Here is a 112,880-nt window from a genome sequence, read left to right on the forward strand (position 1 = left end):
CAAGCGGGTCTCGGTCGTGCCGTCGGAGTAGGATCTTGACTCTATGGCCGCGGAGATGACGACGGCCGACGCGGCCACCGAGACCGAGTACGCCCAGTTTCGCGAGACGTACGGCACGGACGTCACCGAGGTGCGAAGGATACGGGTTCCTCGCTCGCGAGTTGCGCATGGCGACCTACGTATGAGGCCACGCGACCGAGTGGCAAGCACAGGCTCAGTACCACCGTGTCGCTGCCTGCATGGCCGTGCAGCGCCGTGACCCTGGAACTGGAGAGGGATCCATGTAACCCTCACGAACACTCCGACACTCAGATGTTGTAGCTCTTCAGTTTCACTTCGCTCCCCAATTGCCTGCGCCGTCCACTGGTATGTCTGCAGCGTAGCCGGCGACTTCCGCCGCCTTGTTTTCGGAGGTTGTCGGCCGCTCGTCCGGACTGGTCCTTGGCATCGTGCACATCGACATCACGGTGCGACCGAGTCAGGTGAAGGAGGAGCACGCCTTGCCCCTTCTTCTCCGACGGAACGCCCCCTGCGTCTTTCGGTTGGTCTTCCCGCGGCTCGGCATTCGCCCACGGCAGACGAGAAATAGCCCCGAAGGGCTGGAACCTCCTTTGGGAATATGTCAACGTACAACGTCCCGAAAAATACCAGGTCAGTGGCGGGATTCAGGATTCCAGGCCGACCTGCACGTCGGCCATGACGGTGTCCGACACCTCGCGCTGCTCGGCCTCATTGCGGAGGCCCTGACCCAAGGAGCACCCCTGTCGAATGCCGATCTCCGATCGGTCCGATTCAACGCCCCCATCTGCTTGACACTTGGCGCCCTGAACGTATGGACCACATCGGAGCGAGAGGATTGCGCCGATCCTCCCCGGCGCTGTGCCTCTGTGTTTGTGCGACCGCGTTGACAACGGACTCGGGGTGTTCGTGACGGACGGCGCGGCCTCGTTCTCCGATCGCGCCGACTGGCCCCCTGTGTTTCGTCCGTTGCAATCGTCCGTGAGTTGCCCTGCGGGGCGCAACATAGACCACGATCGCCGGTTGGCCAAACCGGCGATCGTGACGACCATTGAGGTGTTCTCAGCGGCTGTGCTTGTAGGTGGAGCCGTTCGGACACCATGGCCCTTCATGTCGGCGACCAGTAGTCCCCGTAACTGACAGAGTTTGCCCATCAGTTGCGGCGGAGTGGGTGCAAGTCGAGCACTGCTGCTTGGGCCGCCGAAATATCTGGAACATCCGAGGAAACATCAATGGCTCGTCCACCTGCGCTCAAGCTCGCCGAGGTCCTAGCGGAAATCAGGATGAGTCCGTCGGCTTTCTATCGCCTGCGCGCTCGCGGTCAGGCACCCCGAATGATCAAGCTGCCCAATGGTGAACTGCGCTGCCGCCGCGCCGATCTGGATGCGTGGTGGGATGCGTGCGAAAGGGATACGCCTGGATGGCGATGAGTTATAACGTCCGATTCTGGGAGATACGTGAGCGCCCCGGCCGGCGCAAGCCTTTCCAGATTCGGTGGACGGTTAACGGGCGAGAGAAGTCTGAGTCCTTCATCGCGTTCGCGCTTGCTGACAGCCGGCGTGCGAAGCTGATGACAGCTGCGCGCGAGGGTGAGCCGTTTGACGAGCACACAGGTCTGCCGGCATCCGAGTTGCGGGCCATCAAGCAGCGCACTACGTGGTACGACCTGGTGCACGAATACATCGAGCAAAGATGGGAGCGCACGCCAGGGAACACCCGCCGCACTCTGGCTGATGCCTTCGCTACGGTCACGCCCGCCCTGGTACGCCCCGGCGCAGCGTATCCCGATCCGCGGGTACTGCGGCGTGCCCTGTACTCGTGGGCATTCAACAAGAAAGCCTGGGAGTGCGAGCCCATCGAGGAGTGGCTCCACGCGCTGGACTGGATGAAGCGCAACTCGCTGCCGGTCAGCGCCCTCGCGGAAGCCGACGTTCTGAGGCGGGCCCTCGATGCGATGTGCCGCAAGCTGGACGGCAAGGCGGCTGCGGCTAAAACAGCCCGACGCAAGAGGGCTGCGTTCAACGAAGCTCTCAACACTGCGGTGGAGAAGGGGTACTTCGCTGAGAACCCCCTCAAGGGGCTCCGGTGGCAAGCGCCAGCAGTCAATGAGGAGGTGGATCCGGCCGCCGTTCCCAATCCGGCCCAGGTGCTTCGGCTACTCGAGGCCGTTGCTCGCCAGCGGGGGCGGGGTCCTCATCTTGAAGCATTCTTCGGTTGCATGTACTTCGCGGCTATGCGGCCAGCTGAGGTCATCCACCTTCGGATCGATCAATGCCACTTGCCAAAGACGGGATGGGGGATGCTGAACCTCTCGGGCGGGGTCGTCACGTCTGGTAAGGAGTGGACCGACGACGGGGAGGTGCACGAGGTGCACTCGCTCAAGCGTCGCGCGGCAAGCGCGACGCGGCCTGTTCCCATCCCGCCGCAGTTCGTACGCATGCTGCGTGCCCATGTGAATCGGTTCGACGTGGCACCCGACGGTCGACTTTTCCGGAACCAGGCCGGCAACTACGTGGACGCTGCCGCCTACGGCATCACATGGGCGCGGGCCCGGGAATACGCCCTGACCCGTACTGAGCGCACTTCTCGCCTGGCCAAGCGGCCTTACGATCTCCGTCACGCCGGGATCTCGTTCTGGCTCTACTCCGGAGTGGACCCGGCCGAGTGCGCCCGCCGCGCCGGCCAGAGCATCGAGGTTCTCTTTCGCCACTACGCCAAGTTCCTTGACGGCCTTCGAGAGCAGGCGAACCGTCTCATCGAGCAGTCCATGAACGAGTGGCAGCGTGTCAGCCAAGGTGACGTACCCGAGGGCTGAACCGGGGGTTTGGTCCGTGACTGGTCCGGAAGCACTGGTCAGGAGGGGTGCAGTCGCGGGAGGAATTGGGAGTTAGCGCGCAAGCCGGGCCGGTCGAGAGCGGGTGGCAACGAAGGGCGCCTGACGGGTGAAAACCCAGGTCAGGCGCCTTTTCGCATGTGTCTAGAAGAAGCCCAGCTTCTTCGGCGAATACGACACCAGCAGATTCTTCGTCTGCTGGTAGTGCTCCAGCATCATCTTGTGTGTCTCGCGGCCGATCCCGGACTGCTTGTAGCCGCCGAACGCCGCGTGTGCCGGGTAGGCGTGGTAGCAGTTCGTCCAGACGCGGCCCGCCTGGATGGCGCGGCCCGCCCGGTAGGCCGTGTTGACGTCGCGGGTCCAGACGCCGGCGCCCAGACCGTACGCCGTGTCGTTGGCGATCTTGATGGCGTCGTCGAAGTCGTCGAAGGAGGCGACCGAGACGACGGGGCCGAAGATCTCCTCCTGGAAGACCCGCATCCGGTTGTCGCCCTCGAAGATGGTCGGCCGGACGTAGTAGCCGCCCTTCAGGTCACCGTCGAGTTCGGCGCGTTCGCCGCCCGTGAGTACCTTCGCCCCCTCGTTTCGGCCGATGTCGATGTACGAGAGGATCTTGGCGAGCTGCTCGCCCGACGCCTGGGCGCCGATCATGGTGTCGGTGTCCAGCGGATGCCCGGGCCTGATCAGTTCGGTGCGGGCGACGGCCGCCGCCAGGAAGTCGGGGTAGTTGCCGCTCTGGATCAGCCCGCGCGACGGACAGGTGCACACCTCCCCCTGGTTCAGCGCGAACATCGTGAAGCCCTCCAGGGCCTTGTCCCGCAGTTCGTCGTCCTTCTCCCACACGTCGTCGAAGAAGATGTTCGGTGACTTCCCGCCCAGCTCCAGGGTGACCGGCTTCAGGTTCTCCGCCGCGTACTGCATGATCAGCCGGCCCGTCGACGTCTCACCGGTGAACGCGACCTTCGCCACCCGCGGGCTCGACGCCAGCGGCTTGCCCGCCTCCGGGCCGAACCCGTTGACGATGTTCACCACCCCCGCCGGCAGCAGGTCGGCGATCAGGCTCATCCAGTAGTGGATGGACACCGGCGTCTGCTCGGCCGGCTTGAGCACGACCGCGTTCCCGGCGGCGAGCGCCGGGGCGAGCTTCCAGGCGGCCATCAGGATCGGGAAGTTCCACGGGATGATCTGCGCCACCACGCCCAGCGGCTCGTGGAAGTGGTACGCCACCGTGTCCTGGTCCACCTCGCTGAGCGAGCCCTCCTGCGCGCGCACCGCACCGGCGAAGTAGCGGAAGTGGTCGATGGCCAGCGGGATGTCGGCGGCCAGCGTCTCCCTGACCGGCTTGCCGTTCTCCCAGCTCTCCGCCACCGCCAGCGGCTCCAGGTGCGCCTCCATGCGGTCGGCGATCCTCAGCAGGATGTCGGAGCGTTCCGTGGCCGACCTGCGGCCCCACTCGGGGGCCGCCGCGTGGGCCGCGTCCAGCGCCTTCTCCACGTCCTCGGCCGTCCCCCGCGCCACCTCCGTGAACGGCTGTCCGGTCACCGGGCTCGGGTTCTCGAAGTACTGGCCGCGGGCCGGCGGCACGTACTCGCCGCCGATGAAGTGGTCGTAGCGCGTCTGGTAGGAGACGAGCGCGCCCTCGGTGTTGGGTGCGGCGTAGCGGGTCATGCGGGTGCCTCCTCAGCGGCGCTGCCCGCCGTTGGGCAGCTCTCGACGCGAGGCTAGGCAGAGGGAGGTTGCGGGTACGTTGCACGACGGTCCGTGCCCCGTCGGCCTTGCTGCCCCACCGTCACGACCGGGATCATCGCCACGCCCCCCTGCTGTCCTCCCGGTCCCCGCTGTCGTCCCCGCCCCGCCCTCGTCCCCGCCTGTCCGCCGTTCACGGCTTCGCCGACCACCCCGTCGGGGCGGTCAGCTCGGACTCCAGGGCGCTGAGGCGAGCCCGTACCGCGGCCGTGGGGCGGACGACCGCCAGGGCCCGCCATACGTCGAGGTCCTCCTCCCCCCAGGGCGCATGGGCCCAGTCGGCCAGCAGATCCGGGTCGGCGTGGGAGATCAGAGCCGCGCGCAGGCCGTCCGCGAGACGCTCCCGCAGGCGGACGACGGCGGGGGCCTGCGAGGCCGGCAGCAGCGGTCCGGCGTACGCGGCGGCCGCCGCCGTGACCCCGCCGGCCGCCAGCCGCCGTTCCACCACCGCGACGTCCGACGTGACCGGAACCGTCAGCCGGTACGGCCGCGACGCCAGCAGCCCGGACCCCGCGCCGGGCCCCAGCACCCCGCGCAGCCGGGCGAGCTCGGCGCGCAGCGTCACCGGCGTCACCGACTCGTCCTCGTACAGGGCGCACATCAGCTCGTCCCCGCTCAGCCCCTCCGGGTGCCGGGCCAGCAGCACCACGATCTCGCTGTGCCGCCGGCTCAGCCTGAGCGTGCGGCCGTCCACGACGAGCCGGGCCTCGTCGCGGCCCAGCACGGTCAGCTCCGGGGCGTCGACCAGGGGACGCGCCGGGGCGAGCAGCGCCAGCTGCGACTCGGCGGCCCGGGCCACCGCCCGCACGAAACCCAGGCTGTGCGGGTGTGCCAGCCCGTCGCCGCCGGTGATGTCCACCGCGCCCAGCACCCTGCCGGTGCGCGGATCGTGCACCGGCGCCGCCGCGCACGTCCACGGCTGGACCTGCCGGACGAAGTGCTCGGCCGCGAACACCTGCACCGGGCGGTCCACGGCGACGGCCGTGCCCGGCGCGTTGGTGCCGACCGCGCTCTCCGCCCAGCGCGCCCCCGGCACGAAGTTCATCCGCGCCGCCAGCCGGCGCGTCGCCGGGTGGCCCTCGACCCACAGCAGCCTGCCGCGCGCGTCGCACACCGCCAGGAGGTGCTCCCCGTCGACCGCGAACGTGCCCATCAGCTCCCGGAACAGCGGCATCACCCGCGCGAGCGGATGCTCCGCCCGATAGGCCGCGAGGTCGCCGTCGGCCAGTTCCACGCTCACATCGGCTTCCGGCCCGACACCGGCCCGCGCGGACCGGCGCCAGGAGTCGGCCACCACGGCCCGCACCGGCCGCGGCACCGTACCCGCCTCGGTGAACGTCTCGTGCGCGCGCCGCAGGATCCGTAGGCGCTCGGCAGGGTCGGCCCCCGGCTCCAGGGCCACCCAGGGATCGGTCAAGTCGGCCTCCCGGACAGCGATACGGCTGGGGACATCGTCGTCCCGGGGGCGCGCGCCGACAACCGTTTCGACGGGCGTGACCGGTCGGAGAGAGCCCGAAGTGAGCCGCGGCCAGGACTCGACGGCCCGGCTTATCAGCCTCTGCGGCCCCCGGCCACCGCCGCCGGATCGTCCAGTACTCCCCGCGCGCCACGGAGCGCGCCGCGGTCCCGTCCGCGCCACGGAGCGCGCCGCGGCCGGGACTCGACGGCCCGGGTTCTCAGCCCTTGCGGCCCCCGGCCACCGCCGCCGGATCGTCCAGTACCCCCCGCGCCACGGAGTGCGCCGCTCCCAGCAGCGGCCCCTGCGGGCCGAGCCCGGACACCGACACCGGGCACACGGGCCCCGCCGTCCGCCGGTCCAGCTCCGCCTCCAGCGACGGCAGCAGCCACGGCGCCAGCTCCGCCAGCGCACCGCCGAGCACCACGGCCTCCGGGTCCAGCAGGTTCACCGCCCCGGTCAGCGCCACGCCGAGCGCCGTGCCCGCGTCGCGCAGGGACCTGCGTACGTCCTCGTCGCCGTCGGTGGCGCGTCCCGCGAGCAGCCCGACGCGGTCCTCGCCGAGCTCCAGGCCGGCCGCCCGCAGCACCGCCTCCTCACCGGCGTACTGCTCCAGGCAGCCACGGCCGCCGCAGACGCACTCCGGGCCGTCCGGGTGGACGGGCACATGCCCCAGTTCGCCCGCGAAGCCCCGGGTGCCGCGCAGCAGGCTTCCGTCCACCACGACCGCGCCACCGATACCGATCTCCGCCGACACGTGCAGGAAGTCCCGCGGCGTGTCCTGTCCGAGCCAGAGCTCGGCGAGCGCGCCGAAGTTGGCCTCGTTGTCGACGGTCAAGGGGTGGTCGCCGGGCAGCAGGGCGCCGAGGTCGGTGTCGTGCCAGCCCAGGTTCGGAGCGCGGACGACGGTGCGGGCGTCGCGGCCCACCAGCCCGGGAACGGCGACCGCGAGCCCGGCGGGCCACAGCCCCTCGTCCTCGGCCGTGGCGACGACCTCGTGGATCAGACCGGTCAGTTCCGCGATCACCGGCTCGGGCGCGCGGCCCCGGTTCGTGCCGTGGCGTACGGCGCGCGCCCGTACCTCGCCCCGCAGGTCGACCGCACAGACCGCGAGATGGTCGACGCCCACCTCGGCGCCGATCCCGGCGGGCCCGCGACCGCTCACGGCGAGGGCCGATCCGGGCCGGCCCACCCGGCCGGGGCGCTCAGGGCCCAGCTCTTCCAGCAGGCCGGTGCGTATGAGCTCGTCGACGAGGGTGGACACCGCCGCCCGGGTCAGCCCGATGCGCGAGGCGACCGCCGCCCGGGACAGCTGGCCCTCGGCACTGACGGCGTGCATCACGCGCGCGAGGTTGCGTCGGCGCATGCCCTGCTGCGTGTCGGGCAGTGCCCGCCCGGGGCTGGTCGGCCGGGCCTCGTGCGGCGGTGCGGTCATCCTCGCGTCAGTCCTCGGGTCGCGTCTGAACCCCGGTGCCTCGGTCCAGCAGCGGGGCCGCGTCGGAGAGTACCCCGGAGATCCTGGCCAGGGCTTCCTCGTCCCGTTCCACGGCGTCCAGGACCGGACCGCTCGCGGTGTTCCAGCGCCGGGCGACGGCGGCCGGGTCCTCGCCGGTCAGCAGCCCGGCGGCCTGCGCGGCGGCCCCCAACGCCACCAGCTCCTTCGCCTCCGGCACCTGGACCGGACGGCCGGACAGGCGGCGTACGGTCTGCTGCCACGCCGTGCCCCGGGCGCCGCCCCCGATCAGCAGCAGTGGCGCGGAACGGTCGGCGTCCTCGTCGAGCACGAGGTCGAGCGCGCCGAGCAGCGCGTGTACGGCACCGTCGTAGGCGGCCTGGAGCAGTTGCCCGGCCGTGGTGTCGTGACGCAGGCCGTGCAGCAGGCCCGAGGCGTTCGGCAGGTTGGGGGTGCGCTCGCCGTCCAGGTAGGGAAGGAGGGTCACCCCGCGGGCCGGCTCCACGGCCTCGCGGTCCAGGCCGAGCAGGGCGGCGAGCCGGTCGACGGCGAGGGTGCAGTTCAGGGTGCAGGCCAGCGGCAGCCAGTCGCCGTGGGCGTCGGCGAAACCCGCCACGGTGCCGGTCGGGTCGGCGGGGCGCCGCTTCGACACCGCGTAGACCGTGCCCGAGGTGCCGAGACTCAGGACGGGCGTGCCGGGCCGCAGCCCGAGGCCCAGCGCCGCCGCCGCGTTGTCGCCGGTGCCCGGCGCGACCAGGGTGCCCTTGGAGAACGGCAGGTCATGGCTGTCGCGTACGGTGCCCGCGACCTCACCGGGACGCACCACCCTGGGCAGAAGCGCCGGGTCCAGGCCCACCTGGGCGAGGATCTCCGCGTCGTACGCCTCGGTCCCGGACGCCCACCAGCCGGTGCCGGAGGCGTCGCCGCGGTCGGTCGTGCCCACCCCGGTCAGCCGCTCGGTGAGGTAGTCGTGGGGGAGGCGCACCGCCCTGGTCGCGCGGACCGCCTCCGGCTCGTGCTCGGCCAGCCAGGCCCACTTCGTGACCGTGAAGGAGGCGGCCGGGACCGACCCGGTGCGCTCCGCCCAGAACGCCGCCCCGCCCAGCTCCTCGGTCAGGCGGCGGGCCTGCGGGGCCGAGCGCACGTCGTTCCACAACAGCGCCGGGCGGACCGGCTCGCCGTGCGCGTCGAGGGTGACCAGTCCGTGCTGCTGCCCGCCGATCGACACCGCGGCCGCCTCGCGGGCGGCGTCACCGCACTGGCGCAGCGCCTCGGCCAGGGCCTCCCACCAATGGCGCGGGTCGCTCTCCCGGCCGGCGCCGGAGGACACCGTGTGCGGGGCCTGGCCGCTCGCGACGACCCGGCCGGTCGCCACGTCGACGACCAGCGCCTTGGTGGACTGGGTGGACGAGTCCACCCCGACGACGAGCGGACCCTCGGCTGCTGACATCGCGCTCTCCTAGCTTTTTTCCGCGGCTCTGCGGGATGTGTCTTCCCAGAGGTGCGTTCGCATACTAATTTGTAAACCGCCATGACGAAATAGTCTGCAAGCAAGGAGTCGCGGCGTGAGCTACCAGCCCACCCCCGAGGACAGGTTCACCTTCGGCCTGTGGACCGTCGGCTGGCAGGGAAGGGACCCGTTCGGCGACGCCACCCGGCGCGCCCTCGACCCGGTCGAGACCGTGCAGCGTCTGGCCGAGCTCGGCGCCTACGGGGTCACCTTCCACGACGACGACCTGATCCCCTTCGGGTCGTCCGACACCGAGCGCGAGGCGCACGTCAAGCGCTTCCGCCAGGCCCTGGACAGCACCGGCATGACCGTGCCCATGGCCACCACCAACCTCTTCACCCACCCGGTCTTCAAGGACGGCGCGTTCACCGCCAACGACCGCGACGTGCGCCGCTACGCGCTGCGCAAGACCGTCCGCAACATCGACCTGGCGGTGGAACTGGGCGCCCGTACCTACGTCGCCTGGGGCGGCCGCGAGGGCGCCGAGTCCGGCGCCGCCAAGGACGTGCGCGTGGCCCTCGACCGCATGAAGGAGGCGTTCGACCTGCTCGGCGAGTACGTCACCTCGCAGGGCTACGACCTCCGCTTCGCCATCGAGCCCAAGCCGAACGAGCCGCGCGGCGACATCCTGCTGCCCACCGTCGGCCACGCCCTCGCCTTCATCGAGCGCCTGGAGCGCCCGGAGCTGTACGGCGTCAACCCGGAGGTGGGCCACGAGCAGATGGCCGGCCTGAACTTCCCGCACGGCATCGCGCAGGCCCTGTGGGCGGGCAAGCTCTTCCACATCGACCTCAACGGCCAGTCCGGCATCAAGTACGACCAGGACCTGCGCTTCGGCGCCGGCGACCTGCGCTCCGCCTTCTGGCTGGTCGACCTGCTGGAGAGCGCCGGCTACACCGGGCCGCGCCACTTCGACTTCAAGCCGCCGCGGACCGAGGACCTCGACGGTGTGTGGGCGTCCGCCGCCGGCTGCATGCGCAACTACCTCATCCTCAAGGAGCGCGCGGCGGCCTTCCGCGCCGACCCGGAGGTCCAGCAGGCCCTGCGCGCCTCCCGCCTGGACCAGCTCGCCGAGCCCACCGCGGGCGACGGCCTGCAGGCGCTGCTCGCCGACCGGTCCGCCTTCGAGGAGTTCGACGCGGACGCGGCGGCCGCGCGCGGCATGGCCTTCGAGCGCCTCGACCAGCTGGCCATGGATCACCTGCTGGGCGCGCGCGGCTGACCACCGGCGGCACTCCGTGCGCGGGGTACGGACTTCGCGCGCGGGGTCGCGTCACGGGCGGCGGCTCGCCAGGCTGGACGGTATGGCCACGCCGCCCGTACCGCCCAGTCCACCCGGCCCGCCGCCCTCCGAGGGCGGCGGATTCGGGTCGCCCCCGCCCCGCCGGAAGCCGCCGTTCATGGCGCTCGTCGCGCTGGCCGCCATAGCGGCGGTCGTACTGATCGTCGTGCTGGTCCACGGAGGTCACGACGGGTCTGGCGACGAGCCGCCGGCCGGGGGTGGCGGGAGCACGGGCTCCGCCGCCGCGCCGTCCTTCCGCCAGCCCACGCTGCTGCCCAGCTCGCTGCCGACCGCCTTGCCGTCACGGCTTCCGACGGAGCTGCCGACGGGGCTGCCGACCGAGGTGCCCGGGGAGATCCGGTCGTTGCTTCCGTCACTCTCCGCCCTGTCGCCGTGAAGCGGCTTCCGCCCCGCCGCCGCTTGTCGACTGCGTACGGGTGGGGAAGCCGCCGCCTGGCGACGGCGTACGCCCGGGGGACGGGCGGCGGGTGCGGTCGGTGCGGGCGGGTCGCCGTTCGACGGTGCTCGTGCGGGAACCAAGGCGGGGCCGTGCGTCCCGCGGGCTCACGCGAACTGAAAAGTCCTCGCCGGGAACGCAGATGTCCGTCGCCATGCCGAACGGCATCGGACCCGCGAGTCCGATGCGAACCCGCGACCATGCCGCTTCAGGGCCTCGTGGACGGATGAAACGGGGAGCGGGCTAGTCAAGAGGGCGGCGGTAGCGCAACTTGCTGAGAGAGGCGCCGCCGGTGGAGTCCTCCACGGCTGTGCCGTCCGCGCCCCAGCCGGCAGCTTCGTAGAAGCGCCGGGCACGTGCGTTGTCCTCCAGAACCCACAAGGTGGCCTGCGTGTAGTCGGCCTGTCCGAGGGCCGCCAACGCGGCCAGCATCAGCTGCTTTCCGATCCCCGTGCCCCAGACCTGGGGCATCGCGTAGAGAGTGCCGACTTCCGCGGTGACAGGAATGTCCTGAGACGGGCCGAAGCTCGCGAGTCCGACGATTCCGGCCTCGGTTTCGGCTACCAGTACCCCCGACGATGGCCACCGTGCCTCCGTGATCCGTGTCTCCCACTCGGACGTTTCGCGGCTCGGGTCCATTGCGTCGAGGTAGTGCTGGGGAACAAGACCGGCAAAGGCCGCCTGCCAGGAGCGCACGTAGACACCGGCGACCGCTGACGCATCAACCGGCCTTGCCTGTCGAATCTGCATGGCCCCAATTTTTCGCGTCCTCTCAGCCCGGGCCAACCTCTTTTCCCCAGGGCCATGGTCAGTGCTCGGCGCTCTGTTCCAACAGCGTCCGCGCCGAGTCCGCGTAGCGGATCGCTGCCTTCTGTCCGATGCCGAAGGCCAGTGCGAGGTGGAGTGGGTCGACGCCGCGGGTGAGTGCTCTTCTTCGAACTGGCCGTCAACGCAGGGCCGGTTGAGGACGGCGGTCGGGTTGCGAGCGGCCCGGGTGCTCCAGAACCTGCCGGCCGGGCCGAGTTCGACGGCGGTCTTCTGGGTGATCAGCAGATGGGGGTTGGCTGTGCAGGCGCGGCAGAACCGGCAGGGCAGCTGCCCCGGGGCGAAACAGCCCGAGCGAGAAGCCGCCGGCTTGTTCTCACTGATCTGCCCCACGCTGGTGACCACGTCACATCGGCGGCAGCGAACGGCCGTCGCGATGCTTGGGCACGCCGGCCGGAGCCAACACCGCCGACCTCCCTACGCCGCCCCTTCCTGCCCGCTGAGCCGTGCCGATGACAGGGCTGTCGCCGGATCCCGGGTCGGTTCCCCGGCGGGCACCCAGCGCCCGCGCTCCTTGCGGTAGGGCCACCAGCGGCCGTCCCGGCCCAGCCGCAGCTGGCAGGGTGCGCCGACGGCCGTCCACCGGTTGCCGCGCGCCCGTAGCGCCGGCCGTTCGTCGTCCTCCCAGGCCGAGTCCAGTGCCGCACGCGCGCGTACGAGCGCCTCACCCCGTACGGTCCATTCCTCCTCCAGCACCGACAGCGCGTCCGGGCCGCCGTGCTGCCAGGCACGAACCGCCAGGGCCAGCGCTTCGGGGGTGCGGCCCGAACCGGCGGCGAGGCGGTCGGCGACCGACGGCGGGCCGGCATCGACCGCCGTGGTGTCGGCGAGGAAACCGGCAGCCGGGGAACCGGCGGCGAGCCGTACCGCGTCCTCGCCGAGCGTCAACTCCCGCGGTTCGGGGTCCTGCCAGCCGCGCAGCGCCTCCGCCAGCATGCGGTGCGCCTCGACCGCCGTACGCGCGGCCAGAAACTCCAGCGCGGCCGGGTCGACGCCCGGCGCGGGCCGGGCCTCGGTGTCCAGCGACGGCGGCGTGCCGGGCCCCTCGGGCAACTCCGGCGGCGGAGGCAGGGGCGGCTGAACCGCCGAGAAGGCCTCGGCCGCGTCGACTCCTTCCGCCACGGGCGCGGACGCCGGCGAGGCGGGCGCGACCGCACTGCGGGCCTGGAGACCGTCCAGGACGGCCTGTTCGGGCCGGCCCCGCAACAGCAGCAGCACGAACGGATCCTGGTCCAGCAGCCGCGCCACCAGGTAGCACAGCGCCGCCGTGTGCCCGCAGTGGTCCCAGGCACCACAGTCGCACTCGGCCTCCAGATCGCCGAGGCCGGGCAGCAGCTCCGCACCGGCGGCCGCCGCGTCCTCGACCAGCTGGGACGGCACCTCCCGGTCCAGCAGGGCCGCCACATGACCGGCCCGCTCGACGGTCAGGTCCAGGAAACGGTCCCACTGGGCACCCGAGAACCGCGCCAGCAGCACATCGGCCCGGTGCCCCGTTCCGTCCCGGTCGCGCACGACCGCCGTGATGCGGCCCGGGCCCACCGACACCTCGCCCACGGCGCCCGCGCGCGCGAGCCGGCGGCCGGCACGCACCTGCCCCGCGTCCAGCGCGCCGTCCTCGAGGGCGGCGACCCAGGCCCGGCCCCACCAGGTCCCGGCGAAGCCGCGACCGTGCGCGGGCGGCAGCGCGGCGAACGTCCGCTGCGTGTCCTCGTCGTACCTGTTCATGCCATGCCCCCTCGCAGCTCCACCAGTTCGGCCAGTTCGGTGTCCGTCAGCTCCGTGAACGCCACCTCGCCCGAGCCCAGCACGGCGTCGGCGAGCCGCTGCTTGCGCGCGAGCATGTCCGCGATGCGGTCCTCGACCGTGCCTTCCGCGATCAGCCGGTGGACCTGCACCGGCCGGGTCTGACCGATGCGGTGCGCACGGTCGGTCGCCTGCGCCTCCACGGCCGGGTTCCACCAGCGGTCGTAGTGCACGACATGCTCGGCGCGGGTCAGGTTGAGCCCCGTACCGGCGGCTTTCAACGACAGCAGGAACACCGGGACCTCGCCGTTCTGGAAGCGTTCCACCATCGCCTCGCGCTCGGCGACCGGCGTCCCGCCGTGCAGGAACCGAGAGGCCACCCCGCGCTCGGCCAGATGCCGTTCGACAAGCCGTGCCATTCCGACGTACTGCGTGAAGACCAGCACGCTCGCTCCCTCGGCGAGGATGGTGTCCAGCAGTTCGTCGAGCAACTCCAGCTTGCCCGAGCGCCCGGCGAGTGCCGGACGGTCCTCCTTGAGGTACAGCGCGGGGTGGTCGCAGATCTGCTTGAGGCCGGTGAGCAGCTTGACGATCAGGCCGCGCCGGGCCATGTCGTCGGCCTCGGAGATCGCCGCGAGCGTCTCCCGGGCGACGGCCTCGTACAGGCCGGTCTGTTCCGCGGTCAGCGCCACCGGGTGGTCGGTCTCCGTCTTCGCGGGCAGCTCCGGGGCGATGCCCGGATCCGACTTGCGGCGGCGCAGCAGGAAGGGCGCCACCAGCCGGGACAATCGCTCGGCCGCGACCGGGTCGGTACCGGTCTCGACGGATCGCGCATAGCGCGCCCGGAAGGCGCTCAGCCGGCCCAGCAGCCCCGGCGTCGTCCAGTCGAGGATCGCCCACAGTTCCGACAGGTTGTTCTCCACGGGGGTGCCGGTGAGCGCCACACGTGCGCGCGCGCCGACGGTCCGCAGGGCGCGTGCGGTCGCCGAGTAGGGATTCTTCACGTGCTGTGCCTCGTCGGCCACGAGCAGGCCCCAGGGCACTTCCGCCAGCCGCGGAGCGTCCAGCCGCAGAGTGCCGTACGTGGTCAGGACGAAGTCGCCGGTTGCCGGTGCCGCCAGGTCGCGACGCGGTCCGTGGAAGCGGCGCACGCGCGTGCCGGGCGCGAACCGCTCGATCTCACGCTGCCAGTTGCCCATGAGCGAGGTCGGGCACACCACCAGCGTGGGGCCCGCGGAGGCCGCATCCCCTTGGCGGTGCAGATGCAGGGCGATCAGGGTGATCGTCTTGCCGAGACCCATGTCGTCGGCCAGGCAGCACCCGAGGCCGAGGGACGTGGTGCGGGCCAGCCGGTCGAGGCCGCGCCGCTGGTAGTCACGCAGCGTGGCGGCGAGCGCCGGGGGCTGGGGCACGAGTTCCCGCGCGGGATCGTCCCGCAGCCGATCCCGCAGCTCCGCGGGCCAGCCGGTGGGCCGGACCTCGACCAGGTGGCCGTCGACCTCCTCCGAGCCCGTCAGTGCGGCACCCAGGGCATGTATCGGGGTCACCTCGCGGTCCTGCCGGGCCTGGGCCCGCCGGACCTCCTCCGGGTCGATCAGGACCCACTGGTCGCGCAGCCGCACCACCGGACGGCTCGCCTCCGCCAGCCGGTCCAGCTCCTCGCGCGTGAGGTGCTGCTCGCCCACGGCGAAGGACCAGGTGAGGGTCAGCAGCGCGTCGGCGGACAGCGACGAGGGTGTGTCCGAGTAGGCCCGTCCCGGCCTGTCGTCGGCCGGCCCGATCTGCGCGCGGGTGGTCAGCGTGCGTACCAGGTCGCGCGGCCAGTGCACCTCCACCCCGACGGCGGCCAACGCGCGCGTGCCCTGGCCCAGAAGCTCGGCGACCTCGTCGTCCAGGAGGTCGACGGCGTCCGGTACGGCGGCCGACAACAGCGGCGAGAGGGCGGGCCAGGCCCGGGCCGCCCTGCGGAGGGCGAGCAGCGCGTCCATCCGCGCGCGGGGGCCGAGCGCGCCGTCCGCGTCGTCAGCGTTCGCCCACACGTCGGCGGCGTCCGTGACGAGGGCGGGGTCGCGCACGCTGTGCACCTGAGGTACGGCCCGGAACCGGGGCGCCGTCCCGCCCGCGTTCACCTGACCGGGCGGCTCGTCGTGGGGCGCCAGTTGCTCGGGCCTGTCCCCGGGACCCGACACCTCGATCCGCAGCGAGAGACGGACCCCGGCGTCGTGGCCGGCGGCGACATCGGCCGCCCAGGCCCGTTGTTCCGTCAGGTGCTGAGGCGCCCGTACGGCATAGGCGACGCCGCCCGTCACGAGGGCCGCCGCGGGGGAGCGGGGCAGGGTGTCGGCGACCGCGTCCAGGAAGGCACGCAGCAACCCCTCCGGGGCGGGCAGGCGTGGGGCGGGCCCGTCGTCGAGCGGTACCGCGTGCGCCTCGGGAGGCATCGCCGCGGCGAGCCGGCTGACCTCTTCGAGGTCCCGAGGGCCCAGCGGGCCCACCCGCCAGGCGTCGTGATCACCACTGGAGAGTCCGGGCAGAAGCATGCCCCGTGCCACGAACCGCAGGGCCAGCAGTGCGGCCGCGCCCCAGAAGACTACGGACCGGTGTGCGTCCGGCACCGTACGCGCGCGCGTGAGCAGTGGCAACGCCGCGTACAGCGGGACCACGCGAGCGGGTGTCCGCACGGAACCGACCGCGTCTCCGCCGGAGCGGACGACGGTGATGTCCTCCAGGACGCCGATGACCTCGCCGACGTCTGTGACGCCGCTCGGTCCAGCGCCGGACGGAGCGCCGCCGTCCGGCTGCCAGAACGCGACGTGGCCGGTGCGTGCGGGATCGCCCGGTACGAAGACGGCACCCTGGCGGGCGAGTTCGGCGATCCGGGGAGGTGATTCCACAGGAACCCTGTGCACGATGACGAGCCAGCTCCTCAAATTTGACTAGTTCGATGGGTGGTCGAGGGTACATCACTTGCCCGGGCGCGCTTGATCTTTTTGCGAGGAGCGGTCGAGCGGCCGAGCGGGTGCCTGGGGGCGTCCGCGGGCGTCTCAGGGGCGACTGGGGGACGTGTCTCAGGGATGTTTCAGGGGTGCGATCCGGAACCGCCCGGTGCGGGACACCGTTCTCAGAACAGAGACGCGGCAGTGGCCGCGAAGGAGGCGACACACATGTCGAAGAACGCGAAGATCGCCGTAGGAGGCGTGGCGGTCGGGCTTCTGTTGCTGATCTGGCTGCCCTGGTGGGCGGCGCTGCTGATCGTGCTCGGGGTTCCGGCGGCCGCCTATCTCACCCTCGATCCCTCTCAGCGGCGCAGGCTGCGCCGCGTCACCCGGAAGGAGCTCGGCCGCTGACGGCCCGGTGCCCCGCCGAGTCCGCTCGGCGGGGGACGCGGGCTCAGCTCGGCCGTACCGCCATCTTGTCGAGCGCCGCCAGCAGCTTCGGCAGTTGCGGCCCCCGACCGACCGGCAGTACCTCGCCGGGTTCCTCGTCGAGGAGCACGAACGCGATGTCGTCTGTCCTCGCCACCAGTGACCAGCCGGGACCGTCGGCGCGCAGCGTACGCGCGTCGCCCGGCGCGAAGGTCGACCGCACGCGGCCCAGCGGCGGCGGGGAGTCCACATAGGCATGGGCCTCGGCGAGGGCCCGCCGGATACCGCTGTGGCTGTGCGACGGGCGCTGACCGGCCCCACCGCTCTGGCGGCTCGGCGTCCCGTGAGTCGCGCTGTTCTCGGCTGCCAGGGTCGACTCGGCGCGCTCGGCGAGCACGGCCGGCTCCCCGCTCTCGGGTGGACGCTCCGCCCCGCCGGTCCCGCTGTCTCCCTGGCCGTCGCCGCTCTCCTCGGCGGTCTCACCCTCGACTCCTGCGGCCCCCTCGCCGTCAGTCCGCGGCCCGCCCGGCCCTGCGAGCGCCGAGTCGTCGAGCTGTGCGCGCCACATCGCCCACTGCAGGGCGACCTCGTCGGCCCCCAGCCGTCGCTGCGCGGGCCCCCAGGTGGACATGTCCGGCGGGGACAGCGCGGGGCCGCCCGCCGCCTCGGGGTCGGGATCGTGCGGCGCGGGCACCCCGGGAGCCGCCACGGCCAGCGCCAATGGCCAGCCGGGCAGCGCGGCCACCACCGTCCGCTCGTCCGGGGAGAGGTCGTACTCCATGCCGCAGTCCCAGGAGGCGATGGCCACGGCCACCAGCGACACGTCGTCGACGGCGACCGTCCACCGGGCCCCGTCGCCGTCCTGGCCGAGCACCAGACCGTACCCGTCGGCCCGCGGCGCGAGGCCGAGGGCCGCACAGGCCGCCGGGTAGTCGTCGCCCAGGACGCTCGGGAACTGCGCCGGCGTCAGCAGCACCGCCGTGAGCACGTAGAGCGCGTCGTCCTGGGCGGCGACGGCGTTCTCTTCCGTCTCGGCCATCGCGGCCTCCCCATCGGTTCGTCCATCGGCGCGCACCCTAGACCGACGGCGAGGCCCTTGTCACCACTGCTCAACCCACTCGGAGCTGCAGTTTTCCCCCTGGTCCGGGCGAATCGGCCGCGTATGCCGCCACGGCGCCCCGGAAGTGCGGTCACCCACCGTAGAGTGGGCGTTCCGGCGAGTGCGGGGGGAGACCACGGTGAAGCGCTTCGAGCGGCTCGACCAGATTCGGCGGATGGATCCGTACGCGGAGGCCTCGGAGATCTACCGGCTCACCGTGGCGTACGAGTTCCCGTGGGACACGACGCGAGCCCTTGAGCTGGCCCTTTACCGCACGTACGCCGTCCCCGGCATCGGCCGGCTTCTCGCGCGTACGGCCGAGCTCACCGACCGCACGCAGAGGCGCTACGACGACACCTCGCTGCTCCTGGACGCCGTGGTCGAGCACGGCTTCGCCGGCCAGGAGGGCCGCACGGCGATCCGGCGCATCAACCAGATGCACCGCAGCTACGACATCAGCAACGACGACATGCGCTACGTGCTGTGCACGTTCGTCGTCGTGCCCAAGCGCTGGATCGACGCCTACGGCTGGCGCAGGATGTCGCGGCACGAGATCGTCGCCTCCACGGTCCACTACCGGACGCTGGGCCGGCACATGGGCATCCAGGACATCCCGGAGAGCTACGAGGAGTTCGAGGACTGCCTCGACGCCTACGAGGCGGCCCACTTCGCCTGGGACGAGGAGGCGCGACGCGTCAGTGACGCCACGCTCGACCTGATGGCCTCCTGGTACCCGCGCCCCCTCGCGCCGCTCCTGCGCACCGGCACCCTGGCGCTGCTCGACGACCCGCTCCTGCAGGCCTTCCGCTACACCCCGCCCGGGCCCGTGACGCGTGCCCTGGTGCGCCGCGCGGTACGCGCGCGTGGGCGCGTGGTCCGGCTGCTGCCGCCCCGGCGCGCGCCCCACTTCGCGCGGCAGAACCGGGAGATCAAGAGCTACCCCGACGGCTATCGGCTGAACGAGCTGGGCACCCGGCCGGTGCCGGGTGTCGGAGGCTGCCCCGTGCGGCGACCGGGCGCGTCAGCCGCCGAGTGACTCCAGGGTCTCCCGCAGCCAGCGCAGTTCTGCCCGCGACGTGGCCCGCGCGACGGTGAGGATGCCGCGCCGGAAGGGGTCGTCCAACTCCTCGGCGCGCACCGGCCGGTCGCCGTCGTAGAAGAAGCTCGCCGGCTCCTCAAGGAAGGCTTGGCGGCGCCGCAGTACTGCTGACTGGGCGGCTGGGTCGTCCAGGTGCCGGAGGAACGCCAGCAGGGTGAACCAGCGGTTCTCGTCGGTGATGTCTCCCTGTTCCGGCTCGGCGAGCCGGCGGCGCAGCTCCCGTCTGCCCTCGTCGGTGAGCGTCAGTACGTGCCGCGGCGCCGCCGTGGTTCCCGGTTCCGTGGCGCGCGCGAGGAGGCCGGCCTTCTCCAGCCGCTTGATCGCGGGGTACAGGGTGCTCTCGGCGACGGGGCGGACGTGGCCCGTGAGCGCGGTGATGCGTTTGCGGAGCTCATAGCCGTGCAGCGGGGCGTCGTACAGGAAACCGAGAAGAGCGAGTTCCAGCATGCCCGCATTCTCTCGCACCGCCGCGGTATCTCGCTGCGGCGCTATAACGACATCGTTATACATCGTTGACGGAATACTTCGGTGTCGATGTATTGTCGTCGTGTCGCGGGCACGCCAGGACGCGTGCCCGTGGGTTGACGTCATGCCGCTGGGAGGAACCGATGAGAGACGCCGCGTTCGATGCAGAGGGAAGCCGGATCCGCTGGACGGAAGCGCCGGGCGCGGAGCCCGCACGCGTGTATGTGCACGGTCTGGGCGCGTCCTCGGCCGTTTACCACGCCCACATCGCCGCCCGCCCCGAACTCGCCGGGCGCCGCAGCCTCTTCGCCGACCTCCCCGGCCACGGGGTCAGCGACCGTCCCGCCGGCTTCGGTTACACGCTGCGGGAGCACGCCGACGCTCTGGCCGCCGCGCTCGACGCGGCCCGGGTGAGCGCGGCCGACATCGTCGCGCACAGCATGGGCGGCTCCGTCGCGATCGTCCTGGCGCACCGTCGTCCGGACCTGGTCTCGCGTCTCGTCCTCACCGAGGCCAACCTGGACGCCTTCCCGCCGCCCGAGGCCGGGAGCAGCGGCATCACCGCCTACGAGGAGGGTGCCTTCGTCGACGGCGGCCACGCGCGCGTGCTGGAGGGCGTCGGGCCGCTCTGGGCGGCGACGATGCGGTTGGCGGACCCGCGCGCCCTGTACCGCAGCGCCGTCGGACTGCAGCGCGGATCCGATCCCGTCATGCGGGAGATCCTCACGGCACTGCCCGTCGAGCGCGTCTACCTCCAGGGCGCGCTCAGCGGCGAACTCGACGGCGCCGAGGCCCTGGAGGAGGCGGGCGTGCGGGTGGTCACCGTGCCGGGCGCCGGGCACAACGTCATGTTCGGCCGGCCCGATGTCTTCGCCGCGGTGGTCGCGGGCCGCGAGTGACCCCTCAGCCCTCCCGGACGGCGAGCGCCAGGAAGCGGGCGTCCTCGTCCACGTAGGACGTCAGGCTCCACCCGGAAGCGGCGAGGAGCGGCCGGAGGTTGGGCTCGGCCCGCAGGTCGTCCGGAGTGATCCGCCGCCCGTGCCGGGCCGCGAGCGCCGCACGGCCGATCGGGTGGAACAGCGCCAGGGCACCGCCGGGACGCACCGTCCGCGCCAACTCCCGCAGGTTGCGTGCCGGGTCTGGCAGATGGGCGATGAGACCGGCGGCGAAGACCGCGTCCAGCGACCCCGACCGCAACGGCAGAGCTGCCACGTCCGCGAGCAGCAGCCGCCCGTCCCGGTCCCGGCCGGCCCGCACGGCCGCCTCCAGCATGGCCGGCGTCAGGTCGACCCCGAGGACCAGCCCCGAAGTCCCCACGGCCGCCCGCAGCGACGGCAGGGCCCGACCGGTCCCGCAGCCCGCGTCGAGTACCCGGTCGCCCTCGCGCAACCCGAGGTCGTCGACCGCGGCCGCGTAGGCGGGGCCGTCGTCGGGGAAGCGGGTGTCCCAGTCGGCGGCGCGGGCCGTGAAGAACTCCTGCACGCGTGTGTGGTCGTCGCTCATGCGAGCATGATGGCGCACGCGGGCCCGCGTTTCGCCCCGCGCGGTCACCGACACGGATGACGCCCCTGTGCGCACGTTCGAGCGCGCCGCGGTCGTTCCGGCGACCTTCCGCGTCATATTGCGGCACCTTTCGAAACGCGCCCCCTGCGTGCATCAGTGCCCCCCTAGCGTCCCCTGGTCATGGGACACCTGGACCACGCCACCTTCGGCTGGCTGACCCCCGTGCTGTCGTACGCGATGGCCTGCGTCGGCGCCGCCCTCGGGCTGCGCTGCACCGTCCGGGCGCTCGGCGCCCACGGGCGCTCCCGGCGCAACTGGCTCCTCACCGCCGCCTCGGCGATCGGCACCGGTATCTGGACCATGCACTTCGTCGCCATGCTCGGCTTCGGCGTCAGCGGAACCGACATCCGCTACGACGTACCGCTGACCGTCCTCAGCCTGCTCGTCGCCATGCTCGTGGTCTGCGCCGGCGTGTTCGCCGTCGGATACGGCCGCGACCGCACGCGCGCGTTGCTGCTCGGCGGACTCACCACCGGCCTGGGCGTGGCGAGCATGCACTACCTCGGCATGGCCGCCGTGCGACTGCACGGCGACATCGGCTACGACCCCGTGCTGGTCGCGCTCTCCGTCGGCATCGCCGTCATGGCGGCGACGGCCGCCCTGTGGGCCGCGCTCAACATCAGGTCACCCGTCGCGGTCACCCTCGCCTCCCTGGTCATGGGCGCCGCGGTCAGCAGCATGCACTACACCGGCATGGCCGCCGTACGCGTGCGTGTCACGCCGTCCGCAGAGGTGCTGCCCGGGGCCACGGCGATGCAGTTCATCTTCCCCCTCGCCGTCGGCCTCGGGTCCTACCTCTTCCTCACCTCGGCCTTCGTGGCGCTGTCGCCCACCACGGGGGAGCGCGAGGCCTCCGCCTCGGCCCGACGACCGGCCGAGGGCTCCACCGGTCGCCAGCGGGCACACCCCGCGTGAACCCACCGGAAGGTACCCACCCACCCGACCCAGCGAGGAGGCCATGCGTACACCCCGAAGGACCGCCCCGGTCGGCGCCGGCCAGGCGACCGCGCCCCGGGGCCGCCGCGCCCACGCCGGACCGCCCGCCGACGAGAGCCCGCCCGACCCGACGGGCAGACCCCGGCACCCGGCGCCCACCCGAGCCGGCCGCCGGCTGGGCCGCCCGCGCACCGTCCGCGCGAAGATCGTCTGTCTCCTGATGGTGCCGGTCGTCTCCCTGCTGGCACTGTGGGCGTACGCCACCGTCACCACCGCCCAGGACGTCTCCCGACTGCGGCAACTGCAGCGGGTCGACAGCGAGGTCCGTGCCCCCGTCGCCGCCGCCGTCGCCGCCCTCCAGGCCGAACGCGAGGCGGCTGTCCGCCAGGCCACCGACCCCGGCGCCGGGCGGGACGGCGACCTGACGAGGCTGGCGCAGGACACCGACCGGGCGGTGGCCCGGCTGCGGCTCGGCGACGATGCCACCGTCGCCGACGCCCAGGAACTGCCCTCCGGGGTCGCCCGGCGCCTCCAGGCATTCGTCACCGAGGCCGAGGACCTGCGCACCCTGCGCACCGGCGTCCTCGACGGCGACGCCGACTGGCGGCAGGCCCACGACCGCTACTCCCGGACGATCTCCGCGGCCTTCATGGTGAGCGGAGCGCTGAGCGGCATCCAGGACGCCGACCTCGGTTCCGACACGCGGGTCCTGCTGGAGTTCTCCCGCGCGGGAGAGGCCCTCGCCCAGGAGGACGCCGTACTGGCCGGAGCCCGGCTCGCCGGCCGGCTGGACGGAGAGCGCCTGCGCCTGTTCACCCAGGCCGTCGCCACCCGGCGCGCCCTCACCGACTCCGCGGTCGCCGACCTGCGCGGCCCCGAACGCGCGGCCTGGCGCGCCCTCGCCGGCGGTGCCGCCTACGCGACGCTCGGCACGGCCGAGGACGAGGTGCTCGCGCAGCGCCCCGGCGCCCGGGGCCCCGGGGCCGCACTCGCGGGCAATTGGGACCTCGCGCACGCGCGCGTGCAGAGCGGGATGCGCGCCATCGAGGCGGACGCCGCAAGGGGTGTCGCGGACCGGACCGACCCGTTCACCCGCGGACTGCTCACCCCGGCAGGCGCCGCGGTCCTGTTCGGCCTCGGCGCCGTAGCCGCCTCCCTCGTCATCTCCGTAGGCATCGGCCGCGGCCTCGTCGTCGAACTGGTCGGGCTGCGCAACAGTGCCCTGGACATCGCCCGCCGGAAGCTCCCCGAGGCCATGCGGCGCCTGCGCGCGGGGGACGAGATCGACATCCGCGCCGAGGCACCGCCCGGAGCCGGCGCGGAAGACGAGGCGGGGCAGGTCGCCGAGGCCCTGGGCACCGTCCACCGGGCCGCGCTGCGTGCCGCCGTCGAGCGTGCCGAACTCGCCGGCGGTATCTCCGGCGTGTTCGTCAACCTCGCCCGCCGTACCCAGGTCCTCGTGCACCGCCAGCTCAGCCTCCTGGACAGCATGGAACGCCGCTCCGAGGACCCCAACGAACTCGGCGACCTCTTCCGCCTCGACCACCTCACCACCCGGATGCGACGCCACGCCGAGAGCCTGATCATCCTCTCCGGGGCCGCGCCCGGCCGCGCATGGCGCACGCCGGTCTCCCTGACCGACGTCGTCCGAGCGGCTGTGTCCGAGATTGAGGACTACGCGCGCGTGGAGGTGCGCCGCCTCCCGGAGACCGCCGTCATCGGCACCGCCGTCGCCGACCTCACCCACCTGCTCGCCGAACTAGTCGAGAACGCCGCCCAGTTCTCGCCACCGCACACGCGCGTGCGCGTCACCGGCGAACCCGTCGGCAACGGCTACGCCGTCGAGGTCGAGGACCGTGGCCTCGGCATGGGCAAGGAAGCCCTCGCCGAGGCCAACCGGCGCATCGTCCAGTCCGAGGCGCTCGACTTGTTCGACAGCGACCGGCTCGGCCTGTTCGTGGTCAGCAGACTCGCCGCCCGCCACGGCATCAAGGTTCATCTGCGGACCTCTCCCTACGGCGGTACCACAGCCGTCGTCCTGCTGCCCACCGCCCTGCTGCACGGCGGCGCGGCGGAACGTTCCGCCCGTGCGCAACGCCCGGCGGAGCGGCCCCCGGAACCCGCCCCCGCACGCGTGCCCGCCCCGGACCGGCACCTGGCCACGGCCGCCCTCGACCCGTCCCGGAGCGCCGGCCAGGACCAGCGCGGCGGCGGATCCGAGGACCGACAGCGCGAGGAATCGGCGAAGCCACGATCCGCGGACCGGCCGACCCCGGTGGCCCCGCTCCGCGCGGCGCCGGACACCACGGCCGCCCACGAACCCCCGCCCCCCGGCGTCACCGCCCTTCGCCCGCACCGCCCCCCGCAGGTCACCGAAGGGCCGGACGTCCTCCCTCACCGGGTACGGCAGGCCAGCCTTGCCCCCCAACTGCGCCGACCGCGTCCACCGGAACCGGCTCCCCCTCACCCGCGCGACGACGACGGACGCACCCCCGAACTCGTGCGGGACCGCATGGCCGCCTACCGGGAGGGCTGGGCGCGCGGCGGCGGCAGACAACCCGGCCGTGCGGCCACCCCCGAACCCGCCCCGGGCGGCGACAGCACCGAAGGAGACCTCGCATGATCCAGGACCCGAGCACACGGCCGTCCCAGCGGTCCGGTGAACTCGACTGGCTGCTGGACGACATGGTGACGCGTGTGAGCGAGGTACGGCACGCCGTGGTGCTGTCCAACGACGGCCTCGCCGTCGGCGTGTCCACCGGCCTCGGCCGCGAGGACGCCGAACACCTCGCGGCCGTCGCCTCCGGCTTCCACAGCCTCGCCAAGGGCACCGGCCGGCACTTCGGCGCAGGCGGCGTCCGACAGACCATGGTGGAGATGGACGACGCCTTCCTGTTCGTCGCCGCCGCGGGTGACGGATCCTGTCTCGCCGTCCTGACCGCGGTCACCGCCGACATCGGCCTCGTCGCCTACGAGATGGCACGCCTGGTCAAGCGCGTCGGCGAACACCTCTACACACCACCACGGGTGGCCGCGAGGCCGCCCTCCGCGGGCTGAGGCACGAAGGCGAACCCCACCGATGACCGAGGACCTGACCGGCCGACCGGGCGAGCCGGGCGGCCAGTGGTACGACAACGAGGCCGGCCCCCTGGTGCGCCCCTACGCCCTGACCGGCGGACGCACCCGTCCCGGCCCCAGCGGCGTTCGCTTCGACCTGATCGCCCTCGTCACCCTGGAGCCCGGTGCCGCCGGCCTCATGGGTGACCCCGCGCTCGGCCCGGAGCACCTGGCCCTGACCGACCTGTGCGGCACGGAGCCCCAGTCGGTCGCCGAACTCGCCGCGGGCACGGACCTGCCCGTGGGGGTCGTCCGCGTTCTCCTCGGCGACCTGCTGGAACTCGGCTGCCTCACCGTCAGGCGACCCGTACCCCCCGCACAACTGCCCGACGAACGGATCCTGCGCGAGGTCATCGAAGGACTGCGGGCGCTCTAGAACCCGATGAACACCGACATCAGAAGACGCGGCTTCCGGCGGCGCCGACCGGGCGGACGCTGGCGTCCGCTTGCCGCGTCGAGCCGTCGCCACCAGCGAGGAAAGTGATCCATGGTCTCCGAACACGAGGACGCCACCGGGGCCGAAGCCGCCCCCTTGGCGTTGAAAATACTGGTCGCCGGTGGGTTCGGGGTGGGCAAGACCACTCTCGTCGGGGCGGTCAGCGAGATCAAACCCCTGCGCACCGAAGAACTCCTCAGTGAGGCTGGTCAGTCGGTGGACGACACCGACGGCGTCGACCAGAAGGTCACCACGACCGTCGCCATGGACTTCGGCCGCATCACCATCCGCTCCGGCCTCTCCCTCTATCTGTTCGGTACGCCGGGCCAGGACCGCTTCTGGTTCCTGTGGGACGAACTCTCCCAGGGGGCCCTCGGCGCCGTCGTCCTCGCCGACACCCGGCGCCTGGAGGACTGCTTCCCCGCCGTCGACTACTTCGAGCACCGCCACATCCCCTTCGTGGTGGCCGTCAACTGCTTCACGGGCGCGAGAACCCACCAGGCCCGGGACGTCTCCCGCGCCCTCGATCTCGACCAGGGAACCCCGGTCGTGCTGTGCGACGCCCGCGACCGCCACTCGGGCAAGGAAGTGCTGATCAGTCTTGTCGAGTACGCCGGGCGCATACACACCGCCCGGCTCCTCGACTCCGTGCGCTGACGGTGGAGCCGCCGTCAGTCCGCGATCGCCTTCTTGGCCACCACCTTCTCGATCGTCATCCGGACGAGCAGTTCACCCGCCACACCGTTGCGCGCACCGAACTCCTCGGCACGCTCCTCACCCATGTACCGGGCGCCGATACGGGCCGCCCAGTGCCGGACCTCGGCGAGGTCCTCCGAGATCCGCGCCCGTCCCTGCAGCACCACGTGGTCGAAGGGCGGCCGGTCGTCGTCCACACACAGCGCGACCCGGCCGTCCCGCGCCAGGTTCCGCCCCTTCACCGTGCTGCTGCCGGTGTTGAACACCACCTCGTCCCCGTCGAGCAGAAACCAGATCGGCGCCACATGCGGCCCGCCGTCGGCCCGCACCGTCGCCAGCTTCCCCGTCCGGGTGCCGTACGAGACGAACTCCCGCCATTGCGTGTCGGTCATCTTCTGTGCCATGCCCCCATCCTCCTTGCCCCCCGCCCGGTCGTGGGGAAGGCTGGCGGCCACGCCCTCCCGACCGACGAGGGCGCACGGGGGGACGGCACACGGGTACGTGCACACGGGGAGAGGGAACATGGCGCAGAAGCGGGGGCTGGACTGGCTCCTGGACGATCTGACCGAACGCGTCGACCACATACGGCACGCGCTGGTGCTGTCCACCGACGGCCTGGTCGCCGGGGCCAGCACCGGACTGCGCCGCGAGGACGCCGAACACCTCGCTGCGATCTCGTCCGGGCTGCACAGCCTGGCCAAGGGCTCCGGACAGCACTTCGGTGCCGGCCGGGTACGCCAGACCATGGTCGAGTTCGACGACGCCCTTCTGTTCGTCACCGCGGCGGGCACCGGAAGCTGCCTGTGCGTGCTCAGCGGCACCGAAGCGGACGTCGGACAGATCGCCTACGAGATGACCCTGCTCGTCAACCGCGTCGGCGAACACCTCGCGGTGGACCCCCGCCACCCTGAAGGACCGCCGAACCCGCGCTTTTGACCTGCGGGTTTCTCCACTCCGGTGGAGTTATCCACAGGCTCGCCACGAGATCCGCGAAGGTGGCTACGGTTTCTTCAGAGGCCGGCGCGGTCGGCGCGGGCCCTCTCACTCCACGGGGGAGACCATGTCCGAGAACACCCTCGCAACACCGCCCACCGCTCCCCGTACGCCCGGTCGCGCAGCCCGGGAACTGGGACTGAAACGCAGTGAACTCGACCTCGCCGTCCACCTGGGCCGGATCAGGACCGTGCCCGATGAAGACGGCGGTCGGCGGCGGGTGCCCGGCGCCGAGATCGCCCGGATCCGTGCGGCCGAGGGCCACCCCGAGGCGCTGCGCGCCGCCGTCCGAACGGTGGGGACCGCCGAGGGCGCCCGCCTCCTGAGCGTCCCGGTGGGCCGGTTCACGCGCCTGGCGCGGCTCGGCCTGGTGGTGCCCGTGACGTTCTACCTCAACCGCTACCGGGCCGTGGTCTGGCTGTATCTCGCCGACGAACTGCGCCAGTTCGCCCACGGCGAGGGCAACGCCCGGCTGCTGAAGGGGCGTACGCCCGACGGCCTGCGGCGCCTGCTGGCGGAGGGCGTCGACCTGCGGCCACGGAACTGGCGTGGCCGCCACCTCGGCTTCCTGCTGAGGCAGGCCGACGGCCCCTGGCAGCGGGCGGGAGCCCTGGCCGCATTCCTGGACCCCGCCCGGATCGCCGAGATCGTGCCCGACCCGTACGAACGAGCCCACCTGAACCGGTTCCGTCCTGGGCCGCCCACCCACGGAAGCCCGGGATCACCGGCCGCCCGCCTCGCCGAGAAGATCATGACCGCGGACGGCCCGGACGAGATCGCATGGCTCCGGTCGGACCTGGAACACGTCCTCGACGAGGCACGGACATGGCGGTCGGCACCCCGCCCCGCCGCTCGTGTCCCCTCGCGCACCGAGCCGGCGCCGCCGCCCGCCGCCGAGTCCGCGCCGACCCCCCGGAGCGGTCTGCTGGGCTGGTTGCGGCGCAGGACCCCACGGCCTAAAGCGCCCTGAACAGCCCCTCCTGGACCACGGACACCAGCATGCGTCCCTCCCGGTCGTAGATCCGCCCCCGGGCGAGGCCCCGGCCCCCCGTCGCGATCGGCGACTCCTGGTCGTACAGGAACCACTCGTCCGCACGGAAGGGCCGGTGGAACCACATGGCGTGGTCCAGGGACGCCATGTCGAAGCCGCGCCGGCCCCACAGGGGTTCGACCGGGATACGGACGGCGTCCAGCAGCGTCATATCGCTCGCGTAGGTCAGGGCGCAGGTGTGGACCAGGGGGGCGTCGCCGAGCGGCCCGACCGCGCGCATCCACACCGCGCTGCGCGGTTCCGCGCCTTTGACCTCCTCATCGGTCCAGCGCAGCCGGTCGACATAGCGGATGTCGAAGGGCTGGCGCCGGGCCATGCGCTCCAGCTGCTCGGGCAGCGCGCCCAGATGCTGCCGGATCTCCTCGGTGACGGTGGGCAGCGACTCCGGGTCCGGGACCACGCGGGCCGGCGGCAGCTGGTGCTCGAAGGAACCCTCTTCCGGCTTGTGAAAGGAGGCGGTGAGATTGAAGATCGTGCGGCCCTGCTGCACGGCGGTGACCCGCCGGGTCGTGAACGACCTGCCGTCCCGCACCCGTTCGACCTGGTACACGATCGGCACCCCCGGTCGGCCGGGGCGCAGGAAATACGCGTGCAGCGAGTGCACGGGCCGGTCGCCGTCCGTGGTCCGGCCCGCGGCGACCAGCGCCTGGCCGGCCACCTGGCCGCCGAAGACCCGCTGCAGCGACTCGTGCGGACTGCGGCCGCGGAAGATGTTGACCTCGATCTGTTCGAGGTCGAGCAGATCGACCAGTCTCTCGGCCGGGTTCGTCGTCATCAGTGGGAAGCTCCTGTGCTCACAGCTGGCCTACGTCGGTGACTCGGACCACCGCACGGCCCTCCGCGTCGGACGCCGTGAGGTCGACCTCCGCGCTGATGCCCCAGTCGTGGTCCCCGTTCGGGTCGTCGAAGATCTGCCGGACACGCCACAACCGGTTCTCCGGTTCCTCCTGGATCACCAGCAGCTTCGGACCGCGAGCATTCGGACCGGTGCCGAGGTCCTCGTACTCGTCCCAGTACCTGTCCATGGCCTCGCCCCAGGCGTCGGCGTCCCAGCCGGACTCCGCGTCCATCTCGCCGAGTTCGTCGACCTGGTCGAGGGCGGCCAGCTCCACCCGGCGGAACAGGGCGTTGCGCACCAGGACGCGGAAAGCACGTGCGTTGGTGGTGACCGGCTTGACCTCGTCGGCCTTCTCCTGGGCCTCCTCGGCGGTCATCTCCTCCGGGTTGGCCAGCTGCTCCCACTCGTCCAGCAGGCTGGAGTCGACCTGGCGCACCGTCTCGCCGAGCCACTCGATCAGATCCTGCAGGTCCTCGGACTTCAGGTCGTCCGGGATGGTGTGGTCCAGGGCCTTGTAGGCGCCGGCCAGGTAGCGCAGCACGATGCCCTCGGTGCGGGCGAGCTCGTAGAAGGACACCAACTCCGTGAAGGACAGGGCCCGCTCGTACATGTCGCGGACCACCGACTTCGGCGACAGCGGATGGTCGCCGACCCACGGGTGGCTCTTGCGGTACGTGTTGTAGGCGTGGGAGAGCAGCTCGTCCAAGGGCTTGGGGTAGGTGATGTCCTGGAGGCGCTCCATGCGCTCCTCGTACTCGACGCCGTCCGCCTTCATGGCGGCCACCGCCTCGCCGCGTGCCTTGTTCTGCTGGGCGGCGAGGATCTGCCGCGGGTCGTCCAGCGTGGACTCCACCACGGAGACCATGTCCAGCGCGTACGACGGCGACTCCGGGTCCAGCAGTTCGAAGGCGGCCAGCGCGAAGGTGGACAGCGGCTGGTTCAGCGCGAAGTCCTGCTGCAGATCGACGGTGAGGCGCACGATCCGGCCCTCGGCGTCCGGCCGGTCGAGCTTCTCGACGATGCCGCCGTCCAGCAGGGAGCGGTAGATGGCGATCGCACGCCGGATGTGCCGCAACTGCTGCTTGCGCGGCTCGTGGTTGTCCTCCAGCAGCCGGCGCATCGCCTCGAAGGCGTTGCCGGGGCGGGCGATCACCGACAGCAGCATGGTGTGCGTCACCCGGAACCGGGACGTCAGCGGCTCCGGCTCGGACTCGATCAGCTTCTGGAAGGTGTTCTCCGTCCAGGCCACAAAGCCTTCCGGCGCCTTCTTCCGGACCACCTTGCGGCGCTTCTTCGGGTCGTCACCTGCTTTGGCGAGCGCCTTCTCGTTCTCGATGACGTGTTCCGGCGCCTGGGCGACCACGAACCCGGCGGTGTCGAAGCCCGCCCGCCCGGCGCGGCCGGCGATCTGGTGGAACTCCCGCGCGCGGAGCGTGCGCACCCGGTTGCCGTCGTACTTGGTGAGCGCCGTGAACAGCACGGTGCGAATGGGCACGTTGACACCGACGCCGAGCGTGTCCGTGCCGCAGATCACCTTCAGCAGGCCGGCCTGCGCCAGCTTCTCCACCAGGCGGCGGTACTTGGGCAGCATTCCGGCGTGGTGGACGCCGATGCCGTGGCGGACGTAACGCGAGAGGTTGCGGCCGAACTTGGTGGTGAAGCGGAAGTTGCCGATCAGTTCGGCGATCTGTTCCTTCTCCTCGCGCGAGCACATGTTGATGCTCATCAGCGCCTGCGCGCGCTCCACGGCCTGGGCCTGCGTGAAGTGCACGATGTAGACCGGTGCCTGCTTGGCCGCCAGCAGGTCGGTGAGGGTCTCGGTCAGCGGCGTGTACCGGTATTCGTAGGACAGCGGCACGGGCCGGGTCGCCGAGCGGACCACCGACGTGGGGCGGCCCGTGCGGCGGGTGAGGTCCTTCTCGAAGAACGACACGTCACCGAGCGTGGCCGACATCAGGACGAACTGTGCCTGCGGCAGCTCCAGAATGGGGATCTGCCAGGCCCAGCCGCGGTCCCCTTCGGCGTAGAAGTGGAACTCGTCCATGACGACCTGGCCCACATCCGCGTCCTTGCCGTCCCGCAGCGCGATCGAGGCGAGGACCTCCGCGGTGCAGCAGATGACCGGGGCGTCGGCGTTGACGGAGGCGTCGCCGGTCAGCATGCCGACGTTCTCGGTGCCGAACAGCTTGCACAGCTCGAAGAACTTCTCCGAGACCAGCGCCTTGATGGGCGCCGTGTAGAAGGTGACCTCGTCGCGGGCCAGCGCGGCGAAGTGCGCGCCTGCCGCGATCATGCTCTTGCCGGAGCCGGTGGGCGTCGACACGATCACGTTCGCGCCGGACACCACCTCGATCAGCGCCTCCTCCTGGTGAGGGTAGAGCGTGAGACCCCGCTCCTGGGACCAGGACTCGAAGGCTTCGTAGAGGGCGTCGGGGTCGGCTGTCGGCGGGAGCTGATCGATGAGGGTCACGCCCCCATCTTGCCTGCCCCGAGGCCCGATGGGGGAATCGGTGGTCGAGCCGATGATCACGACCGCTACGCTGTGTCGCCGACGGAGCGTCGACGGGCCGGGTCAACCGGACAGCGGCACACGAGGAATGGGGCGGGCAGCGGCGATGATGGGACCAGCACACTCACTGTCGGGCGCGGCCGCCTGGCTCGGGGTCGGCGCGGCCGCCGCGGCCGCCGGGCACGCGATGCCCTGGCCGGTACTCCTCTGCGGCGCGCTGATCTGCGCCGGTGCCGCGCTCGCTCCCGACCTCGACCACAAGGCCGCCACCATCTCGCGGGCCTTCGGACCCGTCTCGCGCTGGCTCTGCGAGATCGTCGACAAACTCTCCTACGCCGTCTACAAGTCCACCCGGATGAAGGGCGACCCGCGCCGCTCGGGCGGGCACCGCACCCTGACCCACACCTGGCTGTGGGCGGTGATGATCGGCGCGGGCAGCTCGGCCCTGGCGATCGCCGGAGGGCGGTGGGCGGTCCTTGCGATCCTCTTCGTGCACATGGTGCTGGCCATCGAGGGACTGCTGTGGCGGGCGGCACGCGGGTCCAGCAGCGACGTGCTGGTGTGGCTGCTCGCGGCGACCAGCGCGTGGATCCTGGCCGGTGTGCTGGACAAACCCGGCAACGGCGCCGCCTGGCTCTTCACGGACCCCGGGCAGGAGTACCTGTGGCTGGGCCTGCCGATCGTGCTCGGCGCGCTGGTGCACGACATCGGCGACGCCCTGACCGTCTCCGGCTGCCCGATCCTGTGGCCGATCCCGGTCGGGCGCAAGCGTTGGTACCCGGTGGGGCCGCCCAAGGCGATGCGGTTCCGGGCCGGCAGCTGGGTGGAGCTGAAGGTGCTGATGCCGGTGTTCATGGTGCTCGGCGGGGTGGGTGGCGCTGCCGCGCTCAACTTCCTCTGAGCTCAGCGGGCCGTTCCCTCGCCGTAGCGGCGCTCGAAGCGGGCGATCCGGCCTTCCGTGTCCACGGTGCGGGCCTTGCCCGTGTAGAAGGGGTGGCTCTCCGAGGAGATCTCCACGTCCACGACCGGGTACGTCTCGCCGTCGTCCCACTCGATGGTCTGGTCACTGTTCGCCGTGGACCGGGTCAGGAAGGCGTACCCCGCCGCGCGGTCGCGGAAGACGACAGGGTGGTAGTCGGGGTGCCGGGTCTTCGTCATACGTGCTCCTCGGATGGTGACGGCAGGGCCGGCGGCACAGACGCGATCGTGGCGGCGCCCGGAGAACCGGCCGGTGGGTCAGCCCGACAGGGCGTCCTCGTCGACGATGTGCATCGCGGCCTCCTCGGCGGAGGCGGCGGCCCCGTCGATGCCCGCGTCGTCGGCGACCAGCGCACTCTCCCGATCCTCGTGGGCACCCTCGTCCGGGGCGACGAGCCGCCCGGAGCGCACGGCGCCGACCTCGTTGTCGAGGAGTTCCCCATCGGTACCCTGGGCGTCGCCGAGGCCGTCGCCGTCCGGGACGGTGAGCTCGGGAACCTCCTCCGCGAGCCGCTGGTCCAGGGTCTCGCCGTGCTGCCGCTCGGCGGCGGTCACACCGGTGTGCTCCACCGCCCACGGCCGCTCCGGAGGGGACCAGCCGCGGTCGTGGGGGTCGTCGACACCGTCGCGTTCGAGGGTGTCCTCGGCATCGAGGATCCCCGAGTCCTCCGGGATCTCGGACGGGTCCGGCTGGTAGACGTCGTCTCCCCATCCGTCGGCGCTGTTCACGGGTACCTCCAGAGGGTGGGGACGGGCCCGTTCTCACCACGGTCGGCAGCGGGCCGCCGCACAGGGCACCGGCCGCGCACGGCAGACGCCGATCACGGCTCGGGCGCCGCCCGCGCGGGTGCCCGCTCCCAGCGTTCCACCCCCCTTCGGCACCGCGCAACGGCAGACGCCCCGCGGGACTCTGCCACCGCGCGGAGCACCAGGTCACCGGGCCCGCCCCCGAGCGGCGACCGCCGTCCTGATCGAAGTCTTCCCGCCCCGGCCGCCAGGGGCCCGCGTCCCGGACGGCGGCCCTTGGGGTCAGCTGTGCCAGGACCTCCACAGCGCCGCGTAGGCGCCGTCCGCCGCGACCAGCTCCGCGTGACTGCCCAGCTCGCTGATGCGGCCGTTCTCGACGACGGCGATGACGTCGGCGTCATGGGCGGTGTGCAGCCGGTGGGCGATGGCGACCACGGTGCGGCCGTCGAGGACGCGGGCCAGGGAGCGCTCCAGATGACGCGCGGCGCGCGGGTCGAGGAGCGAGGTGGCCTCGTCGAGCACCAGTGTGTGCGGGTCGGCGAGGACCAGCCGCGCGAGGGCGATCTGCTGGGCCTGCGCGGGGGTGAGCGCCACGCCTCCCGAACCGACCTCGGTGTCCAGTCCGTCCTCCAGCGCCCGTGCCCACTCCTCCGCGTCGACCGCCCCCAGCGCAGCCCACAGTTCGGCGTCCTCGGCGTCGGTGCGGGCGAGCCGCAGGTTGTCGCGCAGCGAGCCGACGAAGACGTGGTGCTCCTGGTTGACGAGAGCCACATGGGAACGGATCCGTTCGGCGGCCATCAGGGACAGTTCGGCACCACCCAGGGTGATCCGGCCGGCCCGGGGCCCGTAGACACCCGCGAGCAGCCGGCCCAGTGTGGACTTGCCCGCGCCGGACGGGCCGACCAGGGCCATCCGGGTGCCGGGCGCGACCGCCAGCGACACCTCGCGCAGCACGTCGACGCCCTCGCGATAGCCGAAGCGCACCTCGTCGGCGAGCACCTCGCGCCCGTCGGGCGCCAGCCGGGCATCGCCCGTGTCCGGCTCGATCTCCCTCACTCCCACCAGCCGGGCCAGCGAGACCTGCGCCACCTGCAGTTCGTCGTACCAGCGCAGGATCAGGTTCACCGGGTCGACGAGCATCTGGGCGAGCAGCGCGCCCGTCGTCAGCTGACCGACCCCGATCCAGCCCTGCAGCACGAACACGCCGCCGAGCATCAGTACCGAACCCAGCACCGTCACGTGCACGAGGTTGATCACCGGGAAGAGCACCGACCGCAGCCACAGCGTGTAGCGCTCCCACGCCGTCCACTGCCGGATCCGCAGCTCCGACAGCGCCACCCGGCGTCCGCCCAGGCGGTGCGCCTCGACGGTGTGCCCGGCGTCCACCGTCTCCGCGAGCGCGGCGGCCACCGAGGCGTAGCCGGCGGCCTCCGACCGGTAGCCGGCCGGCGCCCGCCTGAAGTACCAGCGGCAGCCGATCACCAGCAGCGGTACGGCGACCAGCACGGCGGGCGCGAGGGGCGGCGCCGCGACGACGAGCCCGCCCAGCAGCAGGCCCGCCCACATCACACCGATGGTCAGCTGCGGCACGGCCTCGCGCATCGCGTTGGCCAGCCGGTCGATGTCGGTGGTGATCCGCGACAGCAGGTCGCCGGTCCCGGCCCGCTCCAGGACGCCCGGCGGCAGCCGCACGGACCGTACGAGGAAGTCCTCCCGGAGGTCGGCCAGCATCCGTTCGCCCAGCATCGCCCCGCGCAGCCGCACCTGGCGCACGAAGGCCGCCTGGACGAGCAGCGCCACGACGAACAGTGTGACGGTGAGCCCCAGGCGCGGTTCCCGCGCCTCGTCGGAGACCCGCTCGACGAGGTCGCCCAGCAGCCAGGGGCCGACCATCGAGGTGACGGTGGCCACCGTGTTGACCAGGATGAGCAGCGAGAAGGCGCGGCGGTGCCGGCGCAGCAGCTCGCCCGCGTAGGCGCGGACGGTCGTGGGGGCGCCGACGGGCAGGGTGTTCGCCGTCGTCGGCGCCGCCGGGTCGTACGCCGGGGGCGCGACGCCGATCATGCGGTCTCCTCGATCTCTCGCAGTGTCCTTGCCGCCAGCTTCCGCTCGGCCGGTTCTCGTCCGTCCCACGCCTGCGAGCGGTTGCCGGGCGCCGCATCCTCGTCCGTATCACGGGTCACGACGGACCGGTACCCGGGTTCCTCGTGCAGCAGGTCGCGGTGCACGCCGACCGCCGCCACCGCGCCGTCGTGGACGAGTACGACACGGTCGGCCCGGTCCAGGAGCAGCGGCGACGAGGTGAACACCACGGTCGTCCGCCCGGTCCGCAGGTCCCTCAGCCCTTCGGCGATCCGGGCCTCGGTGTGCGAGTCGACGGCGGACGTCGGCTCGTCCAGGACCAGCACCTCCGGGTCGGTGAGCAGCGACCGGGCCAGCGCGAGCCGCTGGCGCTGGCCGCCCGACAGGGAACGGCCACGCTCGGTGATCCGGGCATCCATCGGGTCTTCGACGTCCAACGAGCCCTGCACCAGCGCCTCCAGGACGTCAGCGCACTGCGCGGCCGCCAGGGCCTCCTTGGCGCTGACCCCGCCCGAGGCGGGCACGTCGAGGAGGTCGCGCAGCGAACCCGACAGCAGCACCGGGTCCTTGTCCTGCACCAGGACGGCCGTGCGCGCGCAGTCCAGCGGCAGCTCGTCCAGCGGTACGCCGCCCAGCAGGACCGAGGGCCCTTCCTCGGCGGCATGGCCACCGAGCCGCTGCGCGAGGCGGCCCGCCGCGTCCGGGTCGCCGCAGACCACGGCGGTGAGCCGGCCCGACGGGACGAGCAGCCCGGTGCCCGGGTCGTGCAGGTCGCCCGTAGGCGGCTCGGCCGGCCGCGATCCGCCGACGGCGGTGCCCCGCCGCAGTGACAGCACGCGCGCCGCGCGCTTCGCGGACGGCCGCGAGAAGGAGTAGGCCATCGCGATCTCCTCGAAATGGCGCAGCGGGTACGTCAGGACCATCACCGAGCTGTAGACGGTGACGAGTTCGCCGACCGAGATACGGCCCTCGCGGGCCAGATGGACGCCGTACCAGACGACCGCCACCAGCAGCAGTCCGGGCAGCAGCACCTGGACGGCACTGATCAGCGACCACATGCGGGCGCTGCGCACGGCGGCGTGGCGGACCTCCTGGGAGGCGCGGCGGTACCGGTCGAGAAACAGGTCCTCGCCGCCGATGCCGCGCAGGACGCGCAGTCCGGCGACGGTGTCGGAGGCGAGTTCCGTGGCGCGGCCGGCCTTCTCGCGCTGCACGTCGGCGCGCCGGGTCGCGGGCGGCAGCAGCGGCAGCACCGCCAGCGCCAGTGCGGGCAGGCCGAGGGCGACGACGATGCCGAGCGCGGGTTCGTAGACCAGCAGGCCGGCGCAGACGAGCAGGACGGTGAGGGCCGCGGCCGTGAACCGGGACACCGCCTCCACGAACCAGCCGATCTTCTCGACGTCCCCGGTGGACACCGCGACCACCTCGCCGGCCGCGACGCGCCGGGTCAGCAGGGAACCGAGGTGCGCGGCCCTGCGGGCGAGGAGTTGCTGGACGCGGGCGGCGGCGGTGATCCAGTTGGTGACGGCGGCCCGGTGCAGGAAGGTGTCGCCGATCGCGGTGGCCGCCCCGGCCAGCGCCATCAGACCCCCCGCGAGGGCGAGCCGGGAGCCCGACCGGTCGACGACGGCCTGGACGGCGAACCCGACGCAGAAGGGCTGCGCCGAGACGGCCACGAAGTGCAGCAGGCCCCAGGCCAGGGCCTTGAGTTGGCCGCCCAGCTGATTGCGGAAGAGCCACCACAGAAAGCGAGGCCCCGAGCGCGCGTCCGGCACGCCCGGATCGGGATACGGAAGGTCTTGGATCTGCATGACGTCCCAGTGGCTCGTGTCAGGGGAGTGGTGGAGGGAGAAGCGAGGAGGAGCGGATGGAAGGAATGCACCGCGCGTCCACGGCTGCAAACCGTGACAGGTTCGCGTCGCAGGGTGCGCTGAATCAACCCGTTTTCCGAAGGGGGCGACAGATCCGGCTGGCGGTCGGCGAAGGCCCGGGAAGAGGGCGGCGCGGCAATCGACACCGTGTCACCATGGGCGGCATGCGAGTCAGTCATACGTCCGGGCGGAGCGGTGCGACGAGAAGACGGTGGGCGTCCGCGGCGGGCAGCGCACTGCTGCTCACCGTACTGTGCGCCTGCGGCGGTGGTTCGGAGCGTGCGGGCGGTCCCGGCGACGCCGGGCCCACGGCCGCGAGCGGACCGCCCGCGAGTACCCCCGCACCGACCGGTATTCCGGAGGTGGGCCCTCGCACGCAGCGCCGCATTCCGGCCGACGCCCGGCAGGTGGTGGCGGTGTACGGGGCGGGGAAGGACTCCGCCGACGCCACGGTCGTGCTCTACACCAAGCGGGGAAGCACCTGGCAGGGCACGCGCGCGTGGCCTGCGCACAACGGCAGGAAGGGCTGGACCGCCGACCACCACGAGGACGACCGGCGCAGTCCCGTCGGGGTGTTCACGCTCAGCGACGCCGGCGGTGTGCTCCCGGACCCCGGCACCAAGCTGCCCTACACCCGCTCCGACTCCTTCGCCGCCCCCCGCTCCTGGGGCCGGTCGTACTGGCACGACTTCGACTACGTCATCGCCGTCGACTACAACCGCGTCAAAGGCACCCCGCCCAACGACCCCACCCGTCCCCAGGGGCAGCACAAGGGCGGCGGGATCTGGCTGCACATGGATCACGGCAGCGGTACGTCGGCGTGCGTCAGCCTGTCCAAGGCGGGCATGGAGTACCTGCTGCGCACCCTCGATCCGGCTCTGCACCCGGTCGTGGTGATGGGGGACAGAGCGAGTCTGGCCGCCTGACCGGGCGAGGCTCACCGGCCGGCCGCTGTCGTCGGCACTCAAGTGGCAGTACGGAGCGGCCGGGCCGCGGGGCGGCTCAGTGACCGCCCACCGGCGTCCCGTCGATCAGCGTGTCCAACAACTCGCCCAGGGCCTCGCGTTGTTCGCCCGTCAGCGGGGCGAGGATCTCCCGGGCGGCAGCCCGGCGCGCACCGCGCAGGTCACGCAAGGTGGTGCGGCCGGCGTCCGTCAGTTCTATGCGGATCACCCGCCGATTCGTCGGATCGGGCACCCGGCGCACCTTGCCGCTCGCCTCCAGCCCGTCGACCAGCGTGGTCACGGCCCGCGGCACCACTTCCAGGCGCTGTGCGAGGTCCGCCATCCGCGGCGGTCCACCGAAGTGGGCGAGGGTGCGCAGCAGCCGCGACTGGGCGGGGGTGATGCCCAGGTCGGAGCGCTCCAGATGGCGCTTCTGGATGCGGTGCACCCGGCGGGTGAACCGCAGCAGCTGCTCGGCGAGCACGCCGTCGGGATCGGGGGTGGTCATGCGGGAACAATATCAGGACCTCGTGCATTGTGAGTATAGGTAACAATGAGCTACGATCCGTCAGTCGCCGTCGGCGGCCCCGGACCCCGCGTCCCGCGCCGCCGGCACCGTCCACCTCCGTAGGAGCCCATGCATCCCGACCGCGAACCGTCCTGGACCCCACCCGCCGACGCGCCGCGACAGCCCCGGCAGGTGCGCCGCATCCTGCGGCTCTTCCGCCCCTACCGCGGGCGCCTCGCCGTCGTCGGCCTCCTGGTCGGCGCTTCTTCCCTCGTCTCGGTCGCCACTCCCTTCCTGCTGAAGGAGACGCTGGACGTCGCCATCCCCGAAGGGCGCACGGGCCTGCTGAGCCTGCTGGCCCTCGGCATGATCCTCAGTGCGGTCCTCAACAGCGTCTTCGGCGTCCTGCAGACCTTGATCTCCACCACGGTCGGCCAGCGCGTGATGCACGACCTGCGCACGGCCGTGTACGGCCGGCTGCAGCGCATGTCGCTCGCGTTCTTCACGCGCACGCGTACCGGCGAGGTGCAGTCCCGCATCGCCAACGACATCGGCGGTATGCAGGCCACCGTCACCTCCACGGCCACCTCGCTGGTCTCCAACTTCACCAGCGTGGTCGCCACCATCGTCGCGATGGTCGTCCTCGACTGGCGGCTGACCGTGGTCTCCCTGCTCCTGCTGCCGGTCTTCGTGTGGATCAGCCGCCGGGTCGGCAGGGAGCGCAAGAAGATCACCACTCAGCGCCAGCAGCAGATGGCCACCATGGCCGCCACGGTCACCGAGTCCCTGTCGGTCAGCGGCATCCTGCTCGGCCGCACGATGGGCCGCGCCGACTCCCTCACCGCGTCCTTCGCCGAGGAGTCCGAGCGCCTGGTCGGCCTGGAGGTGCGGTCCAGCATGGCGGGCCGCTGGCGCATGGCCGTGATCACCATCGTGATGGCCGCGATGCCGGCCGTCATCTACTGGACCGCCGGTCTGGCCCTGCAACTGGGCGGCCCGGAGGCCTCGCTCGGCACCATCGTGGCCTTCGTCTCGCTCCAGCAGGGCCTGTTCCGCCCGACCGTCAGCCTGCTGTCGACCGGCGTGCAGATACAGACCTCGCTCGCCCTCTTCCAGCGCATCTTCGAGTACCTCGACCTCCCCATCGACATCACCGAGCGGGAGGACCCCGTCCACCTCGAGCGTGTCAAGGGCGAAGTCCGCTTCGAGGACGTCACCTTCGCCTACGACGGCAAGGGCGCCCCCGTCCTCGACGGGATCGACATCACCGTGCCCGCGGGCGGCAGCCTGGCCGTCGTCGGACCGACCGGCGCCGGCAAGTCCACCCTCGGCTATCTGGTGCCGCGGCTGTACGACGTCACGGGCGGCCGGGTGACCCTCGACGGCGTCGACGTGCGCGACCTCGACTTCGACACCCTCGCGCGCGCGGTCGGAGTGGTCTCCCAGGAGACGTACCTCTTCCACGCCTCGGTCGCCGACAACCTGCGCTTCGCCAAACCCGACGCGACCGACGAGGAACTTCACGCAGCCGCGCGGGCGGCACAGATCCACGACCACATCGCCGCCCTGCCCGACGGCTACGACACGGTGGTCGGCGAGCGCGGGCACCGCTTCTCCGGCGGTGAGAAGCAGCGCCTCGCGATCGCCCGCACCATTCTGCGGGACCCGCCGGTGCTCATCCTGGACGAGGCGACCAGTGCCCTGGACACCCGTACCGAGCACGCCGTGCAGGACGCCATCGACGCCCTGTCGGCCGACCGCACCACGCTCACCATCGCTCACCGGCTCTCCACCGTCCGGGGAGCCGATCAGATCGTGGTCCTCGACGCCGGCCGCCTGGCCGAACGGGGGTCGCACCGGGAACTGCTCGCACGCGACGGACGTTACGCGGCACTGGTGCGCAAGGACGCGCGCCTCGACAACGGGAGGGACGGCCGCCTCGGCCCCAGGGCGGCAGCCCACCCGGAATCCGCTGCGGACACCGGGTCGGCCCCGGCGGCGGACACCCGACTGGAGGAGGCCCGCTCCCCCTTGGAGCCGACAAGATGAAGATATGTCGGGTTTGTGGCTGTATGCGGGTTAACGTGCCCGCATGCAGATGAACACTCCGCCACGGAGCACGATCCGACTCACGCGCCGGGGCCGTGTCGTCCTGATCGCGACCGGGGCCGTCGTGGCCGGCACCGCCGTGGCGGTGCCGCTGCTGAGCCTGGACGGCGAACCCCGGAAGGCCGAGCCGGCCACCCTGGTCATCCTCGAGGGCTGGCGGGCCACGCAGATCTACGCGGCCGTCGACAAGGCCCTTGACCTGCCCGCCGGAACCACCCGCAAGGCGCTGCCGAAGGCCGGGGTGAAGCTGCCGAGCGACGCCGACGGCAACCCCGAGGGGTACCTCTTCCCCGCCACCTATCCGCTCGGTGAGAAGGCGACGCCCGAGGCGCTGCTGAACCAGATGGTCGACACGGCCAACAAGAAGTTCAACAAGACGCCCATCGCCGCCGGCGCGCAGCGCAACGCCATGAACGTCTACCAGGCGGTCACGATCGCCAGCATCGTCCAGGCCGAGGCCGCCACCAAGGCCGACATGGGCAAGGTCGCACGGGTCGTCTTCAACCGCCTGGAGCGCGGAATGCCGTTGCAGATGGACTCCACCATCAACTACGCGCTCAACCGCTCCAGCCTGACGACCACCGAGAAGGACACCCGGATCGACAGCCCCTACAACTCGTACCAGCGCATGGGTCTGCCGCCGACCCCGATCACCAACCCCGGCGAGGACGCGATGCGGGCCGCGATCAGCCCGACCCCGGGCGACTGGCTGTACTTCGTCACCGTCAAGCCGGGCGACACCCGCTTCACCGCCGACTACGCGGAACACCAGCGCAACGTGGCCGAGTTCAACCGCAACCAGCGGCAGAGCGCCAAGGCGGCGAAGTGAGCCGTCGCCGACGGCCGGTCAGGCGGCGGCCCTCGCCGCCGCCCGCTCCGCGGCGGTGGCCTCGGCCGTCGCCGCCAGGCGCCTGATGTCCCGCACCGCCGCGCGGCCGGCCCGGTTGGCGCCGACGGTGCTCGCGGACGGTCCGTAGCCCACCAGGTGCACCCGGGGATCGGCGACCGCGCGGGTACCCTCGATCCGGATCCCGCCGCCCGGCTCGCGCAGTCGCAGCGGTGCGAGATGGTCGATGGCCGGCCGGAAGCCGGTCGCCCAGAGGATGGCATCGGCCGTCACCTGCCGTCCGTCGTCCCAGGCGACCCCGTCAGGGGTGATCCGGTCGAACATCGGCAGCCGGTCGAGCACCCCGTCCGCGAGCCCTCGGCGGATCGCGTCGTTCAAGGGCAGCCCGGTGACGGAGACCACGCTCCTGGGAGGCAGCCCCCGACGAACCCGCTCCTCCACCAGCGCGACCGCTGCCCGGCCGGCGCCGTGGTCGAACGGCTCCTCGCGGAAGACGGGCGGCCGGCGCGTCACCCAGGTCGTGGCGGCCGCGTAGGGGGCGATCTCCAGTAGGTGCTGTGTCCCGGACGCCCCGCCGCCGACCACGACGACCCGCTGCCCGGCGAACGCCTCCGGCCCCGGGTACCGCGCGGTGTGCACCTGGTGACCGCGGAAGATCTCCTGCCCCGGGTAGTGCGGCCAGAACGGCCGGTCCCAGGTGCCGGTCGCGTTGATCAGGGCCCGGGCGGACCACGTGCCCTCCGAGGTCTCCACGCTCAGCCGTCCGCCGACGCCCTCGCGCACCGCCCGGACGTCGACGGGTCGCCGCACGCGCAGGTCGAAGGCGCGTTCGTACCGGTCGAAGTACTCGGCGACGACCTCGGAGGAGGGCCGCGCGGGGTCGGCGCCGGTCAGCTCCATGCCCGGCAGCGCGTGCACCCCGTGCACCTTGCCGTACGTCAGCGACGGCCACCGGAACTGCCAGGCGCCGCCCGGCCCGGGGGAGTGGTCCAGCACCACGAAGTCCCGCTCCGGGACGTGGCCGGTGCGGCGCAGGTGATACGCGCTGGACAGGCCGGCCTGCCCGGCGCCTATGACGACGACCTCGACCTCGTGCACGTTGTTCACGCTTCTACCAACCGTGCCGGCTGCGTGGATCTTCCCGCCGCGACGTGATGATCCGCCGGGCGCCGGACTGACGGCGCGGAAACCCGCCGATGGGTCAGGATGGGAGCATGCCCGATGCCTTCATCACCCGCGTCCTGCACATCAACTCCGGCTCCCAGGAGCGGGTCGTCGACCTCACCCGCGACTGTGAGACCTTCCTGCGTGAGGAGGCGGCCGACCGCGACGGCCTGCTGAACGTCTTCGTCCCGCACGCCACCGCGGGCGTCGCCGTCATCGAGACCGGCGCCGGCAGCGACGACGACCTCCTCGCCGCCCTGCACACCCTGCTGCCCGCCGACGACCGCTGGCAGCACCGCCACGGCAGCCCCGGCCACGGCCGCGACCATGTCCTGCCGGCCCTCGTCCCGCCCCACGCGACACTGCCGGTCGTGGGCGGCCGACTGCAGCTGGGCACGTGGCAGTCGGTGTGCCTGGTCGATACCAACAAGGACAACGCCGGCCGTCAGGTGCGGCTGAGCTTCCTCGGCTGATGCGTGTGCCGGAACTGCAGCGTCGAATCCCAGCCGCGCCCGATGCCCCTTGGGCCTTGCGGGACCAGCCCGTGACCGTCATGTTCCCTGATGCGGTCGGGCGGCGGGCAGCAGCGGACCCGGCCACCACGATCTGGGGCATGGAGTGGTCGAGCGAACGCGCGGGACCGGTAACGAAGATGCCATTGACGACCTGGTGTTCGACGGCCCCTCGGTGATCTCGTGTTGAGGCTGTGCGAGGGCGATCGAGCTGCACTTCAGGTTCTTCCACCGACGGCGACGTCAGCCCCACACGGGGCGTGGGTACTTCGGCGGCCCGCACGTCCGCCGGCTCCTCAACGAGTGGACCCGATGGGTTTCTGATCAACCGGTGGTTTGCCGTTCACGCCATCATGCCGGGCGTGCACACCGGGCCGCGGCACAGCTGTCCGCGGCCCGGATGCGACGGTGGACCCCAACGACGTAGCGCGAGTCCGTCCGCGCGCGGCAGCTGGCAACCCCTGGAGTCCCGGTGTCCAGGCCCCGCGCGCACGAGACTGCCGCGTCAGGCTGAGCCTGCCGTTCACCGTGCTGTGCAGGACCCGCGGCCGTCAGCGGCGCGGACGCTCCAGAGTGAGGAGCAGACCCTCGACCGCACCGGGTCCTATACGGCCCTTCACGTCGGCGGACGTGATCGCCTTGACGGCCCAGCCGTCCTCGGCGTGCTTGTTCAGAACCTTCTCCAGCTTGTCGCTGTCCAGTGCGTCTCCGATCAGTGATTCGCGGAAGGTGACGACCTTGTACTCGAATGCGTAGGGGTTGCCCATGGCTGGGACCTTTCTGTGGATGGACCGGCTGACGGAACCGGGGACAGCCAACCACCGTTCGACGTTGCCGCACACGGCGGGGTGGTGGTCATGCCCTCCTGGCCATCTTCGGCGGTGCCGGTCCAGCGCGAACGCGGGAGTGACCCCACTTCGAGCCGGCGCTGCGCCGGAGCGGGTCGTCGTGGACGCCCCGCCGCCGACCACGACGACCCGTGGGGTGCGGGGTTCACTTCGTGCGGGACCCCTTCGCCGTCGCCCGTTGTCGGACAGCTTGCCGACAGGCGGCGGGCGGTCCTGGCTGACGGCAAGTCGGGTCGGGCCTGCGCAACCGCTCTGAGGGCCCTGCTGCAGCAGTGTGTGCCGTGTCACGCATTCCAAGTGCTGTCCAAGTTGCGTACATCACAGCGGAAATGTCCCTTTAGCGTCCATGCTCGGAACGGACAGCGACTCCCGAAGTGGAGCCCATCGGCCACCTCTTGGGCGCGAAGCTCCGAAGTGGCCCATGACACATCACTCGTGACACTCCTCCTCGTTCCCCTGGAAAGGTGCCCCATCATGGCCGCTTACCTGTGTCCTCCTGCCGTGATACACGGCGAACACGCCGTGCAGACCAGCCAGATCGTGGCGGAGGTGCGCGACCGTCATCCGCACGCGGCGTGGGCGACGCGGATCGACGGCATCGCGGCCAGCACGGGCATCGAGACACGCGGGTGGATGCTGCCGCTGGAGGCCGCCGTCGCGCCCGGTAGCAGCGGCGGCCTGGGGGCTGTCGGCATCGGGCCGGCCCAAGAGGCGTTGGCACGCGACGGGTTCACCCCGCAGGACGTGGACCGCGTGATCGCCGCGCTTGAGGGGATACCCGCGCCGCAGACCGTCCAGGAGCGCACCGCGCCCGCCTGGGAGGCCGTGCAGTCCTACGGGGAGCGTGCGGCGCGCGGGGCCCTGCAGATCGCCGGGCTGGACGCCGCGGACATCGACTGCCTGATCACCAGCAACTCCACCACCCCGGCGCTGCCGGGTCTGGACATCGCCCTGGCCAACAGGCTGCAGCTCCGCAACGACGTGACGCTGCTGCCGGCGACGCAGTGGGCCTGTATCGCGGGGACCCGCTCCCTGGCGCTGGCGGCGGACCTGGTGGCTGCGGATCCCGACCGGGTGGTCCTGGTCGTGATCGCGGAGGCGCTGAGCACGACCTACCAGCCCGCGGACGACACTCTCGAGTCCCTGATCGTCCGGTTGCTGTTTGCGGACACCGCGGTCGCCGCGGTGGTCACGGGCCGCCCGCGGCGCGAGTCGATGCTGAGGCTGGACGCCGCCTGGCACCACACCCTGCCCGGCACCCAGGACCTGCACCGTCTGGACACGCGGGCGGACGGCACCCACTTCGTGATGGACCGGCGCGGCCCGCGCGCCGTGCAGGAGACAGTCACCGCGATGTGGGATTGGCTGCGCGTCCGTTACCAGGACCACCCCGACTCCTGGCACCCCGACGTGCTGCTGGCGCACCCCGGCGGGACCCGGGTACTCGAGTACATGGAGCAGACGATGCCCGACGCGTGGCCGTCGGGGCTGCTGGACTACAGTCGAGACAGCTACACCAGCGGCAACCGCGGAGGCGCCGCCGTGTTCGACATCATGCGGCGGGCGCACGACGCCGGGCAGAAGTCGGGCAGCCGCGCCGTCCTGTACGCGGCGGCACCAGGCCTGACCGCCACCGCCCTGGAGGGGGAGTGGCTGTAGGGCGACCCCGCGCCACCCGTACCGGCAGACGGGCCGCCCGTATCACCGGTCACGACGCCGGTACCGCCGTGGGCGCCGTTCGTACGGGTCGGTGCCGCCCGATGACGCGTACGCCGCCCGTACCCTCGCCGCGCTCCCGTACGTCGGCCGCGGCCCCGCCCCGCAGCCGCGTCACCCCGCGACCTTCGCCCAGACCACCTTGCCGGTGTCCGTCCACCGCACCCCCCACCGGGTGGTGAGTCTGTGCACGATGCGCAGGCCACGACCGCCGTCGTCGAGGAGGCCGCCCCGGCCCAGACGCGGCCTGCCGGTGCCGGTGTCGCCCACCTCGCACAGCAGGCCGTGACCGGCCCTGATCAGCCGTACCGTGACAGGACCGCCGGCGAAGCGCACCGCGTTGGTGACCAGCTCGCTGACCAGCAACGACACGTTGTCCAAGGTGTCGTCCTTGGAGCGCCATTGCCGCAGCAGCGTGGAGACCTGCGCGCGGGCACGGGCGGGCGCGTCGTCGCGGGCGGGCAGCCGCCAGGTCGCGGTGTCCCCCTTGCGGTAGCCGATCATCCGGGCGAGCAGCAGGGTCACGTCGTCGCGCTGGCGTGCGGGCGTCAGGGCGGAGGCGACCCGCCGTGCGGCCTGCTGCAGGGCGTCCCAGGGGTGCACCGTGGACACGGCGTCCGCAAGCCTGTCGATGGCCTCGTCGATGGACAGCGCCGGATCCTCCACCAGGCCGTCGGTGTAGAGAACGAGCAGGGAGCCCGGGGGCGCGCCGAAAGTGTGCACTTCGAACGGCTCCCGCAGCGCGAACTCGGCGCCCAGGCCGGGATGAGGGCGCACCGCGAGCGGGTTCGCGTGCCCGTCCGGGGACACCAGGACCGGGGGGAGGTGGCCGGCGCTGGACAGCGTTACGTGGTGGCTGACCGGATCGTAGAGGGCGATGCAGCAGGTCGACCCGAGGGCGCTGTAGCCGGCCGCCAGCCCGGACTCCGCGTCGTCCAGTACCGTCACGGTCTCGTCCAGGTGTTCCAGCACCTCGTCGGGCCCCAGACCCGCGGACAGCAGCGCGCGGGCCTCCATGCTCAGCTGGCCCATGGTCGCCGCGGCTCCCAGGCCGTGCCCGACGACATCACCGACCACCAGCGCGGTACGGCCGTCCGGCAGCGGAAAGCTGTTCACCCAGTCGCCGCCGACGCCCGCGCTGTCGGGGGTGGCGGGCTGGTAGACGCTGGCTATCTCGACGGTGTCGCCGCCGGTCCGAGGCAGCAGCCGGCGCTGCAGCGCCAGCACCTGCGTGTGCTCGCGCTGGTGCTGGCGGGCCAGGTCCACGTGATGGACGGTCCTGGCCACCAGTTCCTGCAGGTCGAACAGCTCGCTGTCGCGGAAGGGGGACTCCGCCCGCCGCCAGATCTCCGCCACGCCCAGTACGACAGGCGGCGCGCCGTCCAAGACCAGCGGTATGCATGCCACACCCGCCGACGGGTCACCCGGCACCAGGGCACGTATCACTCGCGGACTGCCGAGTATCCGCTCGACCGCCTCCCGGTCGGGTATGACGATGGCCTGCGGGGCGTCGTCCCGTCGTACCGCCTGCGCCAGCAGGCGACTGGCGTCGCTGGGAAGATCGTCGCCCGGAGTCACGTAGCCCTCGGGCCAGGCCCGGTCCGGCACCAGGGCCGCCCGCCGTAGCCGGATGCGTTCATGCGCCTGCCCGGTCACTCCCTCGCCTGTCCACACGGCGAAGTCGAGGTCGACGGCGGCCACGTCTCCCCAAGCCAGCAGGGACTCAGCCAGCGACTGCGCGGTCTCGCCGATGTCCAGCGAGGTGCCGATAGCGGTCTCGGCGGCGTACAGGTGCAGCCTCCTGGCCATGGCGATCACGGAGACGGTCAGGCCTTCCTGAGGCGCCGCGGCGGGCAGGATGCTCAGCGACACCACCAGCTCCGATCCGTCGCCGCGCCGCAGGCGCTGGATCCGGGCGACGTGTGCCTCACCGGTTTCCAGGACCTGCCGCAACCGCCGCGTGACCGTTGGTACGTCCCCAGGGGGCAGGAGATCGGCGAAACGACTCCCGGCCGCGGCGTCCAGACCCGCGAATACCGGGGCGTCCAGATTGCAGCGGGTGATCCTCAGATCCCGGTCCAGGTTGATGGCGCCGAGAATCTGTTCCTGACGGCCGGCTGCCGCGTTGTCGGGTACGCGTTGGCTGGTGGAGCGGTCCCCCTGCGCGTCTGCGGAACCGGCGGACGCTTCCGCTCCGCCGCTCGGGATGTAGCGCCCCAGGGCGCTGCTGACCATGTCGAACGGCGAAGAAGACGGAGGGGTGGGTGTGGAGTCCATGCGGCTCTCTCAGCAGTTCCCGGCGCAGCGCCGGGGCTGTACTCGGACCCGTGCGACCGGGCCCCGAGATCCCTGACCGCACACCTCATTGAATAACACCGGGCGTCGCTTCGCCCACATCAGCGGATCACGCGGTGAGCGCGGACAGTGCGGACAGTGCGGACAGTGAGGAGTGCCGCGGCCGGTGGGGCCGGGCTCACCTTGCCGGGGGCCGTCGCCCGGCGGTTTGCGACGACCGCCGCGGGACCACTGGGCGCCGCGGCGCCGGGGCTGTCATCGACGGGCCCACTGGCTGACTCCCTGTCCGGCTGACTGGCTGAGCGGCTGTCCGGACCGGCGACGCGCTGTGTTTGATCTTCCTCGTCGTCGATCGGGCCGGGAGTGCCGGGTGCGGCGGCCGCACGCGCCGCGGAGCGGAGCGAGGACTGTGCGCGGTTGCCGCCCGGATCGCCTCCCCGTCAAGTGGCCCACGCCGTGAACGCGTTGAGTGACGGGCAGGGGGACTCATGGGACGGAAAGACCCCATTTGCCGGGGTTCGAGTGCGGGGATTTACTTGAAGAGGAGGTGCGTGTCGGAGCGCCGGCCCGGAATCCCCGCGAAGCAACGGCGCAGAGCGCAGCCGCGTGGCGCTCCGGAGTCGGGACCGCGGCCGACGGCTGCCGGTTCCCCATGCGCGTGGTGGCTGCAAGCTGTGCCGTCCGGCCTCAGGAGAGGAACGCGATGATGGCCCCCACAGCCAACAGCAACCACCCCCGGCGAAGCCTGCGCCACGATCTCGCCGCGACGGCAGCCGGCATCGGTCACGCGGCGGCCGCCACCGGAAAGGCCACCGCGACGGCCGTACGACACCCCGGGGACACCATCGACCGCGCCAGGAAAGCGACGCGGGCCCTGCCCGTGGCATGGCAGTCGATGAAGCCGGCGCTGACCGGCCGGGTGGACGACTGGCGCCGCGAGTACGCGTACACGCTGGGGGAGCAGGCCTTCATCTACGGCTTCCCCTACCTCTACAACGCCGGCCTCCGCCACCGTTGGGTGGCCCAGGAACCCGAGACCGAATCGACGCCCCACATGGCCGTCAACCACTTCTGGCATGCGAGCAGGCTCTGGGACGTCACGGACCGGGAGGGAGTGTCACCCAACATCGACACGCTGTACTCCTGGGCGTGGGTGGACCTGCGCGAGGAACCCCTCATCCTCTCGCACCCGGACATGGGCGACCGCTACTTCACCTTCGAACTGGTGGCGTTCACCTCCGACAACTACGACTACGTCGGCATGCGGGCGACCGGATCCAAAGCCGGCAACTTCGCCCTCATCGGGCCGGAATGGAGCGGTGACCTCCCCAAGGGCGTGCGCCGCACGGCGAACGCCCCCACCCCCTGGGTGCTGATCGTCGGACGGACCCTCATCGACGGCGAGGAAGACCTCCCGGCCGTCCACGCGCTGCAGCAGCAGTACCGGCTGACGCCGCTCCATCTGTTCGGCAAGAAGGGCGCCACGCTCCCGGAACGCCGCGATGTACCGGTGCCGGCCGACCCCGCCGAGGATCCGCTCGCTCCGTGGAAGACACTCAACGCGGCGCTGGCCGAGAACCCGCTGCCCAAGCACCACGAGGTCCTGCTCCGGCAGTTCGCGGAGATCGGCATCGGCCCGGGGCTGGACGTCGAGGCACAGCCGGAGCCGGTGAAGGAGGGCCTGATCCGGGCCGCCGCCACCGCCGTGCCGCTGCTCGAACAGCAGCTGCTCAGCGGCCAGTGGGCCGAACTGATCAACGGCTGGCGCTACGCTCCAGGCAAGGTCGGGCACTACGGGGACGACTTCCTCAGGCGGGCCGCGGAGCAGTCCCTGGTGGGCATCGCCGTCAACGACCCCGAGGAGGCGGTCTACCTGACGGCCTTCACCGACGACGCCGGCGAGACGCTGGCCACCGGCCGCTACGAGCTGCGCTTCGAGGCGGGCACGTTGCCCCCGGTCGACGCGTTCTGGTCGATGACCGCCTACGACGAAAGCCGGAACCTGATCCCGAACCCGATCAACCGGTACTCCGTCGGGGACCGCACCCAGGGATTGGTCACAGACGACGACGGGGGTCTGACCCTCTACCTGCAGCCGGAGTCGCCGGGGCCGGAGCGGGAGTCCAACTGGCTGCCCACCCCGCAACAGGGAATCTGGTACGTCGCGCTGCGGATGTACCTCCCGCGCCCCGAGGTCATCGACGCGCGATGGCACTGCCCGCCCATCAAACGCGTCGGTTGAGGAAGGCAGGTCACGCGACCCGACAGGTCGCCTGCCCGGTGCCGTAAGAGTTCCGTCATCTGTTCGGCGGCCGAAACCGGCCGCCGAACCACTTGAATGGAGGCCTCGGATCGAGAGGAGAGCGACATGGGGCGGGTTCGCCGGAAGCTGACGGGGCCGGTGGCCGTGGGAGTGCTGGGGGTGGCCGCGGTGGTGCTCGCCGCGGGCCTGTACTGGTTCCAGCCATGGAAGCTGTGGCAGGACGAAACGGTGCACGAAGCGCTGCCGGGTGTCGGCGTGGCACCGTCGGAACCGGCCGCGTCGAATCCTCCGGGGGCACAGCCTGGGCCCACCGCACCGGACGAGCCCACCGCACCGGCCACGCCCGCGCCGGCCGAGCCGCGCACGGTGGCGAGCGGTGACCTGATCAGCCACGAGCACGACACGTCCGGCACGGTACGACTGCTGCGCCTGGCCGACGGCTCGCACGTGCTGCGGCTGGAGGGCCTGGACACCAGCAACGGCCCGGACCTGCGTGTCTGGCTCACGGACGCCCCGGTCAAGGCGGGCCGCGCGGGGTGGCACGTCTTCGATGACGGCGAGTACGTCAGCCTCGGCAAGCTCAAGGGGAACAAGGGCGACCAGAACTACCGTCTGCCCGCCGACGTCGATCCGGCCGCGTACACGAGCATGACCATCTGGTGCGACCGCTTCGACGTCTCCTTCGGCGCCGCGGAGCTGACCCCCGTGTGAGCGGCGCGTGAGCGGCCGCGGCGGATCTTCCCGTCGCGCGGCGGCACGGCTGCGGCGATCATGCGCGACCGCCGCACAACGGATTCACGAATTGCTAATTTCTGCAATTCGTTACATGCTGGGACGGCCGCGCCCGCGTCACCGGTAGCCACGGGCGCGGCTGTCCGCGAGTGACGCCGGGGAATCCGAGGGGCCGTGTCCGTACCGCTGTACCAGTCCGAGGCCGAGTTCTTCCGGTTGCTCCTCGCCGCGCTGCGCGCCGCGCAGGCCGCGGCGTGAGCGTCCCGCCCCCGTCGGGGCCCCGCGCGTCGGCCCGTGCCCCGGCGCCCGATCCGGGCGCCGGGGCGACCGCCGCCGCCGCAACGACCACTGCCCGCATGCCCGCCACCTCGGCCCGACCGGACTCCCGGCCGGTTCCCAGCCTCGCGGCCGGCCGATCCGACGCAGGCGCTCCCGACGCCGGTCGTCCCCGTCCCGGCCGCCGGGTCCGGGGCCGTGTCGCCGCCTTGCTGCCGCGCCGCAGCGATCTGGCCGAGGTCCGCCGGGACCCGCGCCGCGACCTGCTGGCCGGTCTCACCGTGGCGATCGTGGCGCTGCCGCTCGCGCTCGGCTTCGGCGTCTCCTCGGGCCTCGGGGCCGAGGCGGGACTTGCCACCGCGGTGGTCGCAGGCGCCCTCGCCGCGATCTTCGGTGGCTCGAACCTGCAGGTCTCCGGGCCGACCGGCGCGATGACCGTCGTTCTGGTGCCGATCGTCGCCGAGCACGGTCCCTCCGGTGTGCTGACCGTCGGTCTGATCGCCGGCGTCCTGCTCGTCGCGCTCGCCGCCCTGCGGGCCGGCGCGTACATGCGCTACGTGCCCGCGCCCGTCGTGGAGGGCTTCACCCTCGGCATCGCCTGCGTGATCGGGCTGCAGCAGATCCCGAACGCCCTGGGCGTGGCGAAGCCCGACGGGGACCGTGTCCTGGTGGTGGCGTGGCGGGCGTTCGAGGAGTTCGCCGCCGCCTCCAACTGGACGGCCGTCGCTCTCGCGGCCGCCGTCGCGGCGGTGATGCTGACCGGCGCCCGCCTGCGCCCGACCGTCCCCTTCTCGGTCATCGCGGTCGCCGTGGCCACCGTCGTCGCTCAACTGGCCCACCTGGACGCGGCACCGCCGATCGGTGACCTGCCGTCCGGCCTGTCCGCGCCCTCTCCGGCCTTCCTCGACCTCGGCTCGCTGGGCTCCCTGCTGGCCCCCGCCGTAGCGGTCGCCGCGCTCGCCGCGCTGGAGTCCCTGCTGTCGGCGTCGGTCGCCGACGGCATGACGGTCGGCCAGCGCCACGATCCCGACCGGGAGCTGTTCGGCCAGGGCCTGGCCAACATCGCCGCTCCGCTGTTCGGCGGGGTCCCCGCGACCGGCGCCATTGCGCGTACCGCGGTCAATGTCCGCAGCGGCGCCGGCTCCCGGCTCGCCTCGCTCACCCACGCGGCGGTCCTCGCCGTGATCGTCTTCACGGCGGCGCCGCTCGTGTCGAGGATCCCGCTGGCCGCCCTCGCCGGGGTCCTGATCGCCACCGCGATTCGGATGGTCGAGGTCGGCTCGCTGAGGGCGATGGCCAGGGCCACCCGTTCCGACGCCGCCGTTCTCGTACTGACCGCCGCCGCGACTCTGGTCCTCGACCTCGTCCGGGCGGTGATCGTCGGCCTGGCCGTGGCCGGTGTCCTCGCGCTGCGGGCGGTCGCCGGACAGGCCCGGCTCGATCAGCTCCCGCTCGACCGGGACGATCACACCGCCGAGGAACACGCCCTGCTCGCCGAGCACATCGTCGCCTACCGCATCGACGGGCCGCTCTTCTTCGCCGCCGCCCACCGCTTCCTGCTCGAGCTGACGGAGGTGGCGGACGTACGGGTGGTGATCCTGCGCATGTCGCGGGTGTCCACCGTGGACGCCACCGGAGCCCTCGTGCTGAAGGACGTCGTGGACAAGCTCGGTCGGCGCGGCATCGTCGTCATGGCCTCCGGCATTCGCCGCGGGCAGCGCCAGGCCCTCGACTCGGTGGGCGCGCTGGCTCCGCTGCGTCACGAGGGCCGGGAGTACGCCACCACCCCCGAGGCGATCCGGGGTGCCCGGCAGTACCTGGAGCGCTCCGGAGTGCTGCCGCCTCCCGCTCCCGACGTCCCGCACCCTCTGGGCACCGGCTCGTGCCCGCCCCGGGCCGACGGCGTGGAGGGCTGATGCTCGCCGGCCCGTCCGCACTGGGCGGCGGGGACTCGTTCGGCAGCGTGAGCACATGGCGGTACGGCAGCGCGGCCGGCGAGGTGCCGTCGGCGCGGCGGGACGGACGGGGAGCCACCGGCGAGGGGGACAGCCCGACGATGCCGCCCGGGCGGCAGGCGCTCAGGCACGCCTCCCGCCGGGCGGCGGCCGTGGATCAGCCCTCGACCCAGCCGTGGTGCTTGGCGAACTGCGCCAGTCCCGAGCGCACTTGGAGGATCTGCTCCGCGGTCAGCGAGGGCGCCGCCGTCAGCAGGGCCTCGGTGACGTCCCGGGTGAACTCCTCCGTGCTCAGCACGTCGCACAGCACGTCGTCGTCGAGGGCGAGCGGCTTGCCGTCCGCACCCCGCGCGAGCCGAACCCCCGACGCCTTCGGCCCGCGTTCGCCGTCCTCGATCTCGAACTCGACCGCGATGCCGCGCCGCACCTGCGACTCCGGCATCAGCATGTCGTTCACGTGCAGGAAGACATCCTCCCCGCCGTCGTCGGGCGCGATGAACCCGTAACCCCGCGCGCTGTCGAAACGCACCACACGACCAGCAACCATCCCTGCCCCCAACAGCCTCGAAACACCCTCTGTGGTGAACCTGGCCAGATCGTAGCCATGACGGGGGCCTCGGGGCGACTCCCGGGCCTCAACGGCCCCGGTAGAGGGCGGTCAGCACCTCCACCACGGCCTGGGTGGCGGGGTGCGGGTCGTCCCGCCACCAGGCCAGCCGAACGGCGACCGGCTCGGCGTCGCGCACCGGCCGGTAGGCGATACCGGGCCGCCGGTACTGGTGGGCCGTCGACTCGGCGGTCATGCCGACGCCGTGTCCGGTGGCGATCACGGTGAGCCAGTCGTCGACGTCGTGGATCTCCTCGGTGGCGGGCCGGGCGTCGGCCGGCCACAGGTCGGGTGTGGTGGTGCCGGTACGACGGTCGATCAGCAGGACGCGGCCACTGAGGTCGGCCAGCCGCACCGAGCGGCGCCGGGCCAACGGGTCATCGGCCGCCAGGGCGCACAGCCGGCGCTCCAGGCCCACGATCACCGAGTCGAACCGCCGGTCGTCCAGTGGCCGCCGGACCACCGCGATGTCGCAGAGTCCCTCGGCCAGGCCCGCGCTGCCCGCGTTCACCCGGACCAGCCGCAACTCGGTCTCCGGGTGACGGGCGGCCCACTGGTGTTGCAGGGCCACGGTGTGGCGGCCGAGCGCCGCCCAGGCGTACCCGACCCGCAGCCGGGTGTGGCCCGAGGTCGCCTCCCGCACGAGGGCGTCCACCTCGGCGAGCACGCGCCGGGCGTGCGCAGCCACCCGCAGTCCGGTCGCCGTCGGCGTCACCACCCGAGAGGTCCGCCGCAACAGGCTCGCCCCGAGCGCCCGTTCGAGTGAGGCGAGGGTGCGGGACACGGCGGCCTGGGACACTCCGAGCAGGGCCGCCGCGTCGGTGAAACCGCCCTCGTCGAGGATCGCCACCAGGCATCTGAGCTGCCGCAGCTCCACGCGGGCCGTCCCGGTCACCGGGGTCACGCCGGCATCATTCATGCGTTCATCGTATAGATCGATCCAGGGATGCATTTTGCGCAAAGGTCGGCGCGCGCGACGATCGCCGCATGCCTGCCGCCTCACCTTCTCCCGGTGCGTCGCCGCACCCCGCCGCCTCCGTCGCTCCCTCCGCCGCCGCTTCCGTGCGCACGTCCCCGGGGGCCGCCCCGGACGCGGGTGCGGCCCGGCTCGCCGGTGTGGCCACCATGGTCGGCAGCGGCCTGTCCAACCAGACCGGCGCCGCCGTCGGCTCCCTGGCGTTCCCCGTGCTCGGACCCGCCGGGGTCGTCGCGGTACGCCAGTACGTGGCCGCCGTCGTCCTGCTGGCCGTCGCCCGGCCCCGGCTGCGGTCCTTCACCGGGCGGCAGTGGGGGCCCGTGCTGCTGCTCGCCGTCGTGTTCGGGACCATGAACCTGTCCCTCTACACCGCGATCGACCGGGTCGGCCTCGGGCTCGCCGTGACCCTCGAGTTCCTCGGCCCGCTCGCCCTCGCCCTGGCCGCAGCCCGCCGCCGGGTGGACGCCTGCTGTGCCGTGGTGGCGGCGGCGGGGGTCGTCACGCTGATGCGTCCCCAGCCCTCCAGCGACTACCTGGGTCTGGGGCTCGGGCTGCTCGCCGCCGCCTGCTGGGCGTCGTACATCCTGCTCAACCGGACCGTCGGGCGACGCGTACCCGGGGCGCAGGGTGCGGCGGCCGCCGCCGCGGTGTCGGCGGTGGTGTTCCTGCCGATCGGGGTCGTCCTGGCACTGCGCACGCCGCCAACGGCGCCGGCGCTCGGCTGTGCCGTCGTGGCCGGCGTGCTCTCGTCGGCCGTGCCCTACCTCGCCGACCTGTTCACCCTGCGCCGGGTGCCACCCGCCGCCTTCGGGCTGTTCATGAGCGTCAACCCGGTCCTCGCCGCGCTGGTCGGGTGGATCGGCCTCGGGCAGTCCCTGCCGCTTGCCGACTGGACGGCCGTCACCGCCGTCGTAGCGGCCAACGCCGTCAGCATCGCGGCGCCGCGCGCGTGACGGGTGCGGGGGTTCCGGCGCCCCGTTGTGTCGGCAGGAGGACCTGCTCCGCGTGGGACGGGCGGGGACGGGCGTTCCGTGACGGCCCGGGGCCTGGGGTCGGGCGGTGACGACGAGGCGGGACCTCCCCCCCCACTCGGCCTGGTGCGGGCTGGGGATGGGGCGTCCTGCGACGGCCGGGGACCTGGGGTCCTGTGGTGACGGGGCGGGACCCGGCGTCGCCCGCGGGGCCGCGGCGTGGCGACCGTGGTGAGGGCCTACGACAGGCCTGTGCCGCCCCCTCGGGCGCCGTTACCCAGCTGCGATGGCCCAGTCACCCTTGCCGGAGCGCCGTATGGCTCCTCTTCGTCACGAGTGAGCCGGCTGCTCCTCCTCGGCGTCGCGCTCGGCGTCGCGTCGCTTGAGGCGGGCGGCCTCCTTGCGCACCTCGGCCTGCGTCGCGCGCTCCTTGACCAGCCACTCGGGCATCTCGCTCCTGACCGCCTCGATCTGCTCGGTGGTCAGCGCCTCGGTCACCCCGCCCCGGGCCAGCCCCGCGATGGACACACCCAGCTTCGAGGCGACCACCGGACGCGGATGCGGGCCGTTCTGTCGCAGCTCCCGCAGCCATTCGGGCGGGTTCGCCTGGAGCTCGTTCAGCTCGGCGCGCGAGACGACACCCTCCTGGAACTCGGCGGGGGTGGCGGGGAGGTACACGCCCAGTTTCTTCGCCGCGGTGGCGGGCTTCATCGTCTGGGCGCTCTGGTGCGACTTCATGCCGTCCAGAGTATCGGCCGCGGCACGGACGTCCGACCACAGCCGGTAATCTGGCGAGGTGACTGACTCGGCGGATCACCCCACCTTCCGGCTCGCCCACGTCCCCGGAGTGATGCCCGCCAAGTGGGTGCGCGTCTGGAACGAGCGCCACCCGGACACCCCGCTCACCCTGCTGCAGGCCACCGCCGCCGAGGCCTGCGATCTCCTGCGGGACGGTTCGGCCGACGCGGGACTGGTCCGCCTCCCCGTCGACCGTACGGTGTTGAGCGCGATTCCCCTGTACACCGAGACCACCGTGGTCGTGGTCCCCAAGGACCATCTGGCCACCGCCGTCGAGGAGGTCGCCCTCGACGACCTCTCCGACGAGGTCGTCCTGCACCCGCTGGACGACGTGCTGCCCTGGGACGGCATGCCGCCCGGCGAACCCGCGTTCGAGCGTCCCGCCACCACGGCCGACGCCGTCGAACTGGTGGCGGCGGGCATCGGCGTCCTCTACGTCCCCCAGTCCCTCGCCCGTCTCCATCACCGCCGCGACCTCACGTACCGCCCGGTCACGGACGCCCCCCGGTCCGGCGTCGTGCTCTCCTGGCCGCAGGACGCCACCACCGACGAGGTCGACGACTTCATCGGCATCGTCCGCGGCCGCACGGTCAACAGCACCCGGGGCCGCACCAGACCGGCCCCCGCGGCCGAGGAGAAGAAGCAGCAGCCCCGCAAGAGCACCGGCGCACGCACGGGCGGCGGTCAGAAGGGTGGGGGTCAGAAGGGCTCCGGGCAGAAGGCCGCCGGCGCGAGGACGGCCGGCGGTCACAAGAGCGCCGGCAGGAAGAGCACCTCCACCAGGCGGGGCGGTGGGAAGCCCCGCCGCCGCTCCTGACCGGACGGTCTCTCCGCGGCGGCCGGCCGGTGTGCGCCGCCGAAGGCGCCGGTGCCGCCACTTCCCGTGCTGTCACCTTCCGGCCGCGCGGCCGATCGACTCCACCAGGGGCAGCAGTCGGTGCGGGACCCGCTCGCGCAGTGCCACCTCGGTGCGGGTGCGGACGACACCGGGAAGACTGATGAGCTTCTGGATCACGTCCTCCAGGTGCGCGTTGTCACGGGCCACCACACGGGTGAGGAGATCGCCGCCGCCGGTGATGGAGAACGCTTCCACGATCTCCGGCACGGCGGCCAGCGCGTCACCCACGTCGTCGAGATGGCCCTGGGTCACCTCGATGTGCACGAACGCGAGCACCGGGTGACCCAGCGCGGCGGGGGAGAGGGAGGGGGCCGTGCCCGTGATCACACCGTCCCGTTCGAGCCGGTCCAGCCGGGCCTGGAGCGTGCCCCGGGCGATGCCGAGGATCCGGGCGTACTCGCGGACGCTCGTACGTGGCTGCTCCAGCAGCAGCCGCAGGATGCGGGTGTCCAGTTCGTCCACGGCCATGGTGCCCGGCCTCCTTGCTTTGTACATGATCTTCAACGACTGTACCAATGGCTCAGCCGGGTGCGATCCGGATGAACCGGACGTCATGGTCCGTTGGTCCGGCCGTGGAGCACGCCGACGCCGCGTGAGTGAGCCAATGGACCAGTCGGAATCGGTCCGCTTGAGCCGGTGGCGCCGGGGATGCTCTCATGGACCCGTCGATGGCGCTGCGGATTCCGCGGCGCCTTTTTCATGCCGGAGTCCGTCCGGCGCCGGCAGAGGGAACAGGGGGCGGTAGGCAGTGCTGAAGAGGGTGTTCGTGGCTGAGGACCCGGGGCGGGTACGGCTGCGCTTCGCCGCGCGGGCCGTGCTCGGCATCGGGTCGGCCGTCGTCGTCTGCGGTCTCGCGGGGCACTCCCTCGTCGGTGCCGTCACCGGTGGCCTCGCCGCGCTCCTCGCCCTGTTCACCGTCACCGACGCCACCGTCCGCGGCCAGGCCGTCACCACCGCCCTGCTGCCGGCGGCCGGCCTGCCGGTGCTCACGGCCGCGGCTCTGCTGCACGACCGGCCGCTCCTGCGGGACGCGGCCTTCCTCGCCGTCATCGGCGTGGGCGTCTACGCCCGCCGTTGGGGGCCGCGCGGGCACAGCCTCGGCGTGTTCGCGTTCATGATGTTCTTCGTCGCGCAGTTCCTGCGGGCGACCGGCGGCATGCTGCCCGAGCTGTACGCGGCGGTCGCCCTGTCCCTGCTCAGCGCCGCCACGGTGCGCTTCGGCGCCTGGTGCTACGAGCGCCGACTGCCCCCGGCGGCCGTACCCGCACCGCCGGGCGGCACCGGCCTCGACCGGATCACCACCCGCCAGGCGGTGCAGGCCACCGCCGGCGCGGGCTTCGCCCTGGTCGTGGGTCAGCTGCTGTCGGGGGAGCGCTGGTACTGGGCCGTCGGCGCCACCTGGTGGATCTTCGTCAACACCACCTCGCGGGGCGAGACGCTGGTGCGCGGCTTCCGGCGGGTGCTCGGAACGGTGATCGGCATCGGCCTGGGCCTGCTCGTCGCCGTCCCCGTGGCCGGCGCCCCCCTCCCCACCGCTGCCCTCGTGGCCGTCTGCGTCTTCGGCATCTTCTACACGGCCGCCGTGTCCTACACCTGGATGATGCTCTGGGTGACTCTCCTCGCCGAACTGCTCTACGGCCTGCTCGGCGTGCTGGACCCGGGGCTGCTGGGGCTGCGGCTCGCGGAGACCGGCGTCGGCGCGGTCGGGGCGGCGCTGGCGGTGCTGTTCGTGCTGCCGGTGACCACCCACACCGTCACCGACGCCTGGATCCGGCGCGCCCTGCGCTGTGTCCACGTCTGCACCGCCGAGGCCGCCGCGCGGCTCGCGGGTGACGAGGGCGCGGACCCAGCGGCCCGGGTCGCCGACCTGGAGCGGATGCTCGGCCGGGTGCGCCTCGCGATCGCGCCGCTCGTCCACCCGCTGAACCCGATGCGCGGCCGCAAGCGCCGTGCCGGCCGGGTCGTCGCCCTCCTCGACGACTGCGCCCGCGAGATCCGCGCCCTGGTCGCGGTCGCCGCCGACCCCGAGGCGTCCCACGACGCCCGACTCGCGGCGGCGTGCTGGCGCGTGCAGGGCGCGGTGGAGGCCCTGATGGAGGGCGAGTCGGAGGCCTCGGGCGCCGGGCCGGCCGTACCGGGGCGGGTCACGGCCCAGTCCGTCGTGCCGGTCGCCTCGGGTCCGGCCGGGAGTTCGACGGCGACCGCCGGTCTCGACGTCCCGCAGGGCCCGCTCGCGCATCTGCACGGCCTGGAGCGTGCCCTGACGGAACTCGCCCACCCTCTGCGGACGTGCTCCGGCTCGCCCCTCGTCGGGGCCTGAACCGGGCGGGGACAGCTGGAGCCGGGCGGCGGTAGCGGGAGCCGGGTGGGGCTAGCGGGGGCTGCGGGAGCCGGCCGGGCCAGGAGTCGGGCGGCGCTGCGGGTGCCCGGCCGACGGAGCGAGCGTCAGCGGCGGCGGAACGGGAGTCAGGGGCACGGTGGGAGCCGGTCGGCGGCGGGAGTCGGTCGGGCGGTCCGCTGCGGTGGGAGGGGGAGCCGGTCGGGCGGAGCGGCGGCCGGGCGGGCGTGCCGGGAGCCGTGGGGGAGTCCGATCGGTAGGGCCGTGTGGGTGGCCGGAGGCACGCCGTGGACGACCGGACGGGCCGACCGTCGGCCTCTTGGCGGCGTTTTGGTCTAGACCTTACGTGATCTGCTGCTACCGTCACCCCGACGGCGACGACACGAGAGGGGACTGCGGTGGCGGACGGCGGCAGGCGACGGGCGTTCATCGGGTCGTTCACGGCGGCCGGCGGCCCCGGGATCGTCACGGCGGCCGTGGACGAGGACAGCGGAGCCCTCACCCCGCTGAGCCGGACCGACTCCCTGCCCGACCCCTCCTGCCTGGCCCTCTCACCCGACCGGCGCACGCTCTACGCGGTCAGCGAGACGCCCCGCGGCGCGGTCGCCGCCTACCGAGTGGACGGCGACGCCCCCGAGCGCACCGGCCCACCGGTCCGGGTCGGCGGCGACGACCCCACCCACCTCAGCGTCCACGACGGGCACGTCCTGACCGCCAACTACGGTTCCGGCAGCGTCACCGCCGTCCCGCTCCGGCCGGACGGCACCCTCGCCCGGTCGGCTTCCGCCGTCCTGCGCCACACCGGCTCCGGCCCCTACGGCCCGCGCCAGCAGGGCCCGCACGCCCACCAGGTGCTGCCCGACCCCAGCGGACGCTGGCTGGTCAGCGTGGACCTCGGCACCGACTCGGTGCGGGTGTGCACTCTGGGCAACGGCACGCTCGCCGTGCACCAGGAGTTCGCGCTGCGCCCCGGTTCCGGCCCCCGTCACCTCGCCTTCCATCCCGACGGCGGCCACGCCTACGTGGTCAACGAACTCGCGCCCACCGTCACCGTGTGCCGCTGGAACCCGGCCGACGGCGCCCTGAAACCCCTGGGCGAGTCGCCGGTGCTGCCCGGGGCGCCGACAGGCGACGCCTACCCCTCCGGGATCGCCGTCGCCGCGGACGGACGGTTCGTATGGACGGCGACCCGGGGTGAGGACGTCCTGTCGGTCTTCACGGTCGCCGACGGCGGTGACACCCTGCGCCTGGCCGGCACGGTGTCCTGCGGAGGGCGCTGGCCGCGCGCCCTCACCGCCTGCGACGGCCGGCTCTACGTCGCGAACGAGCGCTCCGGCGACGTCACCTGGTTCCACCTCGACCCGCTCACCGGCCTGCCCGGACGCGGCGGCTCGGTCACCGTTCCCGCGGCGTCCTGGGTGGTGTTCGGCTGACGACCGCCGTACCGCGCTCCGCACCTCCGAAGGGCCCGCTCCGTACAGAGCGGGCCCTTCGAGGCCGTACGGACGTCACGCTGCCGTCGTGCGGCGTAGCGGCGGTGTCAGTGGGCCGGCGTGCCCTGCGGTTCCTGCGGGGTGATGCCGAGCGCCGTCATGTACTTGCCCAGGGCGAGCTTGCCGATCGCCGGGTAGGGGCCGAGCGCCTCGGCAGCCGGGCAGCCGGCCTCCTTCGCCGCGGCCTCGATCAGGGAGGCGTCGATCTCCGGGCCGATCAGGTACGGCGCCAGCGCCAGTTGCTGGGAGCCGGAGGAGCGCAGTTGCTCGGCCACGGAGGTGATCGAACCCTCCTCGTCGAGCGCCGCGGCGATCACCGGCACCGCGAGCCGGGCGGCGAGCAGCATGCCCGTGATGCCGGCGGCCTGCACGGCCTCGTCGCCGCCCACGGAGGCGAGGATGATGCCGTCGGCGGCCGTCGCCACGGTGAACAGGCGCGCGCGGTCCGCGCGCGCGAGGCCTGCCTCGGACAGCCGCACGTGCAGCGCCTCGGCCAGCAGCGGGTGCGGGCCGAGCACGTCGGTGAGATCAGCGGCCACGCGGCTGTCCATGACGGCCTGGCGGACCTGGCGCAGCAGGGAACCGTCGGGGCCGGCGAGCAGCGGCACGACGACGGCCACGGGGCCCTCGGGCTCCTTGACCTCGACTCCTGCGGCCTTGGCCTGCTCGTAACGGGCCGTGCGCTCCTCGGCGGTGTGCGTGAGCACCGACCGCACACTGGGGTAGTCGGTGTCGTCCCCGTCCAGGTAACCGATGCGCGCGTCGAGGCCGGGCAGCTCGGAGCGGGCGATGCTCACGATCTCCTCGGCCAGGCCGCGGCTGGCCTCACTCGGCGTGCCCGGCACCGCGAGGACGAGCGCGGGCGCGCCCTCCGGAGCCGCCAGGGGTTCGGGTCGGCGGTGCCGCCCGGGCTGGCGGGGGCGCGGCATTCGTACTGGCAGGCCGGACGCGGGCCCAGTGGGGGAGCTCATGGCGCCGCATGTTACTTGTTTCCGTGGCTCCCCTGTTCGGGGAGGGTGCAGGTGAGCGGTATCCGTCCGCTTTTGTCTGATGAGTTACGTACGGATCAGAAGTGATCAGTGTGTGTTCCGGGCGACTTGTCCCCCTCACGTGTCCGGCGTGGCGCACGGGGCGCCCGGCGAGGTGTGAGCGGCCGGCTCACCCACCGGGTTCGGACACCACGTGCAACATGCCTGGGTCCGGGGGCACGACGAGTGTGCCGGTCGTGAGCGCTGCGGCCAGCCGGACCGCGCCGAGCAGCGGGTCCCCGTCGGCGGTCACCCGCCGCGCATGCGGCAACCGCCGTGCCAGTTCCTCCTCCAGGGGGACGAGGAGCGGCTCGCCGAGCCGGAACAGCCCGCCGGTCAGCGCGATGCGCGGTTCCCCCGTCACCGGGCAGACGGCCGCGGCCGAGTCCGCCATGTGCCGGGCCGCCGAGCGCAGGATCTCCGCCGCGAGCGGATCGTCCGCCGCGCGGGCAGCCACCCGGGGCGCGAACGACGCCAGCACCGCGGGGCGGTCCGGGCGCGGATACAGCGAGCCCGGCAGCCCCGCGACCGGCCCGAACTCCTCCTCGACGCAGGCCAGTAGCGACGCGGACCCACCCGGCCGGCCGTCATGTGCCCGTACGGCGGCCTCCAGGCCCGCCCGGCCGATCCAGGCGCCGCCGCCGCAGTCGCCCAGCAGATGACCCCAGCCGTCGGCCCGCCGCCACCCGGCGAGATCCGTACCGACCGCGATCAGTCCCGTGCCGGCCGCGATCACCGAACCGGGACGCGGACCCAGCGCGCCGATGTAGGCGGTGACCGCGTCGGCGGCCAGCGCGACCTCCCGGATGCCGAACTCCCGTGCCAGTGCGCCCGGCAGCTCCTCGCGCAGGGCGCCGCCCAGAGAGGCGAACCCGGCCGCGCCCACCGCCGCCGTGACCGGCTCCGGGACACCGGCCTCGCGGGCCAGCCCCCGGACCATCGGCACCAGTTGCTCCATCAGATGCGCCGGGTCGACCCCCCGGCCGCCGGTGCGTACGGGCACGCGCGAGGAGCGCTCCGCCACCGCTCCCCGCTCCGCCGTACCGACGGCGACGCGCAGCCCGGAGCCGCCCGAGTCGACGGCCAGGATGCCGCGGCGCCCCGGGGCGGTCGAGGTCACGGCAGGCGCCAGTCCACGGGCTGTCCGCCCTGCTGGATCAACAGGTCGTTGGCCCGGCTGAACGGACGCGAGCCGAAGAAGCCGCGATCGGCCGACATCGGCGAGGGGTGCGCGGACTCCACCGACGGCAGACGGCCCAGCAGCGGACGCAGATTGCGGGCGTCACGGCCCCACAGGATCGACACCAGCGGCTTGCCCCGCGCCGCCAGCGCCCGTATCGCCTGCTCCGTGACCTCCTCCCAGCCCTTGCCGCGGTGGGCTCCAGGCTTGCGCGGCGCCGTGGTGAGTGCCCTGTTGAGCAGCAGCACGCCCTGCCGCGTCCAGGGCGTCAGATCGCCGTTCGACGGCTGCGCCAGCCCGAGGTCGGAGTGGAGCTCCCGGAAGATGTTGATGAGGCTGCCGGGCAGCGGCCGCACTTCGGGCGCGACCGAGAACGACAGCCCCACCGCGTGCCCCGGGGTCGGGTAGGGGTCCTGACCGACGATGAGGACGCGGACCTCGTCGAAGGGCTGTTGAAAGGCGCGAAGGACATGCGGGCCGGCCGGCAGGTAGGTGCGGCCCGCGGCGATCTCCGCTCGGAGGAAGTCGCCCATCGCGGCGATCCGCCCGGCGACGGGTTCCAGGGCCGCCGCCCAGCCCGGTTCGAGGATTTCATGCAAGGGTCGTGGTGCCACGGCCGTCACCCTACTGCCGCAGACACGGTGACGATCAACCGGTGGCCAAGGCCCCCAGGGCAGGCACCGCTCACAAGTCCCCCCACCCCACTGCTCCTTCCTCGGTCTCCCCGCCGCTCTCGGACACGGCCTCAGCGTCAGCCCACGACCGCGGCGCGCACGCACAGCACGTCGGGCAGATGGGCCGCCAACCGCCGCCAGCTGTCGCCGTCGTCGGCCGAGGCGTACACCTCTCCGTTGCGGTTGCCGAAGTAGATGCCCGCCGGGTCGGCGTCGTCGGTGCACAGGGCGTCGCGCAGCACCGTGCCGTAGTGGTCCTCCTGCGGCAGCCCGGCCGACAGTGCTTCCCAGGTCCCGCCCGCGTCCGCCGTACGGAAGACCCGGCACCGGTGCTCGGCGGGGACCCGGTCGGAGTCCGCGTTGATCGGGAAGACGTAGGCGGTGCCGCCCCGGTGCGGGTGGGCGGCCACCGCGAAGCCGAAGGTGGAGGGCAGCCCCTCACCGATGTCGGTCCACCGGGCGCCCGAGTCGTCGCTCCGGTAGACCCCCCAGTGGTTCTGCAGATACAGCCGGTCCGGGTCGGCGGCGTCCCGGGAGACCTTGTGCACGCACTGGCCGAACTCCGGGTCGGGATCCGGCAGGAACACCGCCGAGACGCCCGAGTTGGACGGCGACCAGCTCTCCCCGCCGTCGGTGGTGCGGAACACCCCGGCCGTGGACACCGCCACGGTCACCGCACGCGGGTCGCGGGCGTCGGTGAGCACCGTGTGCAGGCCCTCCCCGCCCCCGCCCGGTACCCACTGCGAGCGCGTCGGGTGCTCCCACAGCGGGCGCACCAGCTCGAAGCTCTCGCCGCGGTCCTCCGAGCGGTACAGCGCGGCCGGCTCGGTGCCCGCGTAGATCACGTCCGGCTCGGCGGCCGCCGGGTGCAGCTGCCACACACGCTCCAGCGACGCCTCCGTGTCCTGGGGGAACTTGACGGCCGGCTTCGCCGGCTCGGTCCACGTGCGCCCCAGGTCGTCGGAGTGGAACACCGACGGACCCCAGTGGGCGCTGTCACCCCCGGCCAGCAGCCGCGGACGCTCGCTCCGGGTGTCGATGGCGACCGAGTAGATCGCCTGTGCGTTGAAAGCCGGCTTGTCGTCGAACTCCCATGTGCCACCACGCCGACGCCCGATGAACAGGCCTTTGCGCGTGCCCACGGCGAGCAGTACCTCGGTCATGTCCCATTACCTCCGCGACGTCCTTGTCCCAGACATCGGCCAGTCTGCACCCAGCCACTGACAGTCACCCCTCGGCGGGGCGTCGCCGCAGGTCACGGCGGCCTTGCCGGATGCTCAGCGGTGCGGTCGGGGCCGCCCCGCTGAGCATCCGGGCGGCCGGCCGCGTAAGGGAGGGAGGGGTCAGGTCCGCGTTGTCCGCCCACTCACGAGGAGGAAGCCGTCGATGGGGTTGCGTGGTCCGAAGGTGTGGCTGTGGCGCTGGCGGCGCAATCCGCTCAAGCGGCGCAGCGACACCGTGGAGGGCTGGGTGCTGCTCGGCGCCTGGCTGCTCACCGTCCTCGTCGGGACGGTCACCGGCTGGGCGGCCGCCGGCTCCGTCGAGCGGAGCCTGGCCCGCGAGCGCGCCGAGTGGCGGCCGGTGCGCGGGGCGCTTGTCGAGCGGGCGCCGGGAAGGGCCGACACCCGGGCCACGGGGGCGGGGGAGCGGGTGTGGGCCGAGGCGCGCTGGGAGGCGCCGGACGGCACCGTCCGCACCGGGCAGGTCCGGGTTCGCCCCGGCAGCGCCCAGGGCGCCGCCGTCCGGGTCTGGACGGACCCGCGTGGCCGGATGGTGTCCGAACCGGCCTCGCCGGAGGAGGCCAGGCTGCGCGCCCTGCTCATCGGCGTGCTGTCCGGAGCCTGCGTCGCCTGCGTGCCCTTCGTCGCAGGGAGGGCGATCCGTGCGCGGCTGGAGCGCCGCCGGGGCGAGCAGTGGGACGCGGACTGGGCACGCTTCGACCCGCTGTGGGGGCATCGCACGGGCTGAGCGGGGTGTGTGCGGTTCCGCCGCCGTCTGCACGTCTGACTGCCTGTCCGACGGCGGCATTCAGCCGGTCGGCCGGTCGGCAGGTCAGCCGAACGCCGTCGGTGATCGGTCGCGCAGTTGTGCACGCTCCCCCCGGGGCATGCTCCTCCCCCCGGGGCGCGCTCCCTCCGGCGCGCTCCGCGTGGGGTGTGCGCGGGTCATGTCCTGGTGAGGATCTCCCGGCACAAGGTCAGCAACTCCTCGTCCTCCGGGACGTCCTGGATGCCGTATCCGCCGCGCCGGGCGGTGTGGCGGCGCGGTTGGGCCACTTCCGTGTCGGCCAGGTCCCGCAGCGGCGCGGCGGCCGGACCGAGGCGGGTCAGGACCGCGGCGATGGTGCGGCGGGCCGGGGGGTGGTCCGTCCAGAGGGTGCGGAGCACCTCGCCCGTCTCCTCGGTACAGCCCCTGACGGCGCACACCGCCGCGGCGGCAGCGGCCCGCTCGTACTCGTCCCGTGCGTCGGCCGCGCGGCGGCGCAGCACGGGCAGCGCCGCTGAGGCCGAGCCGCCCAGCAGTGCGAGCGTGCCGACGGCCTGGGTGCGGTGGTTCCGGTCGTCGTGCACCGACTCCCTCACCAGCACGGGCAGGACGGCCGACACGTCCGGTTCGACGGCCCACAGCGCGCGCGCCGCCGCACCCGCCTGGTCGGAGTGCAGCGCGGCCCGCAGCATGGGCACGGCCGACCGCCCGGCGGGCCCCAGAGCCGCCAGGACCGCGAAGGCCGCCTCCCGGAGTCGGCCGCGGGACGCGGCGGGTCCGTCGTGCAGCAGTCGAAGTATCTCGGGCACGGCTTCCGCAGCGCCCAGCGCCCCGAGCGCTCGCAGCAGGGGAACCGCCCGCTCGGCCGTGCCGGGCGCGTCGGCCGGCAGGTCGGCCAGCCGACGGCACAGGAGCGGGACCAGCGGCGCCGCTGCCGGGCCGAGACACGGCAGGACGGAACCCGCCTCGTACGGCGGCAGGGGGGCGGCCAGCACCTCCGCGAGGATCGGCACGGCGCGCGCGTCGCCGCTGCGGACGAGCGCCTGCAGCGGACCGCCCAGCCGCGTCGCCCCTCGCCGCGACGGCCGCACCCACAGATCCGGACGCGCGACGACCAGCGCGTGCAGCGGGTCCGCCGCGGGCGCGGCCAGAGGGCCGAAGCCGTCGAGGACGGAGACGGCCGCGTCGCACAACCGAGGTTCCTCCGGGTCCAGTTGGCGGCCGACCAGCCCGACCGTGCCGCGATGGTCACCGCGCCACTCGCGGACCAGCCCCGCGGCCATCCAGACGGCGTTGCACCGGTCCGCCGCGTCCGGACTGGTCAACTGGCCCGCGAGCAGGGCGGTCCGGTCGGCCGAGCGGTCACCGAGGGCGGTGTGCAGCGTGCGCAGCAGCCGGGCTCCCTCCTCGTCCGACGGGCGCAGCCGACGCAACCGCCCGACGAGGGTGTCCACCCCGGGAGCACCACCGCAAGCGCCGGAACCGCCTGAACCGCCTGAACCGCCTGAACCGCCGGGATCACCTGAACCACCGGCCGCCCTGGGCGAAACCGGTCCGCCGTACGCCCCGGCCGCCGACCGTGCGCGCGCACGCTCCGCGGAGCGCTCGCGCAGCAGCCCCACGGCAGTGCGCACCAGGTCGGTCGGGACCCGGTCGGGCGCGCACCCGGCGAGCTGCCCCAGAGCGGCCAGGCGCTCCTCCGGACCGTACGGCGGGCGGCTGCGCGCGGCCAGCAGGGCCAGGGCCGGCTCCGCGTGCCCGGGGTGGCGCCGGACGAAGAGGCCGAGCGCCTCGGTGAGGGCGAGCAGGACCCGGCCGGCCGGTTCGACCGCCAGCCGCTCCCGCAACAGGGCGAGGACGCGCGCCGGTTCGTCGAGGAACCGCACGAGCGCCCCGGCCGCGGCCCGCCGCACGCACGCGTCCGGGTCGTCGGACAGCTCCACGAAGACGCCGGACCCCGCGCGGACCGCACCTGCGCCGGCACCGTCGCCGATGCTGACCAGCAGGTCCACCAGACCGCTCCGCTCCGCCACCGCCGGGTCCCGCACCAGCCGCAGCAGAAACGGGACGCAGGCGAGCGTCGAGTCGTAGACGGCCCCTTGGAAGTGCACCGTGCCGTACATCTCGTCGAGTGCCGTCTCCCGTTGCGCGGGGTCCGCCGAGGCGAGACCCCTGAGCAGGACGGGCACGTCGTGCGCGCTGCCGTAGGCATGACGCAGCGAGGCCCAGTCGACCTCGTCGATCCCCGTGAACACGTGGTCCTCCCCCGGACGAAGTGCCAGAAGTGCCAACCGATCACGAGTCTGCCCCACACCACTGACAACGCAGCGGAATCGTGCGGTGACGCACAGGCGCACCGCTCAGTTCACGCCGGGCAGCGCCCTGTCCAGGATCGCGCCGAGATCGGCCCCCTCGGGCAGGGTGCCGAAGGCGTGGCCCCAGTCGCCGCCCAGCCGGCTCGCGCAGAACGCGTCGGCGACGGCCGGGGGAGCGTGGCGGACCAGCAAGGAGCCCTGCAGGGCCAGCGCCATCACCTCCACCAGACGGCGGGCTCCGGACTCGGCGACCGAGGTCAGGGAGTCCTTGAGCCGGCCGACCGCGGCGTCCAGCCGGGCGTCCGCGCCGGCCGCCAGGGCGAGTTCGGTGAACAGGGCGTCCGCCGTGGCGTGGTCGCGGGTCAGTGCCCGCAGCACGTCCAGGGCGTTGACATTGCCCGAGCCCTCCCAGATCGACAGCAGCGGCGCCTCCCGGTAGTGCCGGGGCATACCCGACTCCTCGACGTAGCCGTTGCCGCCCAGGCATTCCAGCGCCTCCGCGGTGAACGCCGGACCGCGCTTGGTCACCCAGTACTTGCCGACGGCCGTCGCGATCCGCCGGAACGCGCGCTCCCCCTCGTCCCCGCGCACCGCGCGGTCCGCCGCTCCGGCCAGTCGCAGCGTGAGCGTCGTCGCCGCCTCGGACTCCACCGCCAGGTCGGCCAGCACATTGCGCATCAGCGGCTGGTGCAGCAGCCGGGCGCCGAACGCGCTCCGGTGACGGGCGTGGTGACCGGCCTCGACCAGCGTCTTGCGCATCAGGGTCGCCGATGCCGTCACACAGTCCAGGCGGGTGCAGTTGACCATCTCGATGATGGTCTTCACGCCCTGCCCCTCGGGACCGACGCGCCAGGCCACCGTGCCGTCGAACTCCGGCTCGGAGGAGGCGTTGGAGCGGTTGCCGAGCTTGTCCTTCAGCCGCTGGACGCGGAAGGTGTTACGGGTGCCGTCCGGCAGCACCCTCGGCACCAGGAAGCACGACAGGCCTCCGGGCGCCTGGGCCAGGACCAGGAAGACGTCGCACATCGGGGCGGACGTGAACCACTTGTGGCCGCGCAGCGTGTACACCCCGGACTCGGCGGTCGGCGTGGCCGAGGTGGTGTTGGTGCGGACGTCCGAGCCGCCCTGCTTCTCGGTCATCCCCATGCCGGCCAGCAGCCCGCGTTTCCCGGTCGGCACCCGCAGCCCCGGCTCGTACACGCGCGCGGTGAGCAGCGGTTCGTACACCTTGGCCAGATCCGGCTGCCGCCGCAGCGCGGGGACGGCCGCGTACGTCATCGACGTGGGGCAGCCGTGCCCCGCATCGGTGTGTCCCCACACCAGCCCGCCCGCGGTGCGGGCGACGTGGGCGCCGGGCCGGCCGTCCGCCCAGGGTGCCCCGGCGAGCCCCTCCTCGACCGCGACCCGCATCAGGGCGTGCCAACTGGGGTCGAACTCGACCTCGTCGATCCGGTGGCCGTAGCGGTCGTGCGTGCGCAGCACGGGCGCGTGCCGGTTGGCCAGCTCGCCCCACTCCTGGGCCTCGGCACTCCCGGCCCGCCGGCCGAGCCGCCGTAGGTCCTCCTCGGCCCAGGCGGCCCCCTCCCGGCGCAGCCCCTCCAGCAGGGCGGCGTCCTCGGCCGCGTCGTACGGCGCGAACGGCGGAGGCTGGTTGGAGACGTCGTGCGTGACGTCGTGTGTGAGGCCGGGTGCGGGGTCGGGTGCGGGGTCGGCCGCGAGGCCGTCCCCGACGGGGTGTGCCGCGGCACGGGTGGGCGACGGCTGCGGTGGTGCGGATGTGGGATCCATGCCCGGCAATGTTGCATGCTGGCTGCGGTCGCAGCAATAGTGCAACGCGACGGTGGTGCGTAAGGTGCCTGTCCATGCGGAGCGACAACGGAACGGGACACGCGCGCGTGGTGGAGCTGCGGCCGCTGTCCGCGCGGTCGGTCGTGCTGAGCCTGCTGCTCGGCGCGGATCCGCCCGAGCTGCCGGTGAAGGACCTGGTACGGCTCGTGGAACCGTTCGGCATCGGCGGTTCCACGCTGCGGGCGGCGCTCAGCCGGATGGTGACGGCCGGTGATCTGCACCGCTCGGACGGCGTCCACCGACTCAGCGACCGGCTGCTGCAGCGCCGTCGCCGCCAGGACGACGCCGTGCACCCCCGCACGCGCGCGTGGCACGGCGACTGGGAGACCGTGGTGGTCACGGCGACCGGCCGCGGCCCCGCCGAACGCGCCGATCTGCGCGCGCGCCTCACGGGCCTGCGCCTGGCCGAGCTGCGCGAGGGCGTCTGGCTGCGGCCCGCCAACCTCGACCGCCCGCACCCTGCCGGGCTCGCCGAGGTCGCCCGCTGCTTCACCGCCCGCCCCGACGAACCGGACCGGGAACTCGCAGCCGCCCTGTGGCCGTTGGGCGAGTGGGCCGCCGCCGCCCGCGCCCTGCTGGACCACACCTCCCGGACCGCCGCTCCGGCCGACCGTTTCACCGCCTTCGCCGCCGTTGTGCGGCACCTGCTCGCCGACCCGGTGCTCCCCGACCGGCTGCTGCCCGCCGACTGGCCCGGAACCGATCTGCGCGCCGCCTACGCCGCCTACCGGGCGGAGGTGATGCGGGCGGTCCGCTCGGCGGGCGTCCGGGCGTGACGAGGCCGCCGTACCGTGCGCCCGCGCGGGGCACTGTCCTCGCCGACGTCCTCCCGCCACGCGTTCTGCAGAGTGCAGCTGCCCTTGCAGTGGACGCCGTCGGCGGCCGGGGCGCCCAGGATGACGTTCTTCAGGACGGCACCGTCCGCGGGTTCCAGGATCGGGGGCTGGTTCTCGTCCTGGCTGCCGGTTCCCAGGGAGCCGGTGCCGAAGAGGCGCTTCATCCCGTAGTCCTTGGTGCCGGAGACCGCGATGGTCGCGGAGACGCCCTGGCTGCCGTTGGCCGGGGGCCAGGTGGCGGCCTCACGGGGGAGAGCGTCCCGGCGGCCATGAGCAGGCCGGCCGAAAGGCCGAGGGAGGCCGCCGCGCCGGTCAGCGCGTGCCGGTGGGCGTGTGGTCGCGTCCTGGAGGTCGAGGTCATGTTCCGATTCCTTCTGTGAGGGGAGCGGAACGGATCGTGCACGTACGTGAACACTGCCTCGTTTCCTGAACCCGAAGGGCATGCAGCGATGCAGCGACCACCTTTTCCGTGGGTCTGAAGAGGGCCTGAGGAGGTGGTCCGGTCATGCTGTTGAACGGAAAGTATGGGGGAAGCGCTTTCTGGTCATGTCGCGCGCGGAACCCGCCGAGGTGTGTGGGAGCGCTTCCATGGTGGGCGTGCGCATGCCACCATGCGCCGAGTGCCTTCCTGGGATCCCGTTCGCCTTCGCGCCCCGCGTGGGCGTGCGTTTCGGTCCCGGATCATTCCGCACCCCCGTGAAAGCCGTTCCGCCCCTCACCGGAAAGGGCCCCACGTGTCCGACTCCCCGATCAGGAACCCGCGTTCGGTGCTGACCGTGCTGGTGCTGCTGTGTCTCGCGGCCCTGCTCCCGACGTCCACCGCGGCGGCCGGCGAGAGCCGCCCGGAGACGCCTCGCGCGCAGTCGCCCGAGGCGGTCCCCACCGCCACCCTCACCGAGATCACCGACTTCGGCGCCAACCCCAGCGGTCTGCGGATGTACGTGTACGTCCCGGCGAGTGTCACCGAGCACCCACCCGTGCTGGTGGCCGTGCACTGGTGCACCGGATCCGGTCCGGACATGTACAACGGCACCGAGTACGACACACTGGCCGACCGGTACGGCTACATCGTGGTCTACCCGTCCGTGACCCGGGCCAGCAAGTGCTTCGACGTCGCCTCGCCCCAGGCCCTGCGACGTGGCGGCGGCAGTGACCCGGTCGGCATCAAGTCCATGGTCGACTGGACCACCCGTACCTACGCCGCCGACACCGACCGCGTGTACGTGACCGGCATCTCCTCCGGCGCCATGATGACGAACGTGCTGCTGGGCGACTATCCCGACGTCTTCGCGGCCGGCGCCGCCTTCGCCGGTGTCCCGTTCGGCTGCTTCGCCACCACCAACGGCTCCGAGTGGAACAGCGCCTGCTCGGGCGGCACCGTGATCCGCACCGCCCAGCAGTGGGGCGACACCGCCCGCGCCGCCTACCCGGGGTACACCGGCCCCCGGCCCCGGATGCAGCTGTGGCACGGCACCGCCGACGACGTGCTGCGCTACCCCAACTTCGGAGAGGAGATCAAGCAGTGGACGAACGTCCAGGGGCTCGGCCAGACCCCGGCCGCCACCGACGCCCCCCAGCCCGGCTGGACCCGCACCCGCTACGGCAGCACGGGTGAGCGGGCCCCGGTGGAGGCGATCAGCCTCCAGGGCGTCGGCCACAACGTCTACAGCCAGGGCATGGCGGCCCGCGTCCTGACCTTCTTCGGTCTGGACGGCGACGGGCCCGTGCCGCCGCAGCAGCCGGGCGACTGCCGGGTGACGGTCACGACCAATGCCTGGAACACCGGCCTCACCGCGTCCATCACCGTCACCAACACCGGTTCGGCCCCGCTCGACGGCTGGCGGCTGGGCTTCACCCTGCCCGACGGCCAGACCGTCACCAACGGGTGGGGCGCCACCTACAGCCCGGCCTCGGGAGCGGTGACGGCCACCAACGTCTCGTACAACGCCAGGATCGCGGTGGGCGCGAGTGTGTCGATCGGCTACCAGGCCACCCACACGGGCAACAGCGCGGCGCCGTCCGGCTTCATGCTCGACGGGACGGCCTGTACGGCGGCCTGATCGGGCTCTTTTCGGCTACGTGATCCCGGGAACCCGGCTGTTCCAGGACGGTGGAACCCGGGAGGCGAGAAGAGTCATGGCACGGCAACCTTCTTCGTCCACCCTGCCCCGACCCGTGCACGGCACGGTCGCCGCGTTGCGTCGGCTTCCCGGCGCCGGCGTGGTGGGGAGGGTGGCCGAGGGAACGCTGGACACGGTCGGCAAGGTGTCGCCGCGCGGACGACGGCTGGCCGTCTACACGGGCGCCGGCCTGCTCGGCGTCATGGGGGTCGTCGAGTGGCCGGTGGCGATGGCGGGTGCGGCCGTGGCCTGGCTGACCCAGGCCCGACCGGGACACCCGGACGGCAACGGAACGCGGCGCGGCGCCGGCCCCGAGGGCTCGGCCGCGCAGCCGCCCGCCACCGCGCCGGCCGGGCTCGGCGGCACCGCAGCCGCCACGACCACGGGAGGAGTGTCCGAGAGCCGGGAGCCTGCCGAGAAGAGCGGGCCGAGCCGCACCGACTCGTCTGCGGCCGGCCGGCCGACCGGCACGGGCACCGTCACCGGCACGACCACGAACGCGGCTGGGACCGCCACCCCGGAACCGAGGGCTGCCGAGCAGTCGCCGGGCGCAGAGAAACCATCGAGCAGGGCCGGCAGCACGAGCAGGACGAGCAGCGCAGGCAAGGCGGCCGACGCGGCGAGCGCGACGAGTACGGCCAGGCCTTCGAGGGTGCGCAGGACCACGTCGCCCCGTAGCGCGAAGAGCGCCGGTGGGGCCTCCGGCACCGGTGAGCCCGCCGACCGGCCGGCCGCGGCGCGGCGCGGCTCCACGGAGTGAGGGCGCCATGGGTACGGGACCGCTGACGACCGTTTCCTCGGCCGCCGCCGGGGCGCTGCTGGCCGCGCCCCGGCTGGTGGCCCGCGGAGCTGCACCCGCCGTCGGGCTGGCCGCCGGAGCGGTGGCCGGCGGCGCGCGGAGCGCGGTGCGGACCGCCGACGCCGCGGCCCGGGTGGGGCGCGTGGCGCGGGCGGCCCTGCCGGGCCGGGGACCCCACTGGCGGGCGGGCCGACGCGCTCACCTGGCGCTGCGCCCCGCCGTGCCCGAGCGGGTACGGGGTGTGGGGGGCGTGGAGGCGGCGGCCCGGCGGGTGGCCGCTTCGCTGGCGGAGCACCCGGACGTGCTGTTCGCCTACTGGGACGGCGGTCTCGGCCGGCTCGTGGTCGCGGCCACCGAGGACGCGGTCAGTGAACGGGTCCTCGACAAGGCCGCCGAACTCGCCGAACACCACGGCCTGGCACCGTCCGGCGGGACCTTCGGGGAGCCCGCCGACACCTGCGTCCACCCCGGTGACCCCTGCGACGTGCGCACGGCGGCGGGGGCGCTGCTGGCCGACGCGGCAGGCACCGTCGCCGCGGTCACCGGCTCGGCGCTGAGACTGCCGCCCTCACCGCGGTTCGTGACCGCCGGCGTGACCATGCTCCGCGAGAACCCGCGCTTCCGGTCCTGGCTGCGCGCCGGACTCGGCCGACGGCGCAGGGACCTGCTGCTGGCCGCCGCCAACGCCGCCGCGCACGGCGCGGGCCAGACACCGACCGGCCTGGTGCTCGACGGGACCATGCGCGCGGGCGAACTGACGGAGGCGCTGGTCCGGGCCGCCGCCTTCGAGAAGCTGCATGACGGGTTGTGCGCGCCCGGCCGCGCCGGAGGGACGGCGGTGCGCCGGGCCCGGCCGCCGCTGCGCACCACTCCGGCCGAGCGGTACGCCAACTCGGCCGAGACCGGCGGGATGGTCGGCGCGGTCGCCGCACTGCTGGTCAAGCATGATGCCGGGGAGGCCGCCGAGGCGGTGCTGTCCGGGTCGCCCAAGGCCGCACGCTACGGACCCGGCGCCTTCAACGTGGTCCTGGGCTGCGCCCTGGCGCGGTCCGGGGTGCTGGTGCGCGACGCGGAGCGGCTGCGGCTGCTGGAGACCGCAGAGACCCTGGTGCTGCATCCGAGCGCCCTGCTGGCGCCGGACGGGAGCGCCGACCCCTGGGTGGAACCCGTACTGGACGCGGCGCGACGCGCGCGGCTGCGGGTCGTGGTGATGGACGATCCCGCGCTGGAGGATTTCGTCTCCCTCGCCGACCACGTCGTACCGGGCGATCGGCCGCTGGCCGACGTGGTCGACAGGATGCGCGATCGCACCGGCGGCGTCCTCGCGGTCGCCCGCCCCACGCCTTCCGGAGGCGGTCTTCCGGCGGAGGCCGGCCGGTGGACGCCCGGCGCCCCCCGAGACGCCACCGGAGCAGGCCCCGGGACAGCCGGGCGAGCGGACAGCGAAGCCGGCGCGGGCGGCCCGGACGCCCCCGGCGACGGGGGCACCCCCGGCGGCCGGGCCGCCCTCTCCCCGACCGGCGCCTCCTCCGCCTGCCTCGACGACCTGCAGACCGGCCTGGCGGCCGCCGACCTGGCCGTCGCGCTCGCCGACGGCGGCGGTCCCGTCGTGTGGTCCGCCGACGTCGTGGCGCCGCACGGGCTCGCCGACCTGTGGCGGCTGCTGGTGGCGGTGCCGGCCGCACGCGCCGTCGGCCGAAGGTCGCAGACGCTGGCCCGGTCCGGTGCGACCCTGTCCGGCCTCCTGGTGGCCGTCGGGGAGTCACGGCGCCCCGGCCGGCGGGCCGGACTGCCCGGGCTGCGGCACGCGCCGGTCGACGCGGCGGCGGCGGCCGCACTGCTCAGCGGTGGCCGTGCCGCCCTCGGCGTGGCGATGGAGCGGACGCCGCGGCCCCGGGCCCGGGTTCCGTGGCACGCCCTGCGGCCGACGGAGGTACAGCGCCGGCTGGCCCGGCGGGAGCAGGGCGAGCGGCAGGGACCGCTGGACGAGGTGGCCCACCGCGCGCACTCGGCGATGGACACCGCGGCCAGGGTCCCGGCACTGGCCCCCGCACGCTGGGGCCTGCGGCTGGCCGGTGCCGTACGCAGCGAACTGGACGACCCGCTGACCCCGGTGCTGGTGGTCGGCTCGGCCGCCTCGGCGATCCTCGGCTCGGTCGTGGACGCCCTGCTCGTCGTCGGCGCCCTCGACCTGAACGCGCTGGTGGGCGGCGTGCAGCGGCTGCGAGCCGAGCGGGCACTGGCCGGGTTGCGCGAACAGCACCAGCAGAAGGCACGGGTCGAGTCCGAGGAGTCCCCGGACGGTCCGCACACGGTGGACGCCGCCGACCTGGCCCCCGGCGACGTGATCACACTGCAGGCCGACGACGTCGTACCGGCCGACGCCCGGCTGCTGTGGCAGGACGGACTGGAGGTGGACGAGTCCGCGCTGACCGGGGAATCACTGCCGGTGGACAAGGAGGTCCGGCCCACGCCGCACGCCCCGGTGCCCGACCGCCGCTGCATGCTCTTCGAGGGGACGACCGTGGTCGCCGGACACGCCAGAGCCGTCGTCGTGGAGACGGGCGACCGTACGGAGGCGGCCCGCGCCGTCTCCCTCGCGGCCCGAACGCCCCCGGCCGGCGGGGTCCAGGCCCGGCTGCACGAACTCACCAGCAAGGCGCTGCCGTTGACGTTGGCCGGGGGAGCCGCGGTGACCGGCCTGGCACTGTTGCGCGGCACGCCGATACGGCAGGCGGTCAGCGGCGGGGTGGCGGTGGCCGTGGCCGCCGTGCCCGAGGGGCTGCCGTTGGTGGCGACGGTGGCGCAGCTGGCCGCCGCACGTCGGCTCACCCGCGGCGGGGTGCTGGTGCGCGCGCCGCGCACGCTGGAGGCGCTGGGCCGGATGGACACCGTCTGCTTCGACAAGACGGGCACCCTGACCGAGAACCGGCTGCGGCTGGTGCGGGTGACCGACACCGCCGGCACCGTCCACGAGATCACGGCCACGGCGGGCGAGGCCGTCGTACGGCTCGCCGCCCGCGCCTGTCCCCGCTTGAACGGCGGCAACGAGCGCCCCGCGCACGCCACCGACGAGGCGGTTCTGCACGCGGCCGGCGAGGACCCGTACTGGACCCAGGAGGAGGGCCTGCCCTTCGAGGCCGCCCGGGGCTACGCGGCCGCGGTGGGACGGGCGGACGGTACGTCCCTCGCCGGCGCCGGCGGCGCCGACAGAGGCACCGGTGGCGCCGCGGCGGGCACGGACCGCGGCGACGCGGCCGCCCCCGGCGATGTCGAGGACCGGCCGGGCGGCGGGGACGGCCGTTGGCTGGTCGTCAAGGGCGCCCCGGAGACGGTCCTGCCCGCGTGCGCCGACCTGCCGGACTCCGCAGCCGACGCGGCCTCGGCGCTGGCCCGCGACGGACTGCGGGTACTGGCCGTCGCCCGGCGCCGGCTGGCCGACCGGGAGGAAGCCGCCGAGACCCTGCAACAGCCCCTCGGCGAGCTGGAGTTCACCGGGCTGCTCGCGCTGGCCGACGTGCCCCGGGGGACGTCGAGGGAGTTGGTGCGCGGTCTGCGCGAGGACGGCGTACGTCCGGTGATGCTGACCGGCGACCATCCGCAGACGGCCCGGGCGATCGCCGTGGAGCTGGGCTGGCCGCGGGACACGGCGGTGGTGACCGGCGACGAACTCACCACCGCCGACCGGTCCGAGCGGGCCCGGCTGCTGCGGGACGCCGGTGTCGTCGCGCGGGTGGCGCCGGAGCAGAAACTGCAGGTCGTGGAGGCGCTGCGGGATGCCGGCCGGGTGGTCGGCATGGTCGGGGACGGAGCCAACGACGCGGCGGCGATCCGCGCCGCCGACATTGGGGTCGGCCTGAGCACCCGTGGCTCGGCCGCCGCGCGCAACGCCGCGGACATCGTGCTCACCGGTGATGACCTCCGGGTGCTGATCGAGGCGGTCGACGAGGGCCGCGCGCTGTGGCGCAGCGTCTCCGACGCGATCGTGATCCTGCTCGGCGGCAACGCGGGCGAGGTCGGCTTCGGCATGGTCGGCACCCTGCTCGGGCGGGCGGCCCCCCTGTCGACCCGTCAGATGCTGCTGGTCAACCTCTTCACGGACCTCTTCCCGGCCATGGCCGTCGCGGTCACCCCGAGGCGTGCCACGCCTGCCGACGAGGCGACCGGCGCCGGCGTGACCGGCGACGAGCTGACCAGGCGGAAGGGACCGGGGGAGGAGAGGCCCGGCGAGGCGGCGACCGACGAGGCACCCGGCGCCGCCCTGCTCGGGGGACAATTGCTCGACCGTATCCGGCACCGTGCCCTGACCACCTGTCTGGGCGCGGTGGCGGCCTGGCTGATCGGCCGGTTCACCCCGGGCACCGCGCGCCGGTCGACCACGATGGCGCTGTGTGCCGTGGTCGGCACCCAGTTGGCGCAGACTCTGACCGACCGGCGGGACAGCCCGTTGGTGCGGGTCACCGCGCTGGGCTCGGCCGCCGCCCTGGTGCTGCTGGTGCAGACGCCGGGAGCCAGTCAGGCGTTCGGCTGCACGCCTCTCGGTCCGTTCGCCTGGGCCGGTGTGGCCGTGGCCATCGCCTTGGCCCTCGTGGGCCAGCGGACCCTGCCCCGCCTGGAGCGGACGGTGCTGCGACTGGCCCGGTGACGGCACGGCTCGGCCACGGCCGGCACCGGCCACGGGCGCACGCACCGCCGTCCGGCGACCGGCCGCGACGGACCAGGGCCGAGGGACGCGGTGACCGGCCGACCGGACGTACGGCGTGGAGGGACGCGGTGACCGGCCGACCGGACCTACGCCGTCGAGAGGCGCGGTGACCGGCCGAGCGGGAGCGACGGGTGCGGCGGGGGCGTCGCGAGCCGGAGAGCCGCCGCCCGGCCGACGCGTCGGGCACTCCCGCGGGCCGTCCGATCAGACGGATCGCAGGTACTGCTCCGGCACTCGCGTCTGCGCCCCCAGGGTGCGGGCCGCGCGCCGGGCCCAGGACGGGTCGCGGAGCAGCTCACGCCCGAGGAGCACCGCGTCCGCCTCGCCGTTGGCGAGGATCTTCTCGGCCTGTTCGGCCTCGGTGATGAGCCCGACCGCGGCCACGGGCAGCGGGCTCTCGGCCTTCACCCGGGCCGCGAACGGTACCTGGTAGCCGGGTCCGGTCGGGATGCGGGCCTCGGCGACGTTGCCGCCGGTGGAGACGTCGAGGAGGTCGACGCCGTGCGCGTGCAGGTCGGCGGCGAGACGGACGGTGTCCTCAGGGGTCCAGCCGCCCTCCGGCAGCCAGTCGGTGGCGGAGACGCGGAAGAACACCGGCTTGTCCTCGGGCCACACCGCCCGCACCGCGTCGACGACCTCCAGCGCGAAGCGGGTGCGGTTCTCGTAGGAGCCGCCGTACGCGTCGGTGCGGTGGTTGGAGTACGGGGAGAGGAACTCGTGGATGAGATAGCCGTGGGCGCCGTGCACTTCCACGGCCTGGAAGCCCGCGGCGAGCGCACGCCGGGCCGCGTCGGCGAACTGCCGTACGACGGACGTCATCTGCTGGGTGGTCAGCTCTTCCGGCAGCGGGTGACCGGCCCCGAAGGCGATCGGACTGGGCGCGACGGGCCGCCAGCCGCCCTCCTCGGCCCCCAGTGGCGCGCCACTGCGCCAGGGCTGGTCCGTCGACGCCTTCCGCCCGGCATGGGCGAGTTGCACGGCCGGCACGGTGCCCTGCGCGGTGAGGAAGCCGGTGATACGGCGCAGCGCCTCGGCCTGGGTGTCGTTCCACAGGCCCAGGTCGTACGGCGAGATGCGGCCTTCCGGGCTGACGGCGGTGGCCTCGACGATGATCAGGCCGGTGCCGCCGGCCGCCCGGGCCGCGTAGTGGGCGAAGTGCCAGTCGGTCGGAGCGCCGGCCGTCGGTCCGTCGGGGGCGGCCGAGTACTGGCACATCGGCGGCATCCACACCCGGTTCGGGATCGTCAGGTCACGCAGGGTCCAGGGCTCGAAGAGCGCGCTCACGGCGACTCCAATCGTCACGGTGCCGGTGTCTGCTCCTACGATAGGCATCGTAGTACGTCGAGTGTCAAACTACGACGTCTCTCGTACAATGGGGGTCCCGAAGGAAGTGGAGCCATCGTGACCACCCCCGCCGTGAGCAGCCGTGACCTCCCGCATCCGCGGCGCGAGGACATCCGGCTGGAGCCCGTGCTGCACGCGCTGTCCGACCCGATGCGGCTGCGGATCGTCCGTGAACTCGCCGCCTGCGGCGACGAGCTGACCTGCTCGCAGTTCGAGCTGCCGGTCACCAAGTCGACGACCACGCACCACTTCCGGGTGCTGCGTGAGGCCGGCGTGATCCGGCAGACCTACCGTGGGACCGCCAAGATGAACGGCCTGCGCAAGGGTGACCTTGACGTACTCTTCCCCGGGTTGCTGGACGGCGTGCTCGCCGCCGCCGACCGGCAGTCGACCCGCCTGGGGGACGGCTGACCGCCTGGGGGGTGAGCGGTCGGCTCGGCCGGGGCGGCGCCGCGGCGATCATGCCTGCCGTCGAGGGTTCCCGGCCGTCCGGTACGCGTGTCTGTCCGTGTGTGGGGTGTGATCATGCGGTTGGGCCGCGCCGGCTTCCTGGCCGCGCGTCACGCCCGCCGTTGATCACGGCGCCCTGCGCGCCGCCGCCGGGCGCGCCGCCGCCGGGCGCACCGCCGATCGGGACCGTTGCCCGAGAGCCCGGGTTGGCGTGCCCGTTTCCGTATCGCCCGGCGTGCCCGTTCCGCATCGTCCCGGCTGCGTGCGACCGCCGGCCCCGTCAGCCGGTGGCCCCTCGGAGCAGCTTGCGCATCCGTTCGATCTCGCTCGTCTGCTGGGCGACGACCTCGTCCGCCATCTCCTCCACCAGCGCGTTGTTGCCCTGCGCCTTGACGCCCGTGGCCATGGTGACCGCTCCTTGGTGGTGAGTGATCATCAGGGTGAGGAAGAGCTCGTCGAACGCCGCCCCGCGGGCCCCGCGCAACCGCGTGAGTTGGGCCTCGCTCGCCATGCCGGGCATCATGCCCTGCTCCTGCCCCTCCCCTTGCCCCTGCCCGTTCCCGTGCTCGTGTGCGTGCGCGCCCTCGGTCTCGCTCTGACCGTGGGCCGCCAGCCAGCCGCGCATCGCCTCGATCTCCGGCCCCTGGGCCGCGGTGATCCGGGCGGCGAGCCGTTCGACGTCGCCCGACCCGGCGTGCTCCGGGGCGAGTTCGGTCATCTCCAGAGCCTGCCGGTGATGTGTGATCATCATCCGCACGTACGCCACGTCCGCCGCGTTCGGGGTGTCGTCGTCCGCCCGGCGCCGGTTCGCCTCCTCGGCGGACAGGGTGCGGTTGGCCTCGCCCGGTCCGCCCGGCACGATCACCGACGGCCCGCTGGCCGCGGGGCGCCCGGCGTCGCCGGACCCGTCGCACCCCGCCAGTGCCGAGAGGATCAGCGAGGCGGCGACAACAGCGGCGGTGCGGAGGGGGAATGTACGGCGGATCGGCACAACGACCTCCTGAAACAGGCGAGTTGAAGAACCGTCGACGAGCCCGCACGGGCCCGGGAGCGCCGTGGCCGGGAATGTCCCCGGCCCGGACGTGGCCCCTGTTGGCCTGTGCATGACCATGACCATACTCGGAGGAGCGTGCACCGTTCCCCTGCGAACGGCAACGAGGGAGGACACACAGTGACCCTGTTGAACGATCCCCGAACGCGTCGCAGACGCCTGGCCGCGGCGGCGGCCGCCGCCGGCCTCCTGGCCGCCCTGCTGACCGCGGCCCCGGCGGGAGCCGTCCCCGACCCCGGAGACGCCCCGGCCGCCGGACACCAGGTGCCGAACAGCACACAGGCTCGCACGGCGCGGGCGATCGCGGCGGGTGAGATCCCCGGCCAGGACCAGATCGTGCACTCCGCCAACATCGAACACCTCGCCAACGTCCCCAAGGACGCGCTGGCCGGCACCAACTCGGACCTCGCCTTCCAGGGCAGGTACGCCTTCGCCGGCAACTACGACGGCTTCCGGGTCTTCGACATCAGCGACCCGGCGACGCCGAGGACCGTCGCCCAGGTGCTGTGCCCCGGTTCCCAGAACGACGTGTCCGTCTCGGGCAACCTGCTCTTCCTGTCCACCGACTCCTCACGCAGCGACAGCAGTTGCAACAGCACCACCCAGCCCGCGACCGAGAAGTCCTCCTGGGAGGGCATGAAGGTCTTCGACATCACCGACAAGGCCAACCCCCGCTACGTCGCCGCCGTCGAGACCGCCTGCGGCTCACACACCCACACGCTGGTGCCCGAGCGGGACAGCGTCTACATCTACGTCTCCTCGTACTCGCCCGACGCCGCCTACCCCGACTGCCGGCCGCCGCACGACGGCATCTCCGTCATCAAGGTGCCGCGCAAGGCGCCCGAGAGAGCCGCCGTGGTGGGCTTCCCGGTCCTCTTCCCGGGTGACGGCCCGGACGGCGGCGGCAATCCGGGCGCGCCCACCAACCCCGGCGTGTCCAAGACCACCGGCTGCCACGACATCACGGTCCTGCCCGGCAAGGACCTCGCCGCCGGCGCCTGTATGGGCGACGGCATCCTGTTCTCCATCGCGGACCCCGAGCGCCCCAAGGTCCTCGACCGAGTGCAGGACAACGTCAACTTCGCCTTCTGGCACTCCGCGACGTTCAACCGGAAGGCGAACAAGGTCGTTTTCACCGACGAGCTGGGCGGCGGCGTCGGCGCCACCTGCAACGCGGCCGTCGGCCCGGACCACGGAGCCGACGGCATCTACGACATCGTCGGGCGGGGCGACCACCGCAGACTGGTCTTCCGCGGCTACTACAAGATCCCGCGCCACCAGGCCGACACCGAGAACTGCGTCGCCCACAACGGCTCGCTCATCCCGGTCAAGGGCCGCGACATCATGGTGCAGGCCTGGTACCAGGGCGGCGTCTCCGTCTGGGAGTTCACCGACTCGGCCCATCCCCGGGAGATCGCCTACTTCGAGCGCGGCCCGCTGAGCACCGAGCGGCTGGTGACGGGCGGCTCCTGGTCGGCGTACTACTACAACGGCTACATCTACTCCAACGACATCGCCAAGGGGCTCGACGTCCTGAAGCTGACCGATCGCCGCACCGACCCGGCGCAGCGCGTGCGCCTGCACCAGCTCAACGTGCAGACGCAGCCGGACTACTTCGGCTGACCCGGCGGCCCGCCGGTCTGGAAGAAGCGCGACAGATCGGTGTCACACCTCCCGCCGGGCGCCTCGGTGTCCGGCGGGGCCCCCTGGGACCAGTCCAGCCGGTACCGCCGGAACAGTTCCGCGCGCAGGACCGCGATCGGCATCGGCGCGTTGGGCAGGACCATCGCGAAGACCGAGCCCATCAGCAGCGAACGCAGCATCGGGTAGTCGGTCGCCACGTCAGGCGAGCCGTGCCGGGCCACGGTGTCGCGCAGCAGCTCGGCCAGCCGCTGCTGCTCCGGGCACTGGACGAACCCCTCGCTGTCCAGCAGGCCCGCCATGTGCTGGCGCATCAGCACCGTGCGGTCCCGGGCCAGCCCCAGCACCGCGTCGATGGCCCGCGCCATCCGCTCCGCGCCGTCCTCGGTACGCGGCTCCCGCTCCAGCGCCTCCTCCAGTGTGCGGTGCATCAGACGGTGCACGGCCGACTGCACCAACTGGCGTTTGCCGGGGAAGTAGTACGACACCAGACCGCGCGCGGTGCCCGCCCGATCCGCGATGTCGGCCAGCGTGGTGGCCTCGTACCCGCGCTCGCCGACCAGCTCCAGTGCCGCCTGCAGAAGCCGCTCGCGAGAACGGCGCCGCAATTCTTCATTGACCGAGGCGCTGCGAGGCGACATCCTGGACTCCTGCGTTGATTGGCTGCCAGCCAATATACTCAACGCGTTCCGGTGCGGCCCTTCGGGGCCCGGCCGCACTGCCGTCCGTCTCGGGCGACGCGGGGGATCGTCCGAGACGGGCGCGTTGCGCCCCTCAAGTTCGCTCAGGCTACTTTCCATAGGGGTGGCAGGCCGGCGCGGTCGCCTCTCAGCTCACGAGGCCGAGTACCGGCCGCAGGCCGTCCGGGCGCTCCGCCGCCGGCAGATGGTCCACGAAGTGCACCGCGCACCCCAGCGCCGCCGCGCCGCCGTCGGCCCGCCGGTCGTCACCCACCATCAGCGTCCGGCGCGGATCGGCGCCCAGCGCCTCGCAGGCCGCCGAGAACAGCCGCGGATGCGGCTTCTGCACCCCGTGCTCGTACGACAGCACATACACGTCGACGTACCGGTCCAGGCCATGGGCGCGGAACACCGGGCGCAGGTCCCACCCGATGTTGCTCACCACGCCCACCCGCGCGCCGCGCTCGCGCAGCGCGCCGAGCACCTCGACGGCATCCGGGTACACGGTCCACGCGGCCGGCCTCATGTGCCGGTCGTACAGCGCCTCGTACAGGGCCGGGTCCGGCAGCGGGACCTGCCGGGCGAGCCCCGTGTACGCGGCCCGGTGCAGCTCCGCGCTCTCGTCCCGGGAACGCCAGACCTCGGCCAGCTCCTCGGGAACGGACCTCGGAGCGGCCCCGCCGGGCAGCGCCCCGGCCTCCTCCAGCGCCCGCGCGGTGGTGGCCAGTTCGGCCGCCGGGAGCGTGTACCCCGCCTCGCCCAGGGTCGCGCGCAGCCAGGACTCGGCGGACTCGATACGGAACAGAGTGCCCGAGAAATCGAACAGAACGCTCGTCATGGACCGATCCTAGGCAGCGGTGATCGTGCTCGGGGGGCGAAGTGCCGGGCGTGCGGGAGATCACCGTCGCACAGCACACGCACGATGTGAGCCTCGCGCACCCCGTCCCGCGCCCCGCACCGACTGGTTGCTCACCTCGGCCGTGTGTCCCTCGCTCCCGCCCGCGGGGGCCACGTGCTCGCTCCGGCGGACGGCGGGACGCAGAAGGTCGTCCGGGGCCGCGACGTGGCGTACGGCCCGGCCGTGCCGTACGCGCAGGGCCCTGCGCGGGACCGGGCGGGCAGAGCGCAAGGCGGGACGGGGCCGGAGGAGGCCGCAAACCGGCGGTGGCGCGCGTTCACGGCCGCCACCGCTGGTGGGCCGCGACCGCGCCGGCGACCAGCGTGGCGCCGAGCAGCCAGCCCCCGACGACGTCCGAGGGCCAGTGGACGCCGAGCCAGACCCGGGTCAGGCCTACGCCCACCACGGAGACCGACGCCGCCGCCACCGCCGTACGCCAGAGCAAACGCCCGGCGCCCCCGCGGCGCAGGAGCCACAGCAGCAAGCCGCAGACCACTGTGGCGGTCATCGCGTGGCCGGAGGGGAAGGCGGCGTAGTGGGCGGAGTCGACGGGGTCCGGCCAGACCGGGCGGTCCCGGCCCACGGCGGCCTTCAGACCCTGCTGGACGAGGGTTCCGCCCCAGATGGCCGCCATGAGCCAGACGGCCGTCCACACGGCCGACCGGCGCCACACCAGCCACACCGCCACCGCCACGCTCAGCAGACGCAAGGTGACCGGGTCCCAGACCCAGTCGGTGAGGATCCGGCACGCGTGCGTGAGGCCCGGTTCGCCGACGGCCCAGCGGTGGGTGGTCCGGCTGATGTCGCCGTCCGTCTCCACCAGTGGCCGCCAGGCGGCCGCCACCAGCGAGAGCAGCACCGCGGAGCAGACGCCGAGGAGCACGGCGAGGCGGGCGGCGGGACGGTGGCCGGTCGGCCGGGTCGGGGCGGCGACGGACGAGCTGTGCATACAGCGATCCTCGCCGACTCATGGGCCGAGAGGCCACCACGGGGCCCCAGCCGTTCGGGATCTCCCGCAGAACACCGAGCCGTTCGAGATCAAACGCAGAACACCCAGCCGTTCGGGATGGATCTACCGCAGAGCACCCAGCGCCGGGGCGAACGTCACCAGAACCGGCACCACCGGCGCCAACGCCGCGGTCGTCGCCAGCCCCATGCGCCGGACCGCGCTCAGCCGGTCCGGTGGGGTCAGCAGCCGATGCACCCGCTCGGGCAGATGGCCCCGCGGGGCGGGGGAGGCGGCGAACGCCCCCCGGTCCTCGTTGAGCTCGACCAGCGCCAGCGCGACCGTCAGCCGGCCGTGGCGGCGCGAGGCCATGTCGTCGGCGGCCAGCTCCACCAGCCGGTGCATCTCGCCCCGGAACGCCGCGAAAACCGGCACTTGCGGAAAGCCGCCCGCCAGCGCGGCCGAGCAGTGCAGCAGCCAGTGGTGCCGGGCCTGCGCGTGACCCTCCTCGTGGGCCCGTACGGCGTCCAGCTGACGTCCCTTGAGACGGCGCAGCGCGGCCGTGGTCACCACCAGCCGGGGCGGGGCTCCGGGCAGCCACCAGGCGTCCGGCCGCTCACCCTCCAGCACCACCAGCCGCCCGGCGTCCGGTTCCTCTCCGGGCAACAGCGGTGCCCGAAGCAGCAGTTCGGCGTGTCCACGGCGATTCCGGCGCCGGGCGCCCGCGACCTCCCGCACCAGCATCGCGCCGCTCCACAGCCCGCCCAGGGCGAGCGCCACAGCCGTGGCCGCCGCCCAGGGACCGGCCGCGCCTAGGGCGTAGGCCTCCACGACCGATTCCGGCGCCGGCGCGAACACGTGCCCGCGCACCGCCTGCCAGGCGGCCGCCGCGCTCAACGTCATCGACAGCGCGCAGCACACCAGCACCGCCGCCACCACGCACTGCCACACCCACAGCGCGACCACCGGCTCCCGGTCCGGCCAGTCGGCCCGGGCCAGCACCCGGGGTGCCCCGACGGCGGTCAGCGCGCCGATCAGCAGCAGGACCGCGGGCAACATCATGAACGGCAGCCTATGAGCGGCGCGCCGCCCGGCGGTACGTCTGCGGACGGCAAAGTGACACAGACCACGAGGGGCCCGGCGGCGCACCCTCACATCGCGAGCAGCATCGCCAGCATGCCGATGCCCATCGAAAGCCGACAGGCTCGTGCCAGTTCCGGCCGGTCGCCCCAGCGCACTGGGGCACCCCCGCCACCGCCGCCGGCCGCCGCCGGCAGCAGCCGGGCCCCCGTCACCAGCACATAGGCGGCGAAGTACAGCAGCAGGGCGCCGGTCAGCAGCGGTACCCCGGAGCCGCCGGCCCCGTGTCCGTGCCCGTGTCCGTGCCCGTGGGCCTGCTCCGGCACGGCGGCCATCACCACCGCCATGTAGACCATCGCCGCCGCGCCGACCAGATGGTGCAGGTGGTGGGCGTCGGTCCGGGCCGACCACAGCGCGTTCAGCCCTGCCGCGCCGAACACCACCGCGTAGACCGGCCACGCCCATCCGGGTTGCGGGAACACCGCGGCCGGCACGGCCATCACGGCCATGCCGAAGCCCATCAGAGCCTCCCCGCCCGCGGCGCGCCGCTGCTCCGGGACCCTGCTGCGCATCCGCAGCACACAGTAGGACCCGGTCAGCGCGCACAGCGCCACGAGCATCCAGCCGGGCGATGTCGGTCCGTGCACGCCTACCTCCCCGCCGCAGTGCGTTCCCGTCGCTGGATGCGATGCCCGGGGCGGGCGGAGCGCACGCGAGCGCAAGGGGGTGTACGGGAGCACTCGCGGGAGCACGGCAGGCGGGGTGGTGAGTGGGCGCCGCCCGTCCGGTGTTTCGTGACCGGGGCGTCAGGGCACCTCGCGCACTGTGCGCCGGTGGGTGGAGCGCCGGTCGTCGATCTCCGCCCACCGGTCGCCGTAGACGGTCCCGACGACCTCCGGGAAGCGTACGAAGTCGTGCGGGAAGCCCAGCGGCACCGCGCTCACCTCGTCCAGCCGGGCCACGGCGTCCGCGTCCAGGTCTACGTCGAGACAGCCGAGGTTGTCGGCGAGCCGGCTCTGCAGGGTGGCACCGACGATCGGCACGATGTTCCCCGGCCGCCGCAGCAACCAGGCCGGCGCCACCTGGGCCGGGCTCCAGCCGCCTGCTCCGCGATCTCCAGCACCGCCGTGACCACGGCCTCCTCTCGCGGGTCGGTCCCGGCGTCCGCGCCCAGCCGGCGCGTCTCGCCACGGCGGTACTGCATGCCGACGACGCCAGGAGCTGGAGCGCGCTCCAGCGCAAACCTGCGCCGGGGACCGGTGTCACAGACCCGGCCGGTAGCGGAGCGGATGGTCCGCCGGGACCTCCACGAGCACGATCGGCGTGCCGTCGGGGTCCGCGACCCACATCTCCACCAGCCCCCACGGCTCCTTCACCGGAGGCCGGACGATGTCCACCCCCTCGGCGCACAGCTCCTCGTGGGCCGCCGCCGCGTCCTCCACCTGCAGCCACAGCCGCACCGAGCCGTCCGGCGGTGCTTCTGCGCGGCCGGAGAGCTCCAGGAAGCCGCCGCCCAGGAAGTACACGGTGCCGCGCTCCGGGCCCGTGCCGAACTCGCGGTGGACGGCGAGGCCGAGGCGACGGCCGTAGAAGTCACGGGAGCGCTCGGGGTCGGTGGGCCGCAGCAGGACGCGGCTGCTCAGTACGTGGACCATGCATCCGCACCCTAGTGGCGGCGCTACCCTCATCGGTGCCCCAGCAGCACCGCCAAGACCGGAGACACGCCGTATGGACAGCGCCACCTCCACCTCCACCTCCACCACCGCCCCCGTCTTCCGTGACGCCACCGACGCCGACGTGGACGCGTTGGTCGCGTTGGTCGAGTCGGCCTACCGCGGGGAGACCAGCCGGACCGGCTGGACCACCGAGGCGGACATCCTGGACGGGCAGCGCACCGACCCGGAGGAGGTGCGACAGGTCCTCAGGACGCCCGGCAACCGGCTACTGGTCTTCGAACGCGAAGGCGCGATCATCGCCTGCTGCCGGCTGGAGCACCGCGACGACCACGCCTACTTCGGCATGTTCGCGGTCAGCCCTGCCCTGCAGGGCGAGGGCCTGGGCCGGACCGTCCTCGCCGAGGCGGAGCGGCAGGCCCGCGCGGCCTGGGGCGTCACGGCCGTGCACATGACGGTGATCTCGGTGCGCGAGGACCTCATCTCCTGGTACGAGCGGCGCGGCTACCGCCGTACGGGGGAGCTGACCCCCTTCCCGTACGGCGACGAGCGCTTCGGTGTGCCGCTCCGCTCCGACCTGCAGTTCGAGCTGCTGGTCAAGTCCCTGGTGTGACGCTCACGCGGTGAAGCGGCCGGTGCGCTTGATCTCGGGGTAGTCGGTGGTGGCGCCGTCCAGGCCCAGTGCGCGCACCAGCCGCAGCTGTTCCTGGGTGTTCACCACCCAGCCGAAGACGCGCAGGTCCCGTCTGCGGGCCAGCTCGACGATCTCCAGGGTGAGCCGCCGGATGTTGAGGACGAGCGTGGCCGCGCCGACCGCCGCGGCCCGGTCCACCACGTCCGTGCTGTAGCGGCTGCCCACAAGTGCCGTGCGTACCCCCGGCACCAGCCGGGTGATCTCGGCGAGCGCCTCGTCGTGGAAGGACAGCACCTCCACCCGGTCGACCAGGTCCCGGGCGCGCATGACCTCGGCCAGCGCCTGCGCCGCCCGCACGTCCTTGATCTCGGCCTGGAGCGGTGCCCGCACCGCGTCCAGGACCTCCTCGAACACCGGTACGCGCTCCCCGCGCCCCGCGTCCAGGGTGCGCAGTTCGGCGAGGGTCTGCTCGGAGATCGGCCCGGTGCCGTCGGTCGTGCGGTCCACGTCCGCGTCGTGCATGACGACGAGCGCGCCGTCCTTGCTCAGATGCAGATCTAGTTCGATGACGTCGAGGCCGGCCTGCTCGGCGGCGACGAACGAGCGGACGGTGTTCTCGGGCTCGACGCCCATGACCCCGCGATGACCGATGGTGAGGAAGTTCAAGGTCGCCTCGCTTCCGGTGGACGACGGCGGCCGGAGCCGCGGCCTGGTGCTCTTCGCACGCCATGTACCCGTTCGTACACCGGAGTTCGCATGCACGTCACCGGGGTGGGGAAGTAGCCGTCTGACCGATGACCGACAGGAAAAACTGCGGTGACCATGGGTTTGAGCAGGACGATTTACTGACGGCCCCCTTGCTGTAGGCATCCTTCTGTGCCTACGGTGTCCCCACGGCAGCTTCTCCCGTGGAGGATGGGACATGACGGAAATTCTTGTGCAGGCGGGTACGGAGGGGCAGGTTCCTCCGGTGAGCAGGGTGGTGGAGCACCCGGCCTGGCCCCGGCTCAAGGATGCCGTGGAGCGGATCAGGCCCTGGCAGTCGACGGACGGCTCGATCGACTTCACCGCGGACGGTGCCCCCGAGCGCGCCGACGCCGAGGCCGCCGTACGCGAGGTGACCGAGGCCGTCGAGGAGCTCTCCCCGCTGCTCACCCACGACGCCGACTACCACCAGGCCCTGGTCAAGGACCTCCGGGCCTGGGCCGAGGGCGGTTTCGAGGTTCCCGACTTCCTGGACTCCCTGCTGGCCTTCCAGCCCGCCGCCGACCGCCGCGACGGTCTGCAGCACCTCGTCGTCTTCCCGATGTACACCCAGAACGGCAACCCCGACCGCAATCTCGAAGCGGTCGTGCTGCGCATGGTGTGGCCGGACTGGCTGGCCGAGCTGGAGTCCACCCGCTACGACAACCCGCTGTTCTGCGGCATCACCTTCGAGGACTTCACGTCCGGCTACGACACCAACTCGGCCGTGCTGTTCCCGGAGACCATCGCGGTGCGCGAGGCGCCGGAGCGCTTCACCTGGGGCGGCATCTTCTGCGACCGCGAGGCGGCCCGCTTCCGCCGGGTCACCGAGGCCGCCGTCGACATCCTCGGCCTGGACCTGCCCGAGGACATCGCCGCCATGGTCCACGACCAGAAGCGCTGCGAGGAGGCCTTCGTCCTGTGGGACATGGTCCACGACCGCACCCACAGCCACGGCGACCTCCCGTTCGACCCCTTCATGATCAAGCAGCGCCAGCCGTTCTGGATGTACGGCCTGGAGGAGCTGCGCTGCGACCTCACCGCCTTCAAGGAGGCCGTGAAGCTGCAGGCCGACGGCGTCCCGCAGGCCCGCGACGTGCAGTACGCCGTGCTGTTCGACCGCATGTTCCGCTTCCCGGTCACCGGCGACCGCCGGCGCAACTACGACGGACTCGGCGGCCAGCTGCTCTTCGCCTACCTGCACAAGCACGATGTCGTCCGCTGGACCGACAACAAGCTGCACATCGACTGGCAGCGGGCCCCCGAGGTCACCAACCAGCTGTGCGGCGAGATCGAGAAGCTGTACCGGGACGGCATCGACCGGCCCAAGCTCGTCCACTGGTTCGCGGGCTACGAGCTGGTCTCCACGTACCTCGCGCCGCACCCCGGCTCGAAGTGGGCCAAGGGCCCGGACGCCCTGGACCTGAGCCAGCCGCCGCGCAAGCTCGTCGATGACGTGCTTCCGGACGAGTTTCCGCTGAGCATGTTCTATGAGGCGCTGGCCAAGAAGCTCAAGCATGTGATCGCCTCTACCCGGGGCATCACCGCGGCCGGCGCCGAGCGGGCCGCCGCGTGAGCGACCCCGTCCAGAACACTGCTACGGAGGCGAAGACCATGGGGAACGGGGCTCTCAGCGGTGCGGTGATCGCGGTTGCCGGCGCGGGCGGTCCGGCCGGCCGGGCGGCACTGCTGCGGCTGGCGGAGGCGGGTGCGACCGTCGTCGGCGCCGACAACGACCCGGAGCGGCTGTCGGAGGCCGTGGACGCGGCCCGGTACGCGCGGGGAGGTGCGACCGTCACCGGCGAGACCGTCGACCTGCTCGACCTGGACGCGACCCGTGACTGGGCCAACCGCACCGAGAAGGAGTTCGGCCGCGTCGACGGCCTGGTCCATCTCGTCGGCGGCTGGCGCGGCAGCGAGACCTTCACCAAGACCAGTCTGGACGACTGGGACTTCCTGGAGCTGCTGCTGATCCGTACGGTGCAGCACACCTCGCTCGCCTTCCACGAGGCGCTGCAGCGCAGCGAACGCGGGCGGTACGTCCTGATCAGCGCGGCGGGCGCGACCAGGCCCACCGCGGGCAACGCCGCCTACGCCGCCGGCAAGGCGGCCGCCGAGGCGTGGACACTGGCCATGGCCGACTACTTCCGCAAGGCCGGGGGCGAGCAGGGGCCCACGTCGGCGGCTGCCATCCTGGTGGTGAAGGCGTTGGTGCACGACGCGATGCGCGCCGACCGCCCCAACGCGAAGTTCGCGGGCTTCACGGACGTCAACGACCTCGCCGAGGCCATCGTGGGTGTCTGGGACAAGCCCGCCGCCGAAGTGAACGGACAGCGCCTGTGGCTCACCGAGAAGCCGTGAACCCTCCCAGGACCGACGCGCGTCGTCATCACGACCCGGAGGTCCGCGGTTTCGCCAGCGACAACTACGCCGGAGCGCACCCGGAGGTGATGGCCGCCCTGGCCCTGGCCAACGGCGGCCATCAGGTGGCGTACGGCGAGGACGACTACACCGAGAACCTCCAGCGGATCATCCGCGGTCACTTCGGCCCCACCGCCGAGGCCTTCCCGGTCTTCAACGGCACCGGGGCCAACGTCGTCGCGCTCCAGGCGGTCACCGACCGCTGGGGCGCGGTGATCTGTGCCGAGAGCGCCCACATCAACGTGGACGAGGGCGGCGCGCCCGAACGGATGGGCGGCCTGAAGCTGCTCACCGTGCCCACGCCGGACGGCAAGCTCACGCCCGAGCTGATCGACCGGCAGGCGTGGGGCTTCGAGGACGAGCACCGCGCGATGCCGCAGGTCGTCTCGATCACCCAGAGCACCGAGCTGGGCACCCTCTACACGCCCGACGAGATCCGCGCGATCTGCGAGCACGCCCACGCGCACGGCATGAGGGTCCACCTCGACGGCTCCCGGATAGCCAACGCGGCGGCGTCCCTGGACGTGCCCATGCGCACCTTCACCAACGCGGTCGGCGTCGACATCCTGTCCCTGGGCGGGACGAAGAACGGCGCGCTGTTCGGCGAGGCCGTCGTCGTCATCAACCAGGACGCCGTGCGCCGGATGAAGCACCTGCGCAAGCTGTCCATGCAGCTCGCCTCCAAGATGCGCTTCGTCTCGGTGCAGCTGGAGGCCCTGCTCGCCAAGGACCTCTGGCTGCGCAACGCCCGCCACGCCAACGAGATGGCCCAGCGCCTCGCGGAGGGCGTCCGCGCGGTGCACGGGGTGGAGGTCCTGTACCCGGTGCAGGCCAACGGCGTCTTCGCCAAGCTGCCGAACGAGGTCGGCGAGCGCCTGCAGAAGCGGTTCCGCTTCTACTTCTGGGACGAGGCGGCCGGGGTGGTGCGCTGGATGTGCGCGTTCGACACGACCGAGGAGGACGTGGACGCGTTCGTCGCGGCCCTCAAGGAGGAGATGGCGCGGTAGTCGCCGAGCTCACTGCATAGGTATGCGGTCACCTGAAAAGTCATTGACTGTCAGGTGATCGCTTTCCTATGCTCTCGGGGCATGCAGCTGATCCAGACGGACCCTGACCTATCCGCATATCTGGCCGCCGACGAGGTCATCGACCACCACCACCCGGTGGTCCGTGACACAGCCTCGCGACTCGCCAAGAGCGCGGCGGATTCGTATGACTATGCGCGGAGCGCCTTCGAGTTCGTCCGCGACGCGATCCCCCACTCCCAGGACTCGGGCGACCCGCGCGTCACCTGGCGCGCCTCCGACGTCCTCGCCCTGGGCACCGGCATCTGCTACGCCAAGGCCCACGCGCTGGCCGCCCTGCTGCGGGCCGAGGACATCCCGACCGCGCTGTGCTACCAGAGCTTCGACGTGGTCCACGGCCTGGTCGCCGTACGCTTCCGCGGGTCCTGGCACCGCCAGGACCCGCGCGGCAACAAACCCGGGATCGACGCGCAGTTCTCCCTGGACGGCGAGCGGCCGGCCTTCGTTCCCGACCCGGCCGCCGACGAGTGCGACCACCCCGAGCTGTACGCCGCCCCCCACCCGGACGTCGTGCGAGCCCTGCGGGCGGCCTCCGACCTGCCGGAGCTCTGGGCGACCCTGCCGACCGCGCTGCGCGCCGTCACACCGGTCCGGTGAGCGGCTCCCGCTGATCCGAGGAAGCCGGCCATCTGACGCCGGCCGCCGTCGGCGCGGGTGGCCACCACCGCGTGGCCGGGCTCCCGGCCCGCCACGGGGGCCGCGGTGAGGCGTGCCCACCGCGGCCGTGCGGGGCTTCGCCGGGACCCGGGTGCGCGCGGCGGATCCCGTCCGGTCGGGTCGGTCTGTGGGCGGCGGTGCTGCGCGGGCACCGGCTGCTCGGCGCGTCGTGGTGCCGGCGCCGCCCGCCGCGACCGCCACGGTCGCGCCGCTGCCGCTGCCGCTCACCGACTCGGCGCCGCATTCCTCGCCCCCGTGGCGCGTTCGGCCTGCCGGTCGTTCGCGGGCGGCGTCAGGCCCCGGCCGGCCTCCGGTTCACCGCCCGGACCCTGTCGCCCGCCGTGCGCGGACCGTCGTAGGGGGTCAGCCGGCCTCGGCCTGGCGGACCTGCTCCGGAGTCGGCGCGGTCCCGCCCAGGTGGGCGGGCATCCACCAGGTGTCCTCCGGGCCCTTGGGGCGGACCGGGTAGGCGCGCTGCGCGGCTTCCAGCAGCTCCTGGACGCGCTCGCGCAGCTGGCGGGTGATGGCGCCCGCGTACTTGTCCTTGGACGCCTCGATCGCCTCGCCGACCCGGATGGTGATGGGGGTGTGGCTGCGCCGGAAGTTGCGCGGGTGGCCCTTGGTCCACAGCCGCTGGGTGCCCCACAGGGCCATCGGGACCAGCGGGACGCCGGCCTCCTGGGCGAGCCGGGCGGCACCCGACTTGAAGCTCTTCAGGCAGAACGACTGCGAGATCGTGGCCTCCGGGAAGACGCCGACGATCTCGCCTGCCCGCAGCGAGTCGAGGGCGTGCGCGTAGGCGGCCTCGCCCTGCCCGCGGTCCACGGGGATGTGCTTCATGCCGCGCATCAGCGGGCCGGAGATCCGGTGCCGGAACACCGACTCCTTCGCCATGAAGCGCACCAGGCGCTTCTGCGGGAGCGCGGCCAGACCGTCGAAGATGAAGTCGAGGTAGCTGATGTGGTTGCTGACCAGCACCGCCCCGCCCGTGCGCGGGATGTTCTCCGACCCGGTGCAGTCGATCTTGAGGTCCCAGATCTTGAACATCGTCTTCGCGAGACCGACGACGGGACGGTACACAAGCTCTGCCATGTGCGGGGCGGACCCTTCCTTCTTCTCTCACAGCCTGGAAGAGGGGTCTCTCCGGCGCGGAAAGTTACGCAGCCGTAGGTTTACGGCTTTCGCAGATCGTGCCCCATCAACGGCCGGACAGCCAGTCCTCGTGCCCGTGGGCGGCGAGATTCTCGTCACGTCCGTGCCGGGACCTCCTATCCTCGACGGAAGCAGGAGCGACCAGGTGGGAGGCGGGTGTGCGCGGGCACGACGAGGACCGGCGGCTCGGAGCCGACCGGCTGGGCGGCGAACTCGGCGAGCGCGCCACGCTCGTACAGTTCTCCACCGCCTTCTGCGCGCCCTGCCGGGCCACGCGGCGGGTGCTGGCCGAGGTGGCCGGCCTGGTGCCCGGCGTGGCCCACCTGGAGATCGACGCGGAGGCCCGGCTCGACCTGGTCCGGGAGCTGGACGTCGTACGGACGCCGACGGTGCTGGTCCTCGACGCCGCCGGCCGGATCGTGCGGCGGGCCGCCGGTCAGCCCCGCAAGGCGGACGTCATCGCGGCTCTCGGCCGGGCGTTGTGAGCGGTTCCGGGGCGCGTACGGCCGGTCAGTGAGCCATCTCCCACATCGCGGTACGTACTTGACTGGACACGCTGCCTGTCGTCAGCCTGACCGTATGCGTCAGGAACTCCTTCTCCACGGACGGGTCCACGTCGACCTGCTCCGTACCGCGAGCGCGTGCTGTCCGGGCCGTTGAGCAGCCCCGGACACCCACGTCACCTCTCGCAGAAGGACCACTCCATGACGGCCCTGCCCGACCTCGGCACCGCCCGGCTCGGCTCCCCGGAGCTCCTGCGCTCCGTCTTCCGGCGGCACGCGGCCGGAGTCGCCGTGATCACCGCGCCCGGCGCCGGCGGTCCGGCCGGTTTCACCGCCACCTCGCTGACCTCGGTCTCCGCCGACCCCCCGATGCTCTCCTTCGGTATCGGGACCCGCGCTTCCAGCTGGCCCGCCGTGTCCCGGGCGGACCACGTGGGCGTGCACATACTCTCCGAGCACCAGCGGGACCTGGCCGCCACCTTCGCCCGCAGCGGCGCCGACCGCTTCGGCCCGCCGACCTCCTGGCGCGAGGGCCCCGAGGGGGTCCCCGTCCTCGACGACGTGCTGGCCTGGCTGGTGTGCCGGGTGGTGGCCCGGGTGCCGGCCGGCGACCACCGCATCGTGCTGGCCGAAGTGGTCGTGGGTGACCCCACGGGTGCCGGCCGGCCCCTGCTCTACCACCAGGGTGCCTTCACCGCGCTGCGTGATTGATCACGGGCGCCGGGCCTGCGAAGTCGTCGGGTTCCGGTTACGCTGCGTTGCAAAGGTCACAGTTCAAAGCGCTTGCTTAGCGGGAACGAACTGGGTGTACTGACGAGTAATATTTCGGTCGGAGCGTGGGTCGCCCCGAACCGGGAACGGCCGCTTCAGGCGCCTATGCTGCCTGCAAGTAGGCAGCCGAGAACTGACGATGCAGTAGGAGAGCCGGCGTGAGCTTGAGGATCGTTGTCACTGTGAAGTACGTGCCCGACGCCACTGGCGACCGGCACTTCGCCGATGACCTGACCGTCGACCGGGACGACGTGGACGGCCTGCTCTCCGAGCTGGACGAGTACGCGGTCGAGCAGGCGCTGCAGATCTCCGAGAACTCCGACGACGACGTCGAGGTCACCGTCCTGACGGTCGGCCCCGAGGACGCCAAGGACGCCCTGCGCAAGGCGCTGTCCATGGGTGCCGACAAGGCCATCCACGTCGAGGACGACGACCTGCACGGCACCGACGCCATCGGCACCTCCCTGGTTCTGGCCAAGGCCATCGAGAAGGCCGGGTTCGACCTGGTCGTCTCCGGCATGGCCTCCACCGACGGCACCGGCGGCATCGTCCCCGCCCTGGTGGCCGAGCGCCTCGGTGTTCCTCAGGTCACGCTGCTCTCCGAGGTCTCCGTCGAGGACGGCACGGTCAAGGGCCGCCGCGACGGCGACGCCGCCTCCGAGCAGCTGGAGGCGTCGCTGCCGGCCGTCGTGTCGGTCACCGACCAGTCCGGTGAGGCCCGGTACCCGTCCTTCAAGGGCATCATGGCCGCCAAGAAGAAGCCGGTGGAGTCCTGGGACCTGTCCGACCTCGACATCGAGGCCGAGGAGGTCGGCCTGGAGGGCGCCTGGACCAAGGTCGACGGCGCGGCCGAGCGCCCGGCCCGCACGGCCGGCACGATCGTCAAGGACGAGGGCGAGGGCGGCAAGCAGCTCGCTGAGTTCCTCGCGAGCCAGAAGTTCATCTGAGGCCCGCAACCGCTGACCGCCCCTCAACTTCCGCAAGCAGGAGAGAAGAAGTCCCATGGCTGAAGTCCTCGTCTACGTCGACCACGTGGACGGTGCCGTCCGCAAGCCCACCCTGGAGCTGCTGACCCTGGCCCGCCGCCTCGGCGAGCCGGTCGCCGTGGCGCTCGGCAACGGCGCCGCGGACACCGCCGCAACGCTCGCCGAGCACGGCGCGGTGAAGGTCCTCACCCACGACGCCGCCGAGTACGCCGACTACCTGGTCGTGCCGAAGGTGGACGCCCTGCAGGCCGCCTACGCGTCCGTGTCCCCGGCCGCCGTGCTGGTCTCCTCCTCCGCCGAGGGCAAGGAGATCGCCGCCCGGCTGGCGCTGCGCATCGGCTCCGGCATCATCACCGACGCCGTCGACCTGGAGGCCGGCGACGAGGGCCCGGTGGCCACCCAGTCGGTGTTCGCCGCGTCCTTCACCACCAAGTCCCGCGTCACCACGGGCACCCCGGTCATCACCGTCAAGCCGAACAGCGCCGCCGTCGAGGCCGCCCCGGCCGCCGGTGCCGTCGAGGCCCTGGACGTGACCTTCTCCGACAAGGCCACCGGCACCAAGGTCACCGGCCGTACGCCGCGTGAGTCGACCGGCCGTCCGGAGCTGACCGAGGCCGCGATCGTGGTCTCCGGTGGCCGCGGTGTCAACGGCGCCGAGAACTTCGCGATCGTCGAGGCGCTCGCCGACTCCCTCGGCGCGGCCGTCGGCGCCTCCCGTGCCGCGGTGGACGCCGGCTGGTACCCGCACACCAACCAGGTCGGCCAGACCGGCAAGTCGGTCTCGCCGCAGCTCTACATCGCCAACGGCATCTCCGGCGCCATCCAGCACCGGGCCGGCATGCAGACCTCGAAGACGATCGTGGCGGTCAACAAGGACCCCGAGGCCCCGATCTTCGACCTGGTCGACTACGGCGTCGTCGGCGACCTGTTCGACGTCGTCCCGCAGCTGACCGAGGAGATCAAGACCCGCAAGGGCTGACCATCCGGTTCCTCTGCCGGCCACCGGCTGCACGAGGCCCCCGCGACCGCTCCGGTCGCGGGGGCCTCGGCTCGTCCCAGGCGCAGCGACGCCCGCACCGGGAATGGTCGCTGGGCGCCTGCACGCCCCATCCGTAGGTGTCCACGAGATCCGCGCCACCGTCACGTCGGGTGTCGTGAGGATCCAGTCGCGCTCCGCTTTCCGGCCGGCATCGGCGGTCGGAACCCGTGGAAGGCGCCGTACGACGACCCGCGACGCCCGGCAGCGGGCCGGGCGTCGGTGAGACCGGCGCCCGGGAGGGTGCCGTGGACCCCGCCCCCCGCGGGCGGGGGTGCGCCGAAGCCGCCGTTCACCGCCAGTGGTCCTGAGCGGGTGATGCGCGGCACGCGCCGGGCGATCGGCGCCTCCGCACGCGCGCGTGGTCGAGGCGCGGGCGAAGGCGCAGACCCGCCGCCCACCGCCGAGCCGCTCCCGGAACCGCACCCAGGCGACCACCCGCGGCACGGCCGCGCCCCAGGTAACTCGAACCGGGGAACCCGCGGAGCTGACCTCCAACAACGGCCGGTCCGGCCGGGGGCGCCGCCGGGAAGGGGCGACGCCGGAAGCACGCGAGGAGGTGAGCAGCGGGAGCGTGACGGCTGCCTGCGAGCACGGTGCGCCCTCCCGGGCGACGCCTCGGCCCGCTGCCGTCCGTCCGGTGTGCTCCGTCCACACCCGAGTCAGGATGAGGGGGAGCGGATGGCGAGCGAAAGGGAGGCCGCTGGGTGTTGACCCATGAGAAGATCCACCGCTAGCTTCATTATGCGGATTGTTGATTCCGTAATACGGAAAAGAGAGGGTGTTGGGATGGGTCAGGGCCAGCAGGAGACGGTGGCGACGAGCCTCGCGGACGCCGTCAGGCAGGAGATCAGCGCCTCCCTCGCGCCGGTCGACGCCGAACTGGAGCGTCGCTACCCCGGCGACCCGGGCACCCGCCAGCCGGTCCACACGGTGTACGTGCCCGGCGACCTCTTCGATGCCGGCACCCTCCGTGCGTGGGGCGACCGGGCGCTCGCCGCCCTCGACGAGCACGCCCCGGACGCCGCCGCCTTCGCCGCCGTCCTGGGCCTCCCCGACGACCTCGCCGAACCCGTCTACACGCGCGTGCGCGCCAAGCTGGAGCGGGAACCCGTCGAAGACCTGCGCGTCGACTTCGAGGACGGCTACGGGCCGCGCCCGGACGCCGAGGAGGACGAGGCCGCCGCCCGCGCGGCCCGCCTGGTCGCCGAGGCGTACGCCGAGGGTACGGCGGCGCCGTACATGGGCATCCGCATGAAGTGCCTGGAGGCCGCCGTCCGCGAGCGGGGCATCCGCACCCTCGACATCTTCCTCACCGGCCTGGCCAAGGCAGGCGACCTGCCCGCCGGGCTGGTGCTCACGCTGCCCAAGGTCACCTACCCCGAGCAGATCACCGCCCTGGTGCGGCTGCTGGAGGCGTTCGAGAAGGCGCACGGGCTCACCCCGGGGCGCCTCGGCTTCGAGATCCAGATCGAGACCAGCCAGGCCATCCTCGCCGCCGACGGCACCGCTACCGTGGCCCGCATGATCCAGGCCGCCGAGGGCCGGGCCACCGGCCTGCACTACGGAACCTTCGACTACAGCGCCTGCCTCGGCGTCTCCGCCGCCCACCAGGCCGGCGACCACCCCGCCGCCGACCACGCCAAGGCGGTCATGCAGGTCGCCGCCGCCGGTACCGGCGTCCGCGTGTGCGACGGCTCCACCAACGTCCTCCCGGTGGGGACGACGGAGAAGGTCCATGACGCCTGGCGGCTGCACTACGGCCTCACCCGGCGCGCGCTCGCCCGCGCCTACTACCAGGGCTGGGACATGCATCCCGGCCACCTGCCGACCCGCTACGCGGCCGTCTTCGCCTTCTACCGCGAGGGCTTCGCCGCCGCCGCGGCCCGCCTCGCCCGCTACGCCGGCCGGACCGGCGGCGACGTCATGGACGAGCCCGCCACCGCCAAGGCGCTCAGCGGCTACCTCCTGCGCGGCTTGGACTGCGGTGCGCTCGACGCGGGTGAGGTGTCGGCCGCGACGGGGTTGAGCCGGGCCGCCCTGGAGTCCTTCGCGGCGCCCCGGCGCGGTGATCTCACGGCTTCGGCGCCGTAGGCGGCGAACCGGTCGGCGGCGGGCGCGCACGAGGCCCCTCGCGAGCCCACGGGGGCCGCTCAGTCGGCCGGCGGCAGTTCGCCCGAACCGCGCTCGATCAGCCGGGTGGGCAGCTCGATGCGCTCCGGCACCGTCAGGGCGCCGTCCAGCTGCCGGAAGAGCCGCTCGGCGGCTGTCCGACCGAGCGCCGCCGCGTCCTGGGCGACGACCGTGACCCCGGGCTGCAGCAGATCGGCGAGCTCCAGGTCGTCGAAGCCGACGAGGGCGACCGGGCGGGGCCGCTCGGCGAGCACCCGGATCACGGTGACCGTCACCCGGTTGTTGCCCGCGAAGACCGCGGTGACAGGCTCGGGCCCCGCCAGCATCTCCTCGGTCGCCCGCCGCACCCGCGCGGGATCGGTGGCGCCGAGGGACATCCAGGCGTCCCGGACGGTGATACCCGCGTCCTCCAGAGCGGCCCGATAACCGCGCAGCCGCTCGGCGGCGGTGTGGATGCGGGGCATGTCGCCGATGAAGCCGATCCGCCGGTGGCCGTGCGCGACGAGGTGGGCGACTCCCTCGCGGGCCCCGCCGTAGTTGTCGGACAGGACGCAGTCGGCGTCGATCCGGCCGGCCGGCCGGTCCACGAACACGGTCGCCACTCCCGCGCGGATCTCCGGTTCGAGGTAGCGGTGGTCGTCGCCGGCCGGGATGACCACCAGTCCGTCCACCCGCCGCGCGCACAGCGCCAGCGCCAGTTCCTGCTCCCGGTCGGGGTCCTCGGCGCTGGAACCGTTGATCAGCAGCGCTCCGTGGGCGCGGGCCACCTCCTCGACCGCGCGGCTGAGCGGGCCGTAGAACGGGTCGGCGAGGTCCTCCAGGACCAGGCCTATGCTCGCCGTACGGCCCTTGCGCAGTACCCGCGCGCTGTCGTTGCGGCGGAACCCCAGCGCGTCGATGGCCTCCTGCACGCGCCGCTCGGTCTCCGGCGTGACGCCCGGCTCGCCGTTGACGACCCGGGAGACGGTCTTCAGACCGACTCCGGCGCGGGCGGCCACGTCCTTCATGGTGGGACGGTTGCCGTAACGGGTCACCGAGACACGGTCGGCGACACGGGTTGCACGGCGGGGCGTCTCGGGCACGATGCGGTGTCCTGTCCTGTCGTCCACGGGGACGCACGGACCGCGCCGGCCGCGTTCCGCGACCGTCCCGGACGGCTCCCCGCAGGTCTGCCGCCCGCGAGGATGCGTGAGTCCCTTGCCTTGTATGAGGATGTGGCGTCGAGCATAGGCCCTGGACAACGTTGTCAGATGCGGGGGAGACTGTCCACCGCAATCTCCGGCCCACGTCCCCCACCGCTGGACCGGCCAGCCCATTTTCCGGTTGACGTCGACGGGGAGATCCCAGACTCATGTACACCGACCTCGTGGCCGCGCTCGACATAGGTGGCACCAAGATCGCCGGAGCGCTGGTGGACGGCGACGGCGCGATCCTGGTCCGCACGCAGCGCCCGACGCCCGCCCGGGAGGGCGGCGAGACCGTCATGCGGGCCGTCGAGGAGGTGCTCGGCGGCCTGACCGCGTCGCCGCCGTGGAACCGCGTGAGCGCGCTCGGCATCGGCAGCGCCGGTCCCGTGGACGCGTCCGCGGGCACCGTCAGCCCGGTGAACATCCCAGGCTGGCGCTCCTATCCGCTCGTCGAACGGGTCCGGGCGGTGACCGGTGGGCTGCCCGTGGAACTGATCGGCGACGGCGTGGCGATCACGGCGGCCGAACACTGGCAGGGCGCCGCGCGCGGGCACGACAACGCACTGTGCATGGTGGTGTCGACCGGTGTCGGCGGCGGACTGGTGCTCGACGGCCGGCTGCACCCCGGCCCCACCGGCAACGCCGGGCACATCGGTCACATCAGCGTGGACCTCGACGGCGCATCCTGCCCGTGCGGGGGAAGGGGCTGCGTCGAGCGCATCGCCAGCGGACCCAACATCGCCCGGCGCGCCCTGGCGGACGGCTGGCGGCCGGGGGCCGACGGCGACGTCTCCGCCGCCGCCGTGGCCGCCGCCGCGCGGGCCGGTGACCCGGTGGCCGTGGCCTCCTTCCGGCGGGCCGCGCAGGCGCTGGCCGCGGGCATCGCGGCGACCGCCAGCCTGGTCGAGATCGACGTCGCGGTGATCGGCGGGGGAGTGGGCAAGGCGGGTGAAGTGCTGTTCGCGCCGTTGCGCGAGGCGTTGGAGCACTACGCGACGCTGTCGTTCGTGCGGGGGCTGAGCGTGGTGCCGGCACAGATGGGCACGGACGCGGGGCTGGTCGGGGCGGCCGCGGCGGCACTGGCGCGTGCGCAGGAACGTTCAGGCGGTCCTGCCGTGACCGCCTGAAAGCGCCGGGCCGTCCGCACCTCCGCGCGCGGGCCGGTGCGCCGAACGGCGCGGCCGTACGGCGCACCGGCCCGCGTCCCTTCGTCGGACCACCGTGACCTCTGCGGCGCCGGGCAGTTGAGCCCGGCATGAAGAAGCGCAGCATGCTGGCCATCGCCTCCCTCGCCACCGGGTTCGTCGTCGCGGCCATCACCCCGAGCCACGGGCTGGAACACGACACGATGCTCGGCGACCTGAACGTGGACGACACCCTCAGCGCCGTCGACCACACCCTCGCCAGCGACAGCCTGGCCATGGACGAGGGCGGGCCGGTCCGGACCGACTGAACCGGGCCCTGCCCGTCGCGAGCCACCGGCGCCCGTCAGTAGGGTCTCCGGTGGCTCGCTCTCGGGGGTCGTCTCCCGGAACTGGTTTCCGTGGCAGGGTGGAGCGGGCAAGCCTCAGGGGGCCAACAGAAGAGGGGGAAAAGTGACCGTCGTCTGGATCAACGGCGCGTTCGGTGCGGGGAAGACGACCACCGCACGGGAACTGATCGACCTGATCCCGAACAGCACGCTCTTCGACCCCGAGGTCATCGGAGCGGGGCTCGCGCACCTGCTGCCGGCCAAACACCTCGCCGAGGTGGGCGACTTCCAGGACCTCCCGATCTGGCGCCGCCTCGTGATCGACACGGCGGCCGCGCTTATCGCCGAGGTCGGCGGCACCCTCGTCGTCCCCATGACCCTGCTGCGCCAGGAGTACCGCGACGAGATCTTCGGCGGTCTCGCGGCCCGCCGAATACCCGTGCGGCATGTGCTCCTGGCCCCGGCGGAAACGATCCTGCGCGCCCGGATCGCCGGGCGCGAGGTGCCGCCGGACCTGCCCGACGGAGACATGCGGGTCCGGCAGTGGGCCTACGACCACATCGAGCCGTACCGGGCGGCGCTGGGTTCCTGGCTGGCCGCCGACGCACATCTCGTGGACACCGGCGCGCTCACCCCGCGCGAGGCCGCCACCCGGATCGCGCAGGCGGTCAGTACCGGCACCGCGCGCGTCAGCGACATCGTGCAGACCCCCGAGCCCACGGCGGAGACGCTGGCCGCAGGGGTGCTGCTCTTCGACGAGCGGGGGCGGGTGCTGCTGGTCGATCCCACCTACAAGCCCGGCTGGGAGTTTCCCGGCGGCGTCGTCGAACCGGGGGAGGCGCCGGCCCGCGCCGGAATGCGCGAGGTCGAGGAGGAGACCGGCATCCGGCTCGACGAGGTGCCCCGGCTCCTCGTGGTCGACTGGGAGCCGCCCCGGCCCCCCGGCTACGGCGGCCTGCGCCTCCTCTTCGACGGCGGCCGGCTCGAACCGGAGGCGGTGGAGGGCCTGTTGCTGCCCGGCCCCGAACTGCGCGCCTGGCGCTTCGTCACCGAGGCGGAGGCGGCCGACCTGCTGCCCCCCGTCCGCCACGAACGCCTTCGCTGGGCCCTGCGCGCCCGCGAACGCGGCGCGGCCCTCTACCTGGAGGCGGGCGTCCCCCTCGGCTGAGGCCCTCCGGCCGGCCGCCCGAGGACGCTGCCGGAAAGCCGTGGAGCGGCCCTGCGAGACCCGGGTGACGAGGGCGGCGACGGCCGAGTGCGCGATGCGGCGGGCCCTGGACGCTGCGGGTGACGGTGCGGTGCGGTTCCCGGCGCGGGCGGCTGCCGGGAACCCGTGCCGGGTGCGGTGAGAGCCGTCAGCTCGCCGCGTAGTTGCGCAGGAACAGGGCCTCCGCCACCGACAGGCGCTCCAGCTCGTCGGGGGACACGCTCTCGTTGACCGCGTGGATCTGGGCCTCGGGCTCGCTGAGGCCGATGAGGAGGATCTCCGCCTGCGGGTAGAGGGCGGCCAGCGTGTTGCAGAGCGGGATGGAGCCGCCCTGGCCGGCGTACTGCATCTCCTGGCCCGGGTAGGCGACCGCCATCGCGTCGGCCATCGCCGCGTACGCCGGGCTGTCGGTGTCCGCGCTGAACGGCTGACCCTGGCCGACCTGCTCGGTGCGCACGCGCGCGTTCCACGGCGTGTGCGCCTCCACGTGCGCCTGGAGGAGCTTGGCGGCCTCCGCCGCGTCCACACCCGGCGGCACCCGCAGGCTGATCAGCGCGCGGGCGCTCGCCTGCACGGACGGCGTGGCCCCCACCACCGGCGGGCAGTCGATGCCGAGGACCGTCACCGCCGGCCGGGCCCAGATCCGGTCGGCGACCGTGCCGGAGCCGGTCAGGCCGACCCCGTCGAGCACCTTGGCGTCCGCGCGGAACTGCTCCTCGTCGTACTGCAGACCCTCCCAGGACGCCGTCGGCCCCAGGCCGTCGACCGTCGTCGAGCCGTCCTCCGCGCGCAGCGAGTCCAGTACGCGGATCAGCGCGGCCAGCGCGTCCGGCGCGGCCCCTCCGAACTGTCCCGAGTGCAGATTGCCCGCCAGCGTGTCGACCTGGACCCGGACCATGGTCATGCCGCGCAGCGTGGAGGTCACCGTGGGCAGACCGACCCGGAAGTTACCCGCGTCGCCGATCACGACGGTGTCGGCGGCCAGCAGCTCCGGGTGCGCCTCGGCGTACCGCTCCAGGCCGCCCGTGCCCTGCTCCTCCGAGCCTTCGACGATCACCTTGACGTGCACCGGGACACCGCCGTTCGCCTTCAGGGCGCGCAGTGCGAGCAGGTGCATGATCAGACCGCCCTTGCAGTCGGCGGTGCCGCGCCCGTACCAGCGGCCGTCGCGCTCGGTCAGCTCGAACGGCGGCGTGGTCCAGCCGGACTCGTCCAGCGGCGGCTGTACGTCGTAGTGCGCGTACAGCAGCACGGTGCGCGCGCCCGCCGGGCCGGGCAGGCAGCCGTAGACCGACTGGGTGCCGTCCGGCGTGTCGAGCAGTGCGACGTCCTCGAAGCCCTCGGCGGTCAGCGCGTCCGTGATCCAGCGGGCGGCCGCCTCGCTCTCGCTCCTCGGGAACTGGTCGAAGTCCGCCACCGACTTGAAGGCCACCAGTTCGGTGAGCTCCGCCTTGGCCCGGGGCATCAGCGAGGCGATGGTCTCGGCGATCGGATTCGACGACATGGGCACGCTCCTTGTGGGTGCGACGTTGTACTCCACGCGCGCACGTGTGTGCGGGCGACCGTGCGAGGGTACGCGCCCGGCGGAGCCCCGGGCATCTCCCGGTCGATCCTGCCACGCGGACCTCGGCGATCTCCGCCGTAGGATGCGGGGGACGGAAGCGGCAGGCGGCTGGATCGGGAGCAGTAGACCATCGTGAGCAGCGAGAACTCTTCGGCGGACGACGTGCGGCAGGTATGGGACGTCGTCGTGGTGGGCGCGGGACCCGCGGGAGCGTCGGCCGCGTACGCGGCGGCGGTCGCGGGGCGGACCGTACTGGTGCTGGAGAAGGCGGAGCTGCCCCGCTACAAGACCTGCGGCGGCGGCATCATCGGACCTTCCCGCGACTCCCTGCCGCCCGGCTTCGAACTGCCCCTGCGGGACCGGGTGCGCGCCGTCACCTTCTCCCACAACGGCCGCTTCACCCGCACCCGCCGCTCCCGGCAGATGCTCTTCGGGCTGATCAACCGCCCCGAGTTCGACCAGCAGTTGGTCGAGCACGCCCAGAAGGCGGGCGCCGAGCTGCGTACGGGCGTCACCGTGACCCGGGTGGAGCAGCACGGCTCGGCGGTGCCGGACCGGCGCACGGTCGCGGTCGTCCTGCAGGGCGGCGAGACGGTGCTGGCCCGCGCGGTGGTCGGCGCCGACGGCAGCGCCAGCCGCATAGGAGCGCACGTCGGCGTCAAGCTGGACCAGGTGGACCTCGGCCTGGAGGCGGAGATCCCGGTGCCGGAGACCGTCGCCGAGGACTGGAAGGGCCGGGTCCTCATCGACTGGGGCCCGATGCCAGGGAGTTACGGCTGGGTCTTCCCCAAGGGCGACACGCTGACGGTCGGGGTCATCTCGCGTCGCGGCGAGGGCGCCGCGACCAAGCGGTACCTGGAGGACTTCATCGGCCGGCTCGGCCTCGCCGGCTTCGAACCGAGCCTCTCCTCCGGGCACCTGACCCGTTGTCGTGCCGACGACTCACCGCTCTCCCGCGGGCGCGTGCTGGTCTGCGGGGACGCCGCGGGGCTGCTGGAGCCGTGGACGCGGGAGGGCATCTCCTTCGCGCTGCGCTCGGGCCGGCTGGCCGGCGAGTGGGCGGTGCGCATCGCGGAGGCGCACGACGCGGTGGACACCCGGCGCCAGGCGCTGAACTACGCCTTCGCCGTCAAGGCGGGGCTGGGCGTGGAGATGGCCGTCGGCAAGCGGATGCTGGCGATCTTCGAGCGGCGCCCCGGGGTCTTCCACGCCGCCCTGACCGGCTTCCGGCCTGCTTGGCGGGCGTTCACGGACATCACCCGGGGCGCCACCTCGCTCGGAGAGCTGGTCCGCAGTCATCCGCTGGCCCAGCGCGCCCTGAACGCGCTGGACCGGCGGGCGGCGCCGGCCCCGGCCGACGAGACCGAGTGAGCGGGGCGGGTCACTTCTCGATCGTGATGCGGAAGACCGGGTGGTCCGGGGCCGCCGCGCCGATCTCCTCGTCGGAGGACTTCGCCGTGACGCCCTGGAAGTACTGGTTGACCTCCCAGCCCCACTTCTCCAGGTAGGACCGCAGCAGGGGGAGCTTCTCCTCGTCGGGAAGCTCCACCGCGGTGAACGTCCGGACCCTGCGGCCCACCCGCAGCTCTCCGCCGCCGGCCGCGCGCATGTTGCGCACCCACTGGGAGTGGCCCCGCGCCGACACGAGGTACAGCGCGTCCCGGTAGGTGTGCGGGTTGACCGGGATCCGCTGCATCCGGCCGCTCTTGCGGCCCCGCACCGACAGCTCCGCCGAGCCGGCGATGCTCACCCCGTGCCGGGCCAGCCAGCCGACCAGACGGTTGAACCGAACCGTCAGCGCGCTGCCCTCGCGGTAGTACGGCGATGACGCCATGGTGTGTCCCCGTTCTCCGGTCCCCGTTCTCCGGTTCCCGGTACCCGATGTGATCGCGTGCGGGGGATCACCTGTCCCCCGCAGAGCAGTGTGCAGGGTACCGGCTCCGGCCGTCCGTACTTCCGGGGGAGTACGCGTGATCACCTCGCCCGGCTGACGCCCGCCACGGCGCGGGCCGTCTAGCGTGGCGGACATGGAGGAACAGCAGCCGCCCACGGGCGACCCCGGCGGGGCGCGGCGGCACGGCCTGCCGTGGCGGTACGGCCCGCCGGGGCCCCACCACCGCGCGGAAGGGACCGGCACCCCGCCCCTGCCCTGGCGGTCCACCGCGGTGATCACCGTCTTCGTGCTGGTCGGCTCGGCCTTCGCGGCGCACGCGCAGGCGGGGGAGCGGGCCGGGCTCGACGCGTTCGCGCGGGTGCTGCTGTTCGTGTCGGCCGCCCTGCTGCTGTGGCGGCGGCGCCGGCCCGTGGCCGTGCTGTTCGGCACGGCCGCCGCCACCGCGCTCTACCTGGGCGCCGGCTACCCGTACGGGCCCGTCCTGCTCACGGTGGCCGTGGCCTTCTTCTCCGCCGTCGTCGCCGGGCATCGCGCCGCCGCCTGGTCGGCGGTCGGCATGCTGTGGGCCGTTCACGTGCTGGTCGCCCAGTGGCTGTACCGGTGGCTGCCGCCGTCCGGGGACACGGCCGCGCCCCTCGGGCAGGAGTTCCTGGTCGCCACCTGGGTCGTGGTGATCGCGGCGCTCTCCGAGCTGGCCCGCACCCGGCGCGAGCAGTGGGCCCGCGAGCGCGCGGAGCGGGCCCAGGCCGCCCGCCGCCGTGCGGACGAGGAACGGCTGCGCATCGCCCGCGAACTGCACGACGTCCTCGCGCATAGCCTCTCCGTCATCAACGTCCAGGCCGGCGTCGGCCTCGCCCTGCTCGACTCCGACCCCGAGCAGGCGCGCACGGCCCTGACCACCATCAGGTCCGCGAGCAAGGAGGCCCTCGGCGACGTGCGCCAGGTGCTCGGCACGCTCCGTACGCCCGGTGACGCCCCGCGCGCCCCCGCACCCGGCCTGGACCGGCTGCCCGAACTGGTGGAGCAGGCGGCGCGGGCCGGCCTGACGGTCGAGGTGGAGGGGGCGGCGCCTCGGCTGCCCGCGGGCGCCGACCTCGCCGCCTTCCGGATCGTCCAGGAGGCCCTCACCAATGTCGTCCGGCACTCGGGTTCCCGGCGCGCACGGGTGAGCGTCGACCGGGCGGGCCGGCAGGTGCGGCTGAGGATCGACGACGACGGGCCCGCGACCGGCGCCGACGCCGGGGGCAGTGGCCACGGGCTGGCGGGAATGCGGGAGCGGGCGGCCGCGCTGGGTGGCACGATCGAGGCGGGACCGCGCCCGGACGGCGGGTTCCGCGTGCTCGCCGTACTGCCGCTGAACGGGAAGTCCAGGGAGGACCAGTGATCCGGGTACTGCTCGCTGACGACCAGTCCCTGGTCCGGGCCGGGTTCCGGGCGCTGCTGGCCGCGCAGCCCGACATCGAGGTGGCCGGCGAGGCCGCCGACGGGCAGGAGGCGGTGCGCCAGGCGCGTGAGCAGCGGCCCGACGTCGTCCTCATGGACATCCGTATGCCGTTGCTCGACGGGCTGGCCGCCACCCGGCGGATCACCGGGGACCCGGAACTGGCCGGGGTGAGGGTGGTCGTGCTGACCACCTTCGAACTGGACGAGTACGTCTTCGAGGCGATCCGCGCGGGCGCCTCCGGCTTCCTGGTGAAGGACACCGAACCGGACGAACTGCTGCGCGCCGTGCGGGCCGTGGTCGCCGGGGACGCGTTGCTGTCCCCGGGCGTGACGCGGCGGCTGATCGCGGAGTTCGCCGCCCGGTCCAAGGAGCCGGCGGCCGCCGGGGAGCTGGCCCGGCTCACCGAGCGGGAGCGGGAGGTGATGGCGCTGGTCGGCATCGGCCTGTCGAACGAGGAGATCGCCCGGCGGCTGGTGGTCAGCCCGCTCACCGCGAAGACCCACGTCAGCCGCACGATGGTCAAGCTGGGGGTGCGGGACCGGGCCCAACTGGTGGTGCTGGCCTACGAGTCGGGGTTGGTGCGGCCGGGCTGGCTGGGCTGAGCACCCGGCCGGAACCGGAGCAGTACGGAGATCACCCGGGCCGGGAACAGCAGGGCCGCGAGGGCGAGTCCGGCGCGCGGGAGCAGCCATTCGACCGGCTGCGGAAGCCGGAACAGCAACGCCGGTCCCGCGACCGCGCCGAAGACGACCGCCGCGGCGAACGCGGCGCTGCACAGCGCGTACCCGATCTCCACGGTGATCGCGTCACGGTCGGCCTGGCTGCGTCGTCCTGTCTGCTCGGTCATATGACGCAGTCTCACAGACCGGTGCCCGGCGGGCCAAGAGCCCACCGGGCACCGTCGCGGAGGCGTCCCCCTCAGTCGCGGACCGGCACCCGGTCCGCGTGCGCCTCCTGCACCGTGGACCGGGCGACCACCACCGACGGCCGCGCGCGCCGGGTGCGCAGGCCGGTCAGGGAGATCAGCAGGCCGGCGAGGGCGATGAACGTCGTCACCGTCAGCCCGGGGCGGTAACTGTCCAGCACGGCCTGCGGGGTGGGGTCGGCCGGGGCGTGGGCGGTCACCACCGCCGTGACCACCGCGAGGAAGATCGCGCCGCCCACCTGCACCGAGGTGTTGAGCAGCCCGGACACCATGCCCTGCTCGTGGTCGTCGACCCCGTTGGTGGCCTGGATGTTCAGCGAGGGGAAGACCAACGCGCACGCCGCGCCGATCAGCAGCATCGACGGCAGGATCACCACCGCGTACGCCGGGTCGAGGTCGACCCGCAGGAACAGCAGGTAGCCGGTGGCCATCAGCGCGAAGCCGACGGTGATCAGCCGCGGGGTGCCGAACCGGTCGACGACCGCGCCCATCTTCGTCGCGGAGACCGCCACCAGCGCGCCCGCCGGAAGGAAGGCCAGCGCGGTGTGCAGCGCGGACCAGCCCAGCAGCGACTGCATGTACAGGGTGGCCAGGAACTGGAAGCCGACGTAGGAGCCGAAGAAGGCCATGGCGCCGAGCTGGGCGCGGATCTGGTGGCCCGAGCGCAGCACGCCGAGCCGGACCAGGGGACCGGGCGAGCGCCGCTCCACCAGCACGAACGCCGTCAGCAGCACGGCCACCGCCAGGAACGACAGCAGGGTCCGTGCGGACGTCCAGCCTGCCTCCGGCGCCTGGACGACGGTGAAGACCAGCAGCAGCATGGAGGCGGTGCCGAGGACGGCGCCGGGGATGTCGTAGCCGTTGTGGTCGCGCTCGCGCTCACTGTGCGGCAGCAGCTTCAGGCCCGCGAGCAGGGCGAGCAGCGCGATCGGGGCCGGCAGCAGCATCGTCAGGCGCCAGCTGGCCTCGGTGAGCAGGCCGGAGAGCACCAGGCCCATGGAGAAGCCGGTGGCCGCGCAGGTGGTGTAGATGGACAGGGCGCGGTTGCGCAGCGGGCCCTCGGGGAACGTCGTCGTGATGATCGACAGACCGGCCGGGGCGGTGAAGGCGGCGCTCAACCCCTTGATGAAGCGGCTGGCGATCAGCAGCGGACCCGAGTCGACCAGTCCGCCGAGCAGCGAGGCGAGCGCGAACACGCCGAGGGCGACCAGGAAGACCCGGCGCCGGCCCAGCAGGTCGGCGGTCCGGCCGCCGAGCAGGAGCAGCCCGCCGTAGCCGAGGATGTAGCCGCTGACGATCCACTGCAGGGTCGAGGTGGACAGGTCGAGGTCGGCGCCGATCGAGGGCAGGGCCACGCCGACCATCGACACGTCCAGCGCGTCGAGGAACATCGCGGCGCACAGCACCAGCAGCGTGCCCCACAGCCGGGGGGTCCAGCGGACCGCCGGGGCGGGGGACGCGGAGGAGGGGAGCGGAGAGGTCATGCCGAGGACAATTGCATGCGCGTGCATCGAATGCAAGTGCATTTAATTCGCGTGCAATGAACTCGGTGCTCTGCTACGGTGCCCGGCATGGCGGCGACGAAGGGCGACCAGCAGGCGCTGGTGCGGCAGTGGCGGGACTTGCTCGCGCTGCACGCGCGCACCCAGTGCGAACTCGACCGGGCCCTCGGCGGGCACGGGCTGTGTGCCAGCGACTTCGAGGTGCTCGACGTCCTCGCCGACGACGACGAGGACCCGTGTGTCGGCTACCGGGTGCAGGAGATCGCCGAGGACATCCACCTCAGCCAGAGCGCCCTGTCCCGTCTCGTGGCCCGCCTGGAGAAGGACGGCCTGGTCGAGCGACGCATGTGTCCGGAGGACCGGCGCGGGGTACGGGTGGCCCTCACTGCCAAGGGGCGCGCGCTGCACGGCGAGGTGCTGCCGGTGCAGCGCGCGGTGCTGGGGCGGATGCTGACCCGGGCCGAGGGCTGACCCTCGGCCGCCCCCGGCGGCTCAGCCTCAGGTGATCCCGGACGTCTCACGCCACAGCTCGGCCAGGGAGGCGTCACCGGTCACCGCGGGAAACGGCGCGCGGTTCCACAGCGCCAGGTACAACTCGGCCGCGGGGCCCGCCACTTCGCAGTCGGCCTTCCCCGCGCCGGTCCGCTCGGTCACCGGCGGTTCCGGCGACAGGCGCACGGTCCACACGGCGCCGTCGGTGTCCGTGGCCCGCACCCGCAGCACCCGGGGCGTCTCGCTGCGGACGCGGCTCTTGGGGCGGGCGTGGAAGGCGCACAGCAGCTCGTCGATGCCGTCGGCGGCGAACGCGCTGTCCACGGCGTCGAGTTCGCCGAGCGCCGACTGGGCGTCGACGCGGTGCACGGCCGTCTCGTGCGCCTGCCGCCGGGCCCAG

At 73.0% G+C, this 112,880-nt stretch carries 99 protein-coding genes and 2 pseudogenes (1 of these 101 running past the window's edge); 52 read left to right on the plus strand and 49 right to left on the minus strand.

From position 1 onward, the window contains the following. Positions 1–1,250 precede the first annotated feature (1,250 nt). Entirely contained in the window at positions 1,251–1,448 is a 198-nt protein-coding gene (locus ACSLTV_RS18165) for a helix-turn-helix transcriptional regulator (RefSeq protein WP_073946053.1), read from the plus strand. Continuing rightward, entirely contained in the window at positions 1,439–2,833 is a 1,395-nt protein-coding gene (locus ACSLTV_RS18170; RefSeq protein WP_435612473.1) for a tyrosine-type recombinase/integrase, read from the plus strand. Before ACSLTV_RS18165 ends, ACSLTV_RS18170 begins: the two co-directional genes overlap by 10 nt. Positions 2,834–2,995: 162 nt before the next feature. On the opposite strand, the gene exaC is transcribed toward ACSLTV_RS18170, so the two are convergent. From exaC to xylB, 4 genes are all read right to left on the minus strand, one after another. Further along, positions 2,996–4,519, minus strand: a complete 1,524-nt coding sequence (gene exaC, locus ACSLTV_RS18175) for an acetaldehyde dehydrogenase ExaC (protein ID WP_432136095.1) — start codon at positions 4,517–4,519, stop codon at positions 2,996–2,998. A gap of 211 nt (positions 4,520–4,730) precedes the next feature. Continuing rightward, the gene (locus ACSLTV_RS18180) at positions 4,731–6,014 is read right to left on the minus strand and encodes a GAF domain-containing protein (protein WP_432136096.1); all 1,284 of its coding nucleotides are present in this window, start codon (positions 6,012–6,014) and stop codon (positions 4,731–4,733) included. A gap of 259 nt (positions 6,015–6,273) precedes the next feature. Then, positions 6,274–7,488 carry an ROK family protein gene (locus ACSLTV_RS18185; RefSeq protein ID WP_432136097.1) on the minus strand — a complete coding sequence of 405 codons (1,215 nt, stop codon included), beginning with the start codon at positions 7,486–7,488 and terminating at the stop codon, positions 6,274–6,276. Between the two features lie 7 nt (positions 7,489–7,495). Then, positions 7,496–8,956, minus strand: a complete 1,461-nt coding sequence (gene xylB, locus ACSLTV_RS18190; RefSeq protein WP_432136098.1) for a xylulokinase — start codon at positions 8,954–8,956, stop codon at positions 7,496–7,498. A gap of 115 nt (positions 8,957–9,071) precedes the next feature. Between xylB and xylA the strand changes: the two genes are divergently transcribed. Next, complete coding sequence (xylA, locus tag ACSLTV_RS18195) at positions 9,072–10,238, plus strand: xylose isomerase (RefSeq protein ID WP_432136099.1); 1,167 nt, start codon at positions 9,072–9,074, stop codon at positions 10,236–10,238. An 82-nt stretch (positions 10,239–10,320) separates the two neighbouring features. Next, a complete protein-coding gene (locus ACSLTV_RS18200; RefSeq protein WP_432136100.1) occupies positions 10,321–10,695 on the plus strand; it encodes a hypothetical protein in 375 nt (124 codons plus the stop codon). A 303-nt stretch (positions 10,696–10,998) separates the two neighbouring features. Here ACSLTV_RS18200 and ACSLTV_RS18205 read toward each other — a convergent pair whose 3' ends face one another. From ACSLTV_RS18205 to ACSLTV_RS18215, 3 genes are all read right to left on the minus strand, one after another. Further along, positions 10,999–11,505 carry an N-acetyltransferase family protein gene (locus tag ACSLTV_RS18205; RefSeq protein ID WP_432136101.1) on the minus strand — a complete coding sequence of 169 codons (507 nt, stop codon included), beginning with the start codon at positions 11,503–11,505 and terminating at the stop codon, positions 10,999–11,001. Positions 11,506–11,997: 492 nt separating this feature from the next. Continuing rightward, positions 11,998–13,305: an SWF or SNF family helicase gene (locus ACSLTV_RS18210; RefSeq protein WP_432136102.1), complete on the minus strand. Its 1,308-nt coding sequence runs from the start codon at positions 13,303–13,305 to the stop codon at positions 11,998–12,000. Beyond that, positions 13,302–16,232: a DEAD/DEAH box helicase gene (locus ACSLTV_RS18215; protein WP_435612474.1), complete on the minus strand. Its 2,931-nt coding sequence runs from the start codon at positions 16,230–16,232 to the stop codon at positions 13,302–13,304. The genes ACSLTV_RS18210 and ACSLTV_RS18215 overlap by 4 nt, the downstream gene beginning before the upstream one ends. A 255-nt stretch (positions 16,233–16,487) precedes the next feature. Between ACSLTV_RS18215 and ACSLTV_RS18220 the strand changes: the two genes are divergently transcribed. Continuing rightward, a complete protein-coding gene (locus tag ACSLTV_RS18220) occupies positions 16,488–16,670 on the plus strand; it encodes a hypothetical protein (protein WP_365448708.1) in 183 nt (60 codons plus the stop codon). A 43-nt stretch (positions 16,671–16,713) separates the two neighbouring features. On the opposite strand, the gene ACSLTV_RS18225 is transcribed toward ACSLTV_RS18220, so the two are convergent. Beyond that, complete coding sequence (locus ACSLTV_RS18225) at positions 16,714–17,727, minus strand: hypothetical protein (protein ID WP_432157437.1); 1,014 nt, start codon at positions 17,725–17,727, stop codon at positions 16,714–16,716. 199 nt (positions 17,728–17,926) lie between these two features. On the opposite strand from ACSLTV_RS18225, the gene ACSLTV_RS18230 reads away from it, so the two are divergent. Then, the gene (locus ACSLTV_RS18230) at positions 17,927–18,823 is read left to right on the plus strand and encodes an oxygenase MpaB family protein (protein WP_432157436.1); all 897 of its coding nucleotides are present in this window, start codon (positions 17,927–17,929) and stop codon (positions 18,821–18,823) included. Here the strand turns inward: ACSLTV_RS18230 and ACSLTV_RS18235 are convergent. Beyond that, complete coding sequence (locus ACSLTV_RS18235) at positions 18,809–19,333, minus strand: PadR family transcriptional regulator (RefSeq protein ID WP_432157435.1); 525 nt, start codon at positions 19,331–19,333, stop codon at positions 18,809–18,811. The genes ACSLTV_RS18230 and ACSLTV_RS18235 overlap by 15 nt on opposite strands. A 161-nt stretch (positions 19,334–19,494) precedes the next feature. Here ACSLTV_RS18235 and ACSLTV_RS18240 point away from each other — a divergent pair, with 161 nt between their 5' ends. Continuing rightward, on the plus strand, positions 19,495–20,250 hold the full coding sequence (locus ACSLTV_RS18240) for an alpha/beta fold hydrolase (RefSeq protein WP_435612475.1): 756 nt from the start codon (positions 19,495–19,497) through the stop codon (positions 20,248–20,250). A 4-nt stretch (positions 20,251–20,254) separates the two neighbouring features. Here the strand turns inward: ACSLTV_RS18240 and ACSLTV_RS18245 are convergent, their stop codons facing one another. Then, positions 20,255–20,854: a class I SAM-dependent methyltransferase gene (locus ACSLTV_RS18245; RefSeq protein ID WP_432136108.1), complete on the minus strand. Its 600-nt coding sequence runs from the start codon at positions 20,852–20,854 to the stop codon at positions 20,255–20,257. A 180-nt stretch (positions 20,855–21,034) separates the two neighbouring features. On the opposite strand from ACSLTV_RS18245, the gene ACSLTV_RS18250 reads away from it, so the two are divergent. The 5 genes from ACSLTV_RS18250 (at position 21,035) to ACSLTV_RS18270 (ending at position 26,060) form a co-directional block, all read left to right on the plus strand. Next, entirely contained in the window at positions 21,035–21,829 is a 795-nt protein-coding gene (locus tag ACSLTV_RS18250; RefSeq protein ID WP_432136109.1) for an MHYT domain-containing protein, read from the plus strand. A 43-nt stretch (positions 21,830–21,872) separates the two neighbouring features. Continuing rightward, positions 21,873–24,473 (plus strand): sensor histidine kinase, encoded by a 2,601-nt coding sequence (locus tag ACSLTV_RS18255; protein ID WP_435612476.1) that lies wholly within the window; start codon positions 21,873–21,875, stop codon positions 24,471–24,473. Beyond that, positions 24,470–24,907: a roadblock/LC7 domain-containing protein gene (locus tag ACSLTV_RS18260; protein ID WP_432136111.1), complete on the plus strand. Its 438-nt coding sequence runs from the start codon at positions 24,470–24,472 to the stop codon at positions 24,905–24,907. The genes ACSLTV_RS18255 and ACSLTV_RS18260 overlap by 4 nt, the downstream gene beginning before the upstream one ends. 22 nt (positions 24,908–24,929) lie before the next feature. Further along, the gene (locus ACSLTV_RS18265) at positions 24,930–25,343 is read left to right on the plus strand and encodes a DUF742 domain-containing protein (protein WP_435612477.1); all 414 of its coding nucleotides are present in this window, start codon (positions 24,930–24,932) and stop codon (positions 25,341–25,343) included. A gap of 111 nt (positions 25,344–25,454) precedes the next feature. Beyond that, positions 25,455–26,060 carry a GTP-binding protein gene (locus ACSLTV_RS18270; protein ID WP_432136113.1) on the plus strand — a complete coding sequence of 202 codons (606 nt, stop codon included), beginning with the start codon at positions 25,455–25,457 and terminating at the stop codon, positions 26,058–26,060. Between the two features lie 14 nt (positions 26,061–26,074). Here the strand turns inward: ACSLTV_RS18270 and ACSLTV_RS18275 are convergent, their stop codons facing one another. Next, positions 26,075–26,503: a PPOX class F420-dependent oxidoreductase gene (locus ACSLTV_RS18275; protein ID WP_435612478.1), complete on the minus strand. Its 429-nt coding sequence runs from the start codon at positions 26,501–26,503 to the stop codon at positions 26,075–26,077. A 118-nt stretch (positions 26,504–26,621) separates the two neighbouring features. On the opposite strand from ACSLTV_RS18275, the gene ACSLTV_RS18280 reads away from it, so the two are divergent. Continuing rightward, a complete protein-coding gene (locus tag ACSLTV_RS18280) occupies positions 26,622–27,035 on the plus strand; it encodes a roadblock/LC7 domain-containing protein (RefSeq protein ID WP_432136115.1) in 414 nt (137 codons plus the stop codon). Positions 27,036–27,159: 124 nt separating this feature from the next. Next, positions 27,160–28,062, plus strand: coding sequence for a DUF6397 family protein (locus ACSLTV_RS18285; protein WP_432136116.1), 903 nt, complete (start codon positions 27,160–27,162; stop codon positions 28,060–28,062). Here the strand turns inward: ACSLTV_RS18285 and ACSLTV_RS18290 are convergent. Continuing rightward, the gene (locus ACSLTV_RS18290) at positions 28,049–28,918 is read right to left on the minus strand and encodes an acyl-CoA thioesterase (RefSeq protein ID WP_432136117.1); all 870 of its coding nucleotides are present in this window, start codon (positions 28,916–28,918) and stop codon (positions 28,049–28,051) included. The genes ACSLTV_RS18285 and ACSLTV_RS18290 overlap by 14 nt on opposite strands. Before the next feature lie 19 nt (positions 28,919–28,937). Then, positions 28,938–31,451, minus strand: coding sequence for a DEAD/DEAH box helicase (locus tag ACSLTV_RS18295; RefSeq protein WP_435612479.1), 2,514 nt, complete (start codon positions 31,449–31,451; stop codon positions 28,938–28,940). A 145-nt stretch (positions 31,452–31,596) separates the two neighbouring features. Between ACSLTV_RS18295 and ACSLTV_RS18300 the strand changes: the two genes are divergently transcribed. Next, complete coding sequence (locus ACSLTV_RS18300; RefSeq protein ID WP_432136119.1) at positions 31,597–32,391, plus strand: metal-dependent hydrolase; 795 nt, start codon at positions 31,597–31,599, stop codon at positions 32,389–32,391. Positions 32,392–32,393: 2 nt separating this feature from the next. Here the strand turns inward: ACSLTV_RS18300 and ACSLTV_RS18305 are convergent, their stop codons facing one another. From ACSLTV_RS18305 to ACSLTV_RS18320, 4 genes are all read right to left on the minus strand, one after another. Continuing rightward, complete coding sequence (locus ACSLTV_RS18305; protein ID WP_432136120.1) at positions 32,394–32,648, minus strand: type B 50S ribosomal protein L31; 255 nt, start codon at positions 32,646–32,648, stop codon at positions 32,394–32,396. A 78-nt stretch (positions 32,649–32,726) separates the two neighbouring features. Next, positions 32,727–33,197, minus strand: a complete 471-nt coding sequence (locus ACSLTV_RS18310; RefSeq protein WP_435612480.1) for a DUF5709 domain-containing protein — start codon at positions 33,195–33,197, stop codon at positions 32,727–32,729. Between the two features lie 300 nt (positions 33,198–33,497). Continuing rightward, positions 33,498–35,279: an ABC transporter ATP-binding protein gene (locus ACSLTV_RS18315; protein ID WP_432157429.1), complete on the minus strand. Its 1,782-nt coding sequence runs from the start codon at positions 35,277–35,279 to the stop codon at positions 33,498–33,500. After that, complete coding sequence (locus ACSLTV_RS18320; RefSeq protein ID WP_432136123.1) at positions 35,276–37,108, minus strand: ABC transporter transmembrane domain-containing protein; 1,833 nt, start codon at positions 37,106–37,108, stop codon at positions 35,276–35,278. Before ACSLTV_RS18320 ends, ACSLTV_RS18315 begins: the two co-directional genes overlap by 4 nt. Positions 37,109–37,332: 224 nt before the next feature. Between ACSLTV_RS18320 and ACSLTV_RS18325 the strand changes: the two genes are divergently transcribed. After that, positions 37,333–38,094, plus strand: coding sequence for a hypothetical protein (locus ACSLTV_RS18325; RefSeq protein WP_432136124.1), 762 nt, complete (start codon positions 37,333–37,335; stop codon positions 38,092–38,094). A 76-nt stretch (positions 38,095–38,170) separates the two neighbouring features. Here the strand turns inward: ACSLTV_RS18325 and ACSLTV_RS18330 are convergent, their stop codons facing one another. Next, positions 38,171–38,620, minus strand: coding sequence for a MarR family winged helix-turn-helix transcriptional regulator (locus ACSLTV_RS18330; protein ID WP_432136125.1), 450 nt, complete (start codon positions 38,618–38,620; stop codon positions 38,171–38,173). A 129-nt stretch (positions 38,621–38,749) separates the two neighbouring features. Between ACSLTV_RS18330 and ACSLTV_RS18335 the strand changes: the two genes are divergently transcribed. Both ACSLTV_RS18335 and mltG read left to right on the plus strand, forming a co-directional pair. Continuing rightward, positions 38,750–40,669, plus strand: a complete 1,920-nt coding sequence (locus tag ACSLTV_RS18335) for an ABC transporter ATP-binding protein (RefSeq protein WP_432136126.1) — start codon at positions 38,750–38,752, stop codon at positions 40,667–40,669. A gap of 43 nt (positions 40,670–40,712) precedes the next feature. Then, the gene (gene mltG / locus ACSLTV_RS18340; protein WP_432136127.1) at positions 40,713–41,558 is read left to right on the plus strand and encodes an endolytic transglycosylase MltG; all 846 of its coding nucleotides are present in this window, start codon (positions 40,713–40,715) and stop codon (positions 41,556–41,558) included. 18 nt (positions 41,559–41,576) lie between these two features. On the opposite strand, the gene ACSLTV_RS18345 is transcribed toward mltG, so the two are convergent. Beyond that, the gene (locus tag ACSLTV_RS18345; protein WP_432136128.1) at positions 41,577–42,683 is read right to left on the minus strand and encodes an NAD(P)-binding domain-containing protein; all 1,107 of its coding nucleotides are present in this window, start codon (positions 42,681–42,683) and stop codon (positions 41,577–41,579) included. A gap of 107 nt (positions 42,684–42,790) precedes the next feature. Here ACSLTV_RS18345 and ACSLTV_RS18350 point away from each other — a divergent pair, with 107 nt between their 5' ends. After that, positions 42,791–43,213: a YjbQ family protein gene (locus ACSLTV_RS18350; protein WP_432136129.1), complete on the plus strand. Its 423-nt coding sequence runs from the start codon at positions 42,791–42,793 to the stop codon at positions 43,211–43,213. Positions 43,214–43,803: 590 nt separating this feature from the next. Here ACSLTV_RS18350 and ACSLTV_RS18355 read toward each other — a convergent pair. Continuing rightward, positions 43,804–44,019, minus strand: coding sequence for a DUF4177 domain-containing protein (locus ACSLTV_RS18355; RefSeq protein ID WP_432136130.1), 216 nt, complete (start codon positions 44,017–44,019; stop codon positions 43,804–43,806). 555 nt (positions 44,020–44,574) lie between these two features. Here ACSLTV_RS18355 and ACSLTV_RS18360 point away from each other — a divergent pair. After that, complete coding sequence (locus ACSLTV_RS18360; protein WP_432136131.1) at positions 44,575–45,759, plus strand: type III polyketide synthase; 1,185 nt, start codon at positions 44,575–44,577, stop codon at positions 45,757–45,759. Between the two features lie 171 nt (positions 45,760–45,930). Here the strand turns inward: ACSLTV_RS18360 and ACSLTV_RS18365 are convergent, their stop codons facing one another. Beyond that, entirely contained in the window at positions 45,931–48,093 is a 2,163-nt protein-coding gene (locus ACSLTV_RS18365; RefSeq protein ID WP_432136132.1) for a SpoIIE family protein phosphatase, read from the minus strand. Between the two features lie 721 nt (positions 48,094–48,814). Between ACSLTV_RS18365 and ACSLTV_RS18370 the strand changes: the two genes are divergently transcribed. From ACSLTV_RS18370 to ACSLTV_RS18380, 3 genes are all read left to right on the plus strand, one after another. Next, the gene (locus ACSLTV_RS18370; RefSeq protein WP_435612482.1) at positions 48,815–50,353 is read left to right on the plus strand and encodes a DUF1254 domain-containing protein; all 1,539 of its coding nucleotides are present in this window, start codon (positions 48,815–48,817) and stop codon (positions 50,351–50,353) included. Positions 50,354–50,479: 126 nt separating this feature from the next. Next, positions 50,480–51,085, plus strand: coding sequence for a DM13 domain-containing protein (locus ACSLTV_RS18375; protein ID WP_432136134.1), 606 nt, complete (start codon positions 50,480–50,482; stop codon positions 51,083–51,085). Positions 51,086–51,462: 377 nt separating this feature from the next. Beyond that, positions 51,463–53,298 carry a SulP family inorganic anion transporter gene (locus ACSLTV_RS18380; RefSeq protein ID WP_432157425.1) on the plus strand — a complete coding sequence of 612 codons (1,836 nt, stop codon included), beginning with the start codon at positions 51,463–51,465 and terminating at the stop codon, positions 53,296–53,298. Positions 53,299–53,494: 196 nt separating this feature from the next. Here the strand turns inward: ACSLTV_RS18380 and ACSLTV_RS18385 are convergent, their stop codons facing one another. Together ACSLTV_RS18385 and ACSLTV_RS18390 are read right to left on the minus strand one after the other, a co-directional pair. Beyond that, entirely contained in the window at positions 53,495–53,884 is a 390-nt protein-coding gene (locus tag ACSLTV_RS18385) for a cold-shock protein (protein ID WP_432136136.1), read from the minus strand. A gap of 88 nt (positions 53,885–53,972) precedes the next feature. Continuing rightward, a complete protein-coding gene (locus ACSLTV_RS18390) occupies positions 53,973–54,863 on the minus strand; it encodes a LysR family transcriptional regulator (RefSeq protein ID WP_432157424.1) in 891 nt (296 codons plus the stop codon). A 68-nt stretch (positions 54,864–54,931) separates the two neighbouring features. Here ACSLTV_RS18390 and ACSLTV_RS18395 point away from each other — a divergent pair, with 68 nt between their 5' ends. After that, the gene (locus tag ACSLTV_RS18395; protein ID WP_435612483.1) at positions 54,932–55,873 is read left to right on the plus strand and encodes an EamA family transporter; all 942 of its coding nucleotides are present in this window, start codon (positions 54,932–54,934) and stop codon (positions 55,871–55,873) included. Positions 55,874–56,221: 348 nt separating this feature from the next. Here ACSLTV_RS18395 and ACSLTV_RS18400 read toward each other — a convergent pair whose 3' ends face one another. Continuing rightward, positions 56,222–56,629, minus strand: coding sequence for a DUF5997 family protein (locus ACSLTV_RS18400; RefSeq protein ID WP_435612484.1), 408 nt, complete (start codon positions 56,627–56,629; stop codon positions 56,222–56,224). A 58-nt stretch (positions 56,630–56,687) separates the two neighbouring features. On the opposite strand from ACSLTV_RS18400, the gene ACSLTV_RS18405 reads away from it, so the two are divergent. Next, a complete protein-coding gene (locus ACSLTV_RS18405; protein ID WP_435612485.1) occupies positions 56,688–57,506 on the plus strand; it encodes a LysR family substrate-binding domain-containing protein in 819 nt (272 codons plus the stop codon). Between the two features lie 72 nt (positions 57,507–57,578). Here ACSLTV_RS18405 and ACSLTV_RS18410 read toward each other — a convergent pair whose 3' ends face one another. Continuing rightward, positions 57,579–58,055 carry an Lrp/AsnC family transcriptional regulator gene (locus ACSLTV_RS18410; RefSeq protein ID WP_432136140.1) on the minus strand — a complete coding sequence of 159 codons (477 nt, stop codon included), beginning with the start codon at positions 58,053–58,055 and terminating at the stop codon, positions 57,579–57,581. Positions 58,056–58,335: 280 nt separating this feature from the next. On the opposite strand from ACSLTV_RS18410, the gene ACSLTV_RS18415 reads away from it, so the two are divergent. Further along, entirely contained in the window at positions 58,336–59,907 is a 1,572-nt protein-coding gene (locus ACSLTV_RS18415) for an FUSC family protein (RefSeq protein WP_435612486.1), read from the plus strand. A 416-nt stretch (positions 59,908–60,323) separates the two neighbouring features. Further along, positions 60,324–61,358: a lactonase family protein gene (locus ACSLTV_RS18420; RefSeq protein WP_432136142.1), complete on the plus strand. Its 1,035-nt coding sequence runs from the start codon at positions 60,324–60,326 to the stop codon at positions 61,356–61,358. A gap of 107 nt (positions 61,359–61,465) precedes the next feature. On the opposite strand, the gene ACSLTV_RS18425 is transcribed toward ACSLTV_RS18420, so the two are convergent. The 4 genes from ACSLTV_RS18425 to ACSLTV_RS18440 all read right to left on the minus strand — a co-directional run bounded on the left by ACSLTV_RS18425 (position 61,466) and on the right by ACSLTV_RS18440 (position 65,463). After that, entirely contained in the window at positions 61,466–62,389 is a 924-nt protein-coding gene (locus ACSLTV_RS18425) for a sirohydrochlorin chelatase (protein ID WP_432136143.1), read from the minus strand. A gap of 187 nt (positions 62,390–62,576) precedes the next feature. Further along, positions 62,577–63,566: an N-acetylglucosamine kinase gene (locus ACSLTV_RS18430; protein ID WP_435612487.1), complete on the minus strand. Its 990-nt coding sequence runs from the start codon at positions 63,564–63,566 to the stop codon at positions 62,577–62,579. Further along, complete coding sequence (locus ACSLTV_RS18435; protein WP_432136145.1) at positions 63,563–64,240, minus strand: uracil-DNA glycosylase; 678 nt, start codon at positions 64,238–64,240, stop codon at positions 63,563–63,565. Before ACSLTV_RS18435 ends, ACSLTV_RS18430 begins: the two co-directional genes overlap by 4 nt. Before the next feature lie 137 nt (positions 64,241–64,377). Next, positions 64,378–65,463 carry a WD40/YVTN/BNR-like repeat-containing protein gene (locus ACSLTV_RS18440; protein ID WP_435612488.1) on the minus strand — a complete coding sequence of 362 codons (1,086 nt, stop codon included), beginning with the start codon at positions 65,461–65,463 and terminating at the stop codon, positions 64,378–64,380. Positions 65,464–65,686: 223 nt separating this feature from the next. Here ACSLTV_RS18440 and ACSLTV_RS18445 point away from each other — a divergent pair, with 223 nt between their 5' ends. Further along, entirely contained in the window at positions 65,687–66,268 is a 582-nt protein-coding gene (locus ACSLTV_RS18445) for an Rv1733c family protein (protein ID WP_432157419.1), read from the plus strand. 197 nt (positions 66,269–66,465) lie between these two features. On the opposite strand, the gene ACSLTV_RS18450 is transcribed toward ACSLTV_RS18445, so the two are convergent. Further along, complete coding sequence (locus ACSLTV_RS18450) at positions 66,466–68,541, minus strand: HEAT repeat domain-containing protein (protein WP_435612489.1); 2,076 nt, start codon at positions 68,539–68,541, stop codon at positions 66,466–66,468. 105 nt (positions 68,542–68,646) lie between these two features. Next, positions 68,647–70,389, minus strand: coding sequence for a DNA alkylation response protein (locus ACSLTV_RS18455; protein WP_435612490.1), 1,743 nt, complete (start codon positions 70,387–70,389; stop codon positions 68,647–68,649). A gap of 74 nt (positions 70,390–70,463) precedes the next feature. Here ACSLTV_RS18455 and ACSLTV_RS18460 point away from each other — a divergent pair, with 74 nt between their 5' ends. Beyond that, positions 70,464–71,225 (plus strand): PaaX family transcriptional regulator C-terminal domain-containing protein, encoded by a 762-nt coding sequence (locus ACSLTV_RS18460; RefSeq protein ID WP_432136150.1) that lies wholly within the window; start codon positions 70,464–70,466, stop codon positions 71,223–71,225. Positions 71,226–71,254: 29 nt separating this feature from the next. On the opposite strand, the pseudogene ACSLTV_RS18465 reads toward ACSLTV_RS18460, so the two are convergent. Then, positions 71,255–71,646 (minus strand): annotated as a pseudogene (locus ACSLTV_RS18465) (pectate lyase); the annotation flags it as partial. Between the two features lie 418 nt (positions 71,647–72,064). Here ACSLTV_RS18465 and ACSLTV_RS18470 point away from each other — a divergent pair. The 3 genes from ACSLTV_RS18470 to ACSLTV_RS18480 all read left to right on the plus strand — a co-directional run bounded on the left by ACSLTV_RS18470 (position 72,065) and on the right by ACSLTV_RS18480 (position 78,849). Then, on the plus strand, positions 72,065–73,345 hold the full coding sequence (locus ACSLTV_RS18470) for an extracellular catalytic domain type 1 short-chain-length polyhydroxyalkanoate depolymerase (RefSeq protein ID WP_432136238.1): 1,281 nt from the start codon (positions 72,065–72,067) through the stop codon (positions 73,343–73,345). 76 nt (positions 73,346–73,421) lie between these two features. Further along, the gene (locus ACSLTV_RS18475; protein WP_435612491.1) at positions 73,422–74,165 is read left to right on the plus strand and encodes a hypothetical protein; all 744 of its coding nucleotides are present in this window, start codon (positions 73,422–73,424) and stop codon (positions 74,163–74,165) included. Between the two features lie 7 nt (positions 74,166–74,172). Next, on the plus strand, positions 74,173–78,849 hold the full coding sequence (locus ACSLTV_RS18480) for an HAD-IC family P-type ATPase (protein WP_435612492.1): 4,677 nt from the start codon (positions 74,173–74,175) through the stop codon (positions 78,847–78,849). A 264-nt stretch (positions 78,850–79,113) separates the two neighbouring features. Here ACSLTV_RS18480 and ACSLTV_RS18485 read toward each other — a convergent pair whose 3' ends face one another. Beyond that, on the minus strand, positions 79,114–80,193 hold the full coding sequence (locus ACSLTV_RS18485; protein ID WP_435612510.1) for an NADH:flavin oxidoreductase/NADH oxidase: 1,080 nt from the start codon (positions 80,191–80,193) through the stop codon (positions 79,114–79,116). Between the two features lie 117 nt (positions 80,194–80,310). On the opposite strand from ACSLTV_RS18485, the gene ACSLTV_RS18490 reads away from it, so the two are divergent. Next, a complete protein-coding gene (locus ACSLTV_RS18490) occupies positions 80,311–80,664 on the plus strand; it encodes an ArsR/SmtB family transcription factor (RefSeq protein WP_432136153.1) in 354 nt (117 codons plus the stop codon). A 319-nt stretch (positions 80,665–80,983) separates the two neighbouring features. Here ACSLTV_RS18490 and ACSLTV_RS18495 read toward each other — a convergent pair whose 3' ends face one another. Continuing rightward, positions 80,984–81,694: a DUF305 domain-containing protein gene (locus ACSLTV_RS18495; RefSeq protein ID WP_432136154.1), complete on the minus strand. Its 711-nt coding sequence runs from the start codon at positions 81,692–81,694 to the stop codon at positions 80,984–80,986. A 180-nt stretch (positions 81,695–81,874) separates the two neighbouring features. On the opposite strand from ACSLTV_RS18495, the gene ACSLTV_RS18500 reads away from it, so the two are divergent. Continuing rightward, positions 81,875–83,377 carry an LVIVD repeat-containing protein gene (locus tag ACSLTV_RS18500; RefSeq protein ID WP_432157414.1) on the plus strand — a complete coding sequence of 501 codons (1,503 nt, stop codon included), beginning with the start codon at positions 81,875–81,877 and terminating at the stop codon, positions 83,375–83,377. On the opposite strand, the gene ACSLTV_RS18505 is transcribed toward ACSLTV_RS18500, so the two are convergent. The 7 genes and pseudogenes from ACSLTV_RS18505 to ACSLTV_RS18535 form a co-directional block, all read right to left on the minus strand. After that, entirely contained in the window at positions 83,365–84,036 is a 672-nt protein-coding gene (locus ACSLTV_RS18505; protein ID WP_432157413.1) for a TetR/AcrR family transcriptional regulator, read from the minus strand. The genes ACSLTV_RS18500 and ACSLTV_RS18505 overlap by 13 nt on opposite strands. Positions 84,037–84,223: 187 nt before the next feature. After that, on the minus strand, positions 84,224–84,913 hold the full coding sequence (locus ACSLTV_RS18510) for an HAD family hydrolase (protein ID WP_432136157.1): 690 nt from the start codon (positions 84,911–84,913) through the stop codon (positions 84,224–84,226). A gap of 337 nt (positions 84,914–85,250) precedes the next feature. Then, a complete protein-coding gene (locus tag ACSLTV_RS18515) occupies positions 85,251–85,922 on the minus strand; it encodes a phosphatase PAP2 family protein (protein ID WP_432136158.1) in 672 nt (223 codons plus the stop codon). A 123-nt stretch (positions 85,923–86,045) separates the two neighbouring features. Next, a complete protein-coding gene (locus ACSLTV_RS18520) occupies positions 86,046–86,981 on the minus strand; it encodes a M56 family metallopeptidase (protein WP_432136159.1) in 936 nt (311 codons plus the stop codon). A gap of 89 nt (positions 86,982–87,070) precedes the next feature. Then, a complete protein-coding gene (locus ACSLTV_RS18525) occupies positions 87,071–87,646 on the minus strand; it encodes a DUF5134 domain-containing protein (RefSeq protein ID WP_432157411.1) in 576 nt (191 codons plus the stop codon). A 159-nt stretch (positions 87,647–87,805) separates the two neighbouring features. Next, positions 87,806–88,221, minus strand: a pseudogene (locus ACSLTV_RS18530) (aldo/keto reductase); the annotation flags it as partial. Between the two features lie 40 nt (positions 88,222–88,261). Next, positions 88,262–88,654: a VOC family protein gene (locus ACSLTV_RS18535; protein ID WP_432157410.1), complete on the minus strand. Its 393-nt coding sequence runs from the start codon at positions 88,652–88,654 to the stop codon at positions 88,262–88,264. A gap of 73 nt (positions 88,655–88,727) precedes the next feature. On the opposite strand from ACSLTV_RS18535, the gene ACSLTV_RS18540 reads away from it, so the two are divergent. Beyond that, complete coding sequence (locus ACSLTV_RS18540) at positions 88,728–89,285, plus strand: GNAT family N-acetyltransferase (protein WP_432136162.1); 558 nt, start codon at positions 88,728–88,730, stop codon at positions 89,283–89,285. A 3-nt stretch (positions 89,286–89,288) separates the two neighbouring features. On the opposite strand, the gene ACSLTV_RS18545 is transcribed toward ACSLTV_RS18540, so the two are convergent. After that, a complete protein-coding gene (locus tag ACSLTV_RS18545) occupies positions 89,289–89,972 on the minus strand; it encodes a glycerophosphodiester phosphodiesterase (protein WP_435612493.1) in 684 nt (227 codons plus the stop codon). 256 nt (positions 89,973–90,228) lie between these two features. Between ACSLTV_RS18545 and ACSLTV_RS18550 the strand changes: the two genes are divergently transcribed. From ACSLTV_RS18550 to ACSLTV_RS18565, 4 genes are all read left to right on the plus strand, one after another. Beyond that, on the plus strand, positions 90,229–91,626 hold the full coding sequence (locus ACSLTV_RS18550; RefSeq protein ID WP_432136164.1) for a DUF6421 family protein: 1,398 nt from the start codon (positions 90,229–90,231) through the stop codon (positions 91,624–91,626). A 38-nt stretch (positions 91,627–91,664) separates the two neighbouring features. Next, a complete protein-coding gene (locus ACSLTV_RS18555) occupies positions 91,665–92,411 on the plus strand; it encodes an SDR family NAD(P)-dependent oxidoreductase (RefSeq protein WP_432136165.1) in 747 nt (248 codons plus the stop codon). After that, positions 92,408–93,478 (plus strand): threonine aldolase family protein, encoded by a 1,071-nt coding sequence (locus ACSLTV_RS18560; protein ID WP_432157408.1) that lies wholly within the window; start codon positions 92,408–92,410, stop codon positions 93,476–93,478. Before ACSLTV_RS18555 ends, ACSLTV_RS18560 begins: the two co-directional genes overlap by 4 nt. An 81-nt stretch (positions 93,479–93,559) precedes the next feature. Further along, entirely contained in the window at positions 93,560–94,153 is a 594-nt protein-coding gene (locus ACSLTV_RS18565; RefSeq protein ID WP_435612494.1) for a transglutaminase domain-containing protein, read from the plus strand. 423 nt (positions 94,154–94,576) lie between these two features. Here the strand turns inward: ACSLTV_RS18565 and ACSLTV_RS18570 are convergent, their stop codons facing one another. Continuing rightward, the gene (locus ACSLTV_RS18570; RefSeq protein ID WP_435612495.1) at positions 94,577–95,305 is read right to left on the minus strand and encodes a lysophospholipid acyltransferase family protein; all 729 of its coding nucleotides are present in this window, start codon (positions 95,303–95,305) and stop codon (positions 94,577–94,579) included. Between the two features lie 218 nt (positions 95,306–95,523). Here ACSLTV_RS18570 and ACSLTV_RS18575 point away from each other — a divergent pair, with 218 nt between their 5' ends. From ACSLTV_RS18575 to ACSLTV_RS18600, 6 genes are all read left to right on the plus strand, one after another. Beyond that, positions 95,524–95,850, plus strand: a complete 327-nt coding sequence (locus ACSLTV_RS18575) for a TlpA family protein disulfide reductase (RefSeq protein ID WP_432157406.1) — start codon at positions 95,524–95,526, stop codon at positions 95,848–95,850. Positions 95,851–95,944: 94 nt separating this feature from the next. Then, positions 95,945–96,025, plus strand: a complete 81-nt coding sequence (locus ACSLTV_RS18580; RefSeq protein WP_432136240.1) for a putative leader peptide — start codon at positions 95,945–95,947, stop codon at positions 96,023–96,025. A 44-nt stretch (positions 96,026–96,069) separates the two neighbouring features. Beyond that, complete coding sequence (locus tag ACSLTV_RS18585) at positions 96,070–96,579, plus strand: flavin reductase family protein (RefSeq protein WP_432157405.1); 510 nt, start codon at positions 96,070–96,072, stop codon at positions 96,577–96,579. A 218-nt stretch (positions 96,580–96,797) separates the two neighbouring features. Then, entirely contained in the window at positions 96,798–97,586 is a 789-nt protein-coding gene (locus ACSLTV_RS18590) for an electron transfer flavoprotein subunit beta/FixA family protein (protein WP_432136171.1), read from the plus strand. 55 nt (positions 97,587–97,641) lie between these two features. Beyond that, positions 97,642–98,604, plus strand: coding sequence for an electron transfer flavoprotein subunit alpha/FixB family protein (locus ACSLTV_RS18595; RefSeq protein ID WP_432136172.1), 963 nt, complete (start codon positions 97,642–97,644; stop codon positions 98,602–98,604). A gap of 846 nt (positions 98,605–99,450) precedes the next feature. Further along, entirely contained in the window at positions 99,451–100,755 is a 1,305-nt protein-coding gene (locus ACSLTV_RS18600; protein ID WP_435612496.1) for a DUF6986 family protein, read from the plus strand. Between the two features lie 59 nt (positions 100,756–100,814). Here the strand turns inward: ACSLTV_RS18600 and ACSLTV_RS18605 are convergent, their stop codons facing one another. Next, positions 100,815–101,876 carry a LacI family DNA-binding transcriptional regulator gene (locus ACSLTV_RS18605; RefSeq protein ID WP_432136174.1) on the minus strand — a complete coding sequence of 354 codons (1,062 nt, stop codon included), beginning with the start codon at positions 101,874–101,876 and terminating at the stop codon, positions 100,815–100,817. 269 nt (positions 101,877–102,145) lie between these two features. On the opposite strand from ACSLTV_RS18605, the gene ACSLTV_RS18610 reads away from it, so the two are divergent. From ACSLTV_RS18610 to ACSLTV_RS18620, 3 genes are all read left to right on the plus strand, one after another. Next, the gene (locus ACSLTV_RS18610; RefSeq protein ID WP_435612497.1) at positions 102,146–103,108 is read left to right on the plus strand and encodes an ROK family protein; all 963 of its coding nucleotides are present in this window, start codon (positions 102,146–102,148) and stop codon (positions 103,106–103,108) included. Positions 103,109–103,236: 128 nt separating this feature from the next. Beyond that, positions 103,237–103,434 carry a hypothetical protein gene (locus ACSLTV_RS18615; RefSeq protein WP_432136176.1) on the plus strand — a complete coding sequence of 66 codons (198 nt, stop codon included), beginning with the start codon at positions 103,237–103,239 and terminating at the stop codon, positions 103,432–103,434. Positions 103,435–103,576: 142 nt separating this feature from the next. Continuing rightward, entirely contained in the window at positions 103,577–104,620 is a 1,044-nt protein-coding gene (locus tag ACSLTV_RS18620; protein ID WP_432136177.1) for an NUDIX hydrolase, read from the plus strand. A gap of 187 nt (positions 104,621–104,807) precedes the next feature. Here the strand turns inward: ACSLTV_RS18620 and ACSLTV_RS18625 are convergent, their stop codons facing one another. Further along, the gene (locus tag ACSLTV_RS18625; RefSeq protein ID WP_435612498.1) at positions 104,808–106,163 is read right to left on the minus strand and encodes a dipeptidase; all 1,356 of its coding nucleotides are present in this window, start codon (positions 106,161–106,163) and stop codon (positions 104,808–104,810) included. A gap of 192 nt (positions 106,164–106,355) precedes the next feature. Between ACSLTV_RS18625 and ACSLTV_RS18630 the strand changes: the two genes are divergently transcribed. Beyond that, on the plus strand, positions 106,356–107,594 hold the full coding sequence (locus ACSLTV_RS18630) for a geranylgeranyl reductase family protein (protein WP_432136179.1): 1,239 nt from the start codon (positions 106,356–106,358) through the stop codon (positions 107,592–107,594). A 10-nt stretch (positions 107,595–107,604) separates the two neighbouring features. Here the strand turns inward: ACSLTV_RS18630 and ACSLTV_RS18635 are convergent, their stop codons facing one another. Next, positions 107,605–108,057 carry a nitroreductase family deazaflavin-dependent oxidoreductase gene (locus ACSLTV_RS18635; protein ID WP_432136180.1) on the minus strand — a complete coding sequence of 151 codons (453 nt, stop codon included), beginning with the start codon at positions 108,055–108,057 and terminating at the stop codon, positions 107,605–107,607. A 193-nt stretch (positions 108,058–108,250) separates the two neighbouring features. Between ACSLTV_RS18635 and ACSLTV_RS18640 the strand changes: the two genes are divergently transcribed. Together ACSLTV_RS18640 and ACSLTV_RS18645 are read left to right on the plus strand one after the other, a co-directional pair. Further along, positions 108,251–109,501 (plus strand): sensor histidine kinase, encoded by a 1,251-nt coding sequence (locus tag ACSLTV_RS18640; protein ID WP_432158530.1) that lies wholly within the window; start codon positions 108,251–108,253, stop codon positions 109,499–109,501. Further along, positions 109,498–110,163, plus strand: a complete 666-nt coding sequence (locus ACSLTV_RS18645) for a response regulator (protein ID WP_435612499.1) — start codon at positions 109,498–109,500, stop codon at positions 110,161–110,163. The genes ACSLTV_RS18640 and ACSLTV_RS18645 overlap by 4 nt, the downstream gene beginning before the upstream one ends. Here the strand turns inward: ACSLTV_RS18645 and ACSLTV_RS18650 are convergent. Together ACSLTV_RS18650 and ACSLTV_RS18655 are read right to left on the minus strand one after the other, a co-directional pair. Continuing rightward, positions 110,124–110,408, minus strand: coding sequence for a DUF6332 family protein (locus ACSLTV_RS18650; RefSeq protein ID WP_432136183.1), 285 nt, complete (start codon positions 110,406–110,408; stop codon positions 110,124–110,126). The genes ACSLTV_RS18645 and ACSLTV_RS18650 overlap by 40 nt on opposite strands. Before the next feature lie 71 nt (positions 110,409–110,479). After that, positions 110,480–111,970, minus strand: coding sequence for an MFS transporter (locus tag ACSLTV_RS18655; protein WP_435612500.1), 1,491 nt, complete (start codon positions 111,968–111,970; stop codon positions 110,480–110,482). Positions 111,971–112,057: 87 nt separating this feature from the next. Between ACSLTV_RS18655 and ACSLTV_RS18660 the strand changes: the two genes are divergently transcribed. Continuing rightward, the gene (locus ACSLTV_RS18660; RefSeq protein ID WP_435612501.1) at positions 112,058–112,459 is read left to right on the plus strand and encodes a MarR family winged helix-turn-helix transcriptional regulator; all 402 of its coding nucleotides are present in this window, start codon (positions 112,058–112,060) and stop codon (positions 112,457–112,459) included. 27 nt (positions 112,460–112,486) lie between these two features. Here the strand turns inward: ACSLTV_RS18660 and ACSLTV_RS18665 are convergent, their stop codons facing one another. Then, positions 112,487–112,880: the 3' portion of a maleylpyruvate isomerase family mycothiol-dependent enzyme gene (locus tag ACSLTV_RS18665; RefSeq protein WP_435612502.1), read on the minus strand. It continues 338 nt past the right edge of the window; only the last 394 of its 732 coding nucleotides appear in the window; its start codon lies off the right edge, out of view; it ends in the stop codon at positions 112,487–112,489.

This window comes from Streptomyces sp. bgisy159 (assembly GCF_965341775.1).
Lineage (GTDB): Bacteria > Actinomycetota > Actinomycetes > Streptomycetales > Streptomycetaceae > Streptomyces.

Excerpts from the sequence above, each read along its gene's own strand:
- ACSLTV_RS18165 (WP_073946053.1), top strand. The coding sequence starts at position 1,251 with ATGGCTCGTCCACCTGCGCTCAAGCTCGCCGAGGTCCTAGCGGAAATC.
- ACSLTV_RS18170 (WP_435612473.1), top strand. The coding sequence starts at position 1,439 with ATGGCGATGAGTTATAACGTCCGATTCTGGGAGATACGTGAGCGCCCC.
- exaC (WP_432136095.1), bottom strand. The coding sequence starts at position 4,519 with ATGACCCGCTACGCCGCACCCAACACCGAGGGCGCGCTCGTCTCCTAC.
- ACSLTV_RS18185 (WP_432136097.1), bottom strand. The coding sequence starts at position 7,488 with ATGACCGCACCGCCGCACGAGGCCCGGCCGACCAGCCCCGGGCGGGCA.
- xylB (WP_432136098.1), bottom strand. The coding sequence starts at position 8,956 with ATGTCAGCAGCCGAGGGTCCGCTCGTCGTCGGGGTGGACTCGTCCACC.
- ACSLTV_RS18200 (WP_432136100.1), top strand. The coding sequence starts at position 10,321 with ATGGCCACGCCGCCCGTACCGCCCAGTCCACCCGGCCCGCCGCCCTCC.
- ACSLTV_RS18205 (WP_432136101.1), bottom strand. The coding sequence starts at position 11,505 with ATGCAGATTCGACAGGCAAGGCCGGTTGATGCGTCAGCGGTCGCCGGT.
- ACSLTV_RS18210 (WP_432136102.1), bottom strand. The coding sequence starts at position 13,305 with ATGAACAGGTACGACGAGGACACGCAGCGGACGTTCGCCGCGCTGCCG.
- ACSLTV_RS18220 (WP_365448708.1), top strand. The coding sequence starts at position 16,488 with ATGTCGAAGAACGCGAAGATCGCCGTAGGAGGCGTGGCGGTCGGGCTT.
- ACSLTV_RS18225 (WP_432157437.1), bottom strand. The coding sequence starts at position 17,727 with ATGGCCGAGACGGAAGAGAACGCCGTCGCCGCCCAGGACGACGCGCTC.
- ACSLTV_RS18235 (WP_432157435.1), bottom strand. The coding sequence starts at position 19,333 with ATGCTGGAACTCGCTCTTCTCGGTTTCCTGTACGACGCCCCGCTGCAC.
- ACSLTV_RS18240 (WP_435612475.1), top strand. The coding sequence starts at position 19,495 with ATGAGAGACGCCGCGTTCGATGCAGAGGGAAGCCGGATCCGCTGGACG.
- ACSLTV_RS18245 (WP_432136108.1), bottom strand. The coding sequence starts at position 20,854 with ATGAGCGACGACCACACACGCGTGCAGGAGTTCTTCACGGCCCGCGCC.
- ACSLTV_RS18250 (WP_432136109.1), top strand. The coding sequence starts at position 21,035 with ATGGGACACCTGGACCACGCCACCTTCGGCTGGCTGACCCCCGTGCTG.
- ACSLTV_RS18255 (WP_435612476.1), top strand. The coding sequence starts at position 21,873 with ATGCGTACACCCCGAAGGACCGCCCCGGTCGGCGCCGGCCAGGCGACC.
- ACSLTV_RS18260 (WP_432136111.1), top strand. The coding sequence starts at position 24,470 with ATGATCCAGGACCCGAGCACACGGCCGTCCCAGCGGTCCGGTGAACTC.
- ACSLTV_RS18265 (WP_435612477.1), top strand. The coding sequence starts at position 24,930 with ATGACCGAGGACCTGACCGGCCGACCGGGCGAGCCGGGCGGCCAGTGG.
- ACSLTV_RS18270 (WP_432136113.1), top strand. The coding sequence starts at position 25,455 with ATGGTCTCCGAACACGAGGACGCCACCGGGGCCGAAGCCGCCCCCTTG.
- ACSLTV_RS18275 (WP_435612478.1), bottom strand. The coding sequence starts at position 26,503 with ATGGCACAGAAGATGACCGACACGCAATGGCGGGAGTTCGTCTCGTAC.
- ACSLTV_RS18280 (WP_432136115.1), top strand. The coding sequence starts at position 26,622 with ATGGCGCAGAAGCGGGGGCTGGACTGGCTCCTGGACGATCTGACCGAA.
- ACSLTV_RS18285 (WP_432136116.1), top strand. The coding sequence starts at position 27,160 with ATGTCCGAGAACACCCTCGCAACACCGCCCACCGCTCCCCGTACGCCC.
- ACSLTV_RS18290 (WP_432136117.1), bottom strand. The coding sequence starts at position 28,918 with ATGACGACGAACCCGGCCGAGAGACTGGTCGATCTGCTCGACCTCGAA.
- ACSLTV_RS18300 (WP_432136119.1), top strand. The coding sequence starts at position 31,597 with ATGATGGGACCAGCACACTCACTGTCGGGCGCGGCCGCCTGGCTCGGG.
- ACSLTV_RS18305 (WP_432136120.1), bottom strand. The coding sequence starts at position 32,648 with ATGACGAAGACCCGGCACCCCGACTACCACCCTGTCGTCTTCCGCGAC.
- ACSLTV_RS18315 (WP_432157429.1), bottom strand. The coding sequence starts at position 35,279 with ATGATCGGCGTCGCGCCCCCGGCGTACGACCCGGCGGCGCCGACGACG.
- ACSLTV_RS18320 (WP_432136123.1), bottom strand. The coding sequence starts at position 37,108 with ATGCAGATCCAAGACCTTCCGTATCCCGATCCGGGCGTGCCGGACGCG.
- ACSLTV_RS18325 (WP_432136124.1), top strand. The coding sequence starts at position 37,333 with ATGCGAGTCAGTCATACGTCCGGGCGGAGCGGTGCGACGAGAAGACGG.
- ACSLTV_RS18330 (WP_432136125.1), bottom strand. The coding sequence starts at position 38,620 with ATGACCACCCCCGATCCCGACGGCGTGCTCGCCGAGCAGCTGCTGCGG.
- ACSLTV_RS18335 (WP_432136126.1), top strand. The coding sequence starts at position 38,750 with ATGCATCCCGACCGCGAACCGTCCTGGACCCCACCCGCCGACGCGCCG.
- mltG (WP_432136127.1), top strand. The coding sequence starts at position 40,713 with ATGCAGATGAACACTCCGCCACGGAGCACGATCCGACTCACGCGCCGG.
- ACSLTV_RS18350 (WP_432136129.1), top strand. The coding sequence starts at position 42,791 with ATGCCCGATGCCTTCATCACCCGCGTCCTGCACATCAACTCCGGCTCC.
- ACSLTV_RS18355 (WP_432136130.1), bottom strand. The coding sequence starts at position 44,019 with ATGGGCAACCCCTACGCATTCGAGTACAAGGTCGTCACCTTCCGCGAA.
- ACSLTV_RS18360 (WP_432136131.1), top strand. The coding sequence starts at position 44,575 with ATGGCCGCTTACCTGTGTCCTCCTGCCGTGATACACGGCGAACACGCC.
- ACSLTV_RS18365 (WP_432136132.1), bottom strand. The coding sequence starts at position 48,093 with ATGGACTCCACACCCACCCCTCCGTCTTCTTCGCCGTTCGACATGGTC.
- ACSLTV_RS18370 (WP_435612482.1), top strand. The coding sequence starts at position 48,815 with ATGATGGCCCCCACAGCCAACAGCAACCACCCCCGGCGAAGCCTGCGC.
- ACSLTV_RS18375 (WP_432136134.1), top strand. The coding sequence starts at position 50,480 with ATGGGGCGGGTTCGCCGGAAGCTGACGGGGCCGGTGGCCGTGGGAGTG.
- ACSLTV_RS18380 (WP_432157425.1), top strand. The coding sequence starts at position 51,463 with ATGCCCGCCACCTCGGCCCGACCGGACTCCCGGCCGGTTCCCAGCCTC.
- ACSLTV_RS18385 (WP_432136136.1), bottom strand. The coding sequence starts at position 53,884 with ATGGTTGCTGGTCGTGTGGTGCGTTTCGACAGCGCGCGGGGTTACGGG.
- ACSLTV_RS18390 (WP_432157424.1), bottom strand. The coding sequence starts at position 54,863 with ATGAATGATGCCGGCGTGACCCCGGTGACCGGGACGGCCCGCGTGGAG.
- ACSLTV_RS18395 (WP_435612483.1), top strand. The coding sequence starts at position 54,932 with ATGCCTGCCGCCTCACCTTCTCCCGGTGCGTCGCCGCACCCCGCCGCC.
- ACSLTV_RS18400 (WP_435612484.1), bottom strand. The coding sequence starts at position 56,629 with ATGAAGTCGCACCAGAGCGCCCAGACGATGAAGCCCGCCACCGCGGCG.
- ACSLTV_RS18410 (WP_432136140.1), bottom strand. The coding sequence starts at position 58,055 with ATGGCCGTGGACGAACTGGACACCCGCATCCTGCGGCTGCTGCTGGAG.
- ACSLTV_RS18425 (WP_432136143.1), bottom strand. The coding sequence starts at position 62,389 with ATGAGCTCCCCCACTGGGCCCGCGTCCGGCCTGCCAGTACGAATGCCG.
- ACSLTV_RS18440 (WP_435612488.1), bottom strand. The coding sequence starts at position 65,463 with ATGACCGAGGTACTGCTCGCCGTGGGCACGCGCAAAGGCCTGTTCATC.
- ACSLTV_RS18445 (WP_432157419.1), top strand. The coding sequence starts at position 65,687 with ATGGGGTTGCGTGGTCCGAAGGTGTGGCTGTGGCGCTGGCGGCGCAAT.
- ACSLTV_RS18455 (WP_435612490.1), bottom strand. The coding sequence starts at position 70,389 with ATGGATCCCACATCCGCACCACCGCAGCCGTCGCCCACCCGTGCCGCG.
- ACSLTV_RS18460 (WP_432136150.1), top strand. The coding sequence starts at position 70,464 with ATGCGGAGCGACAACGGAACGGGACACGCGCGCGTGGTGGAGCTGCGG.
- ACSLTV_RS18475 (WP_435612491.1), top strand. The coding sequence starts at position 73,422 with ATGGCACGGCAACCTTCTTCGTCCACCCTGCCCCGACCCGTGCACGGC.
- ACSLTV_RS18480 (WP_435612492.1), top strand. The coding sequence starts at position 74,173 with ATGGGTACGGGACCGCTGACGACCGTTTCCTCGGCCGCCGCCGGGGCG.
- ACSLTV_RS18505 (WP_432157413.1), bottom strand. The coding sequence starts at position 84,036 with ATGTCGCCTCGCAGCGCCTCGGTCAATGAAGAATTGCGGCGCCGTTCT.
- ACSLTV_RS18510 (WP_432136157.1), bottom strand. The coding sequence starts at position 84,913 with ATGACGAGCGTTCTGTTCGATTTCTCGGGCACTCTGTTCCGTATCGAG.
- ACSLTV_RS18515 (WP_432136158.1), bottom strand. The coding sequence starts at position 85,922 with ATGCACAGCTCGTCCGTCGCCGCCCCGACCCGGCCGACCGGCCACCGT.
- ACSLTV_RS18520 (WP_432136159.1), bottom strand. The coding sequence starts at position 86,981 with ATGATGTTGCCCGCGGTCCTGCTGCTGATCGGCGCGCTGACCGCCGTC.
- ACSLTV_RS18535 (WP_432157410.1), bottom strand. The coding sequence starts at position 88,654 with ATGGTCCACGTACTGAGCAGCCGCGTCCTGCTGCGGCCCACCGACCCC.
- ACSLTV_RS18540 (WP_432136162.1), top strand. The coding sequence starts at position 88,728 with ATGGACAGCGCCACCTCCACCTCCACCTCCACCACCGCCCCCGTCTTC.
- ACSLTV_RS18550 (WP_432136164.1), top strand. The coding sequence starts at position 90,229 with ATGACGGAAATTCTTGTGCAGGCGGGTACGGAGGGGCAGGTTCCTCCG.
- ACSLTV_RS18555 (WP_432136165.1), top strand. The coding sequence starts at position 91,665 with ATGGGGAACGGGGCTCTCAGCGGTGCGGTGATCGCGGTTGCCGGCGCG.
- ACSLTV_RS18565 (WP_435612494.1), top strand. The coding sequence starts at position 93,560 with ATGCAGCTGATCCAGACGGACCCTGACCTATCCGCATATCTGGCCGCC.
- ACSLTV_RS18570 (WP_435612495.1), bottom strand. The coding sequence starts at position 95,305 with ATGGCAGAGCTTGTGTACCGTCCCGTCGTCGGTCTCGCGAAGACGATG.
- ACSLTV_RS18580 (WP_432136240.1), top strand. The coding sequence starts at position 95,945 with ATGCGTCAGGAACTCCTTCTCCACGGACGGGTCCACGTCGACCTGCTC.
- ACSLTV_RS18585 (WP_432157405.1), top strand. The coding sequence starts at position 96,070 with ATGACGGCCCTGCCCGACCTCGGCACCGCCCGGCTCGGCTCCCCGGAG.
- ACSLTV_RS18595 (WP_432136172.1), top strand. The coding sequence starts at position 97,642 with ATGGCTGAAGTCCTCGTCTACGTCGACCACGTGGACGGTGCCGTCCGC.
- ACSLTV_RS18600 (WP_435612496.1), top strand. The coding sequence starts at position 99,451 with ATGGGTCAGGGCCAGCAGGAGACGGTGGCGACGAGCCTCGCGGACGCC.
- ACSLTV_RS18610 (WP_435612497.1), top strand. The coding sequence starts at position 102,146 with ATGTACACCGACCTCGTGGCCGCGCTCGACATAGGTGGCACCAAGATC.
- ACSLTV_RS18615 (WP_432136176.1), top strand. The coding sequence starts at position 103,237 with ATGAAGAAGCGCAGCATGCTGGCCATCGCCTCCCTCGCCACCGGGTTC.
- ACSLTV_RS18625 (WP_435612498.1), bottom strand. The coding sequence starts at position 106,163 with ATGTCGTCGAATCCGATCGCCGAGACCATCGCCTCGCTGATGCCCCGG.
- ACSLTV_RS18635 (WP_432136180.1), bottom strand. The coding sequence starts at position 108,057 with ATGGCGTCATCGCCGTACTACCGCGAGGGCAGCGCGCTGACGGTTCGG.
- ACSLTV_RS18640 (WP_432158530.1), top strand. The coding sequence starts at position 108,251 with ATGGAGGAACAGCAGCCGCCCACGGGCGACCCCGGCGGGGCGCGGCGG.
- ACSLTV_RS18650 (WP_432136183.1), bottom strand. The coding sequence starts at position 110,408 with ATGACCGAGCAGACAGGACGACGCAGCCAGGCCGACCGTGACGCGATC.
- ACSLTV_RS18655 (WP_435612500.1), bottom strand. The coding sequence starts at position 111,970 with ATGACCTCTCCGCTCCCCTCCTCCGCGTCCCCCGCCCCGGCGGTCCGC.
- ACSLTV_RS18660 (WP_435612501.1), top strand. The coding sequence starts at position 112,058 with ATGGCGGCGACGAAGGGCGACCAGCAGGCGCTGGTGCGGCAGTGGCGG.